This is a genomic window from Pseudomonas sp. LBUM1671, from assembly GCF_059695685.1.
Map to the genome: position 1 here is coordinate 286,490 of NZ_CP166782.1, position 113,794 is coordinate 400,283.

109 protein-coding genes, 2 tRNA genes and 2 pseudogenes (2 of these 113 cut by a window edge) are annotated in these 113,794 nt (G+C 59.5%); 57 read left to right on the top strand and 56 right to left on the bottom strand.

Going from position 1 to position 113,794, the window contains the following annotated elements; genetic code table 11:
* Together ACA060_RS01315 and ACA060_RS01320 are read left to right on the top strand one after the other, a co-directional pair.
* Positions 1-58, top strand: partial view of an AzlC family ABC transporter permease gene (locus ACA060_RS01315; protein WP_497314965.1) — the end only. The gene continues 659 nt to the left of window position 1, outside the view; only the last 58 of its 717 coding nucleotides appear in the window; the start codon falls outside the window, past its left edge; it ends in the stop codon at positions 56-58.
* Positions 37-354 carry an AzlD domain-containing protein gene (locus ACA060_RS01320; protein WP_497314967.1) on the top strand — a complete coding sequence of 106 codons (318 nt, stop codon included), beginning with the start codon at positions 37-39 and terminating at the stop codon, positions 352-354. Before ACA060_RS01315 ends, ACA060_RS01320 begins: the two co-directional genes overlap by 22 nt.
* On the opposite strand, the gene ACA060_RS01325 is transcribed toward ACA060_RS01320, so the two are convergent.
* The gene (locus ACA060_RS01325; RefSeq protein WP_042932449.1) at positions 271-1,197 is read right to left on the bottom strand and encodes a LysR family transcriptional regulator; all 927 of its coding nucleotides are present in this window, start codon (positions 1,195-1,197) and stop codon (positions 271-273) included. The genes ACA060_RS01320 and ACA060_RS01325 overlap by 84 nt on opposite strands.
* Before the next feature lie 786 nt (positions 1,198-1,983).
* Between ACA060_RS01325 and ACA060_RS01330 the strand changes: the two genes are divergently transcribed.
* From ACA060_RS01330 to ACA060_RS01345, 4 genes are read left to right on the top strand one after another with little or no spacing between them, the layout of a single operon-like run.
* Entirely contained in the window at positions 1,984-2,997 is a 1,014-nt protein-coding gene (locus ACA060_RS01330; RefSeq protein WP_109627424.1) for a 2-keto-3-deoxygluconate permease, read from the top strand.
* The gene (locus tag ACA060_RS01335; RefSeq protein WP_497314969.1) at positions 2,994-4,274 is read left to right on the top strand and encodes a four-carbon acid sugar kinase family protein; all 1,281 of its coding nucleotides are present in this window, start codon (positions 2,994-2,996) and stop codon (positions 4,272-4,274) included. Before ACA060_RS01330 ends, ACA060_RS01335 begins: the two co-directional genes overlap by 4 nt.
* 5 nt (positions 4,275-4,279) lie before the next feature.
* On the top strand, positions 4,280-5,281 hold the full coding sequence (gene pdxA / locus ACA060_RS01340) for a 4-hydroxythreonine-4-phosphate dehydrogenase PdxA (RefSeq protein ID WP_497318152.1): 1,002 nt from the start codon (positions 4,280-4,282) through the stop codon (positions 5,279-5,281).
* 55 nt (positions 5,282-5,336) lie between these two features.
* On the top strand, positions 5,337-6,110 hold the full coding sequence (locus ACA060_RS01345; protein WP_497314971.1) for a DeoR/GlpR family DNA-binding transcription regulator: 774 nt from the start codon (positions 5,337-5,339) through the stop codon (positions 6,108-6,110).
* A 276-nt stretch (positions 6,111-6,386) separates the two neighbouring features.
* Here the strand turns inward: ACA060_RS01345 and ACA060_RS01350 are convergent, their stop codons facing one another.
* Entirely contained in the window at positions 6,387-6,710 is a 324-nt protein-coding gene (locus ACA060_RS01350; protein WP_497314973.1) for a helix-turn-helix domain-containing protein, read from the bottom strand.
* Between the two features lie 220 nt (positions 6,711-6,930).
* Between ACA060_RS01350 and ACA060_RS01355 the strand changes: the two genes are divergently transcribed.
* The 4 genes from ACA060_RS01355 (at position 6,931) to ACA060_RS01370 (ending at position 9,471) form a co-directional block, all read left to right on the top strand.
* A complete protein-coding gene (locus ACA060_RS01355) occupies positions 6,931-7,152 on the top strand; it encodes a tautomerase family protein (RefSeq protein WP_077747530.1) in 222 nt (73 codons plus the stop codon).
* A complete protein-coding gene (locus ACA060_RS01360; protein ID WP_497314975.1) occupies positions 7,149-7,805 on the top strand; it encodes a DsbA family oxidoreductase in 657 nt (218 codons plus the stop codon). Before ACA060_RS01355 ends, ACA060_RS01360 begins: the two co-directional genes overlap by 4 nt.
* Before the next feature lie 46 nt (positions 7,806-7,851).
* Positions 7,852-8,562 carry an SDR family NAD(P)-dependent oxidoreductase gene (locus ACA060_RS01365; protein WP_497314977.1) on the top strand — a complete coding sequence of 237 codons (711 nt, stop codon included), beginning with the start codon at positions 7,852-7,854 and terminating at the stop codon, positions 8,560-8,562.
* Between the two features lie 66 nt (positions 8,563-8,628).
* Positions 8,629-9,471: an oxidoreductase gene (locus tag ACA060_RS01370; RefSeq protein ID WP_497314979.1), complete on the top strand. Its 843-nt coding sequence runs from the start codon at positions 8,629-8,631 to the stop codon at positions 9,469-9,471.
* Between the two features lie 152 nt (positions 9,472-9,623).
* Here ACA060_RS01370 and ACA060_RS01375 read toward each other — a convergent pair whose 3' ends face one another.
* The gene (locus tag ACA060_RS01375) at positions 9,624-9,830 is read right to left on the bottom strand and encodes a hypothetical protein (protein ID WP_497318154.1); all 207 of its coding nucleotides are present in this window, start codon (positions 9,828-9,830) and stop codon (positions 9,624-9,626) included.
* A gap of 436 nt (positions 9,831-10,266) precedes the next feature.
* On the opposite strand from ACA060_RS01375, the gene ACA060_RS01380 reads away from it, so the two are divergent.
* A complete protein-coding gene (locus tag ACA060_RS01380; RefSeq protein ID WP_497312172.1) occupies positions 10,267-11,202 on the top strand; it encodes an IS110 family transposase in 936 nt (311 codons plus the stop codon).
* 115 nt (positions 11,203-11,317) lie between these two features.
* Here ACA060_RS01380 and ACA060_RS01385 read toward each other — a convergent pair.
* From ACA060_RS01385 to ACA060_RS01415, 7 genes are all read right to left on the bottom strand, one after another.
* Positions 11,318-11,393 (bottom strand) — tRNA-Thr (locus ACA060_RS01385).
* Positions 11,394-11,471: 78 nt separating this feature from the next.
* Entirely contained in the window at positions 11,472-12,296 is an 825-nt protein-coding gene (locus ACA060_RS01390; protein ID WP_497314981.1) for an FkbM family methyltransferase, read from the bottom strand.
* A 344-nt stretch (positions 12,297-12,640) separates the two neighbouring features.
* Entirely contained in the window at positions 12,641-13,870 is a 1,230-nt protein-coding gene (locus ACA060_RS01395) for a methyltransferase (protein WP_497314983.1), read from the bottom strand.
* On the bottom strand, positions 13,851-14,540 hold the full coding sequence (locus tag ACA060_RS01400) for an ABC transporter permease (RefSeq protein WP_109627445.1): 690 nt from the start codon (positions 14,538-14,540) through the stop codon (positions 13,851-13,853). The genes ACA060_RS01395 and ACA060_RS01400 overlap by 20 nt, the downstream gene beginning before the upstream one ends.
* Complete coding sequence (locus tag ACA060_RS01405) at positions 14,537-15,232, bottom strand: ABC transporter permease (RefSeq protein ID WP_059406395.1); 696 nt, start codon at positions 15,230-15,232, stop codon at positions 14,537-14,539. The genes ACA060_RS01400 and ACA060_RS01405 overlap by 4 nt, the downstream gene beginning before the upstream one ends.
* 78 nt (positions 15,233-15,310) lie before the next feature.
* Complete coding sequence (locus tag ACA060_RS01410) at positions 15,311-16,057, bottom strand: ABC transporter substrate-binding protein (RefSeq protein WP_109627446.1); 747 nt, start codon at positions 16,055-16,057, stop codon at positions 15,311-15,313.
* Positions 16,058-16,070: 13 nt separating this feature from the next.
* Positions 16,071-16,844, bottom strand: a complete 774-nt coding sequence (locus ACA060_RS01415; RefSeq protein ID WP_007897462.1) for an ABC transporter ATP-binding protein — start codon at positions 16,842-16,844, stop codon at positions 16,071-16,073.
* 553 nt (positions 16,845-17,397) lie between these two features.
* Between ACA060_RS01415 and gabP the strand changes: the two genes are divergently transcribed.
* Together gabP and ACA060_RS01425 are read left to right on the top strand one after the other, a co-directional pair.
* Positions 17,398-18,789, top strand: a complete 1,392-nt coding sequence (gene gabP / locus ACA060_RS01420; RefSeq protein WP_497314986.1) for a GABA permease — start codon at positions 17,398-17,400, stop codon at positions 18,787-18,789.
* A gap of 358 nt (positions 18,790-19,147) precedes the next feature.
* Positions 19,148-19,474, top strand: coding sequence for a hypothetical protein (locus ACA060_RS01425; protein WP_497314988.1), 327 nt, complete (start codon positions 19,148-19,150; stop codon positions 19,472-19,474).
* Positions 19,475-19,554: 80 nt separating this feature from the next.
* Here ACA060_RS01425 and vapC read toward each other — a convergent pair whose 3' ends face one another.
* From vapC to ACA060_RS01455, 6 genes are all read right to left on the bottom strand, one after another.
* Complete coding sequence (gene vapC, locus ACA060_RS01430; RefSeq protein ID WP_497314990.1) at positions 19,555-19,962, bottom strand: type II toxin-antitoxin system tRNA(fMet)-specific endonuclease VapC; 408 nt, start codon at positions 19,960-19,962, stop codon at positions 19,555-19,557.
* Positions 19,962-20,192: a type II toxin-antitoxin system VapB family antitoxin gene (gene vapB, locus ACA060_RS01435; RefSeq protein WP_497314992.1), complete on the bottom strand. Its 231-nt coding sequence runs from the start codon at positions 20,190-20,192 to the stop codon at positions 19,962-19,964. The genes vapC and vapB overlap by 1 nt, the downstream gene beginning before the upstream one ends.
* Positions 20,193-20,368: 176 nt before the next feature.
* Positions 20,369-20,821, bottom strand: a complete 453-nt coding sequence (locus tag ACA060_RS01440; RefSeq protein WP_497314993.1) for a hypothetical protein — start codon at positions 20,819-20,821, stop codon at positions 20,369-20,371.
* A 5-nt stretch (positions 20,822-20,826) separates the two neighbouring features.
* On the bottom strand, positions 20,827-21,243 hold the full coding sequence (locus tag ACA060_RS01445) for a hypothetical protein (RefSeq protein WP_109627451.1): 417 nt from the start codon (positions 21,241-21,243) through the stop codon (positions 20,827-20,829).
* A 38-nt stretch (positions 21,244-21,281) separates the two neighbouring features.
* Positions 21,282-22,256: an alpha/beta hydrolase family protein gene (locus tag ACA060_RS01450; RefSeq protein WP_497314995.1), complete on the bottom strand. Its 975-nt coding sequence runs from the start codon at positions 22,254-22,256 to the stop codon at positions 21,282-21,284.
* 72 nt (positions 22,257-22,328) lie between these two features.
* Complete coding sequence (locus tag ACA060_RS01455; RefSeq protein WP_497314997.1) at positions 22,329-23,369, bottom strand: PDDEXK nuclease domain-containing protein; 1,041 nt, start codon at positions 23,367-23,369, stop codon at positions 22,329-22,331.
* Between the two features lie 263 nt (positions 23,370-23,632).
* Between ACA060_RS01455 and ACA060_RS01460 the strand changes: the two genes are divergently transcribed.
* A complete protein-coding gene (locus ACA060_RS01460) occupies positions 23,633-24,082 on the top strand; it encodes a carboxypeptidase regulatory-like domain-containing protein (protein ID WP_497314999.1) in 450 nt (149 codons plus the stop codon).
* A 37-nt stretch (positions 24,083-24,119) separates the two neighbouring features.
* Here ACA060_RS01460 and ACA060_RS01465 read toward each other — a convergent pair whose 3' ends face one another.
* The 6 genes from ACA060_RS01465 to ACA060_RS01490 all read right to left on the bottom strand — a co-directional run bounded on the left by ACA060_RS01465 (position 24,120) and on the right by ACA060_RS01490 (position 29,131).
* A complete protein-coding gene (locus ACA060_RS01465; protein ID WP_010464610.1) occupies positions 24,120-24,581 on the bottom strand; it encodes a DUF4234 domain-containing protein in 462 nt (153 codons plus the stop codon).
* Positions 24,582-24,913: 332 nt separating this feature from the next.
* Positions 24,914-24,989 (bottom strand) — tRNA-Phe (locus ACA060_RS01470).
* Between the two features lie 103 nt (positions 24,990-25,092).
* Positions 25,093-25,365: an oxidative damage protection protein gene (locus ACA060_RS01475; protein ID WP_008149405.1), complete on the bottom strand. Its 273-nt coding sequence runs from the start codon at positions 25,363-25,365 to the stop codon at positions 25,093-25,095.
* The gene (gene mutY / locus ACA060_RS01480) at positions 25,362-26,429 is read right to left on the bottom strand and encodes an A/G-specific adenine glycosylase (protein ID WP_497315001.1); all 1,068 of its coding nucleotides are present in this window, start codon (positions 26,427-26,429) and stop codon (positions 25,362-25,364) included. Before mutY ends, ACA060_RS01475 begins: the two co-directional genes overlap by 4 nt.
* A complete protein-coding gene (locus tag ACA060_RS01485; RefSeq protein ID WP_497315003.1) occupies positions 26,426-28,648 on the bottom strand; it encodes an AsmA family protein in 2,223 nt (740 codons plus the stop codon). Before ACA060_RS01485 ends, mutY begins: the two co-directional genes overlap by 4 nt.
* 78 nt (positions 28,649-28,726) lie before the next feature.
* Positions 28,727-29,131 carry an acetyl-CoA sensor PanZ family protein gene (locus ACA060_RS01490; RefSeq protein WP_109627465.1) on the bottom strand — a complete coding sequence of 135 codons (405 nt, stop codon included), beginning with the start codon at positions 29,129-29,131 and terminating at the stop codon, positions 28,727-28,729.
* 224 nt (positions 29,132-29,355) lie between these two features.
* Between ACA060_RS01490 and ACA060_RS01495 the strand changes: the two genes are divergently transcribed.
* From ACA060_RS01495 to hisF, 6 genes are all read left to right on the top strand, one after another.
* Positions 29,356-31,020, top strand: coding sequence for an OFA family MFS transporter (locus ACA060_RS01495; protein WP_109627467.1), 1,665 nt, complete (start codon positions 29,356-29,358; stop codon positions 31,018-31,020).
* A gap of 268 nt (positions 31,021-31,288) precedes the next feature.
* Positions 31,289-31,882, top strand: a complete 594-nt coding sequence (gene hisB, locus ACA060_RS01500) for an imidazoleglycerol-phosphate dehydratase HisB (protein ID WP_003218037.1) — start codon at positions 31,289-31,291, stop codon at positions 31,880-31,882.
* Positions 31,882-32,520 (top strand): imidazole glycerol phosphate synthase subunit HisH, encoded by a 639-nt coding sequence (gene hisH, locus ACA060_RS01505; RefSeq protein WP_090176778.1) that lies wholly within the window; start codon positions 31,882-31,884, stop codon positions 32,518-32,520. The genes hisB and hisH overlap by 1 nt, the downstream gene beginning before the upstream one ends.
* On the top strand, positions 32,521-32,778 hold the full coding sequence (locus tag ACA060_RS01510) for a DUF2164 domain-containing protein (protein WP_008024930.1): 258 nt from the start codon (positions 32,521-32,523) through the stop codon (positions 32,776-32,778).
* Positions 32,779-32,820: 42 nt separating this feature from the next.
* Positions 32,821-33,558 (top strand): 1-(5-phosphoribosyl)-5-[(5-phosphoribosylamino)methylideneamino]imidazole-4-carboxamide isomerase, encoded by a 738-nt coding sequence (gene hisA, locus ACA060_RS01515; RefSeq protein WP_010464588.1) that lies wholly within the window; start codon positions 32,821-32,823, stop codon positions 33,556-33,558.
* A gap of 9 nt (positions 33,559-33,567) precedes the next feature.
* Positions 33,568-34,338: an imidazole glycerol phosphate synthase subunit HisF gene (gene hisF, locus ACA060_RS01520; protein ID WP_007972752.1), complete on the top strand. Its 771-nt coding sequence runs from the start codon at positions 33,568-33,570 to the stop codon at positions 34,336-34,338.
* 30 nt (positions 34,339-34,368) lie between these two features.
* On the opposite strand, the gene ACA060_RS01525 is transcribed toward hisF, so the two are convergent.
* Complete coding sequence (locus ACA060_RS01525) at positions 34,369-35,898, bottom strand: trypsin-like serine peptidase (RefSeq protein ID WP_497315006.1); 1,530 nt, start codon at positions 35,896-35,898, stop codon at positions 34,369-34,371.
* Between the two features lie 214 nt (positions 35,899-36,112).
* Between ACA060_RS01525 and ACA060_RS01530 the strand changes: the two genes are divergently transcribed.
* Positions 36,113-36,868, top strand: coding sequence for a substrate-binding periplasmic protein (locus tag ACA060_RS01530; protein ID WP_497315008.1), 756 nt, complete (start codon positions 36,113-36,115; stop codon positions 36,866-36,868).
* A 144-nt stretch (positions 36,869-37,012) separates the two neighbouring features.
* On the opposite strand, the gene ACA060_RS01535 is transcribed toward ACA060_RS01530, so the two are convergent.
* The 4 genes from ACA060_RS01535 to gpmI all read right to left on the bottom strand — a co-directional run bounded on the left by ACA060_RS01535 (position 37,013) and on the right by gpmI (position 42,215).
* Positions 37,013-37,789, bottom strand: coding sequence for a divergent polysaccharide deacetylase family protein (locus tag ACA060_RS01535; RefSeq protein WP_109627472.1), 777 nt, complete (start codon positions 37,787-37,789; stop codon positions 37,013-37,015).
* Position 37,790: 1 nt separating this feature from the next.
* Entirely contained in the window at positions 37,791-39,107 is a 1,317-nt protein-coding gene (locus ACA060_RS01540) for a S41 family peptidase (RefSeq protein ID WP_109627473.1), read from the bottom strand.
* Between the two features lie 34 nt (positions 39,108-39,141).
* On the bottom strand, positions 39,142-40,434 hold the full coding sequence (locus ACA060_RS01545; protein WP_497315010.1) for a murein hydrolase activator EnvC family protein: 1,293 nt from the start codon (positions 40,432-40,434) through the stop codon (positions 39,142-39,144).
* Between the two features lie 251 nt (positions 40,435-40,685).
* Entirely contained in the window at positions 40,686-42,215 is a 1,530-nt protein-coding gene (gene gpmI / locus ACA060_RS01550; protein ID WP_497315012.1) for a 2,3-bisphosphoglycerate-independent phosphoglycerate mutase, read from the bottom strand.
* A gap of 153 nt (positions 42,216-42,368) precedes the next feature.
* On the opposite strand from gpmI, the gene ACA060_RS01555 reads away from it, so the two are divergent.
* From ACA060_RS01555 to secB, 3 genes are read left to right on the top strand one after another with little or no spacing between them, the layout of a single operon-like run.
* Positions 42,369-42,782, top strand: a complete 414-nt coding sequence (locus ACA060_RS01555) for a rhodanese-like domain-containing protein (RefSeq protein ID WP_010464571.1) — start codon at positions 42,369-42,371, stop codon at positions 42,780-42,782.
* 1 nt (position 42,783) lies between these two features.
* Entirely contained in the window at positions 42,784-43,038 is a 255-nt protein-coding gene (gene grxC / locus ACA060_RS01560) for a glutaredoxin 3 (protein WP_010464569.1), read from the top strand.
* Between the two features lie 41 nt (positions 43,039-43,079).
* Positions 43,080-43,565 carry a protein-export chaperone SecB gene (gene secB / locus ACA060_RS01565; protein ID WP_007949026.1) on the top strand — a complete coding sequence of 162 codons (486 nt, stop codon included), beginning with the start codon at positions 43,080-43,082 and terminating at the stop codon, positions 43,563-43,565.
* Positions 43,566-43,694: 129 nt separating this feature from the next.
* Here the strand turns inward: secB and ACA060_RS01570 are convergent, their stop codons facing one another.
* The gene (locus tag ACA060_RS01570; RefSeq protein ID WP_007949025.1) at positions 43,695-44,150 is read right to left on the bottom strand and encodes a tRNA (cytidine(34)-2'-O)-methyltransferase; all 456 of its coding nucleotides are present in this window, start codon (positions 44,148-44,150) and stop codon (positions 43,695-43,697) included.
* Between ACA060_RS01570 and ACA060_RS01575 the strand changes: the two genes are divergently transcribed.
* On the top strand, positions 44,149-44,589 hold the full coding sequence (locus ACA060_RS01575) for a hypothetical protein (protein WP_497315014.1): 441 nt from the start codon (positions 44,149-44,151) through the stop codon (positions 44,587-44,589). The genes ACA060_RS01570 and ACA060_RS01575 overlap by 2 nt on opposite strands.
* A 628-nt stretch (positions 44,590-45,217) precedes the next feature.
* Here ACA060_RS01575 and ntrC read toward each other — a convergent pair.
* From ntrC to glnA, 5 genes are all read right to left on the bottom strand, one after another.
* Positions 45,218-46,654 (bottom strand): nitrogen regulation protein NR(I), encoded by a 1,437-nt coding sequence (gene ntrC / locus ACA060_RS01580; protein WP_010464563.1) that lies wholly within the window; start codon positions 46,652-46,654, stop codon positions 45,218-45,220.
* Positions 46,651-47,736 (bottom strand): nitrogen regulation protein NR(II), encoded by a 1,086-nt coding sequence (gene glnL, locus ACA060_RS01585; protein WP_109627482.1) that lies wholly within the window; start codon positions 47,734-47,736, stop codon positions 46,651-46,653. The genes ntrC and glnL overlap by 4 nt, the downstream gene beginning before the upstream one ends.
* 231 nt (positions 47,737-47,967) lie before the next feature.
* A complete protein-coding gene (locus tag ACA060_RS01590; RefSeq protein ID WP_497315016.1) occupies positions 47,968-48,588 on the bottom strand; it encodes a DUF4124 domain-containing protein in 621 nt (206 codons plus the stop codon).
* On the bottom strand, positions 48,585-49,094 hold the full coding sequence (locus ACA060_RS01595; protein WP_497315018.1) for a DUF4124 domain-containing protein: 510 nt from the start codon (positions 49,092-49,094) through the stop codon (positions 48,585-48,587). The genes ACA060_RS01590 and ACA060_RS01595 overlap by 4 nt, the downstream gene beginning before the upstream one ends.
* Positions 49,095-49,397: 303 nt before the next feature.
* A complete protein-coding gene (gene glnA, locus ACA060_RS01600; protein WP_010464555.1) occupies positions 49,398-50,804 on the bottom strand; it encodes a glutamate--ammonia ligase in 1,407 nt (468 codons plus the stop codon).
* A 330-nt stretch (positions 50,805-51,134) separates the two neighbouring features.
* Between glnA and thiI the strand changes: the two genes are divergently transcribed.
* Together thiI and typA are read left to right on the top strand one after the other, a co-directional pair.
* Positions 51,135-52,589, top strand: coding sequence for a tRNA uracil 4-sulfurtransferase ThiI (thiI, locus tag ACA060_RS01605; RefSeq protein WP_109627489.1), 1,455 nt, complete (start codon positions 51,135-51,137; stop codon positions 52,587-52,589).
* 139 nt (positions 52,590-52,728) lie between these two features.
* Positions 52,729-54,549, top strand: a complete 1,821-nt coding sequence (gene typA / locus ACA060_RS01610) for a translational GTPase TypA (protein WP_497315020.1) — start codon at positions 52,729-52,731, stop codon at positions 54,547-54,549.
* A 320-nt stretch (positions 54,550-54,869) separates the two neighbouring features.
* Here typA and ACA060_RS01615 read toward each other — a convergent pair whose 3' ends face one another.
* Complete coding sequence (locus tag ACA060_RS01615) at positions 54,870-55,310, bottom strand: YkgJ family cysteine cluster protein (protein WP_131061316.1); 441 nt, start codon at positions 55,308-55,310, stop codon at positions 54,870-54,872.
* A 259-nt stretch (positions 55,311-55,569) separates the two neighbouring features.
* Between ACA060_RS01615 and ACA060_RS01620 the strand changes: the two genes are divergently transcribed.
* The 5 genes from ACA060_RS01620 to ACA060_RS01640 all read left to right on the top strand — a co-directional run bounded on the left by ACA060_RS01620 (position 55,570) and on the right by ACA060_RS01640 (position 65,120).
* Entirely contained in the window at positions 55,570-58,020 is a 2,451-nt protein-coding gene (locus ACA060_RS01620) for a glycogen/starch/alpha-glucan phosphorylase (protein ID WP_109627493.1), read from the top strand.
* A gap of 330 nt (positions 58,021-58,350) precedes the next feature.
* On the top strand, positions 58,351-61,896 hold the full coding sequence (locus ACA060_RS01625; protein ID WP_497318157.1) for a DUF2339 domain-containing protein: 3,546 nt from the start codon (positions 58,351-58,353) through the stop codon (positions 61,894-61,896).
* A complete protein-coding gene (locus ACA060_RS01630) occupies positions 61,893-63,266 on the top strand; it encodes a DUF3999 domain-containing protein (RefSeq protein WP_497315022.1) in 1,374 nt (457 codons plus the stop codon). The genes ACA060_RS01625 and ACA060_RS01630 overlap by 4 nt, the downstream gene beginning before the upstream one ends.
* Positions 63,267-63,504: 238 nt before the next feature.
* A complete protein-coding gene (locus ACA060_RS01635; RefSeq protein WP_123511179.1) occupies positions 63,505-64,515 on the top strand; it encodes a class 1 fructose-bisphosphatase in 1,011 nt (336 codons plus the stop codon).
* Between the two features lie 2 nt (positions 64,516-64,517).
* A complete protein-coding gene (locus tag ACA060_RS01640; protein ID WP_497315024.1) occupies positions 64,518-65,120 on the top strand; it encodes a DUF924 family protein in 603 nt (200 codons plus the stop codon).
* A 117-nt stretch (positions 65,121-65,237) separates the two neighbouring features.
* Here the strand turns inward: ACA060_RS01640 and ACA060_RS01645 are convergent, their stop codons facing one another.
* The gene (locus ACA060_RS01645) at positions 65,238-66,002 is read right to left on the bottom strand and encodes a methyl-accepting chemotaxis protein (protein WP_370694726.1); all 765 of its coding nucleotides are present in this window, start codon (positions 66,000-66,002) and stop codon (positions 65,238-65,240) included.
* 93 nt (positions 66,003-66,095) lie between these two features.
* Positions 66,096-67,130: pseudogene (locus ACA060_RS01650) on the bottom strand (HAMP domain-containing protein); the annotation flags it as partial.
* A gap of 283 nt (positions 67,131-67,413) precedes the next feature.
* On the opposite strand from ACA060_RS01650, the gene ACA060_RS01655 reads away from it, so the two are divergent.
* The gene (locus ACA060_RS01655) at positions 67,414-67,668 is read left to right on the top strand and encodes a hypothetical protein (RefSeq protein ID WP_010464535.1); all 255 of its coding nucleotides are present in this window, start codon (positions 67,414-67,416) and stop codon (positions 67,666-67,668) included.
* Positions 67,669-67,699: 31 nt separating this feature from the next.
* The gene (locus tag ACA060_RS01660; protein ID WP_497297025.1) at positions 67,700-68,269 is read left to right on the top strand and encodes a lipocalin family protein; all 570 of its coding nucleotides are present in this window, start codon (positions 67,700-67,702) and stop codon (positions 68,267-68,269) included.
* Between the two features lie 121 nt (positions 68,270-68,390).
* On the opposite strand, the gene ACA060_RS01665 is transcribed toward ACA060_RS01660, so the two are convergent.
* The gene (locus ACA060_RS01665) at positions 68,391-69,755 is read right to left on the bottom strand and encodes a formimidoylglutamate deiminase (RefSeq protein WP_497315026.1); all 1,365 of its coding nucleotides are present in this window, start codon (positions 69,753-69,755) and stop codon (positions 68,391-68,393) included.
* Between the two features lie 146 nt (positions 69,756-69,901).
* On the opposite strand from ACA060_RS01665, the gene hutC reads away from it, so the two are divergent.
* The 20 genes from hutC to ACA060_RS01765 all read left to right on the top strand — a co-directional run bounded on the left by hutC (position 69,902) and on the right by ACA060_RS01765 (position 94,558).
* Positions 69,902-70,612 carry a histidine utilization transcriptional repressor HutC gene (gene hutC / locus ACA060_RS01670; RefSeq protein WP_178082336.1) on the top strand — a complete coding sequence of 237 codons (711 nt, stop codon included), beginning with the start codon at positions 69,902-69,904 and terminating at the stop codon, positions 70,610-70,612.
* Positions 70,609-71,178 carry a HutD/Ves family protein gene (locus ACA060_RS01675; protein WP_497315028.1) on the top strand — a complete coding sequence of 190 codons (570 nt, stop codon included), beginning with the start codon at positions 70,609-70,611 and terminating at the stop codon, positions 71,176-71,178. Before hutC ends, ACA060_RS01675 begins: the two co-directional genes overlap by 4 nt.
* Positions 71,179-71,655: 477 nt before the next feature.
* Positions 71,656-73,344, top strand: a complete 1,689-nt coding sequence (gene hutU, locus ACA060_RS01680) for a urocanate hydratase (RefSeq protein WP_109627511.1) — start codon at positions 71,656-71,658, stop codon at positions 73,342-73,344.
* 155 nt (positions 73,345-73,499) lie between these two features.
* The gene (locus tag ACA060_RS01685; RefSeq protein ID WP_109627513.1) at positions 73,500-74,972 is read left to right on the top strand and encodes a purine-cytosine permease family protein; all 1,473 of its coding nucleotides are present in this window, start codon (positions 73,500-73,502) and stop codon (positions 74,970-74,972) included.
* A gap of 68 nt (positions 74,973-75,040) precedes the next feature.
* Entirely contained in the window at positions 75,041-76,009 is a 969-nt protein-coding gene (locus ACA060_RS01690) for an ABC transporter substrate-binding protein (RefSeq protein WP_497315030.1), read from the top strand.
* 70 nt (positions 76,010-76,079) lie between these two features.
* Positions 76,080-76,931 carry an ABC transporter permease gene (locus ACA060_RS01695; RefSeq protein WP_109627516.1) on the top strand — a complete coding sequence of 284 codons (852 nt, stop codon included), beginning with the start codon at positions 76,080-76,082 and terminating at the stop codon, positions 76,929-76,931.
* Positions 76,928-77,758 carry a quaternary amine ABC transporter ATP-binding protein gene (locus ACA060_RS01700; RefSeq protein ID WP_109627517.1) on the top strand — a complete coding sequence of 277 codons (831 nt, stop codon included), beginning with the start codon at positions 76,928-76,930 and terminating at the stop codon, positions 77,756-77,758. The genes ACA060_RS01695 and ACA060_RS01700 overlap by 4 nt, the downstream gene beginning before the upstream one ends.
* 170 nt (positions 77,759-77,928) lie before the next feature.
* Complete coding sequence (gene hutH, locus ACA060_RS01705) at positions 77,929-79,452, top strand: histidine ammonia-lyase (protein WP_497315033.1); 1,524 nt, start codon at positions 77,929-77,931, stop codon at positions 79,450-79,452.
* 118 nt (positions 79,453-79,570) lie between these two features.
* The gene (gene hutH / locus ACA060_RS01710; protein ID WP_461978655.1) at positions 79,571-81,103 is read left to right on the top strand and encodes a histidine ammonia-lyase; all 1,533 of its coding nucleotides are present in this window, start codon (positions 79,571-79,573) and stop codon (positions 81,101-81,103) included.
* A gap of 101 nt (positions 81,104-81,204) precedes the next feature.
* Complete coding sequence (hutI, locus tag ACA060_RS01715; RefSeq protein ID WP_497315035.1) at positions 81,205-82,410, top strand: imidazolonepropionase; 1,206 nt, start codon at positions 81,205-81,207, stop codon at positions 82,408-82,410.
* A gap of 10 nt (positions 82,411-82,420) precedes the next feature.
* A complete protein-coding gene (gene hutG / locus ACA060_RS01720) occupies positions 82,421-83,224 on the top strand; it encodes an N-formylglutamate deformylase (RefSeq protein ID WP_497315036.1) in 804 nt (267 codons plus the stop codon).
* A 265-nt stretch (positions 83,225-83,489) separates the two neighbouring features.
* The gene (locus ACA060_RS01725; protein ID WP_497315038.1) at positions 83,490-84,446 is read left to right on the top strand and encodes a choline ABC transporter substrate-binding protein; all 957 of its coding nucleotides are present in this window, start codon (positions 83,490-83,492) and stop codon (positions 84,444-84,446) included.
* Between the two features lie 208 nt (positions 84,447-84,654).
* On the top strand, positions 84,655-85,572 hold the full coding sequence (locus ACA060_RS01730) for an alpha/beta hydrolase (protein WP_497315040.1): 918 nt from the start codon (positions 84,655-84,657) through the stop codon (positions 85,570-85,572).
* 105 nt (positions 85,573-85,677) lie between these two features.
* The gene (pip, locus tag ACA060_RS01735; protein WP_403103322.1) at positions 85,678-86,649 is read left to right on the top strand and encodes a prolyl aminopeptidase; all 972 of its coding nucleotides are present in this window, start codon (positions 85,678-85,680) and stop codon (positions 86,647-86,649) included.
* Complete coding sequence (dtd, locus tag ACA060_RS01740) at positions 86,646-87,083, top strand: D-aminoacyl-tRNA deacylase (protein ID WP_109627531.1); 438 nt, start codon at positions 86,646-86,648, stop codon at positions 87,081-87,083. The genes pip and dtd overlap by 4 nt, the downstream gene beginning before the upstream one ends.
* Positions 87,084-87,359: 276 nt before the next feature.
* The gene (locus tag ACA060_RS01745; protein ID WP_497315042.1) at positions 87,360-89,189 is read left to right on the top strand and encodes a glucan biosynthesis protein G; all 1,830 of its coding nucleotides are present in this window, start codon (positions 87,360-87,362) and stop codon (positions 89,187-89,189) included.
* Complete coding sequence (mdoH, locus tag ACA060_RS01750; protein WP_497315044.1) at positions 89,182-91,752, top strand: glucans biosynthesis glucosyltransferase MdoH; 2,571 nt, start codon at positions 89,182-89,184, stop codon at positions 91,750-91,752. The genes ACA060_RS01745 and mdoH overlap by 8 nt, the downstream gene beginning before the upstream one ends.
* Before the next feature lie 192 nt (positions 91,753-91,944).
* Positions 91,945-92,742: a transporter substrate-binding domain-containing protein gene (locus ACA060_RS01755; protein ID WP_497318159.1), complete on the top strand. Its 798-nt coding sequence runs from the start codon at positions 91,945-91,947 to the stop codon at positions 92,740-92,742.
* Between the two features lie 129 nt (positions 92,743-92,871).
* Positions 92,872-93,831: an amino acid ABC transporter permease gene (locus ACA060_RS01760; RefSeq protein ID WP_109627535.1), complete on the top strand. Its 960-nt coding sequence runs from the start codon at positions 92,872-92,874 to the stop codon at positions 93,829-93,831.
* The gene (locus tag ACA060_RS01765; RefSeq protein WP_109627537.1) at positions 93,824-94,558 is read left to right on the top strand and encodes an amino acid ABC transporter ATP-binding protein; all 735 of its coding nucleotides are present in this window, start codon (positions 93,824-93,826) and stop codon (positions 94,556-94,558) included. Before ACA060_RS01760 ends, ACA060_RS01765 begins: the two co-directional genes overlap by 8 nt.
* A 142-nt stretch (positions 94,559-94,700) precedes the next feature.
* Here the strand turns inward: ACA060_RS01765 and ACA060_RS01770 are convergent, their stop codons facing one another.
* From ACA060_RS01770 to ubiE, 11 genes and pseudogenes are all read right to left on the bottom strand, one after another.
* Entirely contained in the window at positions 94,701-95,573 is an 873-nt protein-coding gene (locus tag ACA060_RS01770) for a methyl-accepting chemotaxis protein (protein WP_371922069.1), read from the bottom strand.
* Positions 95,559-96,617, bottom strand: a pseudogene (locus tag ACA060_RS01775) (methyl-accepting chemotaxis protein); the annotation flags it as partial. The pseudogene ACA060_RS01775 and the gene ACA060_RS01770, both read right to left, overlap by 15 nt.
* 288 nt (positions 96,618-96,905) lie before the next feature.
* The gene (locus ACA060_RS01780; RefSeq protein WP_109627540.1) at positions 96,906-97,613 is read right to left on the bottom strand and encodes a 16S rRNA (uracil(1498)-N(3))-methyltransferase; all 708 of its coding nucleotides are present in this window, start codon (positions 97,611-97,613) and stop codon (positions 96,906-96,908) included.
* Entirely contained in the window at positions 97,610-98,404 is a 795-nt protein-coding gene (gene tatC, locus ACA060_RS01785; protein ID WP_084322536.1) for a twin-arginine translocase subunit TatC, read from the bottom strand. Before tatC ends, ACA060_RS01780 begins: the two co-directional genes overlap by 4 nt.
* Entirely contained in the window at positions 98,401-98,850 is a 450-nt protein-coding gene (gene tatB, locus ACA060_RS01790; protein WP_497315047.1) for a Sec-independent protein translocase protein TatB, read from the bottom strand. The genes tatC and tatB overlap by 4 nt, the downstream gene beginning before the upstream one ends.
* Before the next feature lie 10 nt (positions 98,851-98,860).
* On the bottom strand, positions 98,861-99,139 hold the full coding sequence (locus tag ACA060_RS01795) for a twin-arginine translocase TatA/TatE family subunit (RefSeq protein ID WP_010464483.1): 279 nt from the start codon (positions 99,137-99,139) through the stop codon (positions 98,861-98,863).
* 25 nt (positions 99,140-99,164) lie between these two features.
* Positions 99,165-99,497: a phosphoribosyl-ATP diphosphatase gene (locus tag ACA060_RS01800; protein ID WP_008047820.1), complete on the bottom strand. Its 333-nt coding sequence runs from the start codon at positions 99,495-99,497 to the stop codon at positions 99,165-99,167.
* Complete coding sequence (gene hisI, locus ACA060_RS01805) at positions 99,490-99,891, bottom strand: phosphoribosyl-AMP cyclohydrolase (protein WP_497315049.1); 402 nt, start codon at positions 99,889-99,891, stop codon at positions 99,490-99,492. Before hisI ends, ACA060_RS01800 begins: the two co-directional genes overlap by 8 nt.
* Before the next feature lie 81 nt (positions 99,892-99,972).
* Complete coding sequence (gene ubiB, locus ACA060_RS01810) at positions 99,973-101,577, bottom strand: ubiquinone biosynthesis regulatory protein kinase UbiB (protein WP_497315051.1); 1,605 nt, start codon at positions 101,575-101,577, stop codon at positions 99,973-99,975.
* The gene (locus ACA060_RS01815) at positions 101,574-102,197 is read right to left on the bottom strand and encodes a ubiquinone biosynthesis accessory factor UbiJ (RefSeq protein ID WP_497315053.1); all 624 of its coding nucleotides are present in this window, start codon (positions 102,195-102,197) and stop codon (positions 101,574-101,576) included. The genes ubiB and ACA060_RS01815 overlap by 4 nt, the downstream gene beginning before the upstream one ends.
* Positions 102,197-102,967, bottom strand: a complete 771-nt coding sequence (ubiE, locus tag ACA060_RS01820) for a bifunctional demethylmenaquinone methyltransferase/2-methoxy-6-polyprenyl-1,4-benzoquinol methylase UbiE (protein ID WP_007948968.1) — start codon at positions 102,965-102,967, stop codon at positions 102,197-102,199. The genes ACA060_RS01815 and ubiE overlap by 1 nt, the downstream gene beginning before the upstream one ends.
* Positions 102,968-103,122: 155 nt before the next feature.
* On the opposite strand from ubiE, the gene ACA060_RS01825 reads away from it, so the two are divergent.
* The 3 genes from ACA060_RS01825 (at position 103,123) to ACA060_RS01835 (ending at position 104,951) form a co-directional block, all read left to right on the top strand.
* Positions 103,123-103,398: a polyhydroxyalkanoic acid system family protein gene (locus ACA060_RS01825; protein WP_497297044.1), complete on the top strand. Its 276-nt coding sequence runs from the start codon at positions 103,123-103,125 to the stop codon at positions 103,396-103,398.
* A 238-nt stretch (positions 103,399-103,636) separates the two neighbouring features.
* Complete coding sequence (locus ACA060_RS01830) at positions 103,637-104,059, top strand: phasin family protein (protein ID WP_497315055.1); 423 nt, start codon at positions 103,637-103,639, stop codon at positions 104,057-104,059.
* A 10-nt stretch (positions 104,060-104,069) separates the two neighbouring features.
* The gene (locus ACA060_RS01835; protein WP_109627549.1) at positions 104,070-104,951 is read left to right on the top strand and encodes a phasin family protein; all 882 of its coding nucleotides are present in this window, start codon (positions 104,070-104,072) and stop codon (positions 104,949-104,951) included.
* Positions 104,952-105,142: 191 nt separating this feature from the next.
* Here the strand turns inward: ACA060_RS01835 and ACA060_RS01840 are convergent, their stop codons facing one another.
* The 8 genes from ACA060_RS01840 to ACA060_RS01875 form a co-directional block, all read right to left on the bottom strand.
* Positions 105,143-105,763: a TetR/AcrR family transcriptional regulator gene (locus tag ACA060_RS01840; RefSeq protein WP_033055348.1), complete on the bottom strand. Its 621-nt coding sequence runs from the start codon at positions 105,761-105,763 to the stop codon at positions 105,143-105,145.
* 59 nt (positions 105,764-105,822) lie between these two features.
* Positions 105,823-107,505, bottom strand: coding sequence for a class II poly(R)-hydroxyalkanoic acid synthase (gene phaC, locus ACA060_RS01845; protein WP_497315057.1), 1,683 nt, complete (start codon positions 107,503-107,505; stop codon positions 105,823-105,825).
* Between the two features lie 114 nt (positions 107,506-107,619).
* Positions 107,620-108,474 (bottom strand): poly(3-hydroxyalkanoate) depolymerase, encoded by an 855-nt coding sequence (gene phaZ / locus ACA060_RS01850; protein ID WP_084322545.1) that lies wholly within the window; start codon positions 108,472-108,474, stop codon positions 107,620-107,622.
* 221 nt (positions 108,475-108,695) lie between these two features.
* Positions 108,696-110,375 carry a class II poly(R)-hydroxyalkanoic acid synthase gene (gene phaC / locus ACA060_RS01855; RefSeq protein ID WP_109627554.1) on the bottom strand — a complete coding sequence of 560 codons (1,680 nt, stop codon included), beginning with the start codon at positions 110,373-110,375 and terminating at the stop codon, positions 108,696-108,698.
* A gap of 258 nt (positions 110,376-110,633) precedes the next feature.
* Positions 110,634-111,014: a gamma-butyrobetaine hydroxylase family protein gene (locus tag ACA060_RS01860; protein WP_109627556.1), complete on the bottom strand. Its 381-nt coding sequence runs from the start codon at positions 111,012-111,014 to the stop codon at positions 110,634-110,636.
* A gap of 206 nt (positions 111,015-111,220) precedes the next feature.
* Complete coding sequence (hslU, locus tag ACA060_RS01865) at positions 111,221-112,558, bottom strand: ATP-dependent protease ATPase subunit HslU (RefSeq protein WP_109627557.1); 1,338 nt, start codon at positions 112,556-112,558, stop codon at positions 111,221-111,223.
* Between the two features lie 54 nt (positions 112,559-112,612).
* The gene (gene hslV / locus ACA060_RS01870; RefSeq protein WP_007899242.1) at positions 112,613-113,143 is read right to left on the bottom strand and encodes an ATP-dependent protease subunit HslV; all 531 of its coding nucleotides are present in this window, start codon (positions 113,141-113,143) and stop codon (positions 112,613-112,615) included.
* A 290-nt stretch (positions 113,144-113,433) separates the two neighbouring features.
* Positions 113,434-113,794: the 3' portion of an SPOR domain-containing protein gene (locus ACA060_RS01875; protein ID WP_109627561.1), read on the bottom strand. The gene runs 344 nt beyond the window's last position; only the last 361 of its 705 coding nucleotides appear in the window; its start codon lies beyond the right edge, outside the window; its stop codon occupies positions 113,434-113,436.

A 113,794-nucleotide genomic window follows, 5' to 3' on the forward strand; every position in this document is an offset into this window, starting at 1 on the left:
CTTCATCGCCACATTCGTCGGCTGCGGGGTGGGTGTATGCCTGACCAAACGTTCCTGATTCTGGTGGTCGTGCTGATGATGGCCGTGACCTTTCTGCCGCGCGCATTGCCGCTGCAAGTGAGCACCGACCATTGGCCGCCCTTCGTCGCCCGGGCGCTGGAATACCTGCCGGTGGCGATCGTCGCTGCAATCAGCCTCACGCCGTTGTTGATCAAGGATCAGCACGTGCAGCTCGATCGCCCGGAATTTTATGCCGCGATTCCGACGTTGTTATGTGCGTATTTCAGCAAAAACCTCTTTCTCTCCGTTGCGGTGGGAACGGCTGCGTACATTGCGCTCGGCTCGTTCATGTAGCGGGAGGTCGACCACATCGTGCAAGGCCTGACCCGACAACTCTGGATTATTGATCGCCAGCCGCACTTCGAGGGCGTCCTCGAAACCGGGGAAAATCGTCAGGCCATTACGCTGGGCCGCATCCCGCGAGACCATGCCGAGGCCGTCCATCTGCGTGATCAACGACAGCGTCAGGGTTTCGCTGCACGAATAGACCATCCGCTTGCCCGACTCGTAATTGCCCAGGCCTGCGTCGAGAAAGCGCAGGAAGCTGTGGGAATACGGACAATCGTCCGCCGGGCGCACCTGAAATTTGTTGCCGAGCAACACCAGCGGATCATGTTCCTGACCGCAATGCGCACCGACCACCTGCACCTGGACCTCGGGCAGGATGATGCTGGGCAGCCCCGGCTTCTGCGGACCGATCAGCACCGCCAGGTCGAAGTCTTCGTTCTTCAGCTTACTAAGGTTTTCCATCGACTCGGCGTAGCTGAATTCCAGCTGATAGTCGGGAAACACCTCGATCAGGCGTCCGATCATTCGCCGATTGAAGTCAGCCGACAGCGTCGTGTTCAGCGCCACCTTGAGCGTGCGCTGCCCCGGCACCTTCAGCGCAGCGACTTTTTCTTCCAGTTGCCGCGTGGCAACCAACACCTTGTCCATGTAAGGCGTGAGTTCCGTGCCCTGGGTCGTCAGGGTCAACCCCTTGTTGGAGCGACGAAACAACCGAAAACCAAACTGCTCTTCGACCTTGTTCAACTGCGCGGCCAACGCCTGCACGGTTAAACAGGAATGCTCTGCCGCCGCCGACAAAGAGCCGGTCTGCACAATGCGCATCAGGTTGCGTAAGGTTCTGCTATCCATTGGGTAATGCCCTCTAAAGTGGGCTGGCTATTGTTGAGTACCTGGCCGCCGGTTGGGCGATACGTGCTGGCTATAATCCTGCACATGAACACGCTTGTCCCGAGTTTAGTAGCGAAATGATGCTGCGTCCGATGGCTGGAGGCTTACATAGAGTCGAGGTTTTTGGGGAGGGGTGGGTGATCGGGGTCAAAAAAATGCTCGGACCGGGAGGTTTGGGCATTTTTTTTGTTGAAACTCACTGCGTTGTGGGGTTTTTCCTGCGAAAGAAGCACGAGAATTTTGCCAGCAGTTCGACTCGATTGAGGACATGCAGAGGTGAAAGCGAAACGGGAGGCAAAGCCCTGACTGGTTCGGGGCTTTTTTTCGCCAATAAAAAAGCAGCCTGAGAGACTAATGCCAGCCAATTAAGCCGTAACGCGATGGGTAGCAGCTGGCGCAGCCTGCGTCCGGCTGCGCAGCAGTCGTAAAATCAGACAATGGGTGTTTCAGGAAGACCGCAAATTCAGGTTTTACGACTGCTACGCAGCCGGACGCAGGCTGCGCCAGCTGCTACAAAAATTGCATTGCCGCGGAAATTGCTTTCAATGGGCGTTGTGCCAGCGAGGGCATGTCATTCCGAGGTTTTCTTCCTTCACAAATGATCAAAACGATCATTTGAATGATTGGTTTGCGCAATTCAGGACGATCACCTAAGATAATTTTGACTGGATCAATCATAAAATGATCGAACCAGTCAGTTTTCGAGGTGATAAACGTCTTACCAAACAATTATAAAAGGAGACCCTCGTGGCCCAAATTCCTATCAAACGCACCATTGAACGCATCCCTGGCGGCATGATGATTGTCCCGCTGCTGATCGGTTCGCTGGTGGCTACATTCCTTCCCGACACACCAAAGTTTTTCGGCTCCTTCACCAATGCGCTGTTCACTGGGGCGTTACCCATCCTCGCGGTGTTCTACGTTTGCATGGGCGCGAGCATCAATATCAAGGCCACGCCTTATCTGCTGAAAAAGGGCGGCACGCTGCTCATCACGAAAGTCGGCATCGCCGTGCTTATCGGCATTGTGCTCGGGCATTTCCTCGGCGAGCAGCCGATTTCATCGGGTCTCTTCGCCGGTATATCGACGCTTGCAGTGGTCGCCGCGATGAACGACACCAACGGCGGCTTGTACATGGCACTGATGGGGCAATACGGTCGATCTGAAGATGTCGGCGCCTACTCGGTCATGTCCCTGGAGTCCGGGCCTTTCCTGACGATGGTCACTTTGGGCATTGCCGGCTTGTCAGCCTTCCCGTGGCCGACGCTGGTGGGCAGCATCCTGCCACTGGCCCTCGGCATGCTGTTGGGTAACCTCGACCGTGACATGCGCGACTTTCTGGCCAAGGCCGTTCCAGTGATGATCCCGTTCTTCGCCCTGGCACTCGGCGCCAGCCTGGACTTGCATAACGTCTGGCAGGCCGGCTTGTTGGGTCTCGGCATGGGCGTTGCGGTGGTTGTGCTGACCGGCATTCCGCTGTTCTTCGCCGATCGTTTGACCGGTGGCACGGGCGTCGCGGGTGTTGCCGCAGCCACCACTGCCGGGAATGCCGCCGCCGTTCCGGCGCTGATTGCAGCGGCCAATCCGGTGTACGCCGAAGCGGCCAAGAGTGCGACGATTCTGGTAGCCGCCTGCGTCGTGGTCACTGCAATTCTCGCACCGCTGCTCACCGCCGCCGTCGCCAAACGCGTGCAGCAGCGCAACCCGGTCGTCATACCCGAGCCGGAGATCGCGCCGCAAAAGCAGGAGGCGTTGCGATGAGGATTCTGATCATCGCTGACGATCTGTCCGGCGCGGCGGATTGCGCCATCGGTTTCGCGAGCGTGGGGATGCAAACCGTCGTCACGCTCGACCCTCTGAATGACAAGGCCGACGCTCAGGTGATTGCCGCCGATACGGACACTCGGCGTCTCTCCCCGGCGCGGGCTGCCGAGCGCACCGTCGCCACGTTCAAGGCGCTGCACCAACCTGGGCAGCGGCTGTACAAGAAAATCGATTCAACGCTACGCGGCAACTGGGCGGCCGAAGTTGCCGCCCTGCAACCGCTGGCCGGCCTGGCCATTGTCGCCCCGGCGTTCCCCGCCACCGGGCGTACGCTGCGCGGCGGTCGGGTGTTCGTGAACGGTCAGCCGCTGGAAACCACAGATACCTGGAAACTGGAAAACGCTGACCGTCCTGCGGATGTTGAAGCGATGCTCGTTGCCGCCGGCCTGAGCACCGCGAAGCTTGACCTAGACACCTTGCGCGGCAACGAAAAAGCGCTCGAGCGGCACATTGCTGAAATTGCCGGCAATGGCACCCAGGCATTGATCGTCGATGCGCAAACTGAAGACGATCTGCTGACCCTCGCTCGGCTGACCGCATCGATGGAGCAGCCGCTGTTCTGGATCGGTTCGGGTGGCCTTGCACGGGAAATTGCCAGCCTTCCTGATTTCTCTGAGGTACGTTCCACGGCCAGCGAACCGACAGCGCAGGGAAAAAGCCAGGCGCCGATTCTGATCCTCGTCGGCAGCCTATCCGGCGTCTGCGAGCGGCAGTGCGCTTTGCTCAAAGAACGAGGCGGCGTCAGCGAATTGGTTGTCCCGCCAGAAGTCCTTCGCCAAGGCACAACCCATGACGACTGGGCGCTCTGGCAATCGCGCATCGGCGAACAATTGGACGGCTGGAGTGACCTGCTGCTGCGCATCGGCCGCGATGAAGCGTTCGATCCCCAGGAGGGCGCGCAACTCTCAACCATGCTGGCCGTATTGGTCGAACCGCACTTCGCCAGAGTCGGCGGCCTGATCGCCACGGGCGGTGAGACGGCGCGGGCCATCTTGACCACCGTCGGCATCGACAGCCTGCAACTGCTGACCGAAATCGAAGCCGGCGTCGCCTTCGCCCGCCCGACCGTTTCCCGCCAGGGCCATCGCCCCGGCATCGTCACCAAGGCCGGCGCGTTCGGCACCGACAACGCTTTGTATGCGGCGTGGCAGCACTTGAGCGCTTGCGCCGATCGCTCCCCGCCCCAACGCACACGAATCCAAGGACTCGAATGAACACTATGAGCAACTACCTGCCCATCATCGGCATCACCATGGGCGACGCCACCGGTGTCGGCCCGGAAATCATCGTCAAGAGCCTGACTCATGACATCGTCTACCAACAATGCCGGCCCCTGGTGATCGGCGATGCACGCCGCCTCGAACAGGCCAACGTCATCGTTGGTGGCAGCGCCAAAGTACGCCGCATCGAAGACGCCTCCCAAGCCTTGTACGAAGCCGGCACCATTGACTGCATCGACCTCGACCTGATTCCCGACGACCTGCCGTTCGGCGAACTGTCGCCCATCGCCGGTGACGCCGCTTTTCAATACATCGCCCGCGCCGTGCAACTCGCCGAGGCCAGCCAGATCGATGCGATCTGCACCGCGCCGCTGAACAAGGAAGCGCTGCACGCCGGCGGCCACAAATACCCTGGCCACACCGAAATGCTCGCGCACCTGACCAACGTCGACGAAGTGTCGATGATGCTCGTGGCGCCGCAACTGCGCGTGATTCACGTCACGACCCACATCGGCATCATCGACGCGATCCGCAAGATCGAGCCGGGCCTGGTCCAGCGCACCATCGAGCGAGGTAACGCGACACTGATCAAGGCCGGCATCGCCAGACCGCGAATCGGCGTGTGCGGGATCAACCCCCATGCCGGTGAAAACGGCTTGTTCGGCTACGGCGAAGAGGAAGAAAAAATCATCCCGGCGGTGAAGCTGCTCCAGGAACGCGGCCTCGACGTCACCGGCCCACTGCCCGCCGACACCCTGTTCTTTCGCGCCGGACGCGGCGACTTCGATCTGGTGGTGGCGATGTATCACGACCAGGGTCACGGCCCGGTCAAAGTGCTCGGACTTGAAGCCGGCGTAAACGTCACCGTGGGTCTGGACGTGATCCGTACCTCGGTCGACCACGGCACGGCTTTCGATATCGCCGGCAAAGGCATCGCCGATGAACGCAGCCTGCTCGAAGCGCTGCGCCAGGGCGCCGAGCTTGCCACGCGACGGGGATGAGTCGCGTGGGTGCTGTCGTGTAAGATCGACCCCCGTCCACACAACGAGACCCGCCATGAAAGCCTCCGAACGCCACCGCGCCATCCTCGATCTCGTACGCATTGGCGATGCCAACGTCGAGCAATTGAGCGCGGCACTCGGAGTCTCGGAAGCCACGGTGCGACGCGACCTGACCATGCTCGCCAAACAGCGGCATCTGGTGCGGACCTATGGCGGCGCCACTTCAGTTGTCGGCGTTCACGAACCGGAAGCTTCGCTTGAAGAGCGCAAGACATCGCAGTGGGAGCAGAAAGACGCCATCGCCCAGGCTGCGGCCGCTCATGTTCAGGATGGCGATACCGTGCTGCTCGACGGCGGCACCACGTGTGCTGCGCTGGCCCATCATCTTTGCTCGCGACAAGACGTGCATGTAGTGACCAACAATTTGCTCGCCGTGATGACCTTGGCCAATGCGCCGGGCGTGCGGCTGACTTTGATCGGCGGTGATTTGCGCGGTTCGAGCATGAGCACGCTGGGGCCGTTGGCGGAACTGACGTTGAGTCGGTTGAGTGTCGATAAGGCCTTTCTGGGTGCGGATGGCGTGGTTGCGGAGTTTGGGTTGTGTGAGGCGAGTGCGCAGCAGGCGTATCTCAAGGAATGCATCATCAAGCGAGCGGCGCAGATTGTTGTCCTCGCTGACACTGACAAATTGGGTCGTGCCCGGCAGCAGCACTGGACGCCGATTGAGCGGGAGTGGCGGTTGATTACCGGTGCCACCGCGGATGAGGCGGCGCTTGCACCGTTTTATGCGCTGAAGCAGATCACTGTGGAGACAGTAGACGTCGCTTGATCGCTCACCTCCGTGGCGAGGGAGCTTGCTCCCGCTGGGCTGCGCAGCGGCCCCAAAAATCTGCGAAGCAACACCGTTTGTTTGCATTCAAGAAGTAGCAATCGCCCTTGCGATAGACTCATGTCGCAAAAATCCAATTTCGGCGACACGTTTCGCCAACATGTCGTCAGCGGCGACACGTTCCAAAGACGTGTCGCAAAAAGTAAAAAATTGCGACACGTAACAACGCGTACTACATCAGAAGTAGCCAAGTCCTACCGAAAAGTCCCACAACATTTAGCGGTCGCGAGCATATGAAATAACGATCTGAGGCATTGCCCCAGCATCGTTGGACGGTAAGGTAAACGTGGTGCGAAAGCCGAGTTTATCCAGCATGTCCATCATTGCATCGATTGTGAATTTCTCGATCTTGCCAGTGGTGAGCTCTGAGATGCGCGACTGGGTCACGTTCAACCTGGCTGCAGCCTCACCCTGTTTTAGGCCAAGGGTCTTGATGCAATCAGTGATGAAAATCGATAGTTCCATCTTCAGAGCAATTTTGCTGGCGACTGATTTTTCGTGCGAGACATGGAATGGGCTGTCGAAAAAATGAACTGCCATGTACGGCTCCCTCCTTTGAGTTATCTAAAATTTTCGATAAACGCAGGCTATCCGATGAATCCTTTTGAAGGCAAACGGGTTGTGTCCGCGTGATGGAATAAATTACACCAAGTAACTAATGATGTTCCCGTCCCCACCTTTATCCCCTCCAGCTAACTCCCTACATTGAGCTCCAACGCCGACCCATTCATTCCGAAGGGAAGGTCACTGGAGATTCCTCATGCCTTTCGTAAGCGTACGCATCACCCGCGATGGCGTTACCTCTGAGCAGAAAGCTCAGGTGATCGCCGAAATCACTGAAACCCTGGAACGCGTCCTGAAGAAGGATCCGCACCTGACCCACATCGTGATCGAAGAAGTCGACACCGATAACTGGGGCTACGCCGGCATCACAACCACCCAGTATCGAAAGCAGCTGGCTGAGGCGGAGGACAAGTCATGACCGCGACCGTCTCCATCGATTTCATCTCCGACGTGGTGTGCCCTTGGTGTGCCTTGGGTGCGACGGCGCTGGAGCAGGCGATCGAGAACGTGGCCGGTGAAATTTCGGTGGAGCTGACCTACAAGCCTTTCGAGTTGAACCCGGACATGCCGGCGGTCGGTGAAAAAGCGGTCGAGCATTTGATGCGCAAATATGGACGCACCGCCGCAGACGTCGCCGCCGGCAAGGCGATGCAGATCGAACGTGGCGCGGCCCTGGGTTTCAAGTTCGATCTGGAGAAGCGTACCCACTTCTACAACACGTTTGATGCACATCGGTTGCTGTTGTGGGCGTTGCAGGAAGGGCGGCAGGTCGCTCTCAAGAAAATCCTGCTCCGCGCTTACTTCACCGACGGCCAGAACCCGAGCGATCGCGAGACGCTGGTTCGTCTGGCGGCTGAAGCGGGACTGGATGCGGCGTCTGCTCAAGAAGTGTTGGCCTCCGGCGCATTTGCCAAAGAAGTGCGTGAGCTTGAAGCGTTTTACCGCCAGCACGGCATCAACTCGGTCCCGGCCATGGTGCTGAACGGTCGTCACCTGGTGTCTGGTTCGCAGTCGGTCGAGTACTACGAACAAGTGCTGAGACAAATGGCCAAGGCCCCCGCCGAAGCCTGATTTTTACTTACTTTTTCAAACCATTCTTAATTAGTAGAGGTTCATCATGAGCAATTCGAAAAAAGTCATCGTTATCACTGGCGCATCCCAAGGTCTCGGCGCAGGCATGGTCAAAGCCTTCCGCGAACTGGATTACAAAGTCGTCGCCACTTCGCGTTCGATCAAGCCGTCCACCGACCCGGACATCCTCACCGTGGCGGGCGACATCGGCAATCCGGAAGTCGCGCAACAAGTTATCCGTGAAGCCATCGCACGTTTTGGCCGCATCGACACACTGGTCAACAACGCCGGTATCTTCATCGCCAAGCCGTTCACCGCTTACACCGCCGAAGACTACGCCAACGTCCTGTCTGTGAACCTGAATGGTTTCTTCTACATCACCCAACTCGCGATCACCGAGATGGAAAAACAAGGCAAAGGCCACGTCGTCAACATCACCACCAGCCTGACAGATCACGCAATTGACGGTGTGCCGTCGGTATTGGCCTCGCTGACTAAGGGTGGTTTGAACTCTGCGACCAAGTCCTTGGCGATTGAGTACGCCAAGCGCGGGATTCGGGTGAATGCGGTTTCCCCTGGCATCATCAAGACCCCGATGCACGGCGAAGAAACCCATGCAGCGCTGGGCAGTCTGCACCCGGTCGGCCACATGGGCGACATCAGCGACATCGCTCAAGCGGTTGTGTATCTGGATAATGCCAACTTCGTCACCGGCGAAATCCTGCACGTCGATGGCGGTCAGAGCGCTGGTCACTAAGACCTCGTTGACTTGTCCACAGCGCCGTCGATCACTATCGACGGCGTTTTTATTGGAGAACGCAGCATGAACACCCACGTTCACAAGGTTTTCCTGATCACCGGCGTCAGTTCAGGTTTCGGCCTGGCCTTTTCGCAAGCAGCGCTGGCGGCGGGGCACACGGTGGTTGGCACGGTGCGGCGCGAATCCGAGCGTGCCGCGTTCGAAGCGCTGGACGCCCATCGAGCTAAAGCGATCGTGCTCGACGTCACCGATTTTCCGGCCATCGAGCCGTTGGTGGCCGAAGTCCTGCGCGAGGTGGGGCAAATCGACGTGTTGGTGAACAACGCGGGCTATGGTCATGAAGGCATTCTCGAAGAGTCGCCGCTGACTGAAATGCAGCGCCAGTTCGACGTCAATGTGTTTGGCGCGGTGGCAATGATGAAAGCGGTGCTGCCCGGCATGCGCGAACGGCGTAGCGGGCATATCGTCAACATCACCTCCATGGCCGGCTTCATCACGTTACCGGGCATCGCTTACTACAGCGGCAGCAAATTCGCACTGGAAGGCATCAGCGAAGCGCTGGCTAAAGAAGTCGAAAGCCTGGGCATTCACGTAACCGCCGTGGCACCTGGCTCATTTCGTACCGAATGGGCGGGGCGCTCGATGATCCGCTCCGGTCGCACTTTGAGTGACTATGACGCGGTGTTCGATCCGGTGCGCAAGGCGCGGGAAGAGAAGAGTGGCAAACAGGCCGGTGATCCGCACAAAGCGGCGCAGGCGTTGCTGACCTTGGTCGCTGCCGAAAAACCGCCGGTTCATTTGTTGCTGGGTAAGGATGCGGTGAGGCTGGTGCGTGAAAAGATTGCGCAGTTGCAGGGGGAAATTGATGCTTGGGAGCATCTTTCGGTTTCTACGGAGTTTGAGTGATTGATGGCCGGTGTATAAAAATCCAGAACCCAGAAACAACAAAGCCCTCGTATTTCTACGAGGGCTTTGTTTTGTGGTGTCGGCAATAGATCTGAAAATCATTTGGGCGCCCCCCTCCTCTCGTAGGAGGCGAGTGATTCCATTCGCTACAGTCAGAAAAGCGCCACGTCTTCTTCGTCGGGGACTTCGTCCGTAACAATCACTCGTGCGTGTGCACTGTGCTCGTCCTCCATGCGCAACCCGAAGTAGCGGGTATCGTTGGCGTCCCAAAATGCCTCTATCTGCGCCATGGGTGCATGTTCAAGCAGCACCTCGGCGCTGTGCTCCAGGATGATCGAGTAACGTCGTTCGGTGTTCATTACAAAGGGGCTCGCAACGGCGGAGAGAAATGGCAGGTTGTGCATAAGCACTGCTGTCATTATGCCGCCTCACTGATTTTCAACCGTAACCGCTCATCGTTTCGGTGAGGTATGTAGATGCGCGGTACCAGAATTGGATGCATCGATTCCGCACGCAAGTATCTTGGAAAAGCAGCTTTTGTCTTGGTCAGTAGAGCGTCGTTGGGTTTGACGGACTCATCGCGAGCAGGCTCGCTTGTATGTTTAGACTTGAAGGGGTGGGTGGGACTACAGACTCGATTCTGACTCTGACCAGTACAGACTGTGGGAGACTTCTCGTCCCGCCCCTTCTACCCAAAGCGCCGATAAGGAATTCATCGGTAAACCGACGATAGAGACAAGCCAGCGCAACGGTAGACCCCAACAAGCACTTAAACCCTAGCTCCGAGGATTCGTCATGACAATCCTTACTTCGCAGACGGTTGTTGGTATCGATATCGCCAAGGCCCAAATTGCTGTCTATCGCACCGACCTGCAAATCATTCAAGACATCAAGAACGATCGAACCGCCCTCAAGCGTTGGCTTAAAACCCTGCCTGCCCAAAGCGCTATCGCCGTTGAAGCCACCAACATCTACCACTTGGACACGGTAGAGCTGGCCCATGAGATGGGTCATCAGGTCTACGTGGTGGATGCTTATCGCGTGAGTCATTACCGCCGTGGCGTTGGCCAACGAGCCAAGAACGATCCCTGCGATGCGCGTTTGCTGGCGCGTTACCTGGAGAATGAACAAAGCAAACTGCGGGTCTGGAGCCCGCCACCCAAGGCCTACAGCTCGCTGAAAAGCCTGCTTCACAGACGTGCAACGCTGATCCAGAACCATGCTGGGCTGATGTTGAGTTGGGCCAATGAACCCTTGTTGAAGAAAGTGCAGGTCGCTCAGCAGAAGGCGTTCAAGCAAGCGGATCAGGCGATTCAGAAACTGCTGCGCAAGGTCAGCAAAGAGGCGGGAATTGAGGCGAATATTGATCGCTGCAAAGCCATCGAAGGCGTTGGGGAACTGACCGCAACCGGGTTGGCGACGACCTTTATGCGGGGCGATTTTGCGAACAGCGATGCGTTCATCGCATTCCTGGGAATGGACTTGGCAGTCGAAGACTCCGGCAAGAAGAATGGGCAGCGGTACCTGACCAAAAAAGGAGATCCGGAGGTTCGTCGTTTGGCGTACAACGCCGCAATGGCGGCGTGTCGCTCGCCTAAATGGAGGCCGTTTTACGAGGCATACCTGGCTAGAGGCTTCTCGAAAACCCAGGCCTTGGTTGCCTTGGCCCGAAAGCTCTGTCGAGTGGCATTTGCCCTGATGAAAAATCAGAGCGAATACCTGTCAGCCTGAGAATTCAGGGTTGCCGGGCAACATAGAATCTCCCACAGGTTCCAGTGTGTGGACGAAAAGTGGACGTTCCAGAAACAACAAAGCCCCTGCATTTCTGCAGGGGCTTTGTTTTGTATGGTGCCGGCACCAGGAGTCGAACCCGGGACCTACTGATTACAAGTCAGTTGCTCTACCAACTGAGCTATACCGGCGTGTTAGGGCGAAGATTATAGCGATTGGATTGGTTCTGTAAACCCCTGAATTCAGACTATTTTTACGCAGCCTTCAAGTCAGGCGCGGAGCAGGGTTTTCTTGAGTTTCTGAAGAGCTTTCCAGGTGCGGCTGTTTTGCATCGCTCGCAGCTGCGCTTCGGCCTGTTCGGCGCGTTGCACAGCGGCGGCGAGCTGGTGTTCGGCGTCGCTGACGGGGTGGCTGAAGTTGTGGCCTTTACAGAACTGGAACTCGTCCAGGTTGCACGGCGGGATGTCGAAGGCGGGTTTGAGGTTCAGGTGTTCTTCGGCGAGGTAGTAAGTGTTGATGCCGTCGAACAGGATGGAGTGGTAGCCGGCGCCGGTGACGAGGGTTTCCCAGACTTGGTCGCGGTCCCACGGGGTTTCGATGAGGATGATCCACGGACGCCATTGGGTGAAGTCCATGCCGCGCAGGACGGTTTCTTCGTGGCCTTCGACGTCGATTTTCAGGAAGTGAATCTCGCGGCCTTGGGCGTGTTCTTCGCAGATGGAGGTCAGGGTGCGGGACTGGACGGTTTGGCTGCGCACGTCCATGCCGGCGTCTTTGTGCATTTGCGCCATCGCCGGGTCCAGTGTCGAGAGGCCGGTACCGGCGATGCCATAGAAGGTCAGGTCGTCGGCGCTTTCGCCGGCCACGCATTGCAGGTTGGTGTCGTTGGGGCGTTCCTGGCACAGGGCGTCGTAGTAAATGGGCATCGGTTCGACATTGATGCCAGTCCAGCCACGGTCATAGAAAGCTTTGGTCACGGAGTCGTGGGTGGGGTGGTTGGCGCCGACGTCGATGTAGAAGCCGTCTTCCACGGTTTTGAGGGCGCGCCACAGGCGTATGTCTTCGAAATTCTGTGCGTAAGAAATGAACGTCACTGTGGCTTCCTGTCTGTCAGAGATTTCTTGTTCTTCGGCGCGCTGTTGGCGCTCCTGTCTGCCTGTATAACAAGGGTGGTCGCGGCACGCAATTTTCCGCCGAGCGCGACCGGGTTTCGGCGGTTATGTCGTTTTCGTCTGATGCTTATGCACAACGGGCGTACTCAGAAACGGCGCTCATGACTTTTTTGTGGACCCGTTCTCATTTGTGCGCAAATGCCTGTTTTTCTCGGTTTTTTATCATGTGTACGAAAATTGAACAGTAGCGTTTCACCCCTGAAACAGCTGCTTATATTGGATCCACGATAATTTAATCAACAGAGTTATCCACAGGCTGTGGCTTTTTATGGACGTTCGGCAAGAAGCAGGCAGTTGCGCGGCGTGAGCGGGGTTTTGCAGAAGGTGCCGAGGCGAACGGTGTAGCCCTGATCGGCCAGGAAAAGAGCCCGATCGAGTACCAGCCAAAGCTCCAGCGGGCGTCGGAAAAGGCCGCGCAGCAGTTCCAGGTTGCGTACTTCGGCGAGTCGTTGCCAGCCAGCGGCTTCGAGTGCGGACCAATCTTGCGGGCCGACTGTGGATAACTCTTTCAGCTCGGCCAGATGATGGCAGTAGTCGGCAAAGGATTTGTCCAGCCAGGTACTGGGCAAGGAAGGGGTTGGCAGGTAGTCGTCAATGCCGCGCAGTTGCCGTTGCAACAGGTCGAAACCCAAGCGCCGGGCCATGGAGGTATCGCGCTGGCGTCGGACGCGAGCCCCGGCGGTGACGGTTTCGCTCATCGGCAGCGAGAGATCGTCGAGCGAGAGTTGTAGGTCGGATCGCAAACCGGCCGGAGAAAGCGCTTGGTACGCAGGAAGACTGATCCGGTTATAGCAGCAGGGCGCGATGGCCAATTGTTTGCAGCCTGCCGCACTGGCAAGCTGCATCAACCGAACATGCAGATCCCCGCAGGCGTGCAGCGCTACTGGCGTGTGATCGGCATTCAACATAGCCGCAGCATCCACCGCGAGTACATCCTGTTCGACATGCAGCGCATGCAAGTGATGACGTTGGCTGAGTGCCTGACCACTGGCAACCAGCGCCGGGTCGTATTCCAGGCATGTCAGTTGTTGCCCGGTTTGCAATAAACGCCGACCTAAGTGGCCCTTGCCCGAACACCAATCCAGCCAATGCTTCGGCGGCGAGGCAAACGACAAGCAGCCGGCAAAGGCCTCAATCTGCTGCCATTTACGCCCCGGCACATCGACATTCAATCGATGCCCGGCCGCTCCCAGCGTATGCGCTGGCAACTCACCCACCGAACTCAACTCAAGGGACAGCGCCGCCAACGAAGCAAACGGCTCCGGCGCATTCAGCAAACCAGGTTGGTTATGACTGCTTTCCGCCTCTTCCAACGACCGCCCGCGTAGCCAAATCGCCAGTTCCGGGTAAGACGCTTCCCAAGGAAGCTGCAGATGAGTAAACGGACGAGGTTTCCACAACGCCTGATGCTCAATCAGAAAAGCATCCAGCGCCAGGAAACGGGCGAGTAAGGCGTCGCCCGTCAGCACGTGGGAATCAACGCCCTTGGCAGGCATCGACGCGCAGCCAGCGCTCCAGCAGCTTGAAGCCGCGAACCAGCACGTAAGCCATCAGCAGGTAGAACATGCCCGCGGCGAAGAAGATCTCCACCGGCAGGTAGGTCCGGGCAATGATGGTGCGGGCCATGCCGGTCAGTTCCAGCAGGGTCACGGTGCTGGCCAGCGCGCTGGCCTTGAGCATCAGGATCACTTCGTTGCTGTAGGCCGGCAGGCCGATGCGCGCGGCACGGGGCAGGATGATGTAGAACAGTGCCTTGGCTTTGGACATGCCCAAGGCGCGTGCGGCTTCGATCTCGCCCGGCGGAATCGCTTGAATCGCGCCGCGCAGGATCTCGGCAATGTAGGCTGCCGTGTGCAGGGTCATGGTTGCCGTGGCGCACCAGAACGGATCGCGCAGGTACGGCCACATCGAGCTGTTACGAACCGCGTCAAACTGCGCCAGGCCGTAATAGACCAGGAACAACTGAACCAGCAACGGCGTGCCGCGGAAAAAGAAGATGTAGCCGTAGGGGAATGCCCGCACCCACCACAGGCGCGAAGAGCGCGCGATGCCCAGCGGAATGGCCAGCAGCAACCCGGCGATGACGGCGATGGCCACCAGTTCCAGGGTCAGCGTCGCGCCTTGGGCCAGTTTCGGCAGCCACTTGATGATGACTTCCCAGTTCATTGGGTGCTCCTCGCGAAGCCGCGAGCGGCGCGTTTTTCCATGAAGTGCATACCGGTCATGGCCAAAATGGTCAGGCCCAGGTACATGAACGCGGCCACCATATAGAAGGTGAACGGCTGTTTGGACACGGTCACGCCGATTTGCGCATGGCGCATGATTTCTTCCAGGCCGATCACCGACACCAGCGCGGTGTCTTTCATCAGGATCATGAACAGGTTGCCCAGGCCGGGCAGGGCGATGCGCCACATCTGCGGCATGATCAACCGGGTAAAGATGCGGAATTTCGACAGGCCCAGGGCTACGCCCGCTTCACGGTGACCTTTGGGAATCGCCAGAATCGCACCGCGGAACACTTCCGTGGCGTAGGCGCCAAAGCACAGCCCCAGCGCAATCACGCCAGCGGCGAAGGCGTTGAGTTCGAGGTCGGGATTGCCGAAGAACTCGCCCAGTGCACGCATCAGGTTGACCGTACCGAAGTAGATCAACAGCACCCAGAGCAATTCAGGGATGCCGCGCACCAGGGTCGAATACGTACCGCCAAGCCACTGCAGCGGCTTGTACGGGGAAGTCTTGGCCAAGGCGCCGAGCAGACCGAGCACCAGCCCCAGGCACAAGGCCGAGAGTGCCAGTTTCACAGTCATCAGCGCGCCAGCGGCGAGCGCCGGGCCGAATCCGTAGAGATCGATAGTCATGGATTTCTTTTCAATGTGCAGCAGGCAATGCCAGGGGCTGGCGCCGTCAGAGAGCGGCGCCAGCCAGGCAAGTCAGAATCAATAGATGCTGAACGGGAAGTACTTGTCGTTGATCTTCTTGTAAGTGCCGTCCTCGACGATTTCTTTCAAGGCAAGGTTCAGCCTCGCGCGCAGGGTGTCGCCTTTACGCACAGCGATACCGATCTTGTCGCTTTCTTCCACCGGGTCACCCTTGAATTCATACGAACGACCGGCGTCGCTTTTCAGCCACTCATAGTTGACGTACTTGTCCGCCAGGATGCCGTCCAGACGACCGGAAGTCAGGTCGAGGTAAGCGTTTTCCTGAGTGTCGTAGAGTTTGACTTCAACGCCGGGCATGTTGTCTTCCATCCAGGTGCCGGCGAGGGTCGCACGTTGTGCGCCGATCACTTTGCCCTGCAGGGAATCCTTGTCGGTTTTGAACTCTTTGTCTTTCGGCGCGATGAACTGCAGTTTGTTCGAGTAGTACGGTTCGGTGAAGTCCACCGCTTGCTTGCGCTCGTCGGTGATCGACATCGAGGAGATCAGGAAGTCGAACTTCTTGGCGTTCAGGGCCGGGATGATGCCGTCCCAGTCGGACGTGACCACGGTGCAGTCGACTTTCATCTTGGCGCACAGGGCGTCGCCGATTTCTTTGTCGAAGCCGACGACATTGCCACTGGCATCTTTGTTGTTGAACGGCGGGTAGGCCGCTTCGATGCCCATCTTCAAGGTTTCGGCGGCGGCACCGGCGCTGAACGCCAGGGTGACGGCGGCCGCCAGGAAGATTTTTTTGTAGTTCTGCATGCGGGTAGCTCCGTTAGCGGTTGCTGGACATGAATTGTTTGCAGCGCGCCGAAAGCGGGTTTTCGAACACCTGCTGTGGCGATCCTTGCTCTTCTACCAGGCCCTGGTGGAGGAACACCACCTCGCTGGACACCTGACGGGCGAAGCCCATTTCATGGGTGACCAACAGCATGGTGCGGCCTTCCTCGGCCAATGCGCGGATGACATTAAGTACTTCCTGGACCATTTCCGGGTCAAGGGCGGAGGTGGGTTCGTCAAACAGAATCACCTTCGGCTGCATCGCCAGCGTGCGGGCGATGGCGGCGCGTTGTTGCTGGCCGCCGGACAGTTGCGCCGGATAGGCGTGGCGTTTATCAGCGATGCCGACCTTAGCCAGCAAGGCTTCGGCGACTTCGATGGCTTCGGCCTTGCTCTGGCCGAGCACCCGGCGCGGCGCCTCGATGATGTTGTCGAGCACGCTCATGTGCGGCCAAAGATTAAAGTTTTGAAATACAAAACCAATCTCGCTGCGCAGACGGTTGATCTGCTTGCCGTCGGCAGCGACCAGTTCGCCGTTCTTGGCGGCTTTGAGCTTGAGTTCTTCGCCGGCCACCAGGATCTGGCCCTGGTGCGGGTTTTCCAGCAGGTTGATGCAACGCAGGAACGTGGACTTGCCGGAGCCGGAAGAACCCAGGATCGAGATCACGTCGCCGTCGCGGGCGGTCAGCGAGATGCCTTTGAGCACCTCAAGCTGTCCGTAGCGTTTGTGCAAGTTGCGGATTTCAAGCGCGGGCGTGGCCTCAGCCATGTGCGTTCCTCATAGTGTTTCGCTCCTGCTGTTGGTTGGCCTTCCTGGCGAGGCGGCCAAGCTAGCATAGCGTTCGAATGGCAGCCAACAGCGCTACGGGCGGTAAACGGGTGGCATGTGGCAGGTTGTCGCATCGGTACAGCAGACTGTCGCGCTGCTATCAACCGAACAGCCGTTTGAACCAGCTGCCCCGTGGGTGTCGCGTAAAAAAGGGCGCGATGTTGCCAGCTTTGACGGGGTGTTGGAAGCGCTAACCGGCCAAACGTTCCTGATCTGCACTTTTATTGTGCGTCGTGACATTTTCGGGTGTGTTTCTGGTGCGCTGGTTCGTTCCCAAAGTGGGTCGCAGGGTAACGCTCTGGCGAATTGCCATTAATCTCAAGGACTTGCGATGACTGTCCGGTCACGCCACAGGCCCCGTGCTTCGGGAGTTTGAAACATTTTGGCGCAATTATTGCGTGCAGAATATGGAACGCCCTGTTGGTTTCTTTTTACGAGAAGGAACGCCGGACGGGATGGATGCACACCGCTTTCCCTTACAAAGGTAGTTTCAATGAGCAGTACCCCAAGTTCCAATGGCCTCGAACAGGGGCTCAAACCGCGTCACGTGACCATGTTGTCGATCGCCGGGGTTATCGGCGCAGGGCTGTTCGTCGGCTCGGGCCATGCCATCGCCGCCGCCGGTCCGGCTGTTCTGTTGGCTTACGCTGCCGCCGGTGCTCTGGTGGTTCTGGTCATGCGCATGCTCGGCGAGATGGCTGTTGCGTCGCCAGATACAGGCTCCTTTTCGACCTACGCCGATCGCGCGATCGGTCACTGGGCCGGTTTCACCATTGGCTGGTTGTACTGGTGGTTCTGGGTATTGGTGATCCCGCTGGAAGCCAACGCCGCCGCGACCATCCTGCATGCCTGGTTCCCCAACGTGGCGATCTGGGCTTTCACCCTGGTTATCACCTTGCTGCTGACAGTGACCAACCTGTTCAGCGTGAAGAACTACGGTGAGTTCGAATTCTGGTTCGCCCTGGTCAAAGTCATCGCGATCATCGGCTTCATTGGCCTCGGCATCATGGCGATCTTCGGCTTCTTGCCGAACAGCCAGGTCAGCGGCGTTTCCCATCTGTTCGACACCCAGGGCTTCCTGCCGAACGGCATGGGCGCGGTACTCGGAGCCATTCTGACTACCATGTTTTCCTTCATGGGCACCGAGATCGTGACCATCGCGGCCGCGGAATCGAAGAACCCAGGCCAGCAGATCTCCAAGGCCACCAACTCGGTGATCTGGCGGATCGGCTTGTTCTACCTCGTGTCGATCTTCATCGTCGTGGCCCTGGTGCCATGGAATGACCCGGTGCTGGCGGCTGTCGGTTCCTACCAGACCGTGCTTGAGCGCATGGGCATCCCGAATGCCAAGCTGATCGTCGACATCGTGGTGCTGGTCGCGGTAACCAGCTGCCTGAACTCGGCCCTATACACCGCATCACGCATGATGTTCTCCCTGGGCAAGCGCGGTGACGCACCGGCCGTTTCCCAGCGCACCAACAAAAGCGGCACGCCGTACTGGGCTGTCATGTTGTCCACTGGCGCAGCGTTCCTTGCCGTGTTCGCCAACTACGTGGCCCCGGCTGCGGTGTTCGAATTCCTGCTGGCCAGTTCTGGCGCCATCGCGCTGCTGGTGTACCTGGTGATCGCGATTTCGCAACTGCGTATGCGCAAACAGCGCATGGCTCGCGGTGAAAAAATCGTCTTCAGCATGTGGCTGTTCCCAGTCCTGACCTACGCGGTGATCATCTTCATCGTCGTCGCCCTGACCATCATGCTGTTCCAGGAAGCCCATCGCGTGGAGATCCTCGCGACCGGTCTGCTGAGCTTGTTGGTCGTGGCTGCGGGCTTGTTTGTGGCCCGCCGTCGTCGCAACGAGAAGCTGATCGCAGCGGTAGCGCGCTGAGTGGTTTGACTCAAGCCGACCGCTGTTGAACCACACAAACGACCGCCATCAGAAATGATCGCGGTCGTTTTTGCTTTCATTCAGGCGAGTTATCGAGCGGTTACCTGATGGACACGATGATGGCTAGATAGTAGCCTTCTCGTCGAATGTGTATCTCGCTGTTGCGGGATGCGATGGAGTTTCAGGACACGGATTGTTCGACGCCCCCAGCCTTTCTGGCTAAAGCCCCCGACCCTTTCTTGCCTGCTCCTCATCTGACGCAAGTCACAGATGCATTTGCGTGTGCTTGCCGTTTATAGCGCTGCATGGAGCTAGCCCGGCCATTCAGCCAACCCATTGGGGCATCAAGGAGTCAGGCATGGCGTTTACATCGGTTGTGTTCAAAAACCCTAACACCGGTGCCATGAAAGAAGCGCCAATCGGCTTCTCGTGGACCGTATTTTTCTTTGGCTTTTTCCCGGCCTTGTTCCGTGGTGATTTCAAGTGGGCGGCGATCATGTTCGTGGTGGCCTGCTTCACGTTCAGCCTCAGCAACCTTGTGTTCATGTTCATCTACAACAAGCTGTACGTGCAGGACCTGATCGGTGCCGGTTACAAGGCTCAATCCATCGCCAAAGGCGATCTGAGCTATGCCAGCGCCAAGATCGGTATTGAAATTCCGCGTCTGGAAGGTGTTGCTGCCTGATTGTTGTAAGTCAGGTGTGAAAAAAACGGCCGCTGTCAGTGATGACAAGCGGCCGTTTTTTTTCGTTAGCTTTATTCGATTCAATCGGGATGAACCCAATCCTCTACACGTAATCCTGGCACCCGTTCGAACTCACGCAGATTGTTGGTGACGACAATTAACCCTCGTGAGCGCGCATGTCCGGCAATCATTTGGTCATAGGGACCAATGGGCGTTCCGGCCTTCGCTAGCTCGGACCGGATCATTCCGGTATGCGCAGCTGCTTCATTGTCGAAAGGGAAAACTTCAAGGCGGGCTATGAAACTTTCAATTACGGCGATGTTCTTTTCGGGGGTCGCTGATTTTTCGGCACCGTAGATCAACTCCATCAGCGTAATCGCGCTGATGCATAACTGTCCGTCATGCAAGTTGAAAGCTTCTCTGACTATTTGCGGTTTGTTCTTGATGGTGAAGATGCAGATATTGGTATCGAGCATGAACTTGATCATCAGAACGACTCACGCTCCTGATCAGCGGGTTGTTGGCGATCAGTCATAAAATCTGGGCTGACGTTATCTCCATCGAACCAGCTATCCCATGTCTCGTCTGCAGGCGTAATGATGCGAGCCCGACCGATGGCAAATACGTTGACCCGTTTGACGTCACTTGGCATCGCCACAGCTTTCGGCAGACGGACAGCCTGGCTTCGATTGCTCATGAAAAGGGTAGTCTGTTCCATTGTGGCCTCCTGCGTTTTTACGGGCGTCTGAGTCCAGAGAATAGATCTCTATTGGGATATGTCAATGGGATATACCTGCCCGATGACGAGAGGTCGATGAGCTTTGGAAATGGACATAAAAAAACGGCCGCTGTCAGTGATGACAAGCGGCCGTTTTTGCTTTCAAGGGCGAGGGTTTATTCGCTCTTTTCTTCCTGCGCATCCAGTGACTGACGATAGCTGTCCAGCGCATCGCCAAAATCAGTGATGAATTGCGGATCGGTCAGCCAGGCTTGAGCGGCATCGCGGTCCATGCCGTCGGCCCACATGCGGTAGTCGATCAGCATGTCGGCGGCCAGGTGAGTGGCGGCCATGGCTTCGTTGTCGGCGTTTTCCATGTCCAGCAGTTCTGGATGGTCGCTGATGATCCCGGCGAGGTCCGACAACAGGGCCAGCAGCATGTCGTTGCGGCTGATGGCTTCGGCGTCGCGCATTTTGCTGAACATTGCCAGCGTGTATTCCGGAATCGGCTCGCCGATTTCACCCAGGTCATCGTCCAGCGCGGCGGGTTTGCGGCCGTGGATGTTGATCTGTCTGGCTTTGATCTTGGCCCGCTTGGCGCGTTTTTGCTGCTTGTTCAGGGATGCCATTAAATTCAGTTCGCTTTCTGTTGGGTTTGGGCCGCAATGACGTCGGACGCCGCGACGTAGTCAGCCTGGAAGGCCGGTGATTCGATCCACGCCAGGGCGCCGGCTTCATCGGCCTCGGTGGACCATTGGCGATATTCGATCAGCGCAGCGAGGATGAAATCCATCGCGCCTTCTTCGCCTTCCTGCTCGTACACCAGTTCCAGCAGCGGGTCTTCGAGGAAGGCCAAGCACATCGCTTGCTGGCTGGTTTTTTCGGCATCGATCATTTTCTTGAACAGTTCGGTCAGGTCCACCGATTCGAAGTCGATGCGATCATCGTTCGGGTCCAGCTCGACCGGCGCGGCAGCCCGCTGGGTGCGGTTTTGCTTGGCCTTTGCCTTGGCGCGGGAAGCGCGTTTGTTCTGCTTGTTGGCGGATGCCATGGGTGAAATTCCGTCATTCGGTGAGAGGGGCGGGTCAATCAGTTGCGTGGCACTTGCCGCCCCGGTGTATCGGTGGCCAGTTCGCCGGTCTGCAACCAGGACAATGCAATGGGCCATAGTGTGGCTTGGTATGCGCTGCGAAAAAAGGCGAAATGTCCGACTTCTTTTTCGCCGATGTCTTCCGGGGCGATTCGCAGGTGGGTGTTTGTGCTGCCGGTGAAGTAGCCGAGCAGGCGTTCAATGGCGGCGATCGTACCGTAAGGATCGTCGCTGATGCTGATGGCCAGGGTTTTTGCGGTGACTGATGCAAAGGGAAGCCGGCCGGTTTTTGCGTGCATGACACGACCGCTGGGCCGCGTTTCGTAGCGCGCAGTGGGCGTGCTCCAGTCGCGAACCACTGCGGCGGGCGTGTCCTCCAGCCAGCCGAGACGTTTGCCGGGGAAGTAGCCGTAAAGCAGGGTCATCAACGGCATCACCACGTGCCACTTGCCGAACATCCGCCAGCGATGGGTGGGCGCATAGTCGCGCCAGTACGCGAATTGCGCGCCGACCGTCACCAAGTGCCGAATCAAATGCCCAAACGCTCCCAGGCCCGCTGCACAGCCTCCAAAGCTGTGGCCGACCACGTCGATGGGCTGGCCAGGGAATTCGCGCTGAGCGCGCTTGAGCATCGCCTCGAAATCCAGCACGCCCCAATCAGACCAGGACGCCTCCAGCCCTTTCAACGACGTTGGCCGCGATTCGCCGATGCCGCGGTAGTCATAGGTGATGACATCGAAATCATTGGTGAACAGATAGTCGGCGAAACGCGAATAGTGCCGGCAACGAACCGAGGTGGCTGCGTTGATCACGACGACCGGGCGCGCGCGGTCCTGAGAGGCGTGCCGCCAAGTGAAGCCGCCGAGGATGAAGGCGTCTGCGGCGGGCTCCTTGAACGGTTCTCCAGCGGTGTCGGTGGTCAGCGGCAATTCGATCTGAGTCGGCGCCAGTGAAGGCATGTCCTGCAAATTCATCGGCTTTGGACCTTTGCGGGTAGTTGCCAACGATAGTCCTCACACCGCCTGTGAACAATCAGCCCGTATTTATCAGGGGGTCAGATCAAGCAGTCGCTCCTCGATTGCCGCCCGTTCTCGATCCAGTTCTGCACGCAGTTCCTCTTCGCTCGGCAGCACTAGTTTGTACTTGCTGGCGAACAGTTGCTCATTGCCTTCCAGTACTGAATAGCGCACCACCGACTCATCTTTTTGCGCGCAGAGAATGATGCCGACGGTAGGGCCGTCTTCCGGTCCGCGTTTGAGGTCGTCGTACATCCGCACGTACATGTCCATCTGGCCGACATCCTGGTGGGTCAGTTCGCCGCGCTTTAGATCGAAGATAACGAAGCAATTGAGCAGGTAGATGTAGAACACCAGGTCGATGTAGAAGTCTTTGCTGTCGGTGCTGATGCGTTGTTGGCGGGCGATGAAGGCAAAGCCTTTGCCCAGTTCAAGCAGGAAGGCTTGAAGCTGCTGGATCAGTGCTTGTTCGAGATCGGTTTCCTGGGTCAGGCCCAGAAATTCCAGCATTACCGGATCCCTGATGAAATCTCTAGGGTGTGCGTTCATTTTCTGGATGTTGGTTGCGGCTTCCTGTTTGACGGCGGGGCGGTCGCGACTTGCTAACAAACGTTCGTAGTACAGGGTGTTGATCTGGCGTTCCAGGGCGCGGGATGACCAGTTTTGTATGGCAGATTCGTTCATGTACCAGTGACGGGCGTGTTCATTATCGACACGCAGTAGCCTGCGGTAGTGGGTCCAGCTCAATTCGGAACGCACTGCGTCCCAAATTGGAAAGGTCTGATAAAAGTCCCGCATATAGCGCAGGTTGCGTTCATCAAAACCTTTTCCAAATTGCGTAGTAAGAGTTTTGGCCAGTGTTGGAAGCAAGCGCTTGCCGTATGCCGCCCGCCGAGCCCCCTCCTGCTCAAACTCGACAATATGCCTTCCAATCTGCCAGCAGGTTTGCACCTGAACGGTATCGACCGCTCGCAACACCTTCTGGCGTGCCTGACGTATCAGTTCTCCAAGGTTTCCCACCAGAGAGGCAAGTTGTGGGTCTTGAGTGTTTTCGGTTTTGACGATGCTCATGAAGTCTTCCGCGGCTGGAGGAACAGGCGAAAGAGAATGCCAAGAGAGGGCAGGGTGGCGATGCAGGGCGTGGCCGGGAAATCCGCAGGAAATGCCGGATTCGTTTTGCAGGATCGTGCCGACGGCTGCGCGTGTTTGAGGAATACAAGGCGTAGTCCATTTCGCAGTGATCTCAAGGTCGAATCAATCTAAAACTTGGACATCGCCCGGCAAATCAAAAGTGAAGGACCAGGAGGGCGCTGTGAAGCCCAGGAGTCGTCATCATGAAGTACCTCCATTCACTCATGTTGCCCATCGTCGCTATTGGCGTATTGATGTTTCCAGCCACGTCGTGGGCTGCGAGCCTCGAGCCCATCGACAGTTCAGGCGTGCAGATTCAGCGGCAGGAACAGGACGGGATTACCTATTTGTCCGGCGGTATTGGCGAGGATGAAGCGAAGGCCATTCAGCAAACGACCGGCTACAACCTGCACATGACCTTTTCCATTGGGCCGGAGGGCAAATATGTGCCGGACGTGGAATTGGTTATTCAGAGTGCTCAAGGGCAATCAGTGCTGACACTCAGTCAGGCAGGGCCTTTGGTATATGTACAGTTACCGGCTGGCAAGTACACCGTCGTCGCCACCCGTAACGGTGAGGCAAAGCGCGACACGACAGATGTCGACAGCGCTGGTGTGCGTAATCTGGTGTTCAACTGGAAGGGTGATGAGTGACGGTGGCAGTCCTTCGAGACTGCCGCCCGCCGATTGATCAGGCTTGCGTCGTCTGGCCGCGCAGGATCAGTTGTTTGCGCTGTTCTTCAGGCAAGTCGTTGATGCAGTAATTCACGTAAAAAATGTTCAGGAAGAACGTATAGAACCCGTTCATGCGCAAGTCGATTTTGTGCTCGTTGAGAGCGTATTCCGACAGCGCGTTTTTTGCCTTGAAGGCCCACACGATGTACAGCGCGTTCAATGCGATCAGCAGAATGCCGGAAAGCGAGTCGAACAACACGTCGCCCAGGTTCGACAACGCGCCGCTCCAGCCAAGGCAGACAGCGACCCAAATCACGTAAGTGTCGTCGACCACTTTGATTTTCGTCGTTTCGTTGATCTTCTGGTTGCTCTTGTACAACCACAACAGCAAGTAGATCCCGGCGGTCGCAATCGACAGCAGGACCATGTTCAAGGTTTTGGTGTTGACCTTGTCTTTCAGTTCATTGATGTCGGACATAACTGTTCCATGTTCAGGGCTTTCGAGAAGGGAGCGTGCCTGGAAGGCTGGCTTCGTGTCGTCGAACAGGGAAGGGCAGTGTTTTGCGGGGAGGGGTGAAAAGCACGCACTCCTTGCGCTGTCTCTATCCTGTATCGACTGATTCGGATGTGGGGGCATCGGGATCAGTTGGCTTTATTCCATGCACGGGCAAAATCATAGCACGGTGCCATCATCGTGCCCGAGTACTAAAGAGTGATTGTTTTTCCGGCATCTGTGCTGCGGTGGATTGTCGTTATCAAATCCCAGGCATAAAAAAACCCTGAATCTTGCGATTCAGGGTTTTCGGTATTTGGTGCCCAGAGACGGAATCGAACCGCCGACACGGGGATTTTCAATCCCCTGCTCTACCGACTGAGCTATCTGGGCAACGGGGCGCATTAAACGGGTTTTTCAGGGGGTCGTCAAGCAAGTTTTCAAAAAAAATTTAACTATTACCGTCGCTTACGTTCCGACCCCCAATAAAACGGGATTATTCAGCCGGCGGAACGTAGCCGTCAGCCTTGGCGTATTCCTCGCCGGAAAAGAACTTGTCCATCTCGCCCTGAAGGTATTTGCGGTCTTCGGCGTTCATCATGTTCAGGCGTTTTTCGTTGATCAGCAGGGTCTGGTGTTTCTGCCAGTCGGCCCAGGCCTTGGCCGAGACGTGGTCAAAAATGTCCTGACCTTTGGCGCCCGGGAATGGAGCGCGCTCAAGGGCGGGCAATTCTTCTTTGTACTTGCGGCACATGATGGTGCGGGTCATGACGACTCTCCTGCGTTCAATACGGCGGCCGCGCGTTCGAGCAAGGTCTTGACCGGGGCGGCAAGGCCCAGGCGCGGCGGGGTGGCGAGGTTATACCAGAGCCAGTCGGCCTCGGCCACGTGATGGCCGGCATCCTGGACCTGCACCAGCCAGGGTTCGATGGACAACTGGAAGTGGCTGAAGGTGTGGACCAGGCTCGGCAGCGCTTGTTGGTTGCCCAGTTCCAGTGAGTGCTGCGTGGCCAGATGTTGCAGGTCGTTGAGGTCGTCGAGTTCCGGCAGGCTCCAGAGACCGCCCCACAAGCCCGTGGAGGGCCGGCGGTAAAGCAGAATCGCGCCTTCGCCGTTGGCGAGCATTGGCATCAACGTGCGCTTCTGTGGCACGGTTTTGCGCGGCTTGGGGATCGGGTAGCGGGTTTCCAGGCCGAGCATGTGGGCTTCGCAGCCCTTTTTCAGCGGACACAGCAGGCAGCTCGGTTTGCTGCGTGTGCAAAGCGTGGCGCCCAGATCCATCATAGCCTGGGTGTAGGCGTTGACCCGATCATGCGGCGTAAAGCGCTCAGCGTTCGCCCACAGCTGCTTGGCGACTTTCGGCTCGCCCGGATAACCCTCTTGCGCGGTAAAGCGCGCCAGCACGCGTTTGACGTTGCCGTCGAGGATCGGCGCCCGCAGGCCCATGCTCAGGCTGGCGATAGCACCGGCCGTAGACAGGCCGATCCCCGGCAACTCGACAAGCTTTTCGACATCCCGGGGAAACTCGCCACCGTACTCGGCCACGACAATCTTCGCGGTCTTCTGCAAATTACGCGCGCGGGTGTAGTAACCGAGGCCGGTCCACAGGTGCAGCACTTCGTCTTCCGGCGCAGCGGCCAGCGCCTCGACCGTCGGCAGCGAGGCCATGAACCGGTCGAAGTAATTCAGCACGGTGCTGACCTGGGTTTGCTGCAACATGATCTCCGAGACCCACACTCGATACGGCGTGATGCCTTGTTGCCAGGGCAAATCGTGGCGGCCGTGGCGGTCGTACCAGTCCAGCACCGCCGATGAAAACTGCTCGGCTCTCATCGCTTGAACAGCCCCTTCAGCGCGTCTTTCAGTTCAGGGCTGACCTTGTCGCCAAGCTTCTCGTCGATTTTTTCGCTGATCCGCTCGCCCGCCAGCTTGCTCGCGACCTGGCCCATACGTTCGTTATCGAGGCGGCAAGCCTTGGCGCCCAGCTCAAGCGGGCCACGGCAGCGCAGCGGCCATTCGATGCCGACGAACTTCTCGCCAACCTGGCACGCCGGGTCCGGCATGTCGCTCTTGTCGCCTTCGACGATGACGCCGACGCGGTAATCCATGCCCAGCACCCGCAGGTCGACATCGCCATCACCCTTCACGGTCATGCCCGGGATACGTACTTTCAAATCCGGGTTGCTCGCCACGCCGTTACGGAAGGTCAGGTTGCCGTTGAGCTCCTGGAACGGTGTGTCCTTGCCCCGTGGCTCGCCGCTGAGGGATTTGCGGTTCAGGGTGGCGATGCCTTTGCACAGCTGTTGCTCGAGGTTGGCATTGAGCAGCACGCCGTTGTTGATGACGAAGCTGGCATTGCCGTTGAGGGTCTCGATCAGCACTTGCTGGCTATTGCCGCTGCCAGTCAGCGCACTGTTGAGCGTGACCAGGCCTTGGACTGGTGGATTCTTCCCTTGGCTTTCGAGGATTTTTTCCACCGGCACTTTAGTGATGCGGGTCTGCATGTTCAGCGCCGGCACTTCCTGGCGCACGTCCAGAGTGCCCTTGGCTTCGAAGTTGCCGCCGTACAGATCGCCGCGCAGGTTCTCCAGGGTCAGCAGGCCGCCTTGGCCGGTGGCCTTGAGTGCTGCGTTCTGGATCGGCAGTTTGTCGAGGGTCAACTGGCCGAAGGTCAGGTCGGCGTCCACGTCGAGTTTTCTCAAGCGTTCAACCGGCAACAGGCGTTCAGTGCTCCATGCGGTTTTGGTCGGTGCGGCGGGCAACGGTGTGCTGCCGGCGCCTGCCATGGCATCGGCCTCTGTGCTGGCGACTTCGGCCTGGCGCACTTGAGTCGCGCTGTTGGCTTCGGCGGATTTTGGCGGCAGGTAACGGTCGACGTTGAAGGTGTCAGCCTTGAGGTTTGCGCGCAGCGATTGCTTGGCGAAGTCCTCGACGGCGATGCGGCCGCTGAAGCTGCTGTCGTCGACTTTCAGGTTGATGTTGTCGAGCGACAGGCTCGCAGGCGTGCCCGCCAGACGGCTGACCAGCTCGACCTTGCTCAGGCTGCCTTCGGCCATGACCGGGAGTTTCTGGCCGATGCTGTCGACGAATTTCGCCAGGTCGAACTGGGCGATCGAAATGCCGCCGCTGATTTGCGGCGTCTTGTCGAGGTCGTTGACCTTCAGTTCGCCCAATGCGCGCAATTGGTTGGCGGAGATTTTGATGCCGGTCCATTCGGCGACGTTCGCGGCTTTATCCAGCAGCAACTGGCCTTGGGCGGCGAAGGTCATGGTCTTGCCTTGCAGCGGATCGCCGGCGACTTCGCCGGAGAGTTTCATGTCTTCGAATTTGTAGCGCTGCAAGGCGCGTTCGAAACGCAGCTCGCCATTGAGCTCGGTGCGTACGCGCAAAACCGGCTGATTGGTGCCGAGGAACGCGGTGAGCTTGACTGGAATGTTGGTCGAGTCGTGGACCGGGCCGGTACTCAGCTGGATGCTTTCGGCGCTGAACTGCTTGCCGGTCTTCTCGTCGTTGTATTCAACGCGGGCGTTGTTGACGGTCAGGCTGTCGATGTCCAGGCGAATCGGCTGGGCCGGTTTTTCCGCCTGGGCGGTGGTGTCTGGCGCAGGAGCCGGTTCGCCAGGCGTGGCCGCCGGGGTAGCTGGCGCCGGGGCCTTGCCAATGTCTTCCCAGTTGCCATGGCCATCTTTGTCGCGGCTCAGGCGCAGGTTCAGGCCTTCGACGCGCACGTCACTCATCTGCACTTCGCGGCGCAGCAGTGGCAGCACGCGCACGGACAGGCCAAGCATCTGCAGGTCGGCGAACGGCTCGGTGGGCTTGGCCAGGGTCGCGACACTGGCTTCGTGCAATTCCAGGCCGAGCCACGGGAACAGGCTCCAGCCGATATCGCCATTGAGCGTCAGCTCGATGTGGGCCTTGTCGCGGGCAATCTGGCGAATCTCGTCTTTATAGTCGTTGGGATCGAAGAGGTGGGTCAGGGCAAAGCCCAGCGCCACAATGATCAGCAACAGCCCGAGAAGCACCAGACCCAGGATTTTGCCGAACGCTTTCATGGGCGAGTCCTTGTAGTTAGTCGAATTCGAAATTTAGCCGGGGAGTATAGCGCTCCGAAGCGGACGACCGGTCAGCGATCACGCCGGCAACACATCCAGCGGCACTTTCAGCTTGGCGGCCAGGGCTTGTGCTTCGAGATGCCCGGCAGGTGCAAGCAAACGCAATGTCGCGCCCGATTGCGACGCCATCTTCTGCGCTTCGTTCACCATCCGCTCGGCAACGCCTCGACGACGGGTAATTTTTCGCACGCAAAGTTGGGACAAGTGCCAGACGTCCTGGTGCCGTTGCAAACGGGCCGCACCGAGCAGTCGATCATTGAAGCGTCCGGCGATCAGCGAACCGTCGCCCAGGCAGCCTTCGATCAGCTGCACATCCCCGGAAAACGGGGCGAACAGCCAGTCCGGGGCGTCGCGGTAAATCTTTTGCAGGTCTTGCTGATCCTGATAAGTGGCTTCGTTCAGCGGCTCGACAATGATCGGCATGGCGGTTCCTTCAGTGGTACGAGAACAGACGACTTACAGAAAGGTGATATCACTTTGGTTTTTCTGTCACGTACAGATGGTAACCTCTGCCAGTTCGTCCGTCCTTCTGCGACGTGATGTCGCACCAAAATGGAGCTTCACCCTGAAAAAGACAGTCATGCGTGCGCATAAGGCTGGGGGTGAAGAGTGGCTGGCGAACCATACTAATAATTGGGGGATACACAATGACCACGAGCATCACGGCGGACGGCCTCAAAGCCGATCAGCCCGCGTTCCTGTCCAAGGAACGCATTATCGCCAAGCCCGGTTTCAACCGTTGGCTGGTTCCACCGGCCGCTTTGGCCATCCACCTCTGCATCGGCATGGCCTACGGCTTCTCGGTGTTCTGGCTGCCGCTGTCCAAAGCCCTGGGCGTGACCAAGGCAGTGGCCTGCGCACCGGACATGAGCTTCATCTCGCAGGTTTTCTCGTCGCAATGTGACTGGCCGATCTCGATGCTCGGCTGGATCTACACCCTGTTCTTCATCTTCCTCGGTTGCTCGGCAGCGATCTGGGGCGGCTGGCTGGAACACGCCGGGCCGCGCAAGGCGGGTGTCGTATCGGCTTTGTGCTGGTGCGGTGGCCTGCTGATCTCGGCGCTGGGGGTTTATACCCACCAGATCTGGCTGATGTGGATCGGCTCCGGGGTTATTGGCGGTATCGGTCTGGGGTTGGGTTACATCTCGCCGGTGTCGACCCTGATCAAGTGGTTCCCGGACAAGCGCGGCATGGCGACCGGCATGGCAATCATGGGCTTCGGCGGTGGTGCGATGGTTGGTGCTCCACTGGCCGCAGCCTTGATGGGCCACTTCGCTTCGGCAGAGAGCGTCGGCGTATGGCAGAGCTTCCTGGTGATGGCCGCGATCTACTTCGTGTTCATGATCGGTGGTGCACTGTCCTACCGCGTGCCGCCAACCGGCTGGAAGCCTGAAGGCTGGACTGCTCCGGCGAAGAAAGCTTCGAATGCGATGATCACTCACCGTCACGTCCACGTGAATGTGGCGTGGAAAACCCCACAATTCCGTCTGGTGTGGCTGGTGCTGTGCCTGAACGTGTCGGCGGGTATCGGCATCCTGGGCATGGCTTCGCCACTGTTGCAGGAAGTCTTCGCTGGCAAATTGCTCGGCACTGACCAGACGTTTGGTCAGCTGGACGCCGCGCAATTGGCGTCGATTGCTGCCATCGCTGCCGGTTTCACCGGTTTGTTGAGCCTGTTCAACATCGGTGGCCGATTCTTCTGGGCTTCGTTCTCGGATTATCTGGGCCGTAAAAACACCTATTTCGTGTTCTTCGCCCTCGGTTTCGCGCTGTACGCGTTGATTCCGAACCTCGGTCACCTGGGCAACGTTGCGCTGTTCGTGGCGGCGTTCTGCATCATCCTGTCGATGTACGGCGGTGGTTTTGCGACCGTGCCAGCTTACCTGGCGGACCTGTTCGGTACGCAAATGGTTGGCGCGATCCACGGTCGTCTGCTGACGGCATGGGCAGCGGCGGGCGTGTTGGGTCCGGTGTTGGTGAACTACCTGCGCGAGTATCAGCTGAGCATCGGCGTTGAACGCGCTGCGGCTTACGACATCACCTTGTACATCCTCGCAGGCCTGCTGGTGCTGGGCTTCCTGTGCAACCTGATGGTTCGCCCGGTGGCCGACAAGTACTTCATGACCGACGCTGAACTGGCCGCCGAACAGGCGCTGGGCCACGACAAGGGTGCTGATGCCAGCACCGTGCTGGAGTGGAAAGCGGATGCGGGCACCAAGCCGTTGGCAGTAGCTGCGTGGCTGGTGGTGGGTATTCCGTTGGCGTGGGGTGTTTGGGTGACGCTGCAGAAAACGGCTGTCCTGTTCCACTAAGTTAAGTAAACGCGATACCCCTGTGGGAGCGAGCCTGCTCGCGATAGCGGTCTGACAGTCGACAGAGATGTTGAATGTGCGGGCCTCATCGCGAGCAGGCTCACTCCCACATTTGTTCTGTGGTGCGTGCAAATGGCTTGTATGGACATGTCTATCCCCGACAGCGCGGTGTTCTGTCCGTCAGTCATATCACCTCCCGTGTTTCTGTTTCGCGCCCGCGCCCCTATAATGGCTGCCTTTTTCGCCCAATGATTTTGCGGAGCTGGTGATGGCCGAACGTAAGGCGTCAGTCGAGCGCGACACTCTGGAAACCCAGATCAAAGCCTCGATCAACCTGGATGGCACCGGAAAGGCCCGATTTGATATCGGTGTCCCTTTTCTTGAGCACATGCTGGACCAGATCGCCCGTCACGGGCTGATCGACCTGGATATTGTCAGCAAAGGCGACCTGCATATCGACGACCACCACACTGTGGAAGACGTCGGTATCACCTTGGGTCAGGCCTTCGCCAAAGCAATCGGCGACAAAAAAGGCATCCGTCGCTACGGTCACGCCTACGTCCCGCTCGATGAAGCGCTGTCGCGCGTGGTGATCGACTTCTCGGGCCGTCCTGGCCTGCAGATGCACGTTCCCTACACCCGCGCCACCGTTGGCGGCTTCGACGTTGACCTCTTCCAGGAATTTTTCCAGGGATTCGTCAACCACGCGCTGGTCAGCCTGCACATCGACAACCTGCGTGGCACCAACACCCACCACCAGATCGAAACTGTGTTCAAGGCATTCGGCCGCGCATTGCGCATGGCCGTAGAGCTCGATGACCGCATGGCCGGTCAGATGCCGTCGACCAAAGGCGTTCTGTAATGCAGACGGTCGCGGTTATCGATTACGGCATGGGCAACCTGCACTCGGTGGCCAAGGCCCTCGAGCACGTTGGTGCCGGCAAGGTCTTGATCACCAGCGATGCCGATGTGATTCGCGAAGCCGATCGGGTGGTTTTCCCCGGTGTCGGCGCGATTCGCGATTGCATGGCGGAGATCCGTCGCCTGGGCTTCGATTCGCTGGTGCGCGAAGTTAGCCAGGACCGTCCGTTCCTCGGCATCTGCGTCGGCATGCAAGCCTTGCTCGACAGCAGCGAAGAGAACGATGGCGTTGACTGCATCGGCCTGTTCCCGGGCGCGGTGAAGTTTTTCGGCAAAGACCTGCATGAAGACGGCGAACACCTGAAAGTCCCGCACATGGGCTGGAACGAAGTGAAGCAGACGGTGAGTCACCCGCTGTGGCACAACATTCCGGACCTGGCGCGGTTCTACTTCGTGCACAGCTACTACATCGCCGCCGGCAATGCGCGGCAGGTGGTGGGTGGCGGTCACTACGGTGTCGATTTCGCCGCGGCGCTGGCCGATGGCTCGCGCTTCGCCGTGCAGTTTCACCCGGAGAAGAGCCATACCCATGGCCTGCAATTGCTGCAGAACTTCGCTGCGTGGGACGGTCGCTGGTAAATGGCCGTCAAGAAGAAGCCGCCGATCCTGACCCTCACTCCTGAACAGGAGAACGAGGCCAATCACAAGATCAAACGCTTCATGGAGGATCGCTTCGAACTGGACCTGGGTTCGTTCGAAGCGGCCGAAATCCTTGAGCTGTTTACCCGTGAAATTGCGCCGCACTATTACAACAGGGCGATTTTCGATGTGCAGACGCACCTCAAAGAGAGGTTCGAAAGCATCGAAAGCGACTTGTGGGCGCTCGAGAAAAACTGATTTCCGAGCGAAGCTGAACACTCGAATTTGAAGGTTTGCCAGATGCTGATTATTCCCGCTATCGATCTTAAGGACGGTGCCTGTGTTCGTCTGCGCCAGGGCCGCATGGAAGATTCCACGGTGTTCTCCGATGACCCGGTGAGCATGGCTGCCAAGTGGGTGGAGGGCGGTTGCCGTCGTCTGCATCTGGTCGACCTGAACGGCGCTTTCGAAGGCCAGCCGGTCAACGGCGAAGTCGTTACCGCGATTGCCAAGCGCTACCCGAACCTGCCGATCCAGATCGGCGGCGGTATCCGTTCCCTGGAAACCATCGAGCACTACGTGAAAGCGGGCGTGAGCTACGTGATCATCGGCACCAAAGCCGTGAAAGACCCGGCCTTCGTGGCTGAAGCCTGCCGCGCGTTCCCGGGCAAAGTGATCGTCGGTCTGGACGCCAAAGACGGCTTCGTGGCCACCGACGGCTGGGCTGAGATCAGCACCATTCAGGTCATCGACCTGGCCAAACAATTTGAAGCCGATGGCGTGTCCGCGATCGTTTATACCGACATCGCCAAAGACGGCATGATGCAGGGTTGCAACGTACCGTTCACCGCTGCGCTGGCTGCTGCCACACGCATTCCGGTCATCGCTTCCGGCGGTATCCACAATCTGGGTGACATCAAGTCGCTGCTCGACGCCAAGGCGCCCGGCATCATCGGCGCGATCACCGGCCGGGCGATCTACGAAGGCACCCTCGACGTCGCTGAAGCGCAAGCTTTCTGCGATTCGTACAAAGGCTGAGGACTGACCATGGCGCTGGCCAAACGCATCATCCCTTGCCTGGACGTGGACAACGGCCGGGTCGTCAAAGGTGTGAAGTTCGAGAACATTCGTGATGCCGGTGACCCGGTGGAAATCGCCCGTCGCTACGACGAGCAGGGTGCCGACGAGATTACCTTTCTCGACATCACCGCCAGCGTCGATGGCCGCGATACCACGCTGCACACCGTCGAGCGCATGGCCAGCCAGGTGTTCATCCCGCTGACCGTCGGCGGCGGCGTGCGCACCGTGCAGGACATTCGCAACCTGCTGAACGCTGGCGCGGACAAGGTCTCGATCAACACCGCAGCGGTGTTCAACCCGGAATTCGTGGGCGAAGCCGCTCAGCATTTCGGTTCGCAGTGCATCGTCGTCGCCATTGACGCCAAGAAAGTCTCCGGCCCGGGCGAAACCCCGCGCTGGGAAATCTTCACCCACGGCGGCCGCAAACCTACCGGTCTCGACGCCGTTGAATGGGCGAAGAAAATGGAAGGCCTCGGTGCCGGCGAAATCCTGCTGACCAGCATGGATCAGGACGGCATGAAAAACGGCTTCGACCTGGGCGTTACACGCGCCATCAGCGACGCCCTGGGTATCCCGGTGATTGCCTCCGGTGGCGTCGGCAACCTGCAGCATTTGGCCGACGGCATTATCGAAGGCCACGCCAGCGCAGTGTTGGCGGCGAGTATTTTCCACTTCGGCGAATACACCGTGCAGGAAGCCAAGGCCTACATGGCCCATCGCGGCATCGTGATGCGATAACGCGTCCGGAAAAAAACTTCCGGGCCGATGTCAGTTGGCAACTTCAGCCATGGGAGTCGCCGCTTCGTGAGTGTCTGTCGAGGAGCCCAACAAGTCGACCCTCGGCGCTGACGCCTGCCCCGACTTGTCGTAGGCAATAGAGCAGAGCTTGCCCGGAAGCTTGTCGCTTGGAACGAAGAAATCCATTTCCATGTTGTTCCTGTATTTGTCAGGTTGATTGCAGTCTGTTGTTGCGGCGGGACCATATTTTATCGAATAGGTCCTGTGCGGCTCCTCCGTTTTCGCGAGGGTCACAAAAACTTCGGTGACGATTGACAGAACAGGCGGGGTGGTTGGCTGGTTATCCAGTATCTCGACTGGCAGGGACAGTGCATTTTTCAGAAGCCCCGATTCGGGTTTTTGCGTCGCAGAATCCAATCCGAGAATGCACAGAAAATAGAGACCGGGTTCACTCCCTATTTCGGAATTGATGAAGGCATTCGCTGAGCCCTCGACATCGCTGTAGTGATGAGGGTTCTCGCACTCCATTGCCTTGCGCACGGTTTTATGGCGATAGAAGTCGGTGCTGATAGAGAATCGATAGTTCCAGGTCGGAATGGCAATTGAGCCGTCATCCTGATGTTTGACCCGTTGATAACTTTCCAGCGTGGTAGCGTCATTGTCGATGGTGAACGCCGGGAAGAGTTGGCAAGACGACGGCGGGTTTTTTGCGATCCGGCCTTCCAAGAAGCACCCGTTGAGAAATGCCGTCGGATTGCCGTAGACATTTCCCGGTATTGCCTGATAAGCCTCTCCAGCGAGTGTGCAAGGAGCATGCACGCGGCATGGAACAAGGCCTTCATCAAAATTTCCTGTCCCGATCACTCCAACGATCTCATTGGAGGAGCGATCGAGTAGCGGGCTTCCTGATCCGCCTCCCCGGATATCCTGACAGCGTGTCATGAACGTGTTGCGCCATACCCAGGCGCCTTCAACTATTTCCTGCGCCGGTTGCAGAGCACAGGCCGACATCCGCAACGTGGTTTGATCAAAGCCTTTTGGCGCCCCGACGATCAATACGTCGGTCCCGTCCGCTGGTGTTTCACGCGCCAGTTTCAATGGCTGTACACCATTCTCGATGAGCTTCTGAAGGCTGACATCCAGTTCGACGATGGCCATATCAACGCCTTGAATGCTCCGCCATGTCGTCGACTTCAGCGGATAGGTCTTGAACGCGGTGCTGTCAGTGAAATAGTTGAATATGAGGGTGCCGTTAACCGGTTTGTCTGTGACGATGTTGCCATTGGTCCATTCAATGCAGTGGCCCGCAGTGAGCACGTAAGCAGGAGTTCCAGGCCGCTCGAGTTCATCGCGGGTATCCAGGAGGGTCGCGGTACAGTTGCCTGAGCCGGTCGTCAGGCGCCCGATGCCTTGCCAGTGGTCGCGGGAGCCGTCGGTGTTTTCAAGGACTACGGAAGGCGTCAGGTTCTGCAGGCCTTCGCCATAATCGCTGCCGTTTGCAAAGCACGGAATGCACAGTGAGCACACAGCGCTGGCAAGAAGTAAGGGGATCGAATTCATAGAGCGTTGTCTCTGATTAATATAAAAAACCGGCCTGTCGCCGGGTGTTGGCAATTAATCAGATGCGGTGGAGTGGAGTGCGGTATCTATCTACCGCAGTGACGGTGATACCCATTATTTTGACGAGCTGCATGGGGCTGTTATCAAAAGGCCAGTAGACAGTGTGTCGGGCTCAAGGCACTCTTGGGCACGCCATGGATTTCGGTAGCCCGACATGATCAAACGCCTGCTTCTTGCCCTCGCCAGCGCTTCTCTGTTGCTCATCAATGGAGTCCACGCTGAAGAAAGTCCCGCCACCGACCTGGTGCTGCTGACGGAAAATTTCCCGCCGTACAACATGGCGAAGAACGGCAAGAACTTCGCTCAGGACGAGAACATCAACGGCATCGCCGTGGACATCGTCCGCGAGATGTTCAAGCGTGCCGACATCACCTACAGCCTGACGCTGCGCTTCCCTTGGGAGCGAATCTACAAACTCGCCCTAGAGAAGCCCGGTTACGGCGTATTCGTGATGGCGCGTTTGCCGGACCGCGAGAAGCTCTTCAAGTGGGTCGGCCCGATCGGCCCGGATGACTGGATCATGCTGGCCAAGGCTGACAGCAAGATCAGCCTTGAGTCGCTGGAACAGGCGCGCAAATACAAGATCGGCGCGTACAAGGGCGATGCGATTGCCGAGACACTGGCCAAGCAAGGGTTGAAGCCCATTGTGGTACTGCGCGATCAGGACAACGCGAAGAAACTGGTCAGTGGTCAGATCGATTTGTGGGCCACGGGCGATCCGGCCGGCCGCTATCTGGCGCGTCAGGAAGGCGTTAACGGTCTCAAGACGGTGTTGCGGTTCAATAGCGCCGAACTCTATCTGGCGTTGAACAAAGAGGTGCCGGATGAAACCGTCGCCAAGCTGCAAGCCGCGCTGGATCAGCTGCGCAAGGAAGGCGTGGTGGACGACATCATGGCGCGGTATCTCTGAATCCAAACGCCGACCTGACCCAACACAAAACACTGTGGGAGCGGGCTTGCTCGCGAATGCGGTGTATCAGTCAGCATTAATGTCGACTGACACACCCTCTTCGCGAGCAAGCCCGCTCCCTCAGTGATTTTTTGTTGTTGCGGATTAGCGGTACACGCCATCCTTGCCGTGCGCAGCCGTTGCGCGATTGCTGCGCACGCTGATCATCTGTTTGATGTCGATCCACTCAATGCCCTGAGCCTTGAGCTTGGGCAACTCCCGCTCCAGCACCGCCAGCGTCTGCGGATACGGATGGCCGATCATCACGGCTGAACCCTGCTTGCGCGCCAGGCTGATCGCCGTCTGTAGCTGCGTAAAAATCGCCGCTTCCGTGGGCTCATCATCCAGGAACACATCCCGCGAAACGCTCGCCAATCCAATCTTCTGCGCCTCGGCCGCCGCAACCGTCTGCGCGCTGGTGCGACTGTCAACGAAGAGCTTGTGTCGCTGCTGCAAGTTCGCCATCAACCAGGCCATGGCCGGTCGCTGAGCGGTCATGCGGCTGCCCATGTGATTGTTGATGCCAGCGGTGTAAGGCACGACTTTGAACGCCGCGTTCAAGCGTTTCTCAAGTTCTTCGATGGGCAGCTCGGGATGCCAGGCGAACGGACCTGTGGCCGGATCCATGGGCATGTGCAGGATGACGATCTTGCCGGAGCGATGGGCTTCGCGGGCGAATTCGGTGGCGTGGGGCGTGTCGGGCATGATCGCCGCAGTGACCGGGCCGGGCAGGGCCAGCACGCGACGATCCCGGGGCAGGTTCTGCCCCAGGTCATCGATGATCAGCGTGAGATAAGCCTTTTGCGGCGCAGGTGTAGCGGGCATCGCGTGGGCAACACCCGCCAGACAACACAGCAGGCCGATAAAGCATCGCAGGCGCACCTCAACGACCGGAGGTGATGCTCAGCCCTTTGAGCAGGCTCAGCGCCTGGGCCAGTTGGTAATCATCATCCTGTGGCATTGCCTTGGCTTTGCTGCTGGAAGTCGGTTTGTCGGCACCGCCGTTGCCATTACCCAGGTGACCTTGCAGATCGGCTTCCTTGAAGTACTCGCCGTCCTGCTCGCTGGTTATCTTGGCCTTGCGCACTTCGATGTCCGGGACGATGCCCTGGGCCTGGATCGAGCGTCCGTTCGGCGTGTAGTACAGCGCCGTGGTGATCTTCAGTGCGCGATCGTTGTTCAGCGGCAGCACGGTTTGTACCGAGCCTTTGCCGAAACTGGTGGTGCCCATGATCACTGCGCGTTTCTGATCCTGCAAGGCGCCGGCGACAATTTCCGAAGCCGAGGCGCTGCCGCCGTTGATCAGCGCAACCATTGGCACGGCTTCGCTTTCGTCTTTGCCGGTGGCAGAGAAGCGCAGCTCGGAGTTGGCGATGCGGCCCTTGGTGTAGACGATCAGGCCCTTGGTGATGAAGTGGTCGACCACTTCCACCGCTGATTGCAGCACGCCGCCCGGGTTGTTGCGTAGGTCGAGAATGATGCCGTTGAGCTTCTTGCCGTTGTCCTTGCGCAGCTTGGCCAGGGCTTTGGAGACTTCTTCGCCGGTCTTGACCTGGAACTGGGTGATGCGGATGTAGCCGTAGCCCGACTCCAGCAGCTGCGCCTTGACGCTCTTCACCTGAATGATCGCGCGGGACAAGGTCACGTCGAACGGCGTACCGCCATCGCGCACCAGGGTCAGGGTGATTTTCTGGCCGATCTTGCCGCGCATCTTGTCCACGGCTTCGGTCATGCTCTGGCCGCGAGTCGGCTGGCCGTTGATCTTGACGATGAAGTCGCCGGCCTGGATGCCAGCCTTGGACGCAGGGGTGTCATCGATGGGCGAAACCACTTTGATGAAACCGTCTTCGGCGCCGACTTCGATGCCCAGGCCGCCGAATTCGCCGCTGGTGCTTTCCTGCAATTCAGCGAAGTCTTCCGGGCCCAGGTAGGCGGAGTGCGGATCGAGGTTGCTGAGCATGCCCTTGATGGCATTTTCCAGCAGGGTCTTGTCGTCTACCGGCTCGACATAGGCTGCCTTGATCCGATCCATGACCTCGGCAAAGGTGCGCAACTCTTCCAGAGGCAACGGCGCCTTGGTGGTCGCGGCAGTGCCCGCAGGCGCGACAGCCGGAGCAGGTTGAGCGGCGAACGCCAGAGGCGCGCCGATCACCAGGGCGATCGTCAGGGCCAGCGAGGTAAGGCGGGACAAATGCAGCATGTCGAACGAACTCCTAATGTAGGTGACTCAACGCCTATCCTTGCGCGCGGCACCATTGCGCCGGATCACTCGGGTGACCCTGCTGACGAATAGCGAAATACAGCGCTGGTGTGTCCTGCCCGCCACTGTTACCGACAGTGGAGATGGATTCACCGGCTTTTACTACGTCACCCGCAGACTTGAGCAGCGTCTGGTTGTGACCATAAAGACTCAAAAAGCCGTTGCCGTGGTCGAGAATCACCAGCAGTCCGGCGCCGCGCAGCCAGTCGGCGAACACCACGCGACCGCCATGCACGGCGTGCACCTGGCTGCCGGCGGAAGCGCTGATCATCACGCCGTCCCACTTGGTGCGGGCATCGTCGCCACGGGATTCACCGAAGCGCGCAAGCAGTCGACCATCAACGGGCCACGGAAGTTTTCCCCGGCTTGAAGCAAAAGGGCCGCCAAAGGTTTCGCCTGAACTGGAAACCAATGCGCCCGGTGTCGATTTGACCGGTTTGCGTGGGGCGTCAGTGGCGTTTGCCTGTTCCTGAGCCTCACGTAAACGCTTTTTTTCGGCTTCCTGCTGGGCGATGAGCGCTTTTTGGCGCGCTTCTTCCGCCTCTCGAGCCTGGCGGGCCAGGGTTTCTTCGATGGTTTTAAGGACTTTAGACAGGTCTGCCTGATCCTGCTCGCGGGCGGCCAGCTTCTGATCGCGCGCCTTCACGTCGTCGCTCAGCTTGGCCAGGACTTGCTGGCGCTCCTTGCGAACCTTGTCGAGTTCGTCGCGCTGGCTGTCGAGACTGCTCTTCTGCACCAGCAATTGCGCCTGCTGCAAGGCGATGTCTTTTTCGACGTTGGCCAGTTGGCGCAAGGTTTCGTTGAAATTCTTCAGCTGCTCCAGGCGGGCCTGGCTCAGGTAGTCGTAATAGGTGAGGGTGCGGGCGAATTTTTCCGGATTCTGCTGGTTCAGCAACAGCTTCAAGTACTCCTGACGGCCGTTCTGATAGGCCGCACGGGCCTGGATGGCGATCAGTCGTTGCTGTTCAGTGCGCGCGCTCTGGAGTTTTTTTTTCTCAGCATCGAGTCGCTGCAGCTCGGATTCGCTTTTCTTCAGCTCTTTTTGCAGGGCTTCGACCTGCTTCTCGAGCTTGCCCATCTCGGTCTCGGTGCCCTTGAGGTCTTTCTGCACACCGGATTTTTCTTCCTGGAGCTTGCCCAGCAGCTTTTTCAGCTCGGCAATGTCCTGACGCGTGGCGTCCAACTGTTGTTGGGTTTGCGCGCGCTCGTCAGCGAAGGCCGGTTGGAGCAGGCAAGTCAGAGCAAGGGCTATCAGGACGCGAAGCATAGAGGCGGGCGACACCAGGGAAAGGGACGGCCTAGTATGCCCGCCAAGCGCCGCAAAAAAAACGCCCAATTGGGGTTGTGTGATAACCGGGCTGGCAAGTGGGTGCAATTAATCTTTGAAACCACCAGAAACCACTGTGGGAGCGGGCTTGCCCGCGATGGTGTCCTGACATTCAACATATTAGTTGGCTGTCAGATTGCTATCGCGGGCAAGCCCGCTCCCACAGGGTTTGCGGCTTTCGAAGAGGCTGATTACACCAGAATCGACGTACCGGTCATTTCAGCCGGTTTCTCAAGCCCCATCAGCATCAGCATGGTCGGCGCCACATCCGCCAGCACGCCGCCATCGCGAACCTTGAAGTCCCGCTTGCCGACATAAATGAACGGCACCGGCTCGGTGGTGTGAGCGGTATGAGCCTGGCCAGTGGATTCATCGGACATCTGCTCGACGTTACCGTGGTCGGCGGTGATCAGCGCTTCGCCGCCCACCTTGTCCAGCGCATCGACGATGCGGCCAACACACAGGTCCAGGCATTCAACGGCTTTTACCGCCGCATCAAACACGCCGCTGTGGCCGACCATGTCGCCGTTGGCGTAGTTGACCACGATGACGTCATAACGCTGGTTTTCGATCGCGTCGACGATGCGGTCGGTGACTTCCGGCGCGCTCATCTCAGGCTGCAAGTCATAGGTGGCGACTTTCGGCGACGGGATCAGGATGCGCTCTTCGCCCGGGAACGGTTCTTCGCGACCGCCGGAGAAGAAGAAGGTCACGTGAGCGTATTTCTCGGTTTCGGCGATGCGCAGTTGCGTCTTGCCGTTTTTCGCCAGGTAATCGCCCAGCACGTTGTCCAGGCTGCCGGCGGCGAAGGCCGATGGCGCAGGGATGCTGGCAGCGTATTGGGTCAGCATCACGAAACCGGCCAGTTTCGGCTGGCGCGCACGTTCGAACTCCTTGAAACCGTCTTCGACGAACACACGGGTCAGTTCACGGGCGCGGTCGGCGCGGAAGTTCATGAAGACCACGGCGTCGCCGTCTTCGACTTTCACCGGCTCGCCGATGGAGGTGGCTTTGACGAATTCGTCGCTCTCGCCACGCTCGTAAGCGGCTTGCAGGCCTTCCTGGGCGGTGGCGGCGTTGAATTCGCCGTTGCCGTCGACAATCAGGTTATAGGCCTGGGACACGCGGTCCCAACGGTTGTCACGGTCCATGGCGAAGTAGCGGCCAACGATGCTGGCGATCCGGCCTTTGCCGAGGGCCTGGAAGGTCGCATCGAGCAGTTCGATGGACGACTGGGCGCTTTTCGGCGGTGTATCGCGGCCGTCGAGGAAGGCGTGCAAGTAGATTTTTTCAGCGCCACGCTTGAAGGCCAGTTCGGCCATGGCAACCAGGTGATCCTGGTGGCTGTGAACGCCGCCATCGGACAGCAGGCCCATGAAGTGCACGGCTTTGCCGGCAGCAACGGCTTTATCGACTGCAGCGCAGATGGTCGGGTTCTCGAAAAACTCGCCGTCGCGGATCGATTTGGTCACGCGTGTGAAGTCTTGATACACCACGCGACCGGCGCCCAGGTTCATGTGGCCGACTTCGGAGTTGCCCATCTGGCCGTCCGGCAGGCCGACGTCCATGCCGCTGCCCGAAATCAGGCCGTTCGGCACGGTGGCCCACAAACGGTCCAGTACGGGCTTCTTCGCCGCAAACACGGCGTTGGATTCAGGGCTCTCACTGTGACCGAAGCCGTCGAGAATAATCAGGACCAAAGGTTTAGGCGTGGTAGTCATGGATTCCACTCGTGGCTGAATTAAAAGAGGGCGATGGAAAAGGGAGTGGCAGTTTAAAGCGAAGTTCCTGCGCCGTCACCGCCGGACGGGGTTTGGCCCACCATAGTGGCTGTGTATACTGGCCGACATTTTAACGCCCTGGAACCTCCTTCGATGGTTGCTAACCTGATTCAATTCGCCACTAACCACTATCTGCTCGTCGGTATCTTCGTCGTACTGCTGGCGTTGCTGATCGCTTATCAGATGCAAGGCGGCGGCCGCAGCCTGAGCACCGGTGAACTGACCGGGCTGGTCAACAAGGACGCGGGCGTTGTGATCGACATTCGTCCGGTCAAGGATTTCGCCGCCGGTCACATTGTTGGCGCGTTGAATATTCCTCACGACAAACTGACCGCTCGCATTGCCGAACTGGAAAAGCACAAGGCCAAGACCATCATTCTGGTCGATGCCATGGGCCAGACCGCCGGCACCCATGCCCGCGAACTGATGAAATCCGGCTACACCGCCGCCAAGCTGTCCGGCGGTATTTCCAGCTGGAAAGGCGACAACCTGCCGCTGGTGAAGTGATATGAGCAACGTCGTCGTCTATTCCAGCGATTACTGCCCTTACTGTTCGCGAGCCAAATACCTGCTCGAGAACAAAGGCGTGGCCTTCGAAGAGATCAAGGTCGATGGCAAGCCGCAGGTGCGCGCCGCCATGGCCCAGAAGGCTGGACGTACGTCCGTGCCGCAGATCTGGATCGGCGAGCGCCACATTGGTGGCTGTGATGATTTGTTTGCCCTTGAGCGCGCCGGCAAGCTCGACGCCATGCTCAAGGCCTGAACGCCTTCCCTATAAGACCCCAAGATCAGAAAGGATCTGAGATGACTGACCAACAGAACACTGCAGCTAGCGAAGAAGAAACCGCACCGCAATTCTCCTTGCAGCGCATCTACGTACGTGACTTGTCGTTCGAAGCCCCGAAAAGCCCGGCGATCTTCCGCCAGCAGTGGGAACCGAGCGTCGGTCTGGATCTGAATACCCGTCAAAAGGCCCTGGAAGGCGACTTCCACGAAGTCGTGCTGACCCTGTCCGTGACCGTGAAAAACGGTGACGAAGTGGCGTTCATCGCTGAAGTGCAACAGGCCGGCATCTTCCTGATCAAGAACCTGGACGACGCTTCGATGAGCCACACCCTCGGCGCGTTCTGCCCGAACATCCTGTTCCCGTACGCTCGCGAAACCCTGGACAGTCTGGTGACCCGCGGTTCGTTCCCGGCCCTGATGCTGGCTCCGGTGAACTTCGACGCGCTGTACGCACAAGAACTGCAACGCATGCAGGCGGCTGGCGAGACTCCGACCGTTCAGTAACGGTCCTGAGTCAAAGCAAGTCCAATGTGGGAGCGGGCTTGCTCGCGAAAGCGGTGTAACAGTCAACGATGATGTTGAAGGTTATGGCCCCTTCGCGAGCAAGCCCGCTCCCACATTTGTTATGCGGTATTACTTGAACCCGAGCTGGCGCCAGCCTTCGTAGACGGCGACCGCCACGGTGTTCGACAGGTTCAGGCTGCGGCAGCCTTCACGCATCGGCAAACGCAGGCGTTGTTCGCCGGGCAGTGCATCGAGCACTTCGGCCGGCAAACCACGGCTTTCCGGGCCGAACAGGAACGCGTCGCCCTCGGCAAAACTGGCATCGTGGAACGGCCGTGAGCCCTTGGTGGTGAAGGCGAACAGCCGAGGATGACCGAGGCTTTCCAGGCAGCTGGCGAGGTCCGCGTGGCGTTGCAGGGTGGCATACTCGTGGTAGTCGAGGCCGGCCCGGCGCAGGCGCTTGTCGTCCATCTCGAAGCCCAGCGGTTCGATCAAATGCAGGTGGCAGCCACTGTTGGCGCACAGCCTGATAACGTTGCCGGTATTCGGCGGAATTTCTGGTTGGAAAAGGATGACGTGAAACATGCACGGCTCCGAAGGTAAAGATGAGCGGCATTCTACGCCGCCCGTTGATCCGCGTTCGAAACTATTACCGCGGGTGATGGGTTCGCTGGCGATTGTCGGACTGATGGTGGGGCTGATGATCGGTCGCCTGACCACGCCTGACCCCAGCGAATTGCAACAGGTCGAGGTAACGGACGATGGGCTGGTGGTGTGGTTCAACAACGAACCCAAATCCCATGGCGAGTTCGTGGACGGCAGCCTTGCGCTGCTGTTCGAGGCGCAAGGCAAGGCGCAGAAAGGTCAGCTCAAGCTCAACGACAAGGTCGTGAACTGGCGGACGCGCTTGAGTGATGGGGGGTTGTTGCTGACGGTAGTGGCCGCCCGGCCACTGCAGGGCGAGTGGACCGGTAGCGAGGTCGATGACCGCTGGCGGCTGGAGATCCATCTCCGGGAGCAATAAAAGAGGGAATCCCCGGCCTGCCTGTACCAAGGTCCCCAAAACGGCAGGGCTCGCGCATGGCGTCGAGCCCGGTGTAAAGAAGGAACCCCTGACCTGCCTGTATCAAGGGCCCCAAAACTGGGGGCTCGTCGCTTATGCGGTGTGAGCCCGATGTAAAGAGGGGAATCCCCGGCCTGCCTGTACCAAGGTCCCCGAAACCGGGTAGTGAACTGAATCACTGAATGGACTATTGCAGGGGGCGTGCCAGGTTTTAACAAGTTGAAACAGAAAGCTGCTTTGGAATGCTGAAAGCCCCGGAATTCGGGGCTTTCGTGTTTTTTCGGTAGAGGTTCGATTGCGAAAAATGGCGGGCTTCGAGATCAGTGTTTGTGCGCGATTGCGGTTCACGGTGCATTCAGTCGGTGCACGGAACCCTGAAATGTAGGGCGAGCCTGCTCGCGAAAGCGGTGGTTCAGCCAGCATCAACGTTGGATGTAATGGCCCCATCGCGAGCAGGCTCGCTCCCACAGTCTGTACTGGTCAGAGTCAGAATCGAGTCTGTAGTCCCACCCACCCCTTCAAGTCTAAACATACAAGCGAGCCTGCTCGCGATGGCAATGTAACTGTTAGTTAAAGAACTAAAGGCTGCTTAGCCCTCTTCCCCCTCGTCATCATCCCCACCATCAACCTTCATCCCCAATTCCTTGATCTTGCGCGTCAGGGTATTACGCCCCCAACCCAGCAAAACCGCAGCATCCCGACGCCGTCCGGCGGTGTGTTTGAGTGCGGTCTCGATCATGATCCGTTCGAACGCCGGCACGGCACTGTCGAGCAGGCTCGACTGGCCGCGAGCCAACGCCTGGTCAGCCCACTGACGCAGCGCCTGCTCCCAGTTGGTCACCGGCGCCGAATCCTGCGGCAGGCTCAACAGCTCCGGCGGCAGGTCGCTGATGTGCACTTCGCGACCCGAAGCCATCACCGTGATCCAGCGGCAGGTGTTCTCCAGCTGACGCACGTTGCCGCCCCACGGCAGGTTCTTCAGGTATTCCTCGGTTTCGCTTTTCAGCAGCTTCGGCTCCACCGCCAGTTCTTGCGCAGCGCGGCTGAGGAAGTGCTTGGCCAGGGTCGGGATGTCTTCGCGACGGTCCGACAGCCGTGGGATGTGGATGCGGATCACGTTGAGGCGGTGGAACAAGTCCTCACGGAATTTCCCGGCATGCACCAGGGTTTCCAGGTTCTGGTGAGTCGCGGCGATGATCCGTACATCGACCTTCACCGGCGTATGACCGCCGACGCGGTAGAACTCGCCGTCGGCCAGTACGCGCAGCAAACGCGTCTGGGTGTCCGCCGGCATGTCGCCGATTTCGTCGAGGAACAGCGTGCCACCGTCCGCCTGCTCAAAGCGCCCGCGACGCAGGTTGGCCGCGCCGGTGAATGCACCTTTCTCATGGCCGAACAACTCGGATTCCATCAGGTCTTTCGGGATCGCCGCCATGTTCAGCGCGATGAACGGCGACGCCGCCCGTGGACTGTGACGGTGCAGGGCGTGGGCTACCAATTCTTTACCGGTACCGGATTCGCCGTTGATCAGCACGGTGATGTTGGAGTGGCTCAAGCGCCCGATAGCGCGAAACACTTCCTGCATCGCTGGCGCTTCGCCGATGATTTCCGGGGTGCGGGTCAGGGCGACCGGGACTTCCAGGCCTTGTTGTTCCTGAGCATGCTGGTTCGCACGTTTGACCAGCGACACCGCTTCGTCAACGTCAAACGGCTTGGGCAGGTACTCAAACGCGCCGCCCTGATAGGACGCGACAGCGCTGTCCAGATCGGAGTGCGCAGTCATGATGATCACTGGCAACCGTGGGTGTTGCTCGCGAATCCGCGCCAGAAGGTCCAGGCCACTGGCACCCGGCATGCGGATGTCGGAGATGATCACGTCCGGCTGTTGGCGCGCCAGGCGGCTCATCACGCCATCGGCGCTGTCGAAGCTTTGCGTGGTCATGCCTTCCTGCTGCAAGGCTTTTTCCAGGACCCAACGGATAGAACGGTCGTCATCGACGATCCACACGGTTTCACTACGGCTCATGTCGATGTGGCTCCTTGTTCCAGTGGCAGAAAGATCGAGAAGGTGGTGTGGCCTGGATGGCTGTCACATTCGATCAGGCCCTGGTGCTGGCTGATGATGTTCTGGGTAATGGCCAGGCCCAGTCCGGTACCGTCCGGACGACCGCTGACCATGGGGAAGAAGATGGTTTCCTGCAGGTCTGCGGGAATGCCGGGACCGTTGTCGATGATTTCGATCTTGGTCACCAGGCGATGGCGCACGTGGCCGATGGTGAACTGGCGCATGGCGCGGGTGCGCAAACTGATGCGGCCCAGACGCAGCTCGTTCTGGCTGCTGATGGCCTGCATCGCGTTGCGCACGATGTTCAGTACGGCCTGAATCATTTGTTCGCGGTCGATCAACACGTCCGGGATGCTTGGATCGTAGTCGCGCACCAAAGTGATGCAGCCCTGACTTTCGGCCTCCACCAGATGACAGACGCGTTCGAGCACTTCATGGATGTTGCACATCGCCAGCGACGGCAGTTTGTTAGAGCCGAGCATGCGGTCGACGAGGTTTCGCAGACGGTCGGCTTCTTCAATGATGACGTTGGTGTAGTCGCGCAGGCTTTCTTCCGGCAGTTCGCGGGCGAGCAATTGTGCGGCGCCGCGAATCCCGCCCAGCGGATTCTTGATTTCGTGAGCGAGGCCGCGCACCAGCATCTTGCTGGTCTCTTGCTTCGACAACTGCGCCTCTTCCTTGGTGATCCGCAGCAAGCGGTCGCGAGGATGGACTTCCAGCAGCAGCATTGTGGCGCCGTTGGCCAGGATCGGTGTTACCGCGTAATCGACGGTCAGCGTCTGGCCGGTGAGCGCGGTAAGCATGGCTTCGCGCTTGGTGAACGGGTGTGCCTGCTCAACCGCCTGGCGCAGGGAATTCAGCGCTTCGGTGGATTCGGTGAACAACTCACTGATGAACTGCCCATGGCTGCGCTGACCGCTGATGGCCAGGAGCATCTCCGCCGCTGGGTTCATGTACTCGAGGCGCAGTTCGGCGTCGAGCAGGATGGTGGCGGTGGTCAGGTTGTCGAGAAGCAGACGATGCAGTGCGTCACTGATGGTCATTTAGGACCTCTTTTGGAGCAGGGCATGCGCGTGAATAACGCGCCGATACTAGGAAAATGCAAAAACCAAACCAAGGCTCCGAAAAGAAGCGTTTAAAGCCTGAAACGGGCGTTTGACGCTCGTTTGCGTGGCGTTCTGCCAGCTTTCGCGGGTACTTTCGAACCAAAATGGGTTGAGATGTGGGAACGGTGCAACCTATTGCACCAATATAGTGCGCAAAGCTGAACGGAGTTAGAAGAAACGCAGGAAGGGATTTTTTTCTTCTTCGGGTTTGTCTTTGAGCGGACATTCCGGCCGTTGGCCGTAGTCGGTGAGGGTGCAGGGCTTGACCTTGCGTTTCTGTGCGAGGGAGATGCGCAGCATCTGGAAGGGTTGATTGGCTGTTCGTTCGACCGTGCGGCCTTGTTCGTCGAGGATTTCCACGGACAGGTTGTGGCTACCGCGGTCGATGTTGCTCAGGGCAAACACCGGGCTGAGGCCGGGCTCGGCGGTAGGTTGGCCATCGAGCAGCAATCGGTAGCGATGGCCTCGTTGCAGGCCGGGTTCGTTGGTAACGCTGACGATCAGTTCGCCGGCGTTGCTACGGACCGTAGCGTCTGGTTCCGGGACCAGCACGCGGAGCATGTCGTAGCGGAACAACGGCAATTCTTCATTCTTTTTTGCGGCAATCACGGGGCTCGCGCCAGTCGGGTTGGCAGACATGCGATTGCTCGTCGCCAGCGGCACGCGCTTGGCGTTGCCTGAGCCTGGTCGGTCGGTGTAGACCCGGTTGCCGTGAGCGTCGACGTAGGTGAAGACCTCGGCTGTAACCGGCAGTGCGATCAGGCAGGCGATCAGCAGCCACACCCTCATGGTTTATGCACTCGCTGCACGGTGAACGTCACCGTCGGGCTTTGCTGGACGATGTTCTCGCCGTCTATCACCTGCACCGCCAGGCTGTGTTCTCCACGGTCGATGTTCACCAGTTGCAGGATCGGCACGTTGCTCGATTGCCCGTAGGGTTGATCGTCCAGCAGCAACCTGAACAGGTGCGGCGCTTGAAGGCGCGGTTTGATCATGACGCTGACCGTGAACGTGCCGTTGTTGGCGCGCAGGGCTTCGTCGGTCGGCAGACCGGTCAACTCCAGCACCTCGTAGGCGCTGCGCGGCTGTTCGCGATTGCTGGCTTCGGCAGCCGGGACAGGAGGCGCCTGACGCTCAACGCTGTTGAGCGGTGGCAACTCGACCGGCTGCGCCTTGACGCCGTCGGGCGGTTGATTGCTGTAGGCGGTGTTGCCGGAGGCGTCGGTGTACTTATAGATCTGCGCTGCGGCGGGCAGGGCGATCAACAGCAACATCAAAGGAAAACCACGACCCATAAAATCGACCAGAAACGAAAGCGTTGGGGTGCAGCATAGGTCAGGGGGTGGTGATTGACCCAGCTCGTTAACATTTGGGCATGAATTGCCAAAATCCCTCAAACACCACAACCCCCCCCTGTGGGAGCGGGCTTGCTCGCGAAAGCGGAGTGTCAGTCACCATCAATGCAAGCTGACACACTGCATTCGCGAGCAAGCCCGGTCCCACATTGGTACTGAGTTGGTTTCTAAATCGCGGGCACAAAAAAGACCTCCCGAAGGAGGCCTCTTTTTTGTCACGCCGCTTGCGCAGGCGCTACCGGATCAGCAGCTGTAGTACAGCTCATATTCCAGTGGGTGTACGAAGGTGCGAACCTTGATTTCTTCTTCGCTTTTCAGAGCGATGTAAGCGTCGATGAAGTCATCGGAGAACACGCCGCCTTTGGTCAGGAACGCACGACCTTTGTCCAGCTCTTCCAGGGCTTCTTTCAGGCTGCCGCAAACTTGTGGGATCTCTTTCGCCTCTTCAGGCGGCAGGTCGTACAGGTTTTTGTCAGCGGCGTCGCCTGGGTGGATCTTGTTCTGGATGCCGTCCAGGCCAGCCATCAACAGGGCAGCGAAGCCCAGGTACGGGTTGGCTGCCGGATCCGGGAAGCGGGCTTCGATACGGCGAGCGCGAGGGCTGGACACGTAAGGAATACGGATCGAAGCGGAACGGTTGCGCGCCGAGTAGGCCAGCATCACTGGAGCTTCGAAACCTGGGACCAGACGCTTGTAGGAGTTGGTCGACGGGTTGGTGAAGCCGTTCAAGGCCTTACCGTGCTTGATGATGCCGCCGATGAAGTACAGGGCGGTGTCGGACAGGCCGGCATAACCTTCGCCAGCGAAGGTGTTCTTGCCATCTTTGGCGATGGACAGGTGAACGTGCATACCCGAACCGTTATCGCCGTACAGCGGCTTAGGCATGAAGGTCGCGGTGCGGCCGTATGCATCAGCAACGTTGTGTACGCAGTACTTCAGGGTCTGAACTTCGTCAGCCTTGGCCACCAGGGTGTTGAACTTCACACCGATTTCGTTCTGGCCGGCAGTGGCCACTTCGTGGTGGTGAACTTCGATGACCAGGCCCATTTCTTCCATGGCGTTGCACATGGAGGTACGGATTTCGTGGTCGTGGTCGAACGGCGGAACCGGGAAGTAGCCGCCTTTGACGCCTGGACGGTGGCCTTTGTTGCCGCCTTCCACGTCCTGGTCGGACATCCACGAACCTTGTTCGGAGTAGATCTTGAACATCGAGCCGGAGATGTCGGACTTGAACTTCACTTCGTCGAAGATGAAGAACTCTGGCTCCGGGCCAACGAATACGGTGTCACCGATACCGGTCGACTTCAGGTATTCCTCGGCACGCTTGGCGATCGCACGTGGGTCACGGTCGTAGCCTTGCATGGTCGAAGGCTCGATCACGTCGCAAACCAGGATCAGGGTTGGCTCTTCGGTGAACGGGTCGAGGACAGCGGTGGAATCGTCCGGCATCAGGATCATGTCGGAAGCTTCGATGCCTTTCCAGCCAGCGATGGAGGAACCGTCGAACATTTTGCCTTCTTCGAAGAAAGCTTCATCCAGCGCGTCGCGAGCCGGCATGGTCACGTGGTGCTGAGTGCCTTTGGTGTCCGTGAAGCGCAGATCAATCCACTTGACGTCATGATCTTTGATGAGTTGAACCGACTTCGACATAGTGTCCTCCGGGTGGCTTCGGGCTTAGTAGTGGATGCCCTTAGAATGTGGGTGATGCCGGCGCGAATACTCTGCCAAGGCAACCTGCCTCACAAGGGAGCAAATTGCATGCCAGTGCCCCAGCATGGGTTTTTTGCCCCAATATCACGCTTATAAAGGCACAAAGCGTCTGTAAGCGGAAAATCTCGCCCTACAATGTAGCGTTAAAATCGCTAAATGACCCGTTTTGGTGCGCGCAAAACCTTCTGCACATTAACTGGTTAAACCTTGAGCAATTTCCGCTATAATCCGCGCCCCCCTTTTTCGGCTGGGCCTGCGCGCGCTGTTTTCATGAAATTAATCGTAAAAGTCTTCCCCGAGATCACCATCAAGAGCCGCCCGGTACGGATGCGTTTCATCCGCCAGTTGGCCAAAAACATCCGTACCGTTCTCCGCGACCTGGACCCGGCTGTGGTGGTGAACGGTGTGTGGGACAATCTCGAGCTGGAAACCCGCGTCAGCGAGCCCAAGGCCCTGAAGGAGATGACCGAGCGCCTGAGCTGCATGCCGGGCATCGCGCATTTCCTGCAAGTCGACGAATACCCGCTGGGCGATTTCGACGACATCGTTGCCAAGTGCAAACAGCACTTCGGCGAGGCGTTGGCCGGGAAGATCTTTTCGGTGCGCTGCAAGCGTGCCGGCAAGCATGAATTCAGTTCGATGGACGTCGAGAAATACGTCGGCAGCCAACTGCGTCGTCAGTGCGGCGCTGCCGGAATCTCGCTGAAAGAGCCGGAAATCGAAGTTCGCATCGAAATTCGCGACAAACGGTTGTTTGTGATCCACAGCCAGCACAACAGCATCGGCGGATATCCGCTGGGTGCCCTGGAACAGACGCTTGTGCTGATGTCCGGCGGCTTCGATTCGACCGTTGCCTCTTACCAGATCATGCGCCGCGGCCTGATGAGCCATTTCTGCTTCTTCAATCTGGGCGGGCGGGCCCATGAACTGGGCGTCATGGAAGTCGCGCACTTCATCTGGAAGAAGTACGGCAGCTCCCAACGCGTGTTATTTGTGAGTGTGCCATTCGAGGAAGTACTGGGAGAAATTCTCGGGAAAGTCGATAACAGTCATATGGGTGTAGTTTTGAAGCGTATGATGTTGCGCGCTGCTTCCCGTATTGCCGATCGGCTGGACATCGAAGCGCTGGTTACTGGCGAGGCGATTTCCCAGGTGTCGAGCCAGACACTGCCGAACCTGTCCGTGATCGACTGCGTGACCGACAAGCTGGTCTTGCGTCCGCTGATCGCCAGTCACAAGCAGGACATCATCGACCTGGCCAACGAAATCGGCACTGCCGACTTCGCCAAGCACATGCCGGAATACTGCGGGGTCATCTCGGTGAACCCCAAGACCCACGCCAAGCGTCCGCGCGTGGAATACGAAGAACAACAGTTCGACATGGCAGTCCTTGAGCGTGCGCTCGAGAACGCCAAACTGGTGCCGATCGATCGTGTGATCGACGAATTGGGCCAGGACTTGCAGATCGAAGAAGTCAGCGAAGCGCTGGCTGGTCAGATCGTCATCGACATCCGTCATCCGGATGCCGCTGAAGACGACCCGCTGGGCCTCGATGGCATTGAGGTACAAACGATGCCGTTTTATGCATTGAACGCTCGTTTCAAGGAACTGGACCCTACTCGCCAGTACCTGCTGTATTGCGACAAAGGCGTGATGAGTCGCCTGCATGCCCACCATTTGCTCAGTGAGGGGCATGCCAATGTGCGCGTTTATCGACCGAGCTAAGAGCCCGGGGCTGTATGCCTGTGGCCTGCGTCACCGGCCCCCCGACTCTGCCGTCAAGCTGTAACGGCAAGGCCTGACTCTACTGTAAATCGCTGCCAAGACTTGTCAGCACACCGAATCCTCTGATCGAGATACACAAGTGATCGAAAATCTACGCAACATCGCCATCATTGCTCACGTTGACCATGGTAAAACCACCCTGGTAGACAAACTCTTGCGTCAATCCGGCACCCTGGAGCGCAACGAGCTCAACGACGAGCGCGTGATGGACTCCAACGACCAGGAGAAAGAGCGCGGTATTACCATTCTGGCGAAAAACACCGCCATCAACTGGAACGGCTACCACATCAACATCGTGGACACCCCGGGCCACGCCGACTTCGGCGGCGAAGTTGAACGCGTAATGTCGATGGTTGACTCCGTTCTGCTGCTGGTTGACGCTCAAGACGGCCCTATGCCGCAAACCCGTTTCGTGACCAAGAAGGCTTTCGAAGCCGGCCTGCGTCCAATCGTGGTCATCAACAAGGTTGACCGTCCAGGCGCGCGTCCGGACTGGGTTCTGGACCAGATCTTCGACCTGTTCGACAACCTCGGTGCTACCGAAGAACAGCTGGACTTCAAAGTCGTCTACGCCTCGGCCCTGAACGGCATTGCCGGTCTGGAACACACCGACATGGCTGAAGACATGACCCCGCTGTACCAGTCGATCGTCGACAACGTACCTGCGCCGAAAGTCGACCGTGAAGGTCCGTTCCAGATGCAGATCTCCGCTCTGGACTACAACAGCTTCCTGGGTGTTATCGGCGTTGGCCGTATCGCTCGTGGCCGCATCAAGCCGAACACTCCGGTTGTCGCTATCGACGCCGACGGCAAGAAGCGTAACGGTCGTATCCTGAAGCTGATGGGTCACCACGGCCTGCACCGCATCGACGTTGAAGAAGCAGCTGCCGGCGACATCGTCTGCATCAGCGGCTTCGACCAGCTGTTCATCTCCGACACTCTGTGCGACCCACTGAACGTCGAAGCGATGAAGCCGCTGACCGTTGACGAACCAACCGTTTCCATGACCTTCCAGGTAAACGACTCGCCTTTCTGCGGTAAAGAAGGCAAGTTCGTGACGTCCCGTAACATCAAGGAACGTCTGGACAAAGAACTGCTCTACAACGTTGCCCTGCGCGTTGAAGAAGGCGACACCGCCGACAAGTTCAAAGTCTCCGGCCGTGGTGAGCTGCACCTCTCGGTACTGATCGAAACCATGCGTCGCGAAGGCTTCGAAATGGGTGTTGGTCGTCCGGAAGTGATCATCCGTATGGTTGACGGCGTGAAGCACGAACCGTACGAAAACGTGACCATCGACCTGCCAGAAGAATCGCAAGGTTCGATCATGGAACAGATCGGTATCCGTAAGGGCGACCTGACCAACATGGTTCCGGATGGCAAGGGCCGTGTGCGCCTTGAGTACAACATCCCGGCTCGTGGCTTGATCGGTTTCCGTAACGAGTTCCTGACCCTGACCTCCGGTGCAGGCATCCTGACCTCGATCTTCGACCGTTACGACGTGATGAAGTCCGGCGACATGTCCGGCCGTCAGAACGGCGTGCTGGTTTCGGTAGCTACCGGTAAGGCTCTGACTTACTCGCTGGAAACCCTGCAAGCTCGCGGCAAACTGTTCCTGGGTCACGGTGAAGACGTGTACGAAGGTCAAATCGTCGGCATCAACAGCCGCGACAACGACCTGGGCGTCAACCCAACCAAAGGCAAGAAGCTCGACAACATGCGTGCCTCGGGTAAAGACGAAACCATCGCTCTGGTTCCGCCTATCCGTTTCACCCTGGAACAAGCTCTGGAATTCGTTCAAGAAGACGAATTGTGCGAAGTCACTCCTAAGTCCATCCGTCTTCGCAAGAAGATCCTGGGCGAAAGCGAGCGTACCCGCGCTGCCAAGAAGTCCGGTAACTAAGTTATTTAGTTAGCTGACAAAAAAACGCCCCCGACCTCAAGGTCGGGGGCGTTTTTGTATGTCTGGGGAAGTGGAATTTGATGATGGAGTTTTCAGAGCCTTGGGATGACTTGGGATCGACCCCTCACCCTAACCCTCTCCCCAGAGGGTAGAGGGGACTGACCGAGTTGTTCTTTCGAGTTACATCGACCTGAAATATCGAGTCGAACTCAGGTTTGAAAAGCTTGAAGATCTGCTCCCTTTCCCCTCTCCCCACTGGGGAGAGGGCTGGGGTGAGGGGTGGTTCTCAAGAGCGGCGCAGAATCAGCCCTTAGCCTCGATCAGAACTTCTCAAGCGTCCGGCGGCTCTCGCTGGTCTCGCGCGCCACTTCTTTAGGCTTGTAAGCGCAATATCCCGGCCGTGGCCCGATTTTCGGGTGATTGCGGCAGGTGTCCGGGCGCTTTTCATAAATAGTGCACAGACGGCTCTTGCGATCCAGGTACAGGCAATCGTTATTGCTCATGCGCTGGAGGGTGAAGATCTCGGTTTTCTGGCTGTAGCGCTCGACGATCCCTTCCTTCTGCAAACGCTTGGCGATGTTCTTCGCCGGCTCGCCGCGCTCGAATTCGTCGACGATGCCGATACGGATCAGATCCTTGATCTTGACCTCGACCGGCAGGGTGCAGCAACTGGATACACACGAGCCGCACATCGGCGCAGAATATTTGGCCCAGGTATCGAGGCGATCGATCTCTGCGGCAGCGATCAGGTTGGACTTCATCATCGGTTGTTACCAGCGTGTGCATCAGGGCGCGCGATCATACCGGGACTGGTGGATTTTTGAACAACCTTTCGCCAGATTTTTTCTCATTCGCCCAAATAACACCGTTAATCCGGCACGGGCCCTGCATTCATTCAGGCACATGACAATGTAATGCCGGCCTATCTCGCACTATCAGGAAAAACTGCCGAACCAGAGTCCCCGCGGCCTGTCAGACCGTCTAGGCTCAACAACTCCACGCTCGCTCGAGGTCCTATCGATGACTCAAGAACCACTTGTTCGCGAAGCAGAGGTGGCCGCATTTCGCGATGCCGTCTTGACCAAACTCACCTACGCGGTGGGCAAAGACCCGGATCACGCCTTCGACCACGACTGGTTCGAAGCCATTGCCCTGGCAGCGCGCGATCACATGGTCGAACACTGGATGGATCACACCCGGCAGATCTACCGCAAAGGTCAGAAGCGGGTTTACTACCTCTCCCTCGAATTTCTCATCGGCCGGCTGCTCTACGACAGCCTGAGCAACCTCGGCCTGCTCGACGTCGCTCGCGAAGCCCTGACCGAACTCGGCGTCGACCTGGAACGCATTCGCCTGCTGGAGCCCGACGCGGCCCTGGGCAACGGCGGCCTCGGTCGTCTGGCGGCGTGCTTCATGGAAAGCATGTCGACCCTCGGCATCGCTGGCCACGGCTACGGCATTCGTTATGAACACGGCTTGTTCCGCCAGGCCATCGTCGATGGCTGGCAGCAGGAGCAAACCGAACACTGGCTGGATTTCGGCAACCCGTGGGAATTTGAACGGCCTGAAGTCGTGTACCCGATCGGCTTCGGCGGCAGTGTCGAGACCGTGACCGATGAAGCCGGCAAGTCCAAGCAAGTCTGGTCCCCGGCGGAAACCGTGCGGGCCATTGCTTACGACACACCAGTGGTCGGCTGGCGCGGGGCGAGCGTTAATACGCTGCGTCTGTGGCGTGCCCGCGCCATGGAAGATTTGCACCTGGAACGCTTCAACGCCGGCGATCACTTGGGCGCTGTGGCCGAAGTCGCCCGGGCCGAAAGTATCTCCCGCGTGCTCTACCCGGCGGACAGCACCGAAGCCGGCCAGGAACTGCGCCTGCGCCAGGAATACTTCTTCGTCGCCGCGTCCTTGCAGGATTTACTGCGCCGCCACCGCAACATGCACACCTCGGTCCTGACCCTGGGCGACCACGCGGCGATCCAGCTCAACGACACGCACCCGTCGATTGCCGTGGCCGAACTGATGCGTCAGCTCGTCGACGTCTACGACGTGGCGTGGGACGCCGCGTGGCAGGTTACCGTCGACACGCTCTCGTACACCAATCACACGCTGTTGCCGGAAGCGCTGGAAACCTGGCCGGTCGGTTTGATGGAGCGGATGCTGCCGCGGCACATGCAGATCATTTATCAGATCAACGCCCAGCATATCGATTCGCTGCGTGCCAAAGGCATTCACGACTTCGACGTGCTGCGTGCGGTGTCGCTGATCGAAGAAGACAACGGCCGCCGCGTGCGCATGGGCAACCTGGCGTTCCTCGGTTCCCACAGCGTCAACGGCGTGTCCGCGCTGCACACGCAGCTGATGCGCAAAACCGTGTTCTCCGAACTGCACAAACTCTATCCAGAGCGGATCAACAACAAGACCAACGGCATCACCTTCCGCCGCTGGCTCTACCAAGCCAACCCCGAGCTGACGTCGATGATGGTCGACGCCCTCGGCCCGGACCTGTTGGACAACGCTGAAGCACGCCTGAAGGAACTGGAGCCGTTTGCCGAGAAAGCTGCGTTCCGCAAAGCCTTCGCCGAACAGCGCCTGCACAGTAAAAAAGCCTTGGCGTACCTGATTCATGAACGGCTGGGAATCGCGGTCAACCCGGCGGCGATGTTCGACGTGCAGGTCAAACGGATCCACGAATACAAGCGCCAGTTGCTCAACCTGATGCACACCGTGGCGCTGTACCAAGCGATTCGCGCCGAGCCGGAAATCGACTGGGTGCCGCGGGTGAAGATCTTCGCCGGCAAGGCGGCGGCCAGTTATCACCAGGCCAAGCTGATCATCAAGTTGACCAACGACATCGCCCGGGTAGTGAACAACGACCCGACGGTGCGCGGTCTGCTCAAAGTGGTGTTCCTGCCCAACTACAACGTCAGCCTGGCGGAGAGCATCATTCCGGCGGCGGATTTGTCGGAGCAGATTTCCACCGCAGGCTTCGAAGCCTCGGGCACCAGCAACATGAAGTTCGGCCTCAACGGCGCGCTGACCATCGGCACCCTCGATGGCGCCAACGTCGAAATGTGCGAATTCATCGGCGCCGAGCACATGTTCATCTTTGGCCTCAGCGCCCAGCAGGTTGAAGCGCGCAAACAGAACCATGAGTTCAATGCGACGCCGGACATTGCCGCATCACACCGTTTGAATGACGTGCTGCAAGCGATCCGCGGCGGGGTGTTCTCACCGGATGATCCGTCCCGCTACGCAGGCTTGATCGATTCGCTGATCGACTACGACCGCTTCCTGGTCTGCGCCGATTTCGATTCCTACTGGGACGCGCAGATGCGCGTGGAAGCCCATTGGCACGATTCGCAAGCCTGGTGGCGTTCGGCGGTGTTGAACACTTCCCGGATGGGTTGGTTCTCGTCCGACCGAACCATTCGCGAGTACGCCACGGATATTTGGAAGGCGTTGGAGTAACTTTTAGCAGTAATTGCGAGCAAGGCCCGACGGTTGTTGGGCCTGATCGATATACTAGGCGTCAACTTGACCCATGTGGGAGCGGGCTTGCTCGCGAAGGGGCCGTCACATTCAACATCAATATTGAATGTGACGGCCCCTTCGCGAGCAAGCCCGCTCCCACATTGGATTTGTGGTGCAGATGCAATCTGCTCTCACACTGGATTCCGGGTGTCTGGTCACTAGACTGGATCAGACGCTGCTTCACCCGGATTCGCCCCGCAGCGGGGCCGCTTAGGGATATCGACCATGCAATGGATGTTCATGCTGATTGGGCTGGTGCTGGGCTAGATACTCGATGAGTCGTTCAGCGATGCGCTATTGGGTGCGCTGCTCGGGCTGGGTATTGGCCAGGCCATTCGCATCGGCCGTATGGATTCACAAGTGGCCGAGCAGCGTCGGCTGCTGGAACAGGCGCAGGTGGCGCTCAATGGGATGCAGCAACGCCTGACATTGTTGGAAGTGTCTGGCGTCACGGCGCCTGAAACCAGCGAGCCGGTTATCAGCGAAGCCATTCCGTCGCCTGAATTCACCCTCGATGAAATTCCTGTCGAAACCCCGCAGATGATCTGGGAGCTCCCGCCCGAACTTGAACCGATGGCCGCAACGGCAGCGCAAACCAGCCGTCCGCTGCGCGACGATGTCTGGAAACCCGAGCCGGTCACCCGCGAGCCACAACAACCCGCAGTCCCACGCGGCCCGAATTTCATCGAGCGGGCCATCAGTGGTGCGCGCAACTGGCTGTTCGGGGGCAACACCGTGCTGCGGGTCGGCGTGGTGCTGTTGTTCCTCGGTCTGGCGTTCTTGCTGCGTTATGCCACCGAAGGCATGGTGGTGCCGGTCGAACTGCGTTACGCCGGGGTTGCAGCCGCTGCGTTGGGCTTGCTCGGTCTGGGGTGGTGGCTCAGGACACGCAACAGCAACTACGCGCTGATGCTGCAAGGCACAGGCATCGCCGTGTTGTACCTGACGGTGTTTGCCGCGATGCGCCTGCACCCGCTGCTCGATCCAAGCGCCGCGCTGGGCCTGCTGGTCGCGGTGACGGTGTTCTCGGCGATTCTCGCTATCACTCAGGATGCGTTGGGCCTGGCCGCGGCCGCTGCACTCGGGGGCTTCGCGGCGCCGATCCTGACCTCCACAGGCGCCGGCAACCACGTCGCGCTGTTCAGCTACTTCGCGTTGCTCAACGCCGGCATCCTCGCCATCGCCTGGTTCAAGGCCTGGCGCCTGCTGAACCTGATCGGTTTCGTCGGCACCTTCGGCATCGGTTTCGCCTGGGGCCTGCGCTCCTACACGCCGGAATTGCTGTGGAGCACCGAGCCGTTCCTGATTCTGTTCTTCCTGATGTACTTGGCCATCGGTCTGCTGTTCGCCCGGCGCAAGCTGCTGGAGATGAGCGACGCACCCGAGGACGACAGCCGCGAGGCGTTGCTGCGTTGGTCGGCGCGCAAGGGCGATTACGTCGACGGCACGATGCTGTTCGGTCCGCCGCTGGTGGGCTTCGGATTACAGTTCGCGCTGGTCCAGCATCTCGAGTTTGCCGCGGCGTTCAGTGCCTTGGCGTTGGGCATGATCTACATGGGCCTGGCGCGTTTCCTGATGGGCGGCCGTGCATTGCTGCTCGCGGAAACCTGCCTGGCGCTGGGCGTGATCTTCGCCAGCCTGGCGATTCCGCTGGGGCTCGACGCGCGCTGGACGGCTGCCGCTTGGGCCGTCGAAGGCGCCGGCATCTTCTGGCTCGGCCTGCGTCAGCAACGGCCACTGGCTCGCGCGTTTGCCTTGCTGCTGCAACTGGGCTCGGCTCTGGCGTTTGTCAGCGAACTGCGGATCGGCGACGGCAGCTTGCTCGACGGCGCTCCACTGGGCGCGTTGATGCTCGGCGCAGCGTTGTTGTTCAGCTTCTATCAATTGCGCAAAGCCTTGCCCGAACAAACATCGGACTGGGAGCGCAAAGGGCTGCCGGTATTGGCCTGCCTCGGCCTGACCTTCTTCTATCTGCTGGCGCCGTTGTTCTTCCTGACCCACGGCACCGCAATCAGTTGGGCACTGGCGGGGTTGGCGACGTTGTTTGTCGGCTTGCGCCTGCAATCGCGCACGTTCCTGTTCACCGCATTCGCTGTGCAGTTGCTCGGCGGTGCGTTGTTCCTGTTGCGCTTGCAAGGTTCTGGCGGTGAATCGGCCGCGGTGTTCAGCGCTGGTTGGAGCGGTTTGCTCAGCGCATCTTTGATCGGCCTCGCGCTGATAGCCGGCATGTTGCTCGCCGCGCGTGATGAGATGGTGCGCAGCGATGTGCGACTGCTGCGCGGTTTGTCGGTGGTGTTGCTGGCCGGTCTGGTGCTGATCAATCTGGCGGTGCTGTTCGTGCTGCCATGGCAGACCGCGAGTGCGGTGTGGGCGGCCAGTGGCTTGTTCATCATTTGGCTGAGCCTGTACCTCAAACAGCGCGTGAGTTTTGTCTTCGGTTTGCTGTTGCAGTTGATTGGCGGCGCGGCGTTCCTGTTCGCCGGGCCGGACCTGCTCGGGCCGCTGGCCGGCGAAGGTTTGAAACCTCTGGCCCACAGCGGGTTCTGGACGCCATTGGTGTTGGGCCTGGCCGCGATGGTCGGCGCCTGGCGCTTGCAACTCGGCAACCATGCCTCGGCGTTCGATGTGCTGAGCTTGCAACGTTTGTCCGAAGTGCTGTTGGTGTGGGGCGCGGGATGGTGGGCGCTGGCGTGGATCAGTGAAGTGCTGCGTTTCGCACCAATGAATCTGCAAGCGACCTTGTTGCTGGCGGTTGCAGCCGTGAGCGTGGCGCTGTGGGCGGTGTTGGCGCTGCGGCTGAAATGGTCGTCGCTCGGCCTGCTCTGCACCTTGCTGATTCCCGCTGCCGGTCTGGTGCTGCTCGCCGCGTGGCATTCGCGTTATCACCCGGCCGCCAATGTCGGTTGGCTGGTGTGGGCGGCCGTGTTCTTCGTGCATTTCATCTCCCTGCAACGTCTGGCGCCGATGTTGCCGGCGCGTGCCCTGAGCACCGCCCATGTGCTCGGCTGCTGGCTGCTGATCGGCGTGCTGGCGCTGGAGCTGCGCTACGGTTTGCTGCTGTTGTCCGAGCAGTACAACGCCTGGCGCTGGCTGGGGTGGGCGATCCTGCCGAGTCTGTATCTGGTGTTGATGGCGGCGCCGCGCACCTGGCCTTGGCCTGTTTCGGCTTATCCACGCGAATACCGTTTCTACGCGGCGGCACCGTTGGCCGTGCTGATGCTCGGCTGGTTCTGGCTGGCGAATATCGTCAGCGACGGCACGGCCGAACCTCTGCCCTATGTGCCGTTGATCAATCCGTTGGAGCTGGGGCTGCTGTTTGCGCTGTTCGGCGTCTACGTCTGGTCGCGCAGCGCCGTGACGCAACTGTCGATCCGCAAGGACTACGTCGCCTACGCCACGCAACTGATCGCTGGGGTCTCGCTGTTCGCCTTCTTTACCGCGCTGGTGATGCGCACCGCGCACCATTGGGGCGGCGTGCCGTTCGAGCTGGATGCGTTGCTTGAATCCATGCTGGTGCAAGCCGGCCTGTCCATCGTCTGGACCTTGATGGCGCTGAGTCTGATGATCGGCGGCCATCTGCGTCATCGTCGTGAAGTCTGGCTGATCGGCGCCGCGCTGATCGGCGTGGTCGTGGCCAAACTGTTCTTTGTCGAATTGAGTAACCGCGGCGGTCTTGCGCGGATTGTGTCGTTTATCGGCGTTGGCGTGTTGCTGCTGGTGGTGGGCTATTTCGCGCCGCTGCCGCCCAAGCGTGCCGAGGCTGCGCCGGATATTGAAAGGCCGGCCCCTGAAACCGAAGGAGTGTCGTCTTGAGTCAGAAGTTGAACCTGGGTTGGTTGGGCGCTGTTGCGCTGGGTGTGGCGATGTCTGCCAGTGCTCAGGAAAAACCGGCGGACTTCGCCACGCAGGTGCCGTTGTCGGTGAGCGGCGAGGGACCTTGGTACCGCCTCGACTTGCCCTTGAGCGTGCAACTGAATGCCCGGCAAACGGACCTCAGCGATGTCCGCGTGTTCAACGCTGCCGGCGAGGCCCAGGCCTACGCCTTGGCACGCGAGGCGGCGTCAACCCGGGAAAATCGCACGCTGACCGATGTGAAGTGGTTCCCGCTGTACACCTCGGCGGACTCCACGGAGCGCGCGCCGGGCATTCGCGTGCAATCGAGCGCGAACGGCACCTTGGTTGAAGTCCAGCCGTCCACTCAGCTGGAGGCCGGCGAAGAAGTGCTGCGCGGCTGGTTGCTCGATGCCAGCGGCATCAAGGCACCGTTGCAGCAGCTAATCCTCGACTGGACCAGCGAGCGCGATGGCTTCCAGCGTTTCACCATCGAGGCCAGTGACGACTTGCAGCATTGGCAGTCGTGGGGTGAAGGGCAGGTGGCGCGGCTGACGTTTGCCGACGAACGGGTCGAGCAGCATGAAGTCGGCTTGCCGGGGCAATCGACGCGTTATCTGCGCTTGCTGTGGAATTCACCGCAATCGGCACCGATGTTGACGTCTGCGCAGTTGCAAAGCGCTAACCCCCGCAGTCTGCCGCTGCCGTTGGTCTGGTCGCAGCCACTGGCGGGCAGCAGCGTGAAGGCGGGTGAGTACACCTGGCAATTGCCGATGGGGCTGAATGTCGAACGGGTGCAGGTCGAGCTGAGTCAGGCCAACAGCCTGGCGCCGGTGACATTGTCCGGTCGTCGCGAAAGCAGCCTGCCGTGGCAGCCGCTGAGCAGCGGTTTGCTGTATCGCCTGACCCAGAGTGGCCAGGACGTAGTGCAGAACGAATTGCAGCTGTCGGGGCAGACCGTTCAGCAGTTGAAACTTGTCGTGGATGAGCGCGGCGGCGGCTTGGGCGCTGAAGCGCCGACGGTGAAATTTGCTGTGCGCTCGACGCAACTGGTATTCCTGGCGCGCGGGGCGGGGCCTTATACGCTGGCGCTGGGGAATGCGACGGTGAAGGCGGCGAACCTGTCGTTGTCGACGCTGATCCCGGATTACAGCGCGGCGAAGTGGGCGGCGTTGGGCAAGGCTTCGGTGGAAGGTGCGGCGGTGGTGAGCAACACCTCCACGGTGACAACGGCCGCGACAACGGACACAAACTGGAAGAAATTCGGGTTGTGGGGGGTGTTGTTGCTGAGTGTGCTGTTTCTGGCGGCGATGGCGTTCAGTTTGCTGCGCAAGCCTCCCGTAAAACCCTGAAAGCGGGTGCTTCGCACCCGATCGCCAGCAGGCTGGCTCCCACAGTTAATCGCATTCCCCTGTGGGAGCCAGCCTGCTGGCGAATGCGGTTTATCGGACGGTAAAAATGCCGGTTTAGAACTACGCTCAACCCGGCGCATGAACTCTATTGGGCGTATCACGTCTGATAGGAGGAAATGCGCCTCGACTCGCGTTAAACTGCGCGGGTTTTTAGCCCCCAATTCCACCGGAGCCTTCCATGTCCCGCGTTACCCTGAGTCGCTATTTGATTGAGCAGACCCGTAGCAACAACACCCCTGCCGATCTGCGTTTCCTGATCGAAGTGGTGGCGCGTGCTTGCAAGGAAATCAGCCACGCCGTGTCCAAGGGCGCCCTCGGCGGCGTTCTGGGCAGCATGGGCACTGAAAACGTCCAAGGCGAAGTGCAGAAGAAACTCGACGTGATCTCCAACGAGATCCTGCTCGAAGCCAACGAATGGGGCGGTCACTTGGCCGGCATGGCGTCCGAAGAAATGGACAATGCCTACCAGATCCCGGGCAAATACCCGAAAGGCGCGTACCTGCTGGTTTTTGACCCGCTGGACGGCTCGTCGAACATCGATATCAACGCGCCGGTCGGCACTATTTTCTCGGTACTGCGTTGCCCGAGCGAATACCTGAGCCAGAACGAAGCCTTGAACGAAAAGGCCTTCCTGCAGCCAGGCACCGAGCAGGTTGCTGCCGGTTATGCGATCTACGGCCCGCAGACCATGCTGGTGCTGACCTTGGGCGATGGCGTGAAAGGCTTTACCCTGGACCGTGAAATGGGCAGCTTCGTGCTGACCCATGAAGACATCACGATCCCGGAGTCCACTCAGGAATTCGCGATCAACTCGTCCAACCAGCGTCACTGGGAAGCCCCGGTACAACGCTACGTCGGCGAATTGCTGGCGGGCGATGAAGGCCCGCTGAAAAAGAACTACAACATGCGCTGGGTCGCCGCGATGGTTGCCGACGTGCACCGTATCCTGACCCGCGGCGGTCTGTTCATGTACCCACGCGACAGCCGCGAGCCGTCGAAGCCGGGCAAACTGCGCCTGATGTACGAAGCCAACCCGATGTCGTTCCTGGTTGAACAGGCTGGCGGCGCTTCCACCGACGGCCATCAGCGCATCCTCGACATCAAGCCTGACGGCCTGCACCAGCGCGTTGCCGTGTTCCTCGGCTCGAAAGAAGAAGTCGCACGCGTCACGGCATATCACAAGGAATAAACATGACCGCGCCCTGGCAGCCGTTGCTCGAATGGTGGTTCGGAAACCTCGAATCCCCCCACGACATAGCGGCTGACAAGGGCAAGTTATGGTTCGGCAAGCGCGACAGCCAGGACCTCGAAGCGCGCACGCGTTTCGGGGACTGGGTCGAGCAGGCACTGGCCGGCGGACTGACTGACTGGGCGCAACGCCCCGAAGGTTGGCTGGCCCTGGTGCTGCTGCTCGATCAACTCCCGCGAATGATCTTTCGCGACACTCCCAAATCGTTCTCTGGTGATCTCCGGGCTCAAAAGCTGGTGGCGCAAGGCATTGCTGCGGATTTCGACCGGCAGTTGCGGCCGATCCAGCGGGTGTTTATCTACCTGGTGTTCGAGCACTGCGAGAATCTGGCGGTGCAGAACGAGGCGGTTTCGCGCTACATCGATCTGGTTGCGCAGCAGCCGAAGGCGGATCGGGAGCTGTTTACCGATTATCTGAACTATGCCGAGAAGCATCAGCAGGTGATTGCACGGTTTGGGCGGTTTCCGCATCGCAATGCGGTGTTGGGGCGGGAGTCGACGGCTGAGGAACTGGCGTTTCTTTCGGGGCCTGGGTCTCGGTTCTGAATCTTCATTGCGGCTGATGTCGTCATCGCCAGCAGGCTGGCTCCCACATTTGGTTTGTGTCGTTCACAAATTCCCTGTGGGAGCCAGCCTGCTGGCGATGGGGCCAGTGAAAGCAGCTTATATCCGGAAGCTGCCCACCAACTGCTTCAACCGCGCCGCCTGCTGCTCAAGATCCGCACACGCGCGCAAGGTCGACTGCAAGTTCTCCACCCCTTCCTGATTCAGCGTGTTGATCTCGGTGATGTCGACGTTGATCGATTCCACCACCGCTGTTTGCTCTTCGGTCGCTGTCGCCACCGACTGGTTCATCCCGTCGATCTCGCCAATGCGCTGGGTCACGCTGCCCAGACGCTCGCCGGCCTGATTGGCGATGCCGACGCTGCTTTCGCTCTGGCGCTGGCTGTCGGTCATGGTGCTCACTGCTTCCCGGGCGCCGACCTGCAATTCCTCGATCATCTTCTGCACTTGCTGCGCCGAATCCTGAGTGCGGTGGGCGAGATTGCGCACCTCGTCCGCGACCACGGCAAAACCACGGCCGGCCTCACCGGCACGCGCCGCTTCGATGGCTGCGTTCAATGCCAGCAAGTTGGTCTGCTGCGAGATGCTGGTGATCACTTCCAGAATCTGTCCGATGTTCACGGTGTTGCTGTTGAGCGTTTCGATGTTGCCGCACGAGTCGCTGATCTTCGCCGAGAGCTGCTGCATCGCCGCGATGGTTTTATCCACCACTTGCTGGCCGTCTTCAGCCAAGGCACGGGCGTCGCTCGAATGCTGGGAGGCGAGGGCGGCATTCTGGGCGATTTCCTGGGCGGCGGCGCCCAGCTCGTTGATCGCGGCTGCCACGCTGCTGGTGCGCGAAGCTTGTTGGTCGGAGTTGAACATCGACGAGTTCGAAGCCGCCACCACACGCAGCGCCACTTCGTTGACCTGGCCGGTGGCCGAGGACACTTCGCGAATCGACGTGTGAATACGCTCCACGAAGCGGTTGAACGAGGTGCCCAGTGCGCCGAATTCGTCCTGGCCGTGGATGGTCAGGCGTTTGGTCAGGTCACCTTCACCTTCCGCGATGTCATGCATGGCGCGGCCCATGGTCAGCAGCGGCTGCATCAGAAAGCTGATCAGCATGCCCAGCAACGCGATAATGATGACCACGGCGATGACCATGGCAATGATTGCCGAGGTGCGGAATTCGCTGAGCATCGCGAACGCGGTCTCCTGGTCCAGCACCAGCGCCACGTACCAGTCGGCCGAGGGCACACCGTTGACGTGGGTGAAGGAGATGAATTGGGTCTTGCCTTCGAGTTCGACCTCTTTCAGGCCCGGGCTGACTTTCGGCGCGCCGTTCGGGTAGGCCTCGGCGAGGCTCTTGAGCACCAGTTTGCTGTCCGGGTGGATCAGAATCTTGCCGTCGGCGCTGACGATGAACGCGTGGCCGTGACCACCGAAGTTTAGCGAGTTGATGATCGCGCTGACGCTGGACAGGTCGATGTCTGCACCGGCGACGCCGATCATCTGGCTCTGATGCTGCACCGGCGTGGCGACGGTGATCACCAGTTTGCCGGAAGAAGCGGCGATGTACGGTTCGGTGACGATGGTCTGTTGCGCGCTGTTGGCCGCCTTGTACCAGCCACGGGCGCGAGGATCGTAGTCCGCCGCGCGATTGCCGGCCGGGATCGAGAACATCACGCCGTCAGTGCCACCAAAATAGCTCAGCTGGAAATTGCCGGTATAAGCCGGCAAGTCGATGGCGCGCTTGAGGCTGGCCGGTGCGCTGCCGTCCACGGCGATTTGCTGGGACAAGGATTGCAGCAACTGCATGCGGCTTTCCAGCCAGGTCTGGATGTTGCTGGTGGTCAGGCTGCCGAGTTCCTGCATCGAGGATTCGGTACTGCTGCGCAAGGTCTGGCGCTGGCGGTAGTCGTTGAACAGGATAAAGCAGGCGAACGCAACGGCGACCACGAGGGCGGCTGCCAGCAGGATCTTGTGGCTGAATTTCATGTTTCTGGTCATTAAATGCACTACCGCAGAGGGACTGGTCAGCGAGGGGCGTCAATTTGCCACAGTCGAGGGCTTTGCGCTGCTTCTATGTCGACTGGCGAGCGCCAAAGATTAGGCGCCTTTTTGCGAAAACCGACGAAATACTCAATGGCGCAAGAAAGTGGCTGATTTTTCGGAAAAAGGCAGACGAGCGGCCTGATAAATAGCCGGGCAGTCGGGGAACCAGATAGGGGTTTTCTCTTCTAAGCTTCTGCTTGGCAGCCATGCCATTCCCCTTCGCCCCAGGAGCTACACCATGTCGCTGCGATCTATCGCCTTGCTCTCGTTCTGCGTGTTGTTGGCCGCATGCAGCAAGGTCAATCAGGAAAACTACTCGAAGCTGTCGGCCGGCATGCCCAAGGCAGAGGTTGAAGCCTTGCTGGGTAAAGCCACTGATTGCTCGGGCGCGCTAGGCATGTCCAGTTGCACCTGGGGTGACAAGAACAGCTTTATCAGCGTGCAATACGCCGGTGACAAAGTACTGATGTTTTCCGGCCAAGGCCTGAAGTAATCCGGGGCAATAAGCCCACGGGAGAAAAACAATGAAGCGGTTATTGATACTCCTTTTTGCCGGCCTGGTATTGGCCGGCTGCGCCACTTCTGGCACAGATCCGTTGGCACCGAAAACCGTCAACAGCGTCAATCTCAAGAAATACCAGGGCACCTGGTACGAGTTGGCCCGTCTGCCGATGTATTTCCAGCGCAACTGCGCGCAATCCGAAGCCCATTACACGCTCAAGCCTGACGGCAACGTGTTGGTGCTGAACCGCTGCCTGACGGCGGACTGGCAATGGGAAGAGGCCAAGGGCACGGCTTATCCACAAGTGCCGGGCAAGACCGACAAGTTGTGGGTCGAGTTCGATACCTGGTTCTCGCGATTGCTGCCGGGTGTAGCGAAAGGGGAATACTGGGTGCTGTACGTCAGCGACGATTACAAGACTGCCATCGTCGGTGACCCGAGCCGCAAGTACTTGTGGCTGTTGTCGCGGACGCCGACGGTTAACGGTGTAGTGCGTGAAGAACTGCTGAGCAAGGCGCGTCAGCAGGGCTACGACACCACGCGGTTGATCTGGCGTGCGTCGGATACGCAGATGGCCAAGACCTCGAACTAGCAGTCACCGAAGATTAAAACTGTGGGAGCGAGCCTGCTCGCGATAGCGGACTGTCAGTCAACATCCTTGTTGAAGCTGATGACCCTATCGCTAGCAGGCTAGCTCCCACATTTATTTTGTGTCAGCCGAGGAGATCGCGCAGGACTTGGGTGAACGCCTGATTGCTCTCTTCTTCTGCGGCATGCCGCCCATCCCGCACCACCCATTGGCCATTGACCAGCACATCCCGAACCTGGCGATCGCCACCGGCAAACAACCAGCGATTCAGAATCCCGTCACCACTGGCCGTCGCCAGGTACGGATCGTTGCCGTCCAGCACCAGCCAATCCGCACGTTTCCCCACTTCCAACGCACCAATCGGCTGGCCCAGCGCCTGAGCGCCGCCATCCAGCGCCGCGTCATACAGTGTGCGGCCAACCATCGGCTGATCCGCGCCATACAACCGGTTACGCCGCTGATCGCGCAGGCGCTGGCCGTATTCCAGCCAACGCAATTCTTCCACCACGCTCAACGACACATGGCTGTCGGAGCCGATGCCCATCCGCCCACCCTGAGCGAGGAAATCCACCGCCGGGAAGATCCCGTCGCCGAGGTTGGCTTCGGTGGTCAGGCATAAACCGGCGATGGCGCGACTCTTGGCCATCAGCGTGACTTCTTCCGGGTTGGCGTGAGTCGCGTGGACCAGGCACCAGCGCTGATCGACTTCGGTGTTTTCGTACAGCCATTGCAGCGGACGGCGGCCGCTCCAGGCGATGCAGTCGTCGACTTCTTTCTGCTGTTCGGCGATGTGAATGTGTACCGGGCATTGCTTGTCGCTGGCCGCCAGTACTTCGCTGATCTGCTGCGGTGTGACCGCGCGCAACGAGTGAAAACACAAGCCCAGCGACTGCGCCGGTTGCTGCGCCAGGATCGGCTGCAAACGCGACTGAAGCGTGAGGTAGTTTTGGGTGCTGTTGATGAAGCGGCGCTGGCCGTCGTTCGGAGTCTGGCCGCCGAAACCGGAATGGCTGTAGAGCACCGGCAGCAGGGTCAGGCCGATACCGGCGGAGCTGGCCGCCTGGCTGATCCGCAGCGCCAGTTCGGCGGGATCTGCATACGGTTGGCCGTTGGTGTCGTGGTGTACGTAATGAAATTCCGCGACCGATGTGTAACCGGCCTTGAGCATTTCGATGTACAGCTGACGCGCAATGACGCCGAGTTGATCCGGGCTGATTTTTCCGACGAGCCGGTACATCAGATCGCGCCAGGTCCAGAAACTGTCGTTCGGATTACCCGCCACTTCCGCCAACCCGGCCATGGCCCGCTGGAAGGCGTGGGAGTGCAGATTCGGCATTCCCGGCAGCAACGGACCGCTTAGCCGTTCGGCGCCATCTGCGTGGGAATCGGCCTGGATATGGGTCATTACGCCATCGGCGCTGACCTCAAGACGTACATTGTTGGCCCATCCACTAGGCAGCAGCGCGCGTTCGGCAAAGAAGGCGGACATGGTTCAGCACCCCATCGTGTGTTATTTGTATATACATATACAGACGTTTGCCTGCTCGGTAAACTCCGGCAAGCTAGTAACCCTAACCAAACGAACAAGGATTAACCGTGCCGACTCCGCCTGCAGTCTCTCCGTTGGCCGCACACATGGGCGACAGTCCGGCGCCCTTGTACGCCCGCGTCAAACAAATGATCACCCAACAAATCGACAGTGGAAACTGGCCGCCGCACTACCGCGTTCCGTCGGAAAGCGAGCTGGTCAACCAACTCGGTTTCAGCCGCATGACCATCAACCGCGCCCTCCGCGAAATGACCGCCGACGGTCTGCTGGTGCGCATGCAAGGTGTCGGCACCTTCGTCGCCGAACCGAAAAGCCAGTCCGCGCTGTTTGAGGTGCATAACATCGCCGACGAAATCGCCTCCCGTGGTCATCGCCACACCTGCAAGGTGATCACCCTCGAAGAAGAGGCGGCCGGTTCCGAGCGTGCGTTGGCGCTCGATATGCGCGAAGGCCAGCGGGTTTTCCATTCGCTGATCGTGCATTTCGAAAACGACATTCCGGTGCAAATCGAAGACCGTTTCGTCAACGCGCTGGTCGCCCCGGACTATCTCAAGCAAGACTTCACCCTGCAAACGCCTTACGCCTACCTGAACCAGGTTGCGCCGTTGACCGAAGGCGAGCACGTGGTCGAGGCGATTCTGGCCGAGGCCTCCGAGTGCAAGTTGCTGCAGATTGAAAAGGGTGAACCGTGCCTGCTGATTCGTCGCCGCACCTGGTCCGGCCGTCAGCCAGTGACCGCTGCCCGCTTGATCCACCCCGGTTCCCGTCATCGTCTGGAAGGTCGGTTCCATAAATGAATGAAATGAAAGTCTTACGCGCAAAAGATTACCCGCGCATGCCGTGGAAAAACGGCGGCGGCAGCACTGAAGAAATCACCCGTGACGCGGGAACAGGCCTCGACGGTTTCGGCTGGCGCCTGTCGATTGCCGATATTGGCGAGTCGGGCGGTTTCTCGACATTCGCCGGCTATGAGCGGGTGATCACCGTATTGCAAGGCGACGGCATGACCTTGCGGGTTGATGGCCAGGACACTCGGCCATTGTTACCGCTGGACCCGTTTGCTTTCAGCGGCGAGAGTCAGGTCTCGTGCACCTTGCTCGGTGGACCGATCCGAGACTTCAACCTGATTTATGCACCGCAGCGTTATAGCGCGCGGTTGCAGTGGCTGGACGGTGAGCAGCGGTTCTTCAGTTCGGCCGGAACGGTGCTGGTGTTCAGTGTCACCGAGTCGCTGGAAGTGAAGGTCGGTAACAGCGATGTACAACTGGGTCGCCATGATTGCCTGCAACTCGACGGTAATACCGGTCTGCTGGAAGTCTCCAGCAATGGCGCCTGCTGTGTGATCGAACTGACCGCACGCTGATTAACTGCTGAAGCAATCCAATGTGGCGAGGGGATTTATCCCCGTTGGGTCGCGAAGCGGCCCCAAAAAAAGGTCTGCTGCGCAGCCCAACGGGGATAAATCCCCTCGCCACAAAAGCAATCACCTTTCCTGTTTCTGAATGCGCACCACTTTGTTACCGAACGCCCCAGCGTGGCGCAAAACCCCGCTCAAGTAACAGCTGCCTCCCCTCCGCAAAATCCCCCGCGAAAAATTTCATCTTGGTCAAAACCCTTGATCCAAAGGCCTTCCAGCATTCCCAAAACTTTTCTTGAACACCGATCCAGCAAGTTGGCCGCTTGATTGCATATGCTTGTATGTACAAGTAAAGACGTATGCGTATGAGTCGATCGAGACTCCTCGCAGCGTCCACTGATTCGCTTGTGACGCGTTGGCGCGCACAGGCTGGCTTACCCACCGCCAGGGTTGGTTTGGATTGATCGCTGAGGAGTCTTTTTCGTGACTGACAATACCCAGAAACCTACGAAGTATCGTGACGTTGAAATCCGTGCCGCGCGCGGTAACAAGCTGACCGCCAAGAGCTGGCTGACTGAAGCGCCGCTGCGCATGTTGATGAACAACCTCGACCCGGAAGTCGCCGAGAACCCTAAAGAACTGGTGGTTTACGGTGGTATCGGTCGCGCGGCACGTAATTGGGAATGCTACGACAAGATTGTCGAGAGCCTGACCAACCTGAACGACGACGAGACCCTGCTGGTGCAATCCGGCAAGCCGGTCGGCGTGTTCAAGACTCACACCAACGCCCCGCGCGTGCTGATCGCCAACTCCAACCTGGTGCCTCACTGGGCGAGCTGGGAACACTTTAACGAACTGGATGCCAAGGGCCTGGCCATGTACGGCCAGATGACCGCCGGCAGCTGGATCTACATCGGCAGCCAGGGCATCGTTCAGGGCACCTACGAAACCTTCGTCGAAGCCGGTCGCCAACACTACAACGATGACCTGAAAGGTCGTTGGGTCCTGACCGCAGGCCTCGGCGGCATGGGCGGTGCTCAACCTCTGGCCGCCACCCTTGCCGGCGCGTGCTCGCTGAACATCGAATGCCAGCAGGTCAGCATCGATTTCCGCCTGAACAGCCGTTATGTCGATGAGCAAGCCACCGACCTCGACGACGCACTGGCCCGCATCGAGAAATACACCAAAGAAGGCAAGGCGATTTCCATCGCGCTGCTGGGTAACGCGGCAGAAATTCTGCCGGAACTGGTCAAGCGCGGCGTGCGCCCGGACATGGTCACCGACCAGACCAGCGCCCACGACCCGCTCAACGGTTACCTGCCAGCCGGCTGGACTTGGGAAGAGTACCGCGCTCGCGCCAAGACCGAGCCAGCTGCCGTGGTCAAAGCCGCCAAACAATCGATGGCCGTGCACGTTAAAGCGATGCTCGAATTCCAGAAAATGGGCATCCCGACCTTCGACTATGGCAACAACATCCGTCAGATGGCGCAAGAAGAAGGCGTGGAAAACGCATTCGACTTCCCAGGCTTCGTACCGGCTTACATCCGTCCACTGTTCTGCCGCGGCATCGGTCCATTCCGTTGGGCTGCACTGTCGGGCAACGCGGAAGACATCTACAAGACCGACGCCAAGGTCAAAGAACTGATCCCGGACGACGCCCACCTGCACAACTGGCTGGACATGGCGCGCGAGCGCATCAGCTTCCAAGGGCTGCCGGCGCGTATCTGCTGGGTGGGCCTGGGCCTGCGCGCCAAGCTCGGCCTGGCGTTCAACGAAATGGTTCGCAGCGGTGAATTGTCCGCGCCAATCGTGATCGGTCGCGACCACCTCGACTCCGGCTCGGTCGCCAGCCCGAACCGCGAAACCGAATCGATGCAGGACGGTTCCGATGCCGTGTCCGACTGGCCACTGCTCAACGCTCTGCTGAACACCGCGAGCGGCGCGACCTGGGTTTCCCTGCACCACGGCGGCGGCGTCGGCATGGGCTTCTCCCAGCACTCGGGCATGGTGATTGTCTGCGACGGTACTGACGAAGCGGCCGAGCGTATCGCTCGCGTGCTGCACAACGACCCGGCGACCGGTGTCATGCGTCACGCCGATGCGGGTTACCAGATCGCGATCGACTGCGCCAAGGAACAAGGGCTGAACCTGCCGATGATCACCGGCAAATAAACAACCCATGTAGCAGCTGCCGAAGGCTGCGTTAAGGGCCGAAGGACCTTCGTTCCACGTTGGAATGCCGGGGTCGCTTCGCAACCCAACGCAGCCTGCGGCAGCTGCTACAGGGATTGCGCAAACCTACAATAACAATCCACAGAGGTTGAATCATGGCTGTTAACAGCGATCGTGCAGGCAGTAAACCGTTGATCGAGACGCGCTCGATCGACTACATCCCGGAAGCGGAAAGACACGGTCGTCTGTTGAGCCAGTTCACCCTGTGGATGGGTGCAAACCTGCAAATCACCGCCATTGTGACCGGCGCTCTGGCCGTCGTACTGGGCGGTGATGTGTTCTGGTCGTTGATCGGTTTGCTGATCGGGCAACTGATCGGCGGTGGCGTGATGGCGCTGCATGCTGCGCAAGGGCCCAAGCTTGGCCTGCCGCAGATGATCTCCAGCCGCGTGCAGTTCGGCGTGTATGGCGCGGCCATCCCGATCGTGCTGGTGTGCCTGATGTACCTCGGATTCACCGCAACGGGAACCGTGCTTTCCGGCCAGGCGCTGGGCCAGTTGTTTGGCGTCAGCGACAGCGTCGGCATCCTGATTTTCGCCAGTGTCATCGTGCTGGTCACAGTGCTCGGTTATCGGGTGATCCACTGGATCGGCCGTGTTGCCAGTGTCATTGGCGTGATTGCCTTCGTTTATCTGTTCAGCCGTCTGATGAGTCAGGTTGATGTTGGCGCACTGTTGCAAATCCGCCATTTCAGCTGGAGCAGTTTCTTGCTCGCGGTTTCGCTCGCGGCATCCTGGCAGATCGCTTTCGGCCCTTACGTGGCTGACTACTCTCGCTACCTGCCGAGCAAGATTTCGTCGGTGAAAACTTTTTTTGCCGCAGGCGCAGGTTCGGTCATTGGTGCGCAGGTAGCGATGGTCCTCGGCGTGTTCGCTGCCGCATCGGCCAACGGCCAATTCGCCGGCCACGAAGTGGCCTATATCGTAGGTTTGGGCGGTACCGGTGCCACCGCTGCGCTGCTGTACTTCAGCATCGCGTTCGGCAAGGTCACCATTTCCACGCTCAACTCCTACGGCAGCTTCATGTGCATTGCGACCATCATCAGCGGTTTCCGTGGTGAGCTGAAGGTCACGCGCTTGCAGCGTCTGGTCTTCGTGCTGGTCATCGTCGGTGCTGCGACCCTGATGGCGTTGCTCGGTCAGCACTCGTTCCTCGGTGCGTTCAAGTCGTTCATCCTGTTCCTGCTGGCGTTCTTTACGCCATGGAGCGCGATCAACCTGGTGGACTACTACTGCATTACCCGCGAGCGCTATGACGTGCCGGCGTTGGCGGATCCGAACGGTCGCTACGGCCGTTGGAACGCCCTCGGTATCAGCGTCTATGTCTTCGGAGTACTGGTGCAGTTGCCGTTCATCGCCACCAAGTTCTATACCGGTCCGCTGGTAGAAGTTCTGGGTGGTGTGGATATTTCCTGGATCATCGGTCTGGTGCTTCCCGCAGCCCTGTATTACGTGTGCGCAAAAAAATGGCACGGCTCGGTACCCGATCACCTGATTCTGCCGGTTGAGCAGGACAGCGTTGTACAACAAAAAACAAGTGGGGCTGGTCGCGCTGCGGCGCAGGCCTGATTGGACGTGGACAGGGCTGGATGCCTCTTGACTGCCGTAAGCCAACTCATGATTAGGAGCGTCAAACAATGAAATCGAACAAGACCCTGCTGACCACATTGCTTTCCATGGGCCTGCTGGCCAGCGCCGGCGCTACTCAGGCCGCCGGTTGGTGCGAGTCGGGCAAACCGGTGAAGTTTGCCGGCCTGAACTGGGAAAGCGGCATGCTGCTGACCGACGTGATGCAAATCGTGTTGGAGAAAGGTTACGACTGCAAGACCGACAGCCTGCCGGGCAACTCTATCACCATGGAAAACGCCCTGAGCAGCAACGACATTCAAGTGTTTGCCGAAGAGTGGGTCGGCCGCAGCGAAGTCTGGAACAAGGCCGAGAAGGCCGGCAAGGTTGTCGGTGTTGGCGCTCCGGTCGTTGGTGCAATCGAAGGCTGGTACGTGCCGCGCTACGTGATCGAAGGCGACGCCAAGCGCAAGCTGGAGCCAAAAGCCCCGGACCTGAAAGCGATTGCCGATCTGGGCAAATACGCTGCCGTGTTCAAGGACCAGGAAGAGCCATCCAAAGGCCGTTTCTACAACTGTCCGGCCGGCTGGACCTGTGAACTCGACAACAGCGAAATGCTGAAAAGCTACGGCCTGGAAAGCACCTACACCAACTTCCGTCCGGGCACCGGCCCGGCGCTGGATGCCGCGGTGCTGTCGAGCTACAAGCGTGGCGAGCCGATCCTGTTCTACTACTGGTCGCCAACCCCGCTGATGGGCCAGGTCGACCTGGTCAAGCTTGAAGAAAAGCCAGGCGTGGACAAAAGCGTGAGCATCAAGGTCGGCCTGTCCAAGACCTTACACGAGCAAGCCCCGGAACTGGTGGCCGTGCTGGAAAAGGTCAACCTGCCAATCGACCTGCTCAACCAGAACCTCGGGCGTATGGCCAAAGAGCGGATCGAGTCGCCAAAACTGGCCAAGATCTTCTTGAAGGAACATCCTGAAGTCTGGCACGCATGGGTGAGCGAAGACGCAGCCAAGAAAATCGACGCGGCCTTGTAGGTTGAGCCTCTCCGACTGCCGGCGACAGCAGTCGGACGCTTGATCGCAACCCCTTGATTGAGAGTCTCTTATGTTTCCCGAAAGCTTTACCTTTTCCATCGCCGACTGGGTCAACAGTTGGGTCGATTCGCTGGTCACCAACTACGGCGACGTGTTCCGGCACATCTCCGACACCCTGTTGTGGGCCATCGTCAATCTTGAAGGGCTGCTGCGAGCAGCGCCGTGGTGGCTGATGCTGGCGATCGTGGCGGGCGTTGCCTGGCACGCGACCCGCAAAGTCGTGACCACTTCCGTGATCGTCGGCTTGCTGTTCCTGGTGGGCGCGGTCGGCCTCTGGGACAAGCTGATGCAGACCCTGGCGCTGATGATGGTCGCGACGGTCATTTCGGTGCTGATCGGCATTCCGCTGGGCATCCTCTCGGCCCGCAGCAATCGCCTGCGTTCGGTGCTGATGCCGTTGCTGGACATCATGCAGACCATGCCGAGTTTCGTGTACCTGATCCCGGTGCTGATGCTGTTCGGCCTGGGCAAGGTCCCGGCGATTTTCGCCACCGTGATCTACGCCGCGCCACCGCTGATCCGCCTGACTGACTTGGGCATCCGCCAGGTTGACGGTGAAGTGATGGAAGCGATCAACGCCTTCGGTGCCAACCGCTGGCAGCAACTGTTTGGCGTGCAACTGCCGCTGGCCCTGCCGAGCATCATGGCCGGGATCAACCAGACCACCATGATGGCCCTGTCGATGGTGGTAATTGCCTCGATGATCGGTGCCCGTGGCCTGGGTGAAGATGTGTTGGTGGGGATTCAGACCCTCAACGTTGGACGTGGCCTTGAGGCCGGTCTGGCGATCGTGATTCTGGCAGTGGTGATCGACCGCATTACTCAGGCGTATGGTCGGCCACGGCATGAGGTGAGCAAATGAACAACGAAGCCATCAGCAAAATCGAAGTCAAAAACGTCTTCAAGATTTTCGGCAACCGCTCCAAGGAAGCGCTGGGCATGATTGGCCAGGGCAAGACCAAGGATCAGGTGCTGGCCGAGACCGGCTGCGTGGTCGGCGTGAACGACCTGTCGTTGAGCATCGGCACCGGCGAGATCTTCGTGATCATGGGCCTGTCGGGTTCCGGCAAATCGACCCTGGTGCGCCACTTCAACCGCCTGATCGACCCGACCAGCGGCGCGATCCTGGTGGACGGCGTGGACATCCTGCAATACGACATGGAAGCCCTGCGCGAATTTCGCCGGCACAAGATCAGCATGGTGTTCCAGAGCTTTGGCCTGCTGCCGCACAAGACCGTGGTGGACAACGTCGCCTACGGCCTGAAAGTGCGCGGCGAGAGCAAGCAAATGTGTTCCGAGCGCGCGCTGCACTGGATCAACACCGTGGGCCTGAAGGGCTACGAAAACAAATACCCGCACCAGCTCTCGGGCGGCATGCGTCAGCGAGTGGGCCTGGCCCGCGCCTTGGCGGCGGACACCGACATCATCCTGATGGACGAAGCCTTCAGTGCGCTCGACCCGCTGATCCGCGCGGAGATGCAGGACCAGTTGCTGGAACTGCAAAAGACCCTGCACAAGACCATCGTCTTCATCACCCACGACCTCGACGAGGCGGTGCGGATTGGTAACCGCATTGCGATCCTCAAGGATGGCCGCCTGATTCAGGTCGGTACGCCAAGAGAGATCCTGCATTCGCCGGCGGATGAGTATGTCGACCGGTTCGTGCAGCGGCGCGCGGCGGTGGTTTAAAGAGATTTGCGGTGATCGGGCGGGCCTCATCGCGGGCAAGCCCGCTCCCACAGGGATTGGTTGTGTTGCACAAATTTTCTTCACACAACAGAACACTGTGGGAGCGGGCTTGCCCGCGATGGCGCCGGTAAAGCTGCATCAATATTCAAGTTGTACGCACGAGGTCAAAGATGTCCCAGGCTGAAAAAATCGTTATCGCCGACGCCCCGTTGCGTTGGCAGGATGTGGTCGCCGTCGCCCGTCATGGCGCGCAACTCGAGCTGTCGAGCGAAACCTGGGCACGCATCGAAAACGCCCAGGCCATCGTCCAGCGCATCGTCGCCAGCGGCGAGCGCGCCTATGGCGTCAACACAGGCCTGGGTGCCTTGTGCAACGTCTCGCTCAAAGACGAACAACTCAGCCAACTGTCGCGCAACACATTGCTCAGTCACGCCTGTGGCGTTGGCGCGCCGCTGGCCGACGAGCAGACTCGCGCGATCATGTGCGCGGCGATCCGCAATTACAGCCACGGCAAATCCGGCATTCATCGCCGTGTGGTCGAAGCCCTGCTGGCGCTGCTCAATCGCGGTATCACCCCGCAAGTGCCGTCCCAGGGTTCGGTCGGTTACCTGACCCACATGGCCCACATCGGCATCGCGCTGTTGGGTGTCGGCAATGTCAGCTATCGCGGGCAGATCGTTTCTGCGCAGCAAGCCCTGGCCGAAGAAGGTCTGCAACCGGTCCAGCTCGGTGCCAAAGATGGCCTGTGCCTGGTCAACGGCACGCCGTGCATGACCGGCCTCAGCTGCCTGGCGATTGCCGACGCGACGCGTTTGGTGCAATGGGCCGACGTGATCGGCTCCATGAGTTTTGAAGCCCTGCGTGGCCAGATCGCGGCGTTCGATGCCGAGATCATCGCGCTCAAACCGCACCCCGGCATGCAGCAAGTCGGGATCAACCTGCGGGCATTGCTGGATGACAGTGAAGTAATTGCGTCGAGCAAAGGCATTCGTACGCAGGATGCGCTGAGCATCCGTTCGATTCCGCAGGTTCACGGCGCTGCACGGGATCAACTGACGCATGCGATCAGCCAGATCGAAACCGAACTCAACTCGGTCACCGACAACCCGATGCTGCTGGGCACGCCGGATGATTTCCGCATCATGTCCCAGGCCAATCCGCACGGTCAGTCCGTGGCATTGGCGGCCGATTTGCTGGCCATCGCCATGGCCGAAATCGGCTCTATTGCCGAGCGTCGCCTCGATCGCTTGATCAACCCGCACGTCAGCGGCCTGCCAGCCTTTTTGGTGGCCAATCCCGGGGTGAATTCCGGGATGATGATCGTCCAGTACGTCGCCGCTTCGCTGTGCGCGGAAAACCGTCAGTTGGCGCAACCGGCCGTGCTCGACAACTACGTCACTTCGGGCCTGCAAGAAGACCACTTGAGCATGGGCACCAACGCGGCGTTGAAGCTGCATCGTGCGCTGGAAAACTGCACGCAGATCCTCGCCATCGAGTACCTGCTGGCGGCTCAGGCATTTGAATTTCTCAAGGAACAACGTTTTGGCGCAGGCACCGACGCCGCGTGGCGACTGCTGCGTGAACGCGTCCCGGCTTACGATCAGGACCGTTGGCTGGCGCCGGACATTGCCGCCGCTGCCGGCGTGTTGAAAGACTCGAATTTGCTGCACAAGGCGTTACCGAACCTCAACTGATTCCACATCAAACCAGCGTGCCAAGGCGCCAGCCCCCCACAAGGCGGGAAGCGACGGACAACGGACATCTCCGGAGCGTCTGGTTAGTTAACAAGAAGACTCTCAAAAGGAGATAAAAGTGACTGCGCTAAATTTGATTCCCGGCCAACTGAGCCTTGCCCAACTGCGTGATATCTATCAGCAGCCGGTCAAAATCACCCTCGACAACAGCGCCTCGGCCCAGATCGAAGCCAGCGTTGCCTGCGTGGAACAGATCCTCGCCGAGAACCGCACCGCCTACGGCATCAACACCGGTTTCGGCCTGCTGGCCTCGACCCGCATCGCCAGCGAAGACCTGGAAAACCTGCAGCGCTCGCTGGTGCTGTCCCACGCCGCCGGTGTCGGCGAGCCGATCAGCGATGCGCTGGTGCGGTTGGTCATGGTGCTCAAGGTCAACAGCCTGAGCCGTGGTTTTTCCGGCATTCGTCGTGTCGTGATCGACGCACTGATCGCGCTGATCAACGCCGAGGTTTACCCGCACATTCCATTGAAAGGCTCGGTCGGTGCCTCCGGTGACCTGGCGCCTCTGGCCCACATGTCGCTGGTGCTGCTGGGCGAAGGCAAGGCTCGCTACAAAGGCGAGTGGATGGAAGCGACCGAAGCGCTGAAAATCGCCGGCCTGACGCCGTTGACCCTGGCGGCGAAAGAAGGCCTGGCGCTGCTCAACGGCACACAGGTTTCCACTGCTTACGCGCTGCGTGGCTTGTTCGAAGGCGAAGACCTGTTCGCTGGCGCCGTGGCGATTGGTGCCCTGACGGTTGAAGCGGTATTGGGCTCGCGCTCGCCGTTCGATGCGCGCATCCACGCTGCCCGTGGCCAGAAAGGCCAGATCGACGCCGCCGCCGCTTACCGCGATCTGCTGGGTGAACGCAGTGAAGTGTCCGACTCGCACCAGAACTGCGAAAAGGTCCAGGACCCGTACTCCCTGCGTTGCCAGCCTCAAGTCATGGGCGCCTGCCTGACCCAGTTCCGCCAGGCTGCTGAAGTGTTGGCCGTCGAAGCCAACGCGGTTTCCGACAACCCGCTGGTGTTCGCCGCTGAAGGCGACGTGATTTCCGGCGGCAACTTCCACGCCGAACCGGTGGCCATGGCCGCTGACAACATGGCCCTGGCCATCGCTGAAATCGGTTCCCTGAGCGAACGCCGCATCTCGCTGATGATGGACAAACACATGTCGCAACTGCCGCCGTTCCTGGTGGCCAATGGCGGCGTGAACTCCGGCTTCATGATCGCCCAGGTGACCGCTGCGGCACTGGCCAGCGAGAACAAGGCGCTGTCCCATCCGCATTCGGTGGACAGCCTGCCGACTTCCGCGAACCAGGAAGACCACGTGTCCATGGCGCCGGCTGCGGGCAAGCGTCTTTGGGAAATGGCCGAAAACACTCGCGGTGTTCTGGCGGTGGAGTGGTTGGCGGCCGTTCAGGGGCTGGATTTGCGCGAAGGTCTGAAGACCTCGGCGAAGCTGGAAAAGGCTCGCGGGATTCTGCGTAACGAAGTGCCGTTCTATGAGAAGGATCGCTTCTTTGCGCCGGACATCAATGCGGCGACCGAGTTGTTGGCGACGCGTTGCCTGAATGAACTGGTGTCGGCCAAGCTTTTGCCGAGCCTGTGATGTACTCATCGCCAGCAGGCTGGCTCCCACAGTTGTAATGCGCATCCCTGTGGGAGCCAGCCTGCTGGCGATTCGATTTTGAATAATGTGGAGACTACGGGATGAAAACTCTCTGGCAACACTGCCACGTCGCAACCATGGCGCAAGGCGTCTACTCGATCATCGAGGACGCGGCCATCGTGACGTCCGGTGCGCACATTGAGTGGGTCGGCCCGCGCAGTGAACTGCCGGCTGGGGAATACCCGGCCGTCAACGATTTGAAAGGGGCCTGGGTTACGCCGGGCCTGATTGACTGCCACACCCACACGGTGTTCGGCGGTAACCGCAGCGGTGAATTCGAACAGCGCCTGCAAGGCGTCAGCTACGCGGAAATCGCAGCCGCCGGTGGCGGCATCGCCAGCACCGTGCGCGCCACCCGCGCAGCGACCGAAGACGAGCTGTTCGCCAGCGCCGCCAAGCGCCTGAAAAGCCTGATGCGCGACGGCGTGACCACGGTCGAAATGAAATCTGGCTACGGCCTCGACCTGGCCAGTGAACGCAAGATCCTGCGAGTGATCCGTCGCCTCGGTGCCGAGCTGCCGGTGAGCGTGCGCAGCACCTGCCTCGCCGCTCACGCGTTGCCGCCGGAATACGCGGATCGCGCCGACGACTACATCGATCACATCTGCGCGGAAATGCTCCCGGCCCTGGCCGCCGAAGGGTTAGTGGATGCGGTGGACGCGTTCTGCGAATACCTGGCGTTTTCACCGGCACAGGTCGAGCGCGTGTTCATCACCGCGCAAGAGCTGGGCTTGCCGGTGAAGCTGCACGCCGAGCAATTGTCGTCCCTGCACGGGTCGAGCCTCGCCGCGCGTTACCACGCACTGTCCGCCGATCACTTGGAATTCATGACCGAAGACGACGCCATCGCCATGGCCAAATCCGGCACTGTCGCGGTGCTGCTGCCTGGCGCGTTCTACTTCCTGCGCGAAACCCAGTTGCCGCCGATGGAGGCCCTGCGCAAACACGGCGTGAAAATCGCCATCGCCAGCGACCTCAACCCCGGCACTTCGCCGGCGCTGTCGCTGCGCTTGATGCTGAACATGGCCTGCACCTGTTTCCGCATGACCCCGGAAGAAGCCCTTGCCGGTGCAACCATCCATGCCGCCACCGCGTTGGGCATGGCCGATACTCACGGTTCGCTGGAAGCCGGCAAGGTCGCGGACTTCGTCGCCTGGCACATCGATCGTCCCGCCGACCTGTCGTACTGGCTGGGCGGTGACCTGGAAAAACGCGTCGTGCGTCACGGCGTCGAAACGAGCGTTTAGGAGAACAGTTGTGGATAAGGTTCTGAACTTCAAACAAGGCCGCGTGCCGCTGCTGATCAGCATGCCCCACGCCGGCCTGCGCCTGACCCCGGCGGTCGAGGCCGGGTTGATCCCCGATGCGCGCAGCCTGCCTGACACTGACTGGCACATTCCGACACTGTATGAATTTGCTGCCGAGCTGGGCGCCAGCACCTTGGCTGCCGAATATTCACGGTTTGTCATCGACCTGAACCGGCCGTCCGACGACAAGCCTTTGTATGTCGGCGCGACCACCGGTCTGTATCCGGCAACGCTGTTCGACGGCATTCCCTTGTTTCGCGAAGGGATGGAACCGACGGCGGCCGAGCGGGCAACCTATCTGGAACAGGTGTGGACCCCTTATCACACCACCTTGCAGAACGAACTGGCACGACTCAAAGCCGAGTTCGGCTACGCGTTGCTGTTCGATGCGCATTCGATCCGCTCGATCATCCCGCACCTGTTCGAAGGCAAACTGCCGGACTTCAACCTGGGCACCTTCAACGGCGCCAGTTGCGATCCACAGTTGGCCACTCAGCTGGAAGCGATCTGCGCGAAGCACACCGATTACAGCCATGTGCTGAACGGTCGCTTCAAGGGCGGACACATCACCCGGCATTACGGCAACCCGGCCGAAAATATCCACGCGGTGCAACTGGAGCTGGGGCAGTGCACGTACATGGAAGAGTTCGAACCGTTCCGCTACCGCCCGGATCTGGCTGGGCCGACGCAAGTGGTGCTCAAGGAATTGCTGCAAGGCCTGCTGGCCTGGGGCAAAAACCACTACAAGCACTAGAACCTGTCGCATAACCCTGTGGGAGCGAGCTTGCTCGCGATGGCGGACTGACAGGCAACAATAATGTTGAATGTTGTGGCCTCATCGCGAGCAAGCTCGCTCCCACAGGTTATGTGTTTACTTCATAGCGCATCACGACGGTCGCCACCGTGCAAATCTCGGTCGCTACAGTTCGCTTTTCCCCTCTCGACGCTGCGTAATGTTTGGGCCACGGTGCACAAAGACACCTGCCCTCACAATAATCTGCCGCACGAGAACGCTCTCTATGACAAGCACCAAAGGTTTGTTCACTCGCTGTCTCTCAATCCTCTGCGGCACTGCTCTGCTGAGCACCAGCGTCCTGGCCAGTGACGACGCGTCCTGCAAGGCTGTGCGCATGGGTGTGGTCAACTGGACCGACGTGATCGCCACCAGCGGCATGGCTGACGTGTTGCTCAACGGCCTCGGCTACGAAAGCAAGCAAACCAGCGCCGTGCAGCAAATCATCTTCGCCGGCATCCGCGACAAGCGCCTCGATATCTTCCTGGGTTACTGGAAACCGGCAATGGACAAGAACATCGCGCCGTTCGTGGCCGCCAACCAGGTGAAGGTCATGGACAAGCCGAGCCTGGCGGATGCCCAGGCTACCCTTGCCGTACCGCAGTACGTCGCCGAAGCGGGCCTGAAAACCTTCGCCGACATCGCCAAATTCAAAGACAAGCTTGGCGGCAAGATCTACGGCATCGAACCGGGCAGCGGCGCCAACACCACGATCAAAACCATGATCGAGACCAATCACTTTGGCTTGAAGGACTTCAAACTGATCGAGTCCGGTGAAGCAGGCATGCTCGCGGCCGTTCAGCGGGCGGTGAATCGCAAGGAGTTCGTGGTGTTCGTCGGCTGGACCCCGCACCCGATGAACATCAACATGAAGATCGCCTACCTGACTGGCAGCGAAGACGTCTATGGCCCGAACGAAGGCGCGGCGACGGTCTCGACCGTGACGTCCCCGGACTATGCCGAACGTTGCCCGAACGTGAATCGCCTGCTGCAAAACCTGACCTTCACCGCCGCTCAGGAAAGCCAGCTGATGGTGCCGATCATGGAGCGCAAAACGCCTCAGGACGTTGCCCGGCAATGGTTGCGTGATCATCCTGAGGATTTGCAGCGCTGGCTGGCCGGTGTCAGCAGTTTTGATGGCAAGGATGGCGTAGCCACCGTACAAGCCAGCCTGAAAAACTGATCACCTTTACTTCGGCAAGTGCTGTCCTGTGGCGAGGGAGCTTGCTCCCGCTCGGCGGCGAAGCCGTCGTAAACCCGGCTGCTCGGGTGTATCTGATAAAACCCGATTGAATGGTTTGGGGGCTGCGGTGCAGCCCAGCGGGAGCAAGCTCCCTCGCCACAGAACCGGGTTCCCATTCCAAATCGCTGAACTAACTGGCACCAGACTTATGGCCTCTTATCCCTTATCTGAACAGATGACGGCGTTCGTCGAAAAAACTGTCAGCTTCAACAGCACCGACAGCAGCCTCAATGGGTTGCGTCGGGCTTACAGCGAGATGTGCCGGGCGTTCACCCCGCCGCGTCCCGCCGGGCTGTACGTGGTCGATTTCGAGTTGGCCGGGGTGACGGTGCGGTCCTATCAGCCGCCGGTTTCACCACCGACCGGCGGTGCCCCGTGCATCGTGTATCTGCATGGCGGCGGTTGGGTGGTGGGGGATCTGGATTCCCACGACTTCATCTGCGCCGAGCTGGCGTCTGCACTCGGCGTGCTGGTGATCGCGGTCGATTACCGATTGGCGCCAGAACATCCGTTTCCGGCGGCGTTCGATGATTGCCTGGGTGTCTGGCGCGCGCTGCGAACCGGACCTTTTAAGCTTGACCCCAAGCGCACGTTGGTAGCTGGGGACAGCGCCGGGGGCAATCTCGCAGCCGCGCTGTGTCTGGCGCTGCGGGATGCGGGCGAGCCATTGCCGGCGGCGCAGGTCCTGATCTATCCGGGGTTGGGCGGTGATCACCAGTTGCCATCGCGCAGTGAATGCATCGACGCCCCGTTGCTCGCCAGCAGCGATGTGGATTGTTATCACGCCTTGTACCTGCGCGGCACCAGACAGCCGGGCGCCTATGCCATGCCGTTGCTCGCCGAAGACTTTGGCGGTCTGCCGTCGGCATTGATCGCCGTGGCGCAATTCGACCCGCTGCGCGATGACGGCGTGCTCTACGCCGAACAGCTGCAGGCCGCCGGCGTACCCACCACGCTTTACTACGGTGAAGGTCTGGTTCACGGCTGTTTGCGGGCCCGGGGCCAGGTCGCCGAGGTCGACTTGCTCTATGAAACGCTGCTCGGGTATTTGGCTGACAAACTATGACGCTGCAAGGGGCATGCTCATTCGCGTAATTCGGGTTTATGATGCCGGACGGCAGAATAATAGAAGTCCCCCCAGGGATGACCTCGACCCCTTACGGAGCGCGCAATGCAGACTTTGTACCCGCAGATCAAACCCCACGCCCGGCACGATCTGGCCGTCGATGAAACGCACACCCTGTATGTCGACGAAAGCGGTTCACCGGAAGGTTTGCCGGTGGTGTTCATCCACGGCGGCCCCGGCGCCGGGTGCGATGCCCAGAGCCGCCGGTACTTCGATCCGAACCTGTACCGCATCGTGACCTTCGACCAGCGCGGTTGCGGTCGCTCCACGCCCCACGCCAGTCTTGAAAACAACACCACCTGGGATCTGGTCGCCGACCTTGAGCGAATTCGCAAACACCTGGGCATCGATAAATGGGTGCTGTTCGGCGGTTCCTGGGGCTCGACGCTGGCGCTGGCTTACGCGCAAACCCATCCGGAGCGTGTACACGGTCTGATTCTGCGCGGGATTTTTCTCTGTCGTCCGCAGGAAATCGAGTGGTTCTACCAGTGTGGCGCCAGCCGTCTGTTCCCCGATTACTGGCAGGACTACGTCGCACCCATTCCGCTGGACGAGCGCGGCGACCTGCTCAGCGCTTTCCACAAGCGCCTGACCGGCAACGATCAGATCGCCCAGATGCACGCGGCCAAGGCCTGGTCCACCTGGGAAGGCCGGACCGCGACTTTGCGTCCGAACCCGCTGGTGGTCGATCGCTTCTCTGAGCCTCAGCGCGCGTTATCCATCGCACGCATCGAATGCCACTACTTCACCAACAATGCCTTCCTTGAGCCGAACCAGCTGATTCGCGACATGGGCAAGATCGCCCATTTGCCAGGCGTGATCGTCCACGGTCGATATGACGTGATCTGTCCGCTGGACAATGCCTGGGAACTGCATCAGGCCTGGCCGAACAGCGAACTCCAGGTGATCCGCGATGCGGGCCACGCCGCGTCCGAACCGGGCATCACCGATGCGCTGGTACGTGCCGCCGGACAGATGGCTCGCCGCTTGCTTGACCTGCCGCCCGAAGAAGCATGAAGGGCCTGCTGCAACGCGTGCGTGGCGCGCGTGTCGAGGTAGCGGGGGAGGTGGTGGGAGCGGTGGATCAGGGGTTGTTGGTGCTGGTGGCGGTCGAACCCGAGGATACTCGTGCCAGCGCCGACAAACTTCTGCATAAACTGCTTAACTATCGAGTATTCAGTGACGCCGAGGGCAAGATGAATCTGTCGTTGGCGGATGTAAGCGGCGGGTTGCTGCTGGTCTCGCAGTTCACCCTGGCCGCTGATACCAAGAGCGGGTTGCGCCCGAGTTTTTCGACCGCGGCCCCTCCGGCCCTGGGCGAGGAACTTTTCGACTATCTATTAAGCAAAGCGAAACAGGTGCATGGCACTGTGGCATCAGGTAGATTCGGCGCGGATATGCAGGTGCACCTGGTCAACGATGGCCCGGTCACCTTCCTGTTACAGACGTGAAAGCCCTTGAAACATGTTTTTCAGGGCTTTTCGACTGAAAACAGGGGTTTTTCGCGATAAATACTTTGTTACCCCTGATGCGTTGTAACGCGGCCTACTAGATAATCGCGCGCTACGGGGATCAGCGTTCGTTGGTCCATTTTGACTTAGGTAGAGACTTGTCCGTGACCTGTTGGGGAATCATTTAGCCCCATGGGAGTCGGAACAATGCTCGCCAACCTGGCATATAGATAGCTGGCCGTTGGTTTTTTGATCTGTTTTCGGCGAGGGTTGCTCGTGATTGTTAGTCCCTGTAATGCACCAAATATGACTGCCAAACGGTTCCGAAGCGCTCTGGTAGCGGGCTCTGCACTGCTCTGCCTGCTCAGCGCCGGCCAGCTTTGGGCATTCAATCTGGAGGATGTATCGGTCAAAGCCAAAGAGCTGGCCGGTCAAAAATACGAAGCCCCGCGCAGTAACCTGCCGAACGAATTCCGCGAAATGAAATTCGCGGACTATCAAAAAATTCGTTTCCGCACTGAAAAAGCCGAATGGGCCGATCAGAAAACCCCGTTCAAGCTTTCGTTCTATCACCAGGGTATGCACTTCGATACGCCGGTGAAAATCAACGAAATTACGGCCAACACCGTCGAAGAGATCAAATACGACCCAAGTCGTTTCGATTTCGGCGATGTGAAGTTCGATCCTAAAGCCACCGAGCAACTGGGTTATGCCGGTTTCCGCGTGCTTTACCCGATCAACAAGGCCGACAAGCAAGACGAAATCATGACCATGCTCGGCGCGAGCTACTTCCGCGTTGTCGGCAAGGGTCACACCTATGGCTTGTCCGCGCGCGGCATGGCCATCGATACCGCCTTGCCGTCCGGCGAAGAATTCCCGCGTTTCACCGAATTCTGGATTCAACAGCCGAAACCGGGTGACAAGCACTTGGTGATCTTCGCGCTGCTGGATTCGCCACGCGCCACCGGTGCTTACCGTCTGACCCTGCGTCCAGGCAGCGACACTATTGTCGACGTCAAGGCCCGCATGTTCCTGCGTGACAAGGTCACCAAGCTCGGCGTTGCGCCGCTGACCAGCATGTTCCTGTTCGGCGCCAACCAGCCGTCGAAAGTGCTGAACTACCGTCGTGAACTGCACGACTCCAGCGGTCTGTCGATCCATGCCGGCAACGGCGAGTGGATCTGGCGTCCACTGAACAATCCAAAACACCTGGCCGTGAGCAACTTCTCGATCGAGAACCCGCGTGGTTTCGGCTTGCTGCAACGTGGCCGCGACTTCAGCCACTACGAAGACCTCGACGACCGCTACGACAAGCGCCCAAGTGCCTGGATCGAACCAAAAGGCGATTGGGGCAAGGGCTCCGTCGATCTGGTAGAGATTCCGACTGCCGACGAAACCAACGACAATATCGTTGCCTTCTGGAGCCCGGAAAAACTGCCTGAGCCTGGCCAGCCGCTGGACGTCGCTTATCGCATGCACTGGACCATCGACGAAGCCGCTCTTCACGCACCGGACAGCGCCTGGGTCCAGCAGACCCTGCGTTCCACGGGTGACGTGAAACAGTCCAACCTGATCCGTCAGCCGGATGGCAGCGTTGCCTATCTGGTGGACTTCGAAGGTCCGTCCCTGGCAGCACTGCCGGAAACCGCGGACGTTCGCAGCCAGGTCAGCGTTGGCGACAATGCCGAGCTGGTCGAGAACAGCGTGCGTTACAACCCTGAAACCAAGGGCTGGCGCTTGACCCTGCGGATGAAAATCAAGGATCCGGGCAAGCCTACCGAGATGCGTGCGGCACTGGTCGAGAACATCGTACCGGGTGACCTCTCCAAGAACTCGCTGCCAGTCTCCAACTCTTCGGTTGCCAAGGCCGACAAAGTGGCCGCCAAGCAACAAGAGAAGGCGGACAAGGAAGCCAAGGACGCCAAGCAAGCCGAAGCCAAGCAGGCTGACGCCAAGCCAGTTGCCGATACCAAGGACAAGGACAAGGACAACAAAGACGCCAAGCAGCCTGTTGCTGCGGACGCGGCCCCAGCCACACCGGAATCGGTCTCGACTGAAGAAGTCCTGACCGAGACCTGGAGCTACCAGTTGCCTGCCGATGAGTAATTCTCAAGTACAGCCAGAGACTCTTGCCGAGTATCTGGCGCATTTACCGATGAACGACCAGCAGCGCGCGGAACTCGCGGGCTGCCAGTCCTTCAGCGAACTGCACCAACGTCTGTCGTCTTCGACATTTGACGCACCGGCCGAGGCTGCTCAAGCCTCGGTGGGCCGTCGCCTGACCCTGAACACCGCTGAAGAGCTGGAAGAAGCGGAAATGCTGGCGGTCGACGCCAGTGGTCGGGTGTGCCTCAAGGCCACTCCGCCGATCCGTCGAACCAAAGTCGTGCCGGAGCCGTGGCGCACCAATATTCTGGTGCGTGGCTGGCGTCGTCTGACCGGTCGCACCAATCCGCCGGCCCCGCCGAAGGACGAGAACGTGCTGCCGGCGGCTCGCTGGCGCACCGTCGGTTCCATTCGGCGTTACATCCTGCTGGTCCTGATGCTCGGTCAGACCATCGTCGCCGGCTGGTACATGAAAGGCATCATGCCGTATCAGGGCTGGTCGTTCGTCGACCTGAACGAAGTCCTGCATCAACCGATCCTGAAAACCGTCACGCAAGTGCTGCCGTATGCGCTGCAAACCAGCATCCTGATTCTGTTCGGGATTCTGTTCTGCTGGGTCTCGGCCGGTTTCTGGACCGCGCTGATGGGCTTCCTTGAGTTGCTCACCGGGCACGACAAATACCGCATCTCCGGTAAAAGTGCTGGCAACGAGCCGATCGCCAAGGACGCGCGCACCGCACTGGTGATGCCGATCTGCAACGAAGACGTGCCGCGGGTGTTTGCCGGTTTGCGGGCGACTTTCGAGTCGGTTGCAGCCACGGGTGACCTGGATCGCTTCGACTTCTTCGTCCTCAGCGACAGTAACGACGCAGACATTTGCGTAGCCGAGCAACAGGCCTGGCTGGACGTCTGCCGTGAAGCCAAGGGTTTCGGCAAGATTTTCTATCGCCGTCGTCGCCGTCGTGTGAAACGTAAAAGCGGCAACCTCGACGACTTCTGTCGTCGCTGGGGCGGTGATTACAAGTACATGGTCGTGCTCGACGCGGACTCCGTGATGAGTGGTGACTGCCTGACCAGTCTGGTGCGCTTGATGGAAGCCACGCCGGACGCCGGGATCATCCAGACCGCGCCGCGTGCCTCGGGCATGGACACCCTTTATGCGCGTATGCAGCAGTTTGCGACCCGTGTATACGGTCCGCTGTTTACCGCCGGCCTGCACTTCTGGCAGTTGGGTGAATCCCACTACTGGGGCCACAACGCGATCATCCGCATGAAGCCGTTCATCGAGCACTGCGCCCTGGCGCCGTTGCCGGGTAAAGGTGCTTTTGCCGGTGCGATTCTGTCTCACGACTTCGTCGAAGCGGCGCTGATGCGCCGTGCCGGCTGGGGCGTGTGGATTGCCTACGATTTGCCGGGCAGCTACGAAGAACTGCCGCCGAACCTGCTGGACGAACTCAAGCGTGACCGTCGCTGGTGCCACGGTAACCTGATGAACTTCCGCCTGTTCCTGGTCAAGGGCATGCACCCGGTTCACCGTGCGGTGTTCCTGACCGGCGTGATGTCTTACCTGTCGGCGCCGTTGTGGTTCTTCTTCCTGGTGTTGTCGACGGCGCTGCTGGCGGTCAACACCTTGATGGAACCGCAGTACTTCCTTGAGCCGCGCCAGCTCTATCCGCTGTGGCCGCAATGGCACCCGGACAAGGCGATTGCGCTGTTCTCGACGACGATCGTGCTGTTGTTCCTGCCGAAGCTGTTGAGCATCATCCTGATCTGGGCCAAGGGCGCGAAAGAGTTCGGTGGCAAGTTCAAGGTGACCTTGTCGATGCTGCTGGAGATGCTGTTCTCCATGTTGCTGGCGCCGGTGCGGATGATTTTCCACACCCGTTTCGTACTCGCCGCGTTCCTCGGCTGGGCCGCGACCTGGAACTCGCCACAACGTGATGACGACTCCACGCCATGGAGCGAAGCGGTCAAGCGCCACGGTCCGCAAACCCTGCTGGGCTTCTTCTGGGCCCTGCTGGTGGTCTGGCTGAACCCGAGTTTCCTGTGGTGGCTGGTGCCGATCGTCGGTTCGTTGATGCTGTCGATCCCGGTGTCGGTGATCTCCAGCCGTGTCGGTCTGGGGCTCAAGTCCCGTGACGAGAGCCTGTTCCTGATCCCTGAGGAATACAATCCGCCACAGGCGCTGCTGGCAACCGATCAGTACACCCACGAAAACCGTTGGCATGCACTGAACGACGGTTTCATCCGTGCGGTGGTCGATCCGCAGCAGAACGCCTTGGCGTGCTCGCTGGCGACCTCGCGTCACGGTCAGGCCGAGCCGATCGAATGGTTGCGCATCGAGCGGGTGCGTCACGCCTTGAAAGTCGGGCCTGACGGCCTGAACAACAATGAGCGTGTGCAACTGCTGAGCGACCCGGTGGCACTGGCTCGCTTGCACGAGCAGATCTGGAATGAAGGCCATCCCGAGTGGCTGGCAGCCTGGCGCAAATCGGTGAAAGCCGATCCCCATGCGCCGCTGCTACCGCTTAAACCACTGAGTGCGCAGCCTCAGTTGGCGTAACAAACAGCCCCGCTAACCAGCGGGGCTTTTTTTTGCCTGAACGTTGCCAAACCCTTGTGCAAACAAACGAGTACGTTAGCATCCGTCCCCGAATGGGTGCGCCCGGACAATTTTCTGTTCGTATCTGCCGGTTTCCTAAAGGAAATCCGCCGTTTGCGCGCCTCACAAGGCAATGGTTTTGGGGACTTGATGATGAAGAAGTATCTGTCGATGCTGCTGGTCGGCGTCACGGCATTGGTTGCAGTCAGCGCGGTGCAGGCCGGTGCCATTGATGACGCGGTCAAGCGCGGCACGCTGAAAGTCGGCATGGACCCGACCTACATGCCGTTCGAAATGACCAACAAGCGCGGCGAGATCATCGGTTTCGAAGTCGACATCCTCAAAGCCATGACCAAGGCGATGGGCGTCAAACTGGAATTGGTATCCACCGGTTATGACGGCATCATCCCGGCCCTGCTGACCGACAAGTTCGACATGATCGGCAGCGGCATGACCCTGACCCAGGAACGCAACCTGCGCCTGAACTTCAGCGAACCGTTCATCGTGGTCGGCCAGACCCTGCTGATCCGCAAGGAGCTGGAAGGCACCATCAAGTCCTATAAAGACCTGAACACCGCCGACTACCGCATCACCTCCAAGCTCGGCACCACCGGTGAGATGGTCGCCAAGAAGCTGATCTCCAAAGCCAAGTACCACGGCTACGACAACGAGCAGGAAGCTGTGCTCGACGTGGTCAACGGCAAGGCCGACGCCTTCATCTACGACGCGCCGTACAACGTCGTGGCCGTGAACAAGGTCGGCGCCGGCAAACTGGTGTTCCTCGACAAGCCGTTCACCTACGAGCCGCTGGCTTTCGGTCTGAAGAAGGGTGATTACGACAGCATCAACTTCATCAACAACTTCCTGCACCAGATTCACGAAGACGGCACCTACGATCGCATCCATGACAAGTGGTTCAAAGACACTGCCTGGCAGAAGGACATGGAGTAACTCGGTCAGATAAACCGAGTCGCGCCCAATCGCCAGCAGGCTGGCTCCCACAATGAAATGCATTCCCCTGGGGGAGCCAGCCTGCTGGCGATGACGGCCTCCAAGGCAACACAAATCCCGGAACCTGCAATGAAACAGAAAAAAGCCCAATGGCCCTGGCACGTCTTGACCGTGCTCGTGCTGATCGGCCTGGCCGGCGCGTTGTATTACGCCACCTCGCTGATGTCCTACGAATGGCGCTGGAACCGCGTGCCGCAATACTTCGCCTACCACGCCGAAGAGTCCCAGCGCGCCGCCGACATCTCCACTGTCAGCGAACTGGTGCGCAAGGGCGATAAAGCCGAAGTCACCCTGCGCAATGACGCAGGCGACGAGCAACACGTGACCGTAGACGACAACAGCCTGCAAGTCGCCCGGGGCGATGACGTCGCGGAGGGCGACGTGATCGGCGTGACTCGCCATTGGGCCGCCGGACCGCTGATGTGGGGCCTGTGGACCACCTTGTGGTTGTCCGTGGTGTCTGGCGTGCTTGGCCTGCTGATCGGCCTCGCCACGGGCTTGTGCCGTCTGTCGAACAACCCGACTTTGCGCGATCTCTCGACCATTTACGTCGAACTGGTGCGCGGCACGCCGTTGCTGGTGCAGATCTTCATTTTCTACTTCTTCATCGGCACCGTGATGAACCTGTCCCGGGAGTTCGCCGGGATCGCCGCACTGTCGCTGTTCACCGGTGCCTATGTCGCTGAGATCATCCGTTCCGGCGTGCAGTCCATCGCCCGTGGCCAGAACGAAGCCGCCCGTTCTCTGGGCTTGAGCGCTGGCCAGTCGATGCGCCATGTCGTGCTGCCGCAAGCCTTGAAGCGCGTGCTGCCGCCGCTGGCCGGGCAGTTCATCAGTCTGGTCAAGGACACTTCACTGGTGTCGGTGATCGCGATTACCGAACTGCTCAAAAGCGGCCGTGAAGTCATCACCACCTCGTTCTCGCCGTTCGAAATCCTGTTCTGCGTGGCCGGGCTGTACCTGTTGATCAACCTGCCGCTGTCGAAAATCGCCAGCCGGCTTGAGCGGAGGCTCGCGCAAAGTGATTGAAGTCCGCGATCTGGTAAAAGTCTTCGACACCCGTGGCCAGGTGGTTCGCGCGGTGGATAACGTCACCACGCACGTGGCCAAGGGCGAAGTGCTGGTGGTGATCGGCCCGTCCGGTTCCGGCAAGTCCACTTTCCTGCGCTGCCTCAACGGCCTGGAAGAGTTTGACTCGGGTTCGGTGAGCATCGACGGCCTGCAACTGGCCGATCCGAAAACCGACGTGAACGCCTACCGCCGCGAAGTCGGCATGGTGTTCCAGCATTTCAATCTGTTCCCGCACATGACCGTGCTGGAAAACCTCTGCCTGGCCCAGAAAGTCGTGCGCAAACGCGGTAAGAAGGAGCGCGAGGCCAAGGCCTTGGCGTTGCTGGAAAAGGTCGGCATTGCGCAGAAGGCCAACGAGTTTCCATCGCGCCTGTCCGGCGGTCAGCAACAGCGCGTTGCCATCGCCCGGGCGTTGGCGATGGAGCCAAAGGTCATGCTGTTCGATGAGCCGACTTCGGCGCTTGATCCGGAAATGGTCGGCGAAGTGCTGGACGTGATGAAAACCCTGGCCGTGGAAGGCATGACCATGGTCTGCGTCACCCACGAAATGGGCTTTGCGCGGGAAGTGGCGGATCGGGTGCTGTTCTTCGATCACGGTAAATTGCTGGAAGATGCCTCACCGGCGGAGTTCTTCGATGCACCGAAGGATCCGCGGGCGCAGGCTTTCTTGCGGCAGGTCCTCTGACAGTAGCGCCTTGCGGGCCGCTAATCGCTAGCAGGCTAGCTCCCACAGTGGATTTGTGGTGTTCACACCAAACCCTGTGGGAGCCAGCCTGCTGGCGATAGCATCACCTCGGTCCCAAGTGAACCGAGGTATTTACATCGCCTTATACCTTGAACCGCCCCACCAGCATCTGCAGATGCGTCCCCAACCGCGCCAGCTCTACGCTGGAGGCCGCCGTCTCTTCACTGGCTGCCGAGGTCTGGTCCGACACGTCGCGCACGTTCAGCACGCTACGGTTGATCTCCTCGGCCACGGCGGTTTGCTGCTCGGCCGCGGCGGCGATCTGCTGATTCATCGATTGAATCGCCGACACCGTGCGGGTGATGCTTTCCAGTGAGCTGCCGGCGCGGCGGGTCAGTTCGACGCTGCTGTCGGTCAGGCTGCGGCTGTTGTCCATGATGGTCGCGACCTGCTGGGTGCCGGTTTGCAGGCCGACGATCAGCTCTTCGATTTCCTCGGTGGACTTCTGGGTGCGCTGGGCCAGGCTGCGGACTTCGTCGGCGACCACCGCGAAACCGCGACCCGCTTCACCGGCACGGGCGGCTTCAATCGCGGCGTTGAGCGCCAACAGGTTGGTTTGCTGGGCCACGGATTTGATCACGTCGAGTACGCTGCCGATCTTGTCGCTCTCGCGTTTCAGATCGCCCATGGCCGCTGTGGAGTTGCCGACTTCAAGGGCCAGGCGCTCGATCTGGGCGATGGCTTCGCCGACCACTTTGTCGCCCTCGCGGGCTTGTTGGTCGGCGGCGACGGCCGCTTCGGAGGCTTCTTCGGCGTTACGCGCGACTTCCTGCACGGTGGCGGTCATTTCGTTCATCGCGGTGGCCACCTGGTCGGTCTCGACCTTCTGGCTATTGACCCCGGCACTGGTCTGTTCGGTGACGGCGGACAGCTCTTCCGCAGCATTGGCGATTTGCGTAACGCCATCGCTGATGCCGCCGATCAGTTCGCGCAGGCCCAGGGTCATGCTCTGCATGGCGCGCTGGAGTTGGCCCAATTCGTCGCGACGCTCGGAAACGAGGTTTTGCGTCAGATCGCCAGCGGCCACGCGTTCGGCGACTTTGAGGGTCTGGTTCAGCGGAATCACGATCTGGCGAGTGATCGCCCATGCCGCCAGCAAACCAAACGCCAGGGCCAGAACGGTGGCCATCAGCAACAGGTTCTTGGCGTGCGCGGCGTCGGTGTCACGGACGATGGTTTGCGACACGGTGAGTTTTTTGCTGACGTTGAGCAGGATCTCGCCTTGCTCGGCCATGCGCTTGAGGGAGGCGGCGCTGGCAACCTGCGAGTCGCGGAACTGGCTGACAGCGGCACGGTAGGCTTTAAGCGAATCACTGGCCTGTTGCAGGTTGGCGATGTGCTGCTCAGGCAGTTTCGATGGCAGGCTTTCTAGATTTTTCAGGGCGTTATCGATGGCGTCCAGCGCAGGCTGTTCGGCCTCGTTCTTGCCGCTGTAGGTGTAGCCGCGAACCTGGAAGCGGGCCTGCTGAATCAGTTTGCTCAGGTCGATCACGCTGTTGAAGTCGGCGACGCTCTCGCCTTGCAGCATGGATTTTTCGACCTCGGCGACGCGGGCTACCGCATTGTCGGCGGTCGCGCCCAGCTTGCTGCGGGCGTCTTCGCGGTTGGCGCCGGCCTGGGTCATCGCGATGAAGGCTTGCTTGTACTGACTGACGGCAGCCAGTTGCTGATCGATCATCGCCACGTCGGAAGGCTGTTCGATCAATTTGCGCGCGGTTTGCAAACCGGCGTCGAGTTGGCTCAGCAGGTCGTTGACGGCGGCCGGGCCTTGTTCACCTCGGCGCATGTCGTAATCCATGCGGGCCAGGCGCAGGTCTTTGGTCAGGTCATTGAGGCTGGCGATGAACCCGAGCTTGTCGCCACGGCTCATCACGCCGGTCAGGCCGGTCCAGCCGGTGAAGGTGATCAGCAACGTGAGCAGCAGCACCAGACCGAAGCCGATCCCCAATTTGCGATTGACGCTTACATTTCCCAGACTCTCGGCTAGCCAACGGTACATGCTGCTACTCCCTCGGACCACACATTGGTTTTATGGGGGCTGTATCGGCAGGCGGCCGGGAATCTGTAGGTGCAACGCGGTATTCGGGCGAGTCAACACCTGTGGTGTGGTAATGCTGTTCATCTAAGACAATTTTCAGTCAGCAAGAATCTGTGGCGAGGGGATTTATCCCCGTTCGGCTGCGAAGCAGTCGTATATCCGGACTACTTTGTTTATCTGGAAAGACGCTGGGGCCGCTTCGCTGCCCAACGGGGATAAATCCCCTCGCCACAGGGACCATGTTTGAACTTAGAAAAGCCGGGCGAGCAGCGCGGTGACGGCGGTTTCGACGCGCAGGATGCGCTCGCCGAGTTGTACCGGTTGCAGGCCGGACTTGGCCAGCAGGTCGATTTCGTAAGGAATCCAGCCGCCTTCAGGGCCGATGGCCAGGGTTACCGGCTCGTCCAGGCCGCGGGGGCAGGGCGGGTAGTTGCCGGGGTGACCCACCAGGCCAAGGGTGCCTTCGGATATGGCCGGCAGACGATCTTCGACGAAGGGTTTGAAGCGCTTCTCGATGACGATTTCCGGCAGCACGCTGTCCCGCGCCTGTTCCAATCCGAGGATCAATTGCTCACGAATCGCCTCCGGCTCCAGAAACGGCGTTTGCCAGAAGCTCTTCTCGACGCGATAGCTGTTCACCAGGATGATTCGCGGCACACCCATGGCGGCCACGGTCTGGAACACCCGACGGAGCATTTTGGGGCGCGGAAGGGCCAATACCAGGGTCAGTGGCAGCTTGGCCGGTGGCGGCTGGTCGAGGGAGACGCGTAGTTCGGCTTCATCGGCGTCCAGACGCAACACTTCGGCCGAGCCCATCAGCCCGCCGATACGTCCGACGCGCATGCTGTCACCCACTTCGCAACGATGGACTTCCTGCATGTGCGTCAACCGGCGATCGCGCAGGATCACCCGGTCGGCCGCAATGAAGTCGGCCTCTTCGAGGAGCAGCAGGTTCACGGCTGGGTCGCTGGCGGCTGGTCGTTGTGATCGTCGACCGGCTGGTCGTCCGGGTGCTCGCCGCGTTTGCTGATCAGGCCGCCAAACAGGATGCCGATCTCGAACAGCAGCCACATTGGTACAGCCAACAGCGTCTGCGAAAAGATGTCCGGCGGCGTCAGGATCATGCCGACCACGAAGCAGCCGATGATCACGTACGGGCGGATTTTCTTCAGGTATTTGACGTCGACCACACCGATCCACACCAGCAGCACCACGGCCACCGGGATCTCGAACGCCACGCCGAAGGCGAAGAACAGCGTCATGACGAAATCGAGGTAGCTGCTGATGTCGGTCATCATTTCCACGCCGGCCGGGGTGGCGGCGGCGAAGAATTTGAAGATCAACGGGAACACCAGGTAATAGGCGAACGCCATACCGGCATAGAACAGCATGATGCTGGACACCAGCAACGGCACGGCGATGCGCTTCTCATGCTTGTACAGGCCCGGCGCGATGAAGCCCCAGATCTGATGCAGGATCACCGGAATCGCCAGGAACAGCGAAACCATCATGGTCAGCTTCAGTGGTGTCAGGAACGGCGACGACACGTCGGTGGCGATCATCGTCGCACCGACCGGCAGGTATTGGCGCAGCGGCGTCGAGACGAAGGTGTAGATCTGCTGGGTGAAGGCGAACAACCCGGCGAAGATGATGAAGATCGCCGCTACGCAACGCAGCAGGCGGGTACGCAACTCGGTGAGGTGCGAAACCAGCGGCATGTGCTGGTCGTTTTCAGGAAGATCGCTCATGGGGCTCGCGGCGGCAGTGTTGGGTCATGAGGGGCCGGCGCAACAGGCGCAGCCGCAGGCGTGGCAGGTTCAAGCGGTGGCGTTGCAACAACGGGGGCAGGTTCTACAGCTGCTGTGACAGGCGCAGGCTCGGAGGCAGGTGCATGAATCGTCTGCTCCGCCACGGGCTCAACCGGTTGGACCGGTGTGGCTTCCTGCTGGGTCGGCGTGAAGATCTTCCGCGCCTCCTGCTCCAGCGACAGAATGTGCTCGTTGTGCAGTTGCCGACGAATCTCGTCGGCACCGATTTCACGTTCAACTTCCTGTTTGATCGCGTTGAAGCTGCGCTTCAGACGACCGACCCACAGGCCGGCGGTGCGCGCAGCACCCGGCAGACGCTCGGGACCCAGCACCAGCAGGGCGATGAGGCCGACGAGCAGCAGTTCAGAGAAGCTGATACCAAACATTATTCAGTGCTCACACGTCTTTGCGGATCGGCTCTTCGACTTTTTGCGCCTGCACGTCGATGGTGTGCGGCTGGTTCACGGACTGCGTGGTCTGTGGCTGAACCGGTGGCACCGGTTGGGCCGGAGTAACAGTCGGATCGGCCGGTTTTTCGTCGTCGTTCATGGCTTTCTTGAAGCCCTTGATCGACTCGCCCACGTCAGTGCCGAGGTTTTTCAGTTTTTTGGTGCCGAACACCAAAACGACAACAACCAGGATGACGATCCAGTGTTTCCAGTCAAAAATGCCCATGTTGCTGCTCCTCTCTAATAGTTATTCAGGCGGACGGGCGCGAGGCTTTCTCGGCGTGTCCGGACAGACCGAAACGACGGTCCAGTTCATCGAGTACAGCCTGTGGATGCTGCCCCAGTTGGGCGAGCATGACCATGCTGTGGAACCACAAATCGGCGGTCTCGTAGATCACATCGCTGCAGTCACCGCTGATGGCGGCGTCCTTGGCGGCAATGATGGTTTCGACCGACTCTTCGCCGACTTTTTCCAGAATCTTGTTCAAGCCTTTGTGGTACAGGCTGGCGACATACGAGCTGTCGGCGGCGGCGCCTTTGCGCTCTTCCAGCACCTCGGCCAGACGGGTCAGGGTGTCACTCATGGGTGTGTCCTGTGGAATAAATGGCGTGCGGGTCTTTGAGCACCGGGTCGACGGTTTTCCAGTCGCCGTTCTCGAAGACGCGATAGAAGCAGCTCTGGCGGCCGGTATGGCAGGCGATGTCGCCGATCTGCTCGACCATCAGAATGATCACGTCGGCGTCACAGTCCAGGCGCATCTCATGCAGCGTTTGCACATGGCCGGACTCTTCGCCCTTGCGCCACAGCTTGCCACGGGAACGTGACCAGTAAATGGCACGGTTTTCGGCCGCGCTCAGTTCCAGTGCTTCGCGGTTCATCCAGGCCATCATCAGGACGCGCCCGGTCTTGTGATCCTGGGCAATCGCCGGCACCAGGCCGTCGGCGTCCCACTTGATCTCGTCCAGCCAGTTTTTCATCTTCGACTCCGACAGCGGGTTCCACACTTCATGAGCAGAACCCAAGCGTTGAAACAGTGTGCCAGCGTGCGGTGGCTCTGGCTATCGGCGAACGACCAGATACAAACCGACGGCCACCATGAGGCCGGCCGGCCAGTGGCCCAGTTCGTTCAACGGCCCGCCCGCCGCGAGTATGGTGCCGCCGGCCAGGTGCGCACAGCCGAGCAGACGCAGGAACCAGTCGTCCTTGCGCTTGTGCCACGGTGGTGGCGGGTCGTTGGCGTGGGGTTGGGACATGCGCTCAAGCAGGTCGCGGGCCATGTTGGTCAGGTGCGGAATCTGTTCGAACTGGCTCTGCACGTTGCCGAGCAAGGCTTTGGGGCTGACGCGCTCGCGCATCCAGCGTTCGAGGAACGGCTGCGCGGTGTTCCACAAATCCAGATCCGGGTACAGCTGACGGCCCAGGCCTTCGATGTTCAACAGGGTTTTTTGCAGCAGCACGAGTTGCGGTTGCACTTCCATGTTGAAGCGTCGAGCGGTCTGGAACAGGCGCATCAGCACCTGACCGAATGAAATATCTTTTAATGGTTTTTCGAAGATCGGTTCGCACACCGTACGGATCGCTGCTTCGAATTCGTTGAGTTTGGTTTCCGCCGGTACCCAGCCCGAATCGATGTGCAATTGCGCCACACGCCGGTAATCGCGCTTGAAGAACGCGAACAGGTTACGCGCCAGGTAATCCTGGTCTTCCGGGGTCAGGCTGCCGACGATGCCGCAGTCGATCGCAATGTACTGCGGGCTCCACGGATTTACGGTGCTGACGAAGATGTTGCCCGGGTGCATGTCGGCGTGGAAAAAGCTGTCGCGAAACACCTGGGTGAAGAAGATTTCCACACCGCGTTCGGCGAGCATTTTCATGTCGGTGCGCTGGTCGGCCAGGGTCGCCAGATCGGTCACCTGAATCCCGTAGATGCGCTCCATCACCAGCACTTTTGGCCGGCACCAGTCCCAATAGACTTGCGGCACATACAGCAGCGGTGACCCGTCGAAGTTGCGCTTCAATTGGCTGGCGTTGGCCGCTTCGCGCAGCAGGTCGAGTTCGTCATAGATGGTTTTTTCGTAGTCCAGGACCACGTCCACCGGGTGCAGCAGGCGCGCGTCGGCCGAGAGCTTTTCGGCGGCGCGGGCGAGGATGAACAGCCACGCCAGGTCCTGGGCGATGATCGGTTTCAAGCCCGGGCGGATGACTTTGACGACGACTTCTTCGCCGGTTTTCAGCTGCGCGGCATGCACCTGCGCTACTGAGGCCGAGGCCAGCGGTTCAACGTCGAAGCGGCTGAAGACCTCACTGATCTTCTTGCCGAGCTGCTCTTCGATCAGGTTGACCGACACCTGCGAGTCGAACGGCGGCACGCGGTCCTGCAGCTTCATCAGCTCATCGGCGATGTCTTCGGGCAGCAGGTCGCGGCGCGTCGAAAGGATCTGCCCGAACTTGATGAAAATCGGCCCAAGGTCCTGCAACGCCAGGCGCAAGCGTGCGCCACGGCTCAGGTCCAGCGTCTTGCGCGGGAACCAGCGCCACGGCAACGCATAGCGCAGCGCCAGCAGAAACCAGGGCAGCGGCAGGGCGAACAACAGGTCATCGAGGCGGTAGCGAATCACAACGCGCTGGATGCGCAACAAACGGCGGACGGCAAGCAGCTTCATGCGTTATCGCTTGGGTCGAGGGATCGGGAAAGGCGCTCGAAACGCGCCTCGAGACGTTCCAGATCGAGCTTGATCTGGTCCAGTTCACTGAAACGGGCTTCGGCTTCGCGCTGACCGACGAGGGTGCGCGATTCTTCGGCCAGGTATTCGCCCAGATTCTGATTCAGGCTGGCGAAGCCTTGCTGATACCAGCGTGCGCGACTGCGCAGGTGCCCGCTGACCAGTTGCGTGGCCACAGGCCCCAGCCAGCGCGAGAGTTCGTACTCCCAGTCCAGCTCAAGGTCCTGAAGGACCGCCGCCAGTTCCAGCAGTACGCCGCTGTCACCGTCAAGCTCGACTTCCGGGCCATGCAGCACCGAAGTCTTGTCCTTGCTCATCGCCAGTTTCAACAGGCTTGAAGCCGGTGCGCGCAAGGTGCAATCGGCGCCGGTTTCCCAGTGGGAGGCGAGCATCAGGCCTTCGTCGCTGGGCAAAATGAACAGTTGCAGCGCCGGGCTGCGGCAATCGACGGCAATCACTCTACCGCTCAAATGCGCCAGCCGCGGCAGCGCCGTACTGTCGAGACGCAGCACCCGGTTCAGACCGAGTTCAACGCTGGCGAGCAGGCCGGCCAGCAGCATCAGGGTTTGATGCCGCGGTGCAGGGCGACGATACCTGCGGTCATGTTGTGGTAAGTCACGCGGTCGAAGCCGGCTTCGACCATCATCGACTTCAGGGTTTCCTGATTCGGGTGCATGCGGATCGATTCGGCCAGGTAGCGATAGCTTTCCGAGTCGTTGGTGATCAGCTTGCCCATCAGCGGCATGAAGGCGAACGAGTAAGCGTCGTAGGCTTTGGACATCAGCGCGTTGGTCGGTTTGGAGAATTCCAGCACCAGCAAACGGCCGCCTGGCTTGAGTACGCGCAGCATCGAGCGCAGGGCGTCTTCTTTATGCGTCACGTTGCGCAGACCGAAGGCGATGGTCACGCAGTCGAAATGGTTGTCCGGGAACGGCAGCTTTTCAGCGTCGGCCTGAACGAATTCGACGTTGCCGGCCACACCCAGGTCCAGCAGGCGGTCACGACCGACCTTGAGCATGGATTCGTTGATGTCGGCCAACACCACCTGGCCGGTCGGACCCACGAGGTGCGAGAATTTCTTGGTCAGGTCGCCCGTGCCGCCAGCGATGTCCAGCACGCGGTTACCGGTGCGAACGCCCGACAGCTCGATCGCGAAACGCTTCCACAGGCGGTGCATGCCGCCCGACAGGAGGTCGTTCATCAAGTCGTACTTGGCCGCTACCGAGTGAAAAACCTCAGCGACTTTTTCCGCTTTCTGGCTTTCCGGAACGTTTTTGAAGCCGAAGTGAGTGGTGGGTTCGGCATCGCTGCCTTTGCGCTGATCAGTCATATCGCTGTCACCAAAAGAGAATGCGGGACATTCTAATCCCGGTGGCCTGCTTTGTCTTGGCAAGGCTGCAGGTAAGATAGGCAACCACCGGGACGTTTTGCCGCAGCAGCGGTCAAGATGCTTCAGGAAAGCATTCATAAAGCAGGAGTCATTCGATGGCCCGTATTAGTGTTGAACGTGCCCACGGCCTGGGCAAGGAAGCGGCCCGCGAGAAGGCCGACCAGTTGGCGCAGAAACTGTCCGATCAATATGGCCTGGAGCCGCAGTGGTCCGGCGATGTGCTGAACCTCAAGCGCTCCGGTGTTAAAGGCGCGGTGCATGTCGGTGAAGATTCGATCCGCGTCGATGTGGAGTTGGGCCTGATGATGTCGGCCATGAGCGGCATGATCAAATCGGAAATCGAAAAGGCTCTTGATAAGGCTCTGGTCTGATTTCGAATTGAGGCCCCTGTGGGAGCTAGCCTGCTAGCGATAGCGGTTCATCAGTCAACAACAATGTCGACGGATAAATCGCTATCGCTAGCAGGCTAGCTCCCACATTTGTTTTGTGGTGTGTCCGAAATTTTATGTCAGTTGTTAGGGTGCCGTTTCTAATTTTTCTCCCTACTTTGTGCCTGAGCCCGACACTTTCGCGGGCAGTTCCTCAAACCTTCTGCGCGTGAGGTGCACCATGGCCAAAGTTATTCTGAAGAAAAAAATCGACGCATCGACCACTGCTCTGGGCGACGTCAAATCCTATGCCCGCAAGATCTGGCTGGCAGGCCTGGGGGCCTACACCAAGGTTGGCCAAGAGGGCAGCGAGTACTTTCAAGAGTTGATCAAGGCTGGTCAAACTGTTGAAACCAAAGGCAAAAAAGCAGTTGCCGAGAAACTTGAAGCGGCTAACTCAGAGATCGATGAAGCCAAGAGTGAAGTGAGCACTTTCAAAGCCAAGGTCGAAGTTCAACTCGACAAGGTCGAGAAGGCTTTTGACTCGCGTGTCGCAAGTGCCTTGAATCGTATCGGCATTCCGTCTAAACATGACGTTGAGACACTCTCTGCTAAGCTCGATGAGCTGACGGCATTGCTCGAACGCGTCGCGCGTAAATCTTAAGGAGAACGGGATGGCTGGTAAAAAGAACACCGAAAAAGAAGGCAGCTCGTGGATTGGGAAAGTCGAAGACTACTCCCGCAAGATCTGGCTGGCTGGTTTAGGCGTGTACTCGAAGATCGACACTGACGGCAGCAAACTCTTCGATACATTGGTTAAAGACGGCGAGAAAGCCGAGAAGCTGACCAAGAGCGCAGTCGGCAAGAAAGTCGATGACGTCAAGGATTCCGCTTCGTCGGCCAAGTCGCGCATCAGCGGCGTGAAAGATCGTGCGCTGGGCAAGTGGGATGAGCTGGAAGGGGCTTTCGACAAGCGCCTGAACAGCGCCATTTCGCGCCTGGGTGTGCCGAGCCGCAATGAAGTGAAAGCGCTGCACAGCAAGGTCGATACCCTGACCAAGCAAATCGAAAAACTCACTGGCGCCAAGGTGGCGCCTGTTGCGGCGAAAACTGCAGCGGCCAAACCTGCTGCTAAACCACTGGCCAAGGCTGCCGCTAAACCGGTCGCCAAAGCCGCGTCGAAAGTTGCGTCCGCAGCCAAGTCCGCTACCAAAACTGCCGCCGCTAAACCTGCTGCAGCCAAGGCAGCGGTCAAATCGGTCGCCGCCAAAGCCGCAGCAAAACCAGCGGCTAAAACAGCTGCCGCTAAACCGGCTGCTAAAACTGCAGCGGCCAAACCGGCAGCCAAGCCAGCGGCAAAACCTGCCGCAGCGAAGAAGCCAGCAGTGAAAAAACCGGCCGCTCCTAAAGCTGCCGCACCAAAACCAGCAGTGGCTGCCGCCAAACCGGCAACCTCGCCGACTCCGGCCAGCACCTCGAACTCTGCTGCCGCGCCGACCCCTGCTGTAACCCCGACTGCCGCGCCAGCTCCATCGACGCCAACCAGTCAGTCCTGATTTTCAGGGCTCAAGAAAACGCCCGGCCTGCAAAGGTCGGGCGTTTTTGTTTGTGCACGGATCTGCAAACACCGCAGCCCCTGTGGGAGCTAGCCTGCTAGCGATAGCGGTTCATCAGTCACAACAATGTCGACGGATAATCGCTATCGCTAGCAGGCTAGCTCCCACAGGGGGGCGGCGGTGTTCAGGGGTTACTCGTGTTCTTCCAGGTATTGCAGCGCCAGTTGCTCAGTCGCGACCTTGATCGGCGGCAGTAAATGCGGCGCCACCAGCATCATGATCTGATACACCACCAACCTCACTTCACCCTCGCGATCAAGAATCCGCTGGTAGTCCAGCGAGAACAGCAGCGTCATGGTGATCTGCTCCACCAATTGCCCTAGCGCTTGAGTGTCGCTGACCAACTGCCCCTGAGCCTTCAATCGCGCCAGCAATGAAGCCAGCGTGCGCTTCAGTGCATTGAGCAGGTTGCGGATTCCCTTGGCCAGTTTCGGCAAGCGCCCGGCCAGGTTCGACAGGTCCTGAAACAGAAACCGGTAGTGGGCCAGCCGCTCGACGATCAGGTGCAGGAACAGCCAGTAATCCTCCGGCGCCAATTCCACATCGGCCGGCGGATCAAGCAGTGGCGCAAGCTCGGCCTGGAAACGCTCGAACAATCCGAGAATCAGCGGTTCCTTGCCGTGGAAGTGGTAGTAGAGGTTGCCCGGGCTGATCCCCATTTCGTTGGCAACTTCCATGGTGGAAACGTTCGGTTCACCCTTCTGATTGAACAATTGCAGGGCACATTCGAGGATCCGGTCGCGGGTTTTCATCCAGTCTTCTTAATGGTCGAGTCATGCCACGGCAGACGTGTGCCGTGGTTCGTTATCAGTCAGCGCACACGAACGTAAGTGCCGGGTGCCGCCTCCAGCGGTGGATAGTTCTGGTTGCCGAGGGTCATGTGGGTTTCTTTTTGCGCACCCGAGCGTTCCTGAATCCAGCCCAGCCATTGCGTCCACCAGCTACCGTCGACTTGCTTGGCGTCGTAATACCAGGCCCGTGGATCGCTGCTCAGTTTCGTGCTCTCGACGAAGTTGGCTTTCGGGTTCGACGGCGGGTTGAGGATGCTCTGTACATGACCGCTGTTGGACAGCACGAAGCGTCGCTCGCCACCCAGCAGCAATGTCGAGCGATACACCGCATCCCACGGCGTGATGTGGTCGTTGATACCGGCCACGCTGAAGCTGTCGACGGTGACTTTCTGCAAGTCGATCGGCGTGCCGCACACTTCCAGTCCGCCCGGATGACCCAGCGGGTTGTGCTTGAAGAAGTCCAGCAGGTCGCCATGCAAGGCCGCTGGCAAGCGCGTGTTGTCGTTGTTCCAGTAGAGGATGTCGAACGCTGGCGGCTCCTTGCCCAACAGGTAGTTATTGACGAAGTAACTCCAGATCAAATCGTTGGGGCGCATCCAGGCAAAGACCTTGGCCATGTCGCGGCCGTCCAGCACACCTTTCTGATAGGAACGACGCTTGGCGGCTTCCAGGGTCTGTTCGTCAGCGAAAAGAGTCGCCGGAGAGTCCATCTGACTGTCGAGCAAGCTCACCAGATACGTCGCGCTGGACACCCGCCGCAGTTGCCGCTTGGCCTGCAAGTGGCCTTGCAGCGCGGCGATGGTCAGCCCGCCGGCGCAAGCGCCCATCAGGTTGACCTCGCGAGCACCGGTGATCGCGCGGCAGACGTTCATCGCTTCTTCCACCGCTTCGACGTAGGTCGACAGACCCCATTCACGGTGACGCACATCCGGGTTGCGCCAGCTGATCATGAACGTCTGCAGGCCGTTTTTCAGGGCGAACTGGACGAAGCTGTTGTGCGGGCTCAAGTCGAAAATGTAGTACTTGTTGATCTGCGGCGGCACCACCAGCAGCGGTTTGGAATACTGCTTTTCGCTCATCGGCTTGTACTGGATCAGCTCCAGCAGTTCGTTGCGAAACACCACGGAACCGGTGGTGGTGGCGACCGTTTTGCCGACCTCGAAAGAGTGCTTGGTGACTTGTCTGGGCAGGCCGTCGTTATGCAGGAAGTCATCGAACAAGTGGCTGATGCCGCGCACCAGACTGTGGCCGCCGGAGTTGAAGATCTCCTTGATCGCCAACGGATTGAGCAGGGAGTTGGACGGCGCCACGGCGTCGTTGAGCAAGGCGAACGCGAAGTGGGCGCGAGCGCGATCGTCCGGGGTCATGTTGCTTTCGTCGATCCAGCTTTTGACCTGCTTCTGCCAGCTCAGGTAGGCCTGCAAACTGCGGCGATAAAACGGGTTGAGGCTCCACGCCGGGTCGGCGAAGCGATTGTCCTGCGGGTTGGTCGGGTGCAGGGTTTCACCCAACAGCACGCGGCCCAGTTGGCCGCCGAGTTTCAAGGCATGTCGGGCGCTGTGCACCGGGTTGCGCAGGCCATGGGCGGCAACGCTGCGCAGGGTCGACAACAGATCCCGGCCACGCAGGCCGGTGATCGCACTCTGTGCGTTGATGAACGCGGCGGGAGTGGGCAAAAAGTCCCTCGCTGGTTTTTCGCGCATGAATCAACACTCCTTCGTCTTCAAGCCAAATACAAATACACCGAACCAGAACACCATAGACGCTGTTGCGGGTTGTTGCGCGGTACGGCGTCCTGCCGACCGACAATGGGCCGGTTAACCGCCCAATGGCGCCGGATGCGGGTGCATCACGGCGCGCTGACGCTCCTCCTCGAGGAATTTCATGATGATCGGTGCCACGGCTTCGGCGCGGGTAATCAGGAACAGGTGCCCGTCATCGATGATGTGCAGCTGAGCATTGGGAATCCGCCAGGCCAGCACGCGCATGTTGATCAGCGGGATCAGCGGATCGTCGTCGCCGGCCAGCACCAAGGTCGGCTGATGGATCTTGTGCAGCCAGTGAATGCTGGTCCAGCCAAGCCCGGCGAACAGCTGCCAGTAGTAACCGAGCTTGCCCGCCGAACGCACTTTCGCTGCGTGGCTGGCGGCCAGGGTCGGGTCGCGACGGAACGAACCGCCATAGATCATCGGCGCAATGCGGATCACGTGGGACGGCTGGATGTAGCGCCGTGGGCTGGCCATCATCCACAGCACTTTCGGTTTGCCCGGCACCATCACCGCACCGGCCGCCGTGGCCGCCAGCACGAGTTTCTTGCAGCGCTCGGGATAGTCGTACGCGAACTGCTGGGCGAGGGCGCCGCCCCAGGAAACGCCGATGACGTTGACCTTTCCGTAGTCGAGGTAGTCGAGCATCCGTGCCGTGAGTTTCGCCAGCCCCGGAAAACGGTACGGCCGATTGGGCGTCGAGGAACCGCCGACACCGGGTACGTCGAAGGCGATGACTTCCAGGTCCGGGTCCAACGCCGCGACAAACGGAAACACCAGCTCCAGGTTGGCGCCGATGCCGTTGAAAATCAGCAAGGGCGTCAAGTGAGGCTTGCCGGGGCGTACCGCCGTGCGGAGGGTCTGGCCATCCAGGTCGACGGTACGGAATATGAACGGTTGCGGCATGCTTCAGGCCCTGTGGGTTAATTCATCCCCATTCCCCCCTGTGGGAGCGGGCATTTGTGGCGAGGGGATTTATCCCCGTTGGGTGGCGAAGCCGCCCCAAAACCTGCAACCTCGGTGTATCAGTTACACCGAGTGCGTTGGTTTACGACTGCTTCGCAGTCGAACGGGGATAAATCCCCTCACCACAAAAGCTCCCTTCTACAGAGGGAGGGGTGTGTCGGTTACCGCTCGTGTACATAAGTGCCGGGTGCTGCTTCGCCGGCCGGATAGGCCTTGTTGCCCAGGCTCGCCGGGGATTTCTTCAGCTTGCCCGAACGCTCGGCCTGCCAGGCCTGCCAGTGCAGCCACCAGGAGTCAGTGTGCTTGGTGGAATTCTCTTGCCATTCTTCGGCTTTAACCGGCATTTCCGTGCTGGTCATGTAACGTGACTTAGGGTTGCCCGGCGGGTTCAGAATGCTTTGGATATGCCCGCTGCTGGACAGCACGAACTCAACCTTGCCGCCAAACAACTGCGCCGACTTGTAGCAGGACTTCCACGGGGTGATGTGGTCGTTGGTGCCGGCCAGGGAAAAGATGTCGGCCGTGACCTGTTTCAGGTCGATCGGCGTGCCGCACACTTCCAGTGCGTCGGGACGAATCAGCGGGTTGTTCTTGAACATTTCGATCAGGTCGCCGTGGAACGCGGCGGGTAACCGGGTGGTGTCGTTGTTCCAGAACAGGATGTCGAATACCGGCGGCTCGTTGCCCAGCAGGTAGTTGTTGACCCAGTAGTTCCAGATCAAATCGTTGGGGCGCATCCAGGCGAAGACTTTCGCCATGTCGCGGCCTTCCAGCACACCGGCCTGATAGGAATGGCGCTTGGCGGCTTCGAGGGTCTGCTCATCGACGAACAGGGCTACGTCACTGTCCAGGGTGGTGTCCAGCACGCTGACCAGCAACGTCAGGGCGTTGACCTTCTTCTCGCCGATCGCGGCGTAGTGGCCCAGCAGGGCGGTGCAGGTGATGCCGCCGGAGCAGGCACCGAGCATGTTCACGTCTTTGCTGCCGGTGATCGCGGTGACCACGTCGACCGCTTCCTTCAGCGCCTCGATATAGGTCGACAGACCCCACTCGCGCTGCTCCTTGGTCGGGTTGCGCCAGCTGACGATAAACGTCTGCACGTTGTTGCGCAGGCAGAAGCGCGCCAGGCTCTTGTCCGGGCTCAGGTCGAATACATAGAACTTGTTGATTTGCGGTGGCACCACCAGCAGCGGTCGCTCGTGCACCTGCTCGGTGATCGGGCGGTACTGGATCAATTCCAACACGTCGTTGCGGAACACCACCGCGCCTTCGGTCACGCCCAGGCTCTTGCCGACTTCAAACGCGCCCATGTTGACCTGGCTCGGCATGCCGCCGTTGTGCACCAGATCCTTCGCCAAATGCGAGAGGCCGTCGAGCAGGCTTTTGCCGCCCGTCTCGAAGAAGCGTTTGACCGCTGCCGGGTTGGCCGCACTGTTGGTCGGGGCCATGGCTTCGGTCATGAGGTTGATCACGAAATGCCCGCGACTGACGTCTTTGGGCGGCAGATTGCTGTCGTCAATCCAGTCGTGGAGTTCCTTGCGCCACGCCAGGTAAGTTTGCAGATAACGTTTGTAGAGCGGGTTCTGGCTCCAGGCCGGATCGGCGAAGCGACGGTCATCGCTGGTCGGTTGAAGCTCCGATTTACCGAACAACACATTCTTCAGTTCAAGGCCGAAATGGGCGACATGCTTGGCACTGTGAATCGGTTGTCTGATGGCCTGCCTGAGCACCATACGAGCAGACGCCAGCAGATCCTTTCCACGCAGCCCAACGACAGGATTCAGCCCCAAGGTGTTTTCCGAGGCTTGATACTTCAAGTCATCGTTATTCTTGTTACTCATCTACGACGCTCCATTGTCCTGAGACGAGTACCTGGATCCAGCCGTGTTTTCACACAGCCAATGCCAGGTACTTCTGCTCGGGTGACCGTTAATTCTGCATCGCTGCTTTTTACGGCAGAGAGCACTGCAGGGAACTTGCCAGTTCCATTGGTTACCCGAGTTTAATTTTTTTCGCAAGCGGGCCAATCATTGACCCAGGAGCGGAGCATTCAAACAGATGGAATTAGAAAATGCCCTCTAAAGAGCAAGAGGGCTGACCTAGAGCATCAGCTTGACGATGGATTCGTTCGGATCGCGGGTTTTTCCGGCGGCTTTGAGCTCAGCAAGATAATCGTTCCAAAGCGCCTCCTGACGCACGCCCAGCTGGTACAGATATTCCCAGGTGAACAGGCCGCTGTCGTGGCCGTCGTCGAAGGTCAATTTCAGTGCGTACTGACCGGCCGGTTCTACCTTGGTCAGGCCTACGCCGATCTTGCCAAATTGCAGGATGGGATTGCCGTGGCCCTGGACCTCGGCGGAAGGAGAGTGCACGCGCAAGAACTCGGCGGGCAGGTGATGTTCCTCGCCGGACGCGTATTTCAGCGACAGGGTTTTCGAGGCTTTGTGCAGTTTGATGTCGGTGGGGAGTTGGGTCGTCATGGGGCCGATCTTCCGTCTGTATGGAGGCCCTGTGTTGGCGGGTGATCCTGTGGCGAGGGAGCTTGCTCCCGCTCGGCTGCGCAGCAGTCGTAAATCCGCAGAACGTGGTCTTCCTGATAAACCGCGTTCGCCGATTTTGGGGTCGCTGCGCGACCCAGCGGGAGCAAGCTCCCTCGCCACAGAAGCCCGCTCACACAGAATGAGACCTACAGGATATAACGGGACAGGTCTTCGTTTTGCGCCAATTCACCGAGGTGGCTGTTGACGTATTCGGCGTCGATCAGGATCACCTTGTCATCGTGGGCACTGGCCAGGTCGCCGGCGCTGAACGACACTTCTTCGAGCAGACGCTCAAGCAACGTGTGCAGGCGACGGGCACCGATGTTCTCGGTCTTCTCGTTGACCTGCCAGGCGATCTCGGCGATGCGCTTGATGCCGTCCGGCTGGAACTCGATGGCCAGGCCTTCGGTTTTCAGCAAGGCGCAATACTGCTCGGTGAGCGACGCGTGCGGCTCGCTGAGGATGCGCTCGAAGTCTTCCGGCGTCAGCGCCTTCAGCTCGACACGAATCGGCAGACGACCTTGCAGCTCAGGCACCAGGTCGCTCGGCTTGCTCAGGTGGAACGCACCGGAAGCGATGAACAGGATGTGGTCAGTCTTGACCATGCCCAGCTTGGTGTTGACGGTGCAGCCTTCGATCAGGGGCAGCAAGTCACGCTGCACGCCTTCACGGGACACGTCGACGCCGCCGGAATTACCGCGCTTGGCGACCTTGTCGATTTCATCGATGAACACGATGCCGTGCTGCTCGACCGCTTCCAGAGCCTTGGCCTTCAACTCTTCATCGTTGACCAGGCGGCTGGCTTCTTCGTCACGCACCAGTTTCAGCGCTTCCTTGACCTTGATCTTGCGGTTTTTCTTTTTGCCCTTGCCCATGTTGGCAAACAGGCTCTGCAACTGGTTGGTCATCTCCTCCATGCCCGGTGGCGCGGAGATATCGACGCCGGCCATTTCGGCGACTTCGATTTCGATCTCCTTATCATCCAGCTGACCTTCGCGCAGGCGCTTGCGGAACAGCTGGCGGGTGTTGGAGTCGGCCGATGGGGCATCATCACTGTTGAAGCCCATGCGCGCCGGCGGCAACAGGGCGTCGAGGATGCGCTCTTCGGCGGCGTCTTCGGCGCGGTGGCGAACCTTGGTCATTTCCTGTTCGCGCAGCAGTTTGATCGCCGCGTCAGCCAGGTCACGAATGATCGATTCGACGTCGCGACCGACGTAGCCGACTTCGGTGAACTTGGTCGCTTCGACCTTGATGAACGGCGCGTTGGCGAGCTTGGCCAAGCGCCGGGCGATCTCGGTTTTACCGACGCCGGTCGGGCCGATCATCAGGATGTTCTTGGGTGTTACTTCAACGCGCAGCTCTTCAGGCAGCTGCATCCGGCGCCAGCGGTTACGCAGCGCGATGGCAACGGCGCGCTTGGCATCGTCCTGGCCGATGATGTGGCGATTGAGTTCGTGGACGATTTCACGGGGAGTCATGGACATAGTAATTGGCGGTCCTCTAGCAAAAGTGAGCCGTGGCGCTAGGCCGGAACAGGCTTACTCGGCGAGGTCCTGCTCCTCAATGGTGAAGGTGTGGTTGGTGAATACGCAGATGTCGCCGGCGATACCGAGCGCGGTTTCGACGATTTCCCGGGCCGACAGGTCGGTTTTCTTCAGCAGCGCGCTGGCGGCGGCCTGGGCGTAACCGCCGCCGGAACCCATGGCGATCAGGCCTTCTTCAGGTTCGACCACGTCGCCGTTGCCGGTGATGATCAGGGAGGCGTCTTTGTTCGCGACCGCGAGCATGGCTTCGAGGCGGCTGAGGGAGCGGTCAGTGCGCCATTCTTTGGCGAGTTCGACAGCGGCGCGAACCAGGTGGCCCTGATGTTTCTCAAGCTGGCCTTCAAAACGCTCGAAGAGAGTGAAGGCGTCAGCGGTGGCCCCGGCAAAACCGGCGATTACCTGGCCGTGGTACAGGCGACGAACTTTCTTCGCGTTGCCTTTCATCACGGTATTGCCGAGAGAAACCTGGCCGTCGCCGCCCATGACGACTTTGCCGTGGCGGCGAACTGAAACGATGGTGGTCAAGAGAGAGTCTCCACGCAGCGGGGCGAAAATGCCTTATGCCAACTCATATGGGGGTGGTGATGCGTTTTTCAACTGCGGGACGGGAGAGGGGACGAGCGGTGTGTCAGTTTGCAAAGGAGTGTGCAGGTGAATCGCCTGTGGCGAGGGAGCTTGCTCCCGTTCGGCTGCGAAGCAGTCGTAAATCCGGGTTTCGCGGTTTGTCTGGCAAACCGCGATGACTGAATTGGGAGCGCTCCGCACTCCAGCGGGAGCAAGCTCCCTCGCCACAAAAGCAGGTTGTTTTCGGGAGATTAGCGGTTCTGGCGTTGTTGTAACAACAGGTTGCTGAAGCCGGCGCCGGACAGTTGTTTCTGCGCCGTGGTGAGCTGTTCGCGATTGCTGAACGGACCAACCAAAACCCGATACCAGGTCTCGTCCTTGACCGTGCCGGATTCAACCGCCACTGCCTGGCCCAGCAAAATGATCTGCGCCCGAACCTTGTCTGCGTCAGCCTCCTTGCGGAACGAACCGGCCTGCAGGAAGAACTTGGTCACCGGGGCTGCTTTGGACACCGGTGGCGCTGGCGGCGGAGTGATCCCGGCCAGTGCCGCTTGAGCGCGCGCAGTATCAATTTTCGCCGCTTGCTCGGGCGTGACCGGCGTGGTCGGAATC

Bases quoted from the DNA above. Each gene is read 5' to 3' on its own strand.
- ACA060_RS01320 (WP_497314967.1), top strand. From the start codon at position 37: ATGCCTGACCAAACGTTCCTGATTCTGGTGGTCGTGCTGATGATGGCC.
- ACA060_RS01325 (WP_042932449.1), bottom strand. From the start codon at position 1,197: ATGGATAGCAGAACCTTACGCAACCTGATGCGCATTGTGCAGACCGGC.
- ACA060_RS01335 (WP_497314969.1), top strand. From the start codon at position 2,994: ATGAGGATTCTGATCATCGCTGACGATCTGTCCGGCGCGGCGGATTGC.
- pdxA (WP_497318152.1), top strand. From the start codon at position 4,280: ATGAGCAACTACCTGCCCATCATCGGCATCACCATGGGCGACGCCACC.
- ACA060_RS01345 (WP_497314971.1), top strand. From the start codon at position 5,337: ATGAAAGCCTCCGAACGCCACCGCGCCATCCTCGATCTCGTACGCATT.
- ACA060_RS01350 (WP_497314973.1), bottom strand. From the start codon at position 6,710: ATGGCAGTTCATTTTTTCGACAGCCCATTCCATGTCTCGCACGAAAAA.
- ACA060_RS01355 (WP_077747530.1), top strand. From the start codon at position 6,931: ATGCCTTTCGTAAGCGTACGCATCACCCGCGATGGCGTTACCTCTGAG.
- ACA060_RS01360 (WP_497314975.1), top strand. From the start codon at position 7,149: ATGACCGCGACCGTCTCCATCGATTTCATCTCCGACGTGGTGTGCCCT.
- ACA060_RS01365 (WP_497314977.1), top strand. From the start codon at position 7,852: ATGAGCAATTCGAAAAAAGTCATCGTTATCACTGGCGCATCCCAAGGT.
- ACA060_RS01370 (WP_497314979.1), top strand. From the start codon at position 8,629: ATGAACACCCACGTTCACAAGGTTTTCCTGATCACCGGCGTCAGTTCA.
- ACA060_RS01375 (WP_497318154.1), bottom strand. From the start codon at position 9,830: ATGAACACCGAACGACGTTACTCGATCATCCTGGAGCACAGCGCCGAG.
- ACA060_RS01380 (WP_497312172.1), top strand. From the start codon at position 10,267: ATGACAATCCTTACTTCGCAGACGGTTGTTGGTATCGATATCGCCAAG.
- ACA060_RS01395 (WP_497314983.1), bottom strand. From the start codon at position 13,870: ATGCCTGCCAAGGGCGTTGATTCCCACGTGCTGACGGGCGACGCCTTA.
- ACA060_RS01400 (WP_109627445.1), bottom strand. From the start codon at position 14,540: ATGAACTGGGAAGTCATCATCAAGTGGCTGCCGAAACTGGCCCAAGGC.
- ACA060_RS01405 (WP_059406395.1), bottom strand. From the start codon at position 15,232: ATGACTATCGATCTCTACGGATTCGGCCCGGCGCTCGCCGCTGGCGCG.
- ACA060_RS01410 (WP_109627446.1), bottom strand. From the start codon at position 16,057: ATGCAGAACTACAAAAAAATCTTCCTGGCGGCCGCCGTCACCCTGGCG.
- ACA060_RS01415 (WP_007897462.1), bottom strand. From the start codon at position 16,844: ATGGCTGAGGCCACGCCCGCGCTTGAAATCCGCAACTTGCACAAACGC.
- gabP (WP_497314986.1), top strand. From the start codon at position 17,398: ATGAGCAGTACCCCAAGTTCCAATGGCCTCGAACAGGGGCTCAAACCG.
- ACA060_RS01425 (WP_497314988.1), top strand. From the start codon at position 19,148: ATGGCGTTTACATCGGTTGTGTTCAAAAACCCTAACACCGGTGCCATG.
- vapC (WP_497314990.1), bottom strand. From the start codon at position 19,962: ATGATCAAGTTCATGCTCGATACCAATATCTGCATCTTCACCATCAAG.
- vapB (WP_497314992.1), bottom strand. From the start codon at position 20,192: ATGGAACAGACTACCCTTTTCATGAGCAATCGAAGCCAGGCTGTCCGT.
- ACA060_RS01440 (WP_497314993.1), bottom strand. From the start codon at position 20,821: ATGGCATCCCTGAACAAGCAGCAAAAACGCGCCAAGCGGGCCAAGATC.
- ACA060_RS01445 (WP_109627451.1), bottom strand. From the start codon at position 21,243: ATGGCATCCGCCAACAAGCAGAACAAACGCGCTTCCCGCGCCAAGGCA.
- ACA060_RS01450 (WP_497314995.1), bottom strand. From the start codon at position 22,256: ATGAATTTGCAGGACATGCCTTCACTGGCGCCGACTCAGATCGAATTG.
- ACA060_RS01455 (WP_497314997.1), bottom strand. From the start codon at position 23,369: ATGAGCATCGTCAAAACCGAAAACACTCAAGACCCACAACTTGCCTCT.
- ACA060_RS01460 (WP_497314999.1), top strand. From the start codon at position 23,633: ATGAAGTACCTCCATTCACTCATGTTGCCCATCGTCGCTATTGGCGTA.
- ACA060_RS01465 (WP_010464610.1), bottom strand. From the start codon at position 24,581: ATGTCCGACATCAATGAACTGAAAGACAAGGTCAACACCAAAACCTTG.
- ACA060_RS01475 (WP_008149405.1), bottom strand. From the start codon at position 25,365: ATGACCCGCACCATCATGTGCCGCAAGTACAAAGAAGAATTGCCCGCC.
- mutY (WP_497315001.1), bottom strand. From the start codon at position 26,429: ATGAGAGCCGAGCAGTTTTCATCGGCGGTGCTGGACTGGTACGACCGC.
- ACA060_RS01485 (WP_497315003.1), bottom strand. From the start codon at position 28,648: ATGAAAGCGTTCGGCAAAATCCTGGGTCTGGTGCTTCTCGGGCTGTTG.
- ACA060_RS01490 (WP_109627465.1), bottom strand. From the start codon at position 29,131: ATGCCGATCATTGTCGAGCCGCTGAACGAAGCCACTTATCAGGATCAG.
- ACA060_RS01495 (WP_109627467.1), top strand. From the start codon at position 29,356: ATGACCACGAGCATCACGGCGGACGGCCTCAAAGCCGATCAGCCCGCG.
- hisB (WP_003218037.1), top strand. From the start codon at position 31,289: ATGGCCGAACGTAAGGCGTCAGTCGAGCGCGACACTCTGGAAACCCAG.
- hisH (WP_090176778.1), top strand. From the start codon at position 31,882: ATGCAGACGGTCGCGGTTATCGATTACGGCATGGGCAACCTGCACTCG.
- ACA060_RS01510 (WP_008024930.1), top strand. From the start codon at position 32,521: ATGGCCGTCAAGAAGAAGCCGCCGATCCTGACCCTCACTCCTGAACAG.
- hisA (WP_010464588.1), top strand. From the start codon at position 32,821: ATGCTGATTATTCCCGCTATCGATCTTAAGGACGGTGCCTGTGTTCGT.
- hisF (WP_007972752.1), top strand. From the start codon at position 33,568: ATGGCGCTGGCCAAACGCATCATCCCTTGCCTGGACGTGGACAACGGC.
- ACA060_RS01525 (WP_497315006.1), bottom strand. From the start codon at position 35,898: ATGAATTCGATCCCCTTACTTCTTGCCAGCGCTGTGTGCTCACTGTGC.
- ACA060_RS01530 (WP_497315008.1), top strand. From the start codon at position 36,113: ATGATCAAACGCCTGCTTCTTGCCCTCGCCAGCGCTTCTCTGTTGCTC.
- ACA060_RS01540 (WP_109627473.1), bottom strand. From the start codon at position 39,107: ATGCTGCATTTGTCCCGCCTTACCTCGCTGGCCCTGACGATCGCCCTG.
- ACA060_RS01545 (WP_497315010.1), bottom strand. From the start codon at position 40,434: ATGCTTCGCGTCCTGATAGCCCTTGCTCTGACTTGCCTGCTCCAACCG.
- gpmI (WP_497315012.1), bottom strand. From the start codon at position 42,215: ATGACTACCACGCCTAAACCTTTGGTCCTGATTATTCTCGACGGCTTC.
- ACA060_RS01555 (WP_010464571.1), top strand. From the start codon at position 42,369: ATGGTTGCTAACCTGATTCAATTCGCCACTAACCACTATCTGCTCGTC.
- grxC (WP_010464569.1), top strand. From the start codon at position 42,784: ATGAGCAACGTCGTCGTCTATTCCAGCGATTACTGCCCTTACTGTTCG.
- secB (WP_007949026.1), top strand. From the start codon at position 43,080: ATGACTGACCAACAGAACACTGCAGCTAGCGAAGAAGAAACCGCACCG.
- ACA060_RS01575 (WP_497315014.1), top strand. From the start codon at position 44,149: ATGCACGGCTCCGAAGGTAAAGATGAGCGGCATTCTACGCCGCCCGTT.
- ACA060_RS01570 (WP_007949025.1), bottom strand. From the start codon at position 44,150: ATGTTTCACGTCATCCTTTTCCAACCAGAAATTCCGCCGAATACCGGC.
- ntrC (WP_010464563.1), bottom strand. From the start codon at position 46,654: ATGAGCCGTAGTGAAACCGTGTGGATCGTCGATGACGACCGTTCTATC.
- glnL (WP_109627482.1), bottom strand. From the start codon at position 47,736: ATGACCATCAGTGACGCACTGCATCGTCTGCTTCTCGACAACCTGACC.
- ACA060_RS01590 (WP_497315016.1), bottom strand. From the start codon at position 48,588: ATGAGGGTGTGGCTGCTGATCGCCTGCCTGATCGCACTGCCGGTTACA.
- ACA060_RS01595 (WP_497315018.1), bottom strand. From the start codon at position 49,094: ATGGGTCGTGGTTTTCCTTTGATGTTGCTGTTGATCGCCCTGCCCGCC.
- glnA (WP_010464555.1), bottom strand. From the start codon at position 50,804: ATGTCGAAGTCGGTTCAACTCATCAAAGATCATGACGTCAAGTGGATT.
- thiI (WP_109627489.1), top strand. From the start codon at position 51,135: ATGAAATTAATCGTAAAAGTCTTCCCCGAGATCACCATCAAGAGCCGC.
- ACA060_RS01615 (WP_131061316.1), bottom strand. From the start codon at position 55,310: ATGAAGTCCAACCTGATCGCTGCCGCAGAGATCGATCGCCTCGATACC.
- ACA060_RS01620 (WP_109627493.1), top strand. From the start codon at position 55,570: ATGACTCAAGAACCACTTGTTCGCGAAGCAGAGGTGGCCGCATTTCGC.
- ACA060_RS01635 (WP_123511179.1), top strand. From the start codon at position 63,505: ATGTCCCGCGTTACCCTGAGTCGCTATTTGATTGAGCAGACCCGTAGC.
- ACA060_RS01640 (WP_497315024.1), top strand. From the start codon at position 64,518: ATGACCGCGCCCTGGCAGCCGTTGCTCGAATGGTGGTTCGGAAACCTC.
- ACA060_RS01645 (WP_370694726.1), bottom strand. From the start codon at position 66,002: ATGTTCAACTCCGACCAACAAGCTTCGCGCACCAGCAGCGTGGCAGCC.
- ACA060_RS01655 (WP_010464535.1), top strand. From the start codon at position 67,414: ATGTCGCTGCGATCTATCGCCTTGCTCTCGTTCTGCGTGTTGTTGGCC.
- ACA060_RS01660 (WP_497297025.1), top strand. From the start codon at position 67,700: ATGAAGCGGTTATTGATACTCCTTTTTGCCGGCCTGGTATTGGCCGGC.
- ACA060_RS01665 (WP_497315026.1), bottom strand. From the start codon at position 69,755: ATGTCCGCCTTCTTTGCCGAACGCGCGCTGCTGCCTAGTGGATGGGCC.
- hutC (WP_178082336.1), top strand. From the start codon at position 69,902: ATGGGCGACAGTCCGGCGCCCTTGTACGCCCGCGTCAAACAAATGATC.
- ACA060_RS01675 (WP_497315028.1), top strand. From the start codon at position 70,609: ATGAATGAAATGAAAGTCTTACGCGCAAAAGATTACCCGCGCATGCCG.
- ACA060_RS01685 (WP_109627513.1), top strand. From the start codon at position 73,500: ATGGCTGTTAACAGCGATCGTGCAGGCAGTAAACCGTTGATCGAGACG.
- ACA060_RS01690 (WP_497315030.1), top strand. From the start codon at position 75,041: ATGAAATCGAACAAGACCCTGCTGACCACATTGCTTTCCATGGGCCTG.
- ACA060_RS01695 (WP_109627516.1), top strand. From the start codon at position 76,080: ATGTTTCCCGAAAGCTTTACCTTTTCCATCGCCGACTGGGTCAACAGT.
- ACA060_RS01700 (WP_109627517.1), top strand. From the start codon at position 76,928: ATGAACAACGAAGCCATCAGCAAAATCGAAGTCAAAAACGTCTTCAAG.
- hutH (WP_497315033.1), top strand. From the start codon at position 77,929: ATGTCCCAGGCTGAAAAAATCGTTATCGCCGACGCCCCGTTGCGTTGG.
- hutI (WP_497315035.1), top strand. From the start codon at position 81,205: ATGAAAACTCTCTGGCAACACTGCCACGTCGCAACCATGGCGCAAGGC.
- ACA060_RS01725 (WP_497315038.1), top strand. From the start codon at position 83,490: ATGACAAGCACCAAAGGTTTGTTCACTCGCTGTCTCTCAATCCTCTGC.
- ACA060_RS01730 (WP_497315040.1), top strand. From the start codon at position 84,655: ATGGCCTCTTATCCCTTATCTGAACAGATGACGGCGTTCGTCGAAAAA.
- pip (WP_403103322.1), top strand. From the start codon at position 85,678: ATGCAGACTTTGTACCCGCAGATCAAACCCCACGCCCGGCACGATCTG.
- dtd (WP_109627531.1), top strand. From the start codon at position 86,646: ATGAAGGGCCTGCTGCAACGCGTGCGTGGCGCGCGTGTCGAGGTAGCG.
- mdoH (WP_497315044.1), top strand. From the start codon at position 89,182: ATGAGTAATTCTCAAGTACAGCCAGAGACTCTTGCCGAGTATCTGGCG.
- ACA060_RS01755 (WP_497318159.1), top strand. From the start codon at position 91,945: ATGAAGAAGTATCTGTCGATGCTGCTGGTCGGCGTCACGGCATTGGTT.
- ACA060_RS01760 (WP_109627535.1), top strand. From the start codon at position 92,872: ATGAAACAGAAAAAAGCCCAATGGCCCTGGCACGTCTTGACCGTGCTC.
- ACA060_RS01770 (WP_371922069.1), bottom strand. From the start codon at position 95,573: ATGCAGAGCATGACCCTGGGCCTGCGCGAACTGATCGGCGGCATCAGC.
- tatC (WP_084322536.1), bottom strand. From the start codon at position 98,404: ATGAGCGATCTTCCTGAAAACGACCAGCACATGCCGCTGGTTTCGCAC.
- tatB (WP_497315047.1), bottom strand. From the start codon at position 98,850: ATGTTTGGTATCAGCTTCTCTGAACTGCTGCTCGTCGGCCTCATCGCC.
- ACA060_RS01795 (WP_010464483.1), bottom strand. From the start codon at position 99,139: ATGGGCATTTTTGACTGGAAACACTGGATCGTCATCCTGGTTGTTGTC.
- ACA060_RS01800 (WP_008047820.1), bottom strand. From the start codon at position 99,497: ATGAGTGACACCCTGACCCGTCTGGCCGAGGTGCTGGAAGAGCGCAAA.
- hisI (WP_497315049.1), bottom strand. From the start codon at position 99,891: ATGAAAAACTGGCTGGACGAGATCAAGTGGGACGCCGACGGCCTGGTG.
- ubiB (WP_497315051.1), bottom strand. From the start codon at position 101,577: ATGAAGCTGCTTGCCGTCCGCCGTTTGTTGCGCATCCAGCGCGTTGTG.
- ACA060_RS01815 (WP_497315053.1), bottom strand. From the start codon at position 102,197: ATGCTGCTGGCCGGCCTGCTCGCCAGCGTTGAACTCGGTCTGAACCGG.
- ubiE (WP_007948968.1), bottom strand. From the start codon at position 102,967: ATGACTGATCAGCGCAAAGGCAGCGATGCCGAACCCACCACTCACTTC.
- ACA060_RS01825 (WP_497297044.1), top strand. From the start codon at position 103,123: ATGGCCCGTATTAGTGTTGAACGTGCCCACGGCCTGGGCAAGGAAGCG.
- ACA060_RS01830 (WP_497315055.1), top strand. From the start codon at position 103,637: ATGGCCAAAGTTATTCTGAAGAAAAAAATCGACGCATCGACCACTGCT.
- ACA060_RS01835 (WP_109627549.1), top strand. From the start codon at position 104,070: ATGGCTGGTAAAAAGAACACCGAAAAAGAAGGCAGCTCGTGGATTGGG.
- ACA060_RS01840 (WP_033055348.1), bottom strand. From the start codon at position 105,763: ATGAAAACCCGCGACCGGATCCTCGAATGTGCCCTGCAATTGTTCAAT.
- phaC (WP_497315057.1), bottom strand. From the start codon at position 107,505: ATGCGCGAAAAACCAGCGAGGGACTTTTTGCCCACTCCCGCCGCGTTC.
- phaZ (WP_084322545.1), bottom strand. From the start codon at position 108,474: ATGCCGCAACCGTTCATATTCCGTACCGTCGACCTGGATGGCCAGACC.
- phaC (WP_109627554.1), bottom strand. From the start codon at position 110,375: ATGAGTAACAAGAATAACGATGACTTGAAGTATCAAGCCTCGGAAAAC.
- ACA060_RS01860 (WP_109627556.1), bottom strand. From the start codon at position 111,014: ATGACGACCCAACTCCCCACCGACATCAAACTGCACAAAGCCTCGAAA.
- hslU (WP_109627557.1), bottom strand. From the start codon at position 112,558: ATGTCCATGACTCCCCGTGAAATCGTCCACGAACTCAATCGCCACATC.